At 70.7% G+C, this 114165-nt stretch carries 105 protein-coding genes, 1 tRNA gene and 1 other RNA gene (1 of these 107 only partly in view); 63 read left to right on the forward strand and 44 right to left on the reverse strand.

Annotated features, from left to right (window positions below; genetic code table 11):
- Window positions 1-38: 38 nt before the first annotated feature.
- A complete protein-coding gene (locus RJQ01_RS05170) occupies window positions 39-1283 on the reverse strand; it encodes a molybdopterin molybdotransferase MoeA (protein ID WP_350475661.1) in 1245 nt (414 codons plus the stop codon).
- 198 nt (window positions 1284-1481) lie between these two features.
- On the opposite strand from RJQ01_RS05170, the gene serA reads away from it, so the two are divergent.
- Window positions 1482-3074: a phosphoglycerate dehydrogenase gene (gene serA, locus RJQ01_RS05175; protein WP_350475662.1), complete on the forward strand. Its 1593-nt coding sequence runs from the start codon at window positions 1482-1484 to the stop codon at window positions 3072-3074.
- A gap of 27 nt (window positions 3075-3101) precedes the next feature.
- Here serA and RJQ01_RS05180 read toward each other — a convergent pair whose 3' ends face one another.
- Entirely contained in the window at window positions 3102-3347 is a 246-nt protein-coding gene (locus RJQ01_RS05180; RefSeq protein ID WP_350475663.1) for a DUF6458 family protein, read from the reverse strand.
- A 263-nt stretch (window positions 3348-3610) separates the two neighbouring features.
- On the opposite strand from RJQ01_RS05180, the gene RJQ01_RS05185 reads away from it, so the two are divergent.
- From RJQ01_RS05185 to RJQ01_RS05210, 6 genes are all read left to right on the forward strand, one after another.
- Entirely contained in the window at window positions 3611-4660 is a 1050-nt protein-coding gene (locus RJQ01_RS05185) for a 3-isopropylmalate dehydrogenase (protein ID WP_350475664.1), read from the forward strand.
- A 102-nt stretch (window positions 4661-4762) separates the two neighbouring features.
- Entirely contained in the window at window positions 4763-5875 is a 1113-nt protein-coding gene (locus RJQ01_RS05190) for a branched-chain amino acid aminotransferase (RefSeq protein WP_350475665.1), read from the forward strand.
- A complete protein-coding gene (locus RJQ01_RS05195) occupies window positions 5868-6293 on the forward strand; it encodes a hypothetical protein (RefSeq protein WP_350475666.1) in 426 nt (141 codons plus the stop codon). Before RJQ01_RS05190 ends, RJQ01_RS05195 begins: the two co-directional genes overlap by 8 nt.
- Window positions 6290-6607 carry a ferredoxin gene (gene fdxA / locus RJQ01_RS05200; RefSeq protein ID WP_350475667.1) on the forward strand — a complete coding sequence of 106 codons (318 nt, stop codon included), beginning with the start codon at window positions 6290-6292 and terminating at the stop codon, window positions 6605-6607. Before RJQ01_RS05195 ends, fdxA begins: the two co-directional genes overlap by 4 nt.
- Window positions 6604-7728 (forward strand): succinyldiaminopimelate transaminase, encoded by a 1125-nt coding sequence (gene dapC, locus RJQ01_RS05205; RefSeq protein WP_350475668.1) that lies wholly within the window; start codon window positions 6604-6606, stop codon window positions 7726-7728. Before fdxA ends, dapC begins: the two co-directional genes overlap by 4 nt.
- Window positions 7729-7906: 178 nt before the next feature.
- A complete protein-coding gene (locus RJQ01_RS05210; RefSeq protein WP_350475669.1) occupies window positions 7907-9193 on the forward strand; it encodes a citrate synthase in 1287 nt (428 codons plus the stop codon).
- 333 nt (window positions 9194-9526) lie between these two features.
- Here RJQ01_RS05210 and dapD read toward each other — a convergent pair whose 3' ends face one another.
- Window positions 9527-10528, reverse strand: a complete 1002-nt coding sequence (gene dapD / locus RJQ01_RS05215; protein WP_350475670.1) for a 2,3,4,5-tetrahydropyridine-2,6-dicarboxylate N-succinyltransferase — start codon at window positions 10526-10528, stop codon at window positions 9527-9529.
- A gap of 30 nt (window positions 10529-10558) precedes the next feature.
- On the opposite strand from dapD, the gene dapE reads away from it, so the two are divergent.
- The 3 genes from dapE (at window position 10559) to RJQ01_RS05230 (ending at window position 13317) form a co-directional block, all read left to right on the forward strand.
- Window positions 10559-11671, forward strand: coding sequence for a succinyl-diaminopimelate desuccinylase (gene dapE / locus RJQ01_RS05220; protein ID WP_350475839.1), 1113 nt, complete (start codon window positions 10559-10561; stop codon window positions 11669-11671).
- Complete coding sequence (locus tag RJQ01_RS05225; RefSeq protein ID WP_350475671.1) at window positions 11653-13044, forward strand: hypothetical protein; 1392 nt, start codon at window positions 11653-11655, stop codon at window positions 13042-13044. Before dapE ends, RJQ01_RS05225 begins: the two co-directional genes overlap by 19 nt.
- Window positions 13045-13149: 105 nt before the next feature.
- Complete coding sequence (locus RJQ01_RS05230) at window positions 13150-13317, forward strand: DUF3117 domain-containing protein (RefSeq protein WP_152581927.1); 168 nt, start codon at window positions 13150-13152, stop codon at window positions 13315-13317.
- Window positions 13318-13342: 25 nt separating this feature from the next.
- Here RJQ01_RS05230 and RJQ01_RS05235 read toward each other — a convergent pair whose 3' ends face one another.
- Window positions 13343-13975, reverse strand: coding sequence for an O-methyltransferase (locus RJQ01_RS05235; protein WP_350475672.1), 633 nt, complete (start codon window positions 13973-13975; stop codon window positions 13343-13345).
- A gap of 63 nt (window positions 13976-14038) precedes the next feature.
- Here RJQ01_RS05235 and RJQ01_RS05240 point away from each other — a divergent pair, with 63 nt between their 5' ends.
- The gene (locus RJQ01_RS05240) at window positions 14039-14410 is read left to right on the forward strand and encodes a sec-independent translocase (protein WP_350475673.1); all 372 of its coding nucleotides are present in this window, start codon (window positions 14039-14041) and stop codon (window positions 14408-14410) included.
- A 13-nt stretch (window positions 14411-14423) separates the two neighbouring features.
- Here the strand turns inward: RJQ01_RS05240 and RJQ01_RS05245 are convergent, their stop codons facing one another.
- The 4 genes from RJQ01_RS05245 to RJQ01_RS05260 form a co-directional block, all read right to left on the reverse strand.
- A complete protein-coding gene (locus tag RJQ01_RS05245) occupies window positions 14424-15350 on the reverse strand; it encodes a LysR family transcriptional regulator (RefSeq protein ID WP_350475674.1) in 927 nt (308 codons plus the stop codon).
- 365 nt (window positions 15351-15715) lie between these two features.
- Window positions 15716-16858: an Mrp/NBP35 family ATP-binding protein gene (locus RJQ01_RS05250; protein ID WP_350475675.1), complete on the reverse strand. Its 1143-nt coding sequence runs from the start codon at window positions 16856-16858 to the stop codon at window positions 15716-15718.
- Complete coding sequence (locus RJQ01_RS05255) at window positions 16855-17478, reverse strand: DUF1003 domain-containing protein (protein ID WP_350475676.1); 624 nt, start codon at window positions 17476-17478, stop codon at window positions 16855-16857. The genes RJQ01_RS05250 and RJQ01_RS05255 overlap by 4 nt, the downstream gene beginning before the upstream one ends.
- Complete coding sequence (locus RJQ01_RS05260) at window positions 17475-18932, reverse strand: magnesium transporter MgtE N-terminal domain-containing protein (RefSeq protein WP_350475677.1); 1458 nt, start codon at window positions 18930-18932, stop codon at window positions 17475-17477. Before RJQ01_RS05260 ends, RJQ01_RS05255 begins: the two co-directional genes overlap by 4 nt.
- 36 nt (window positions 18933-18968) lie before the next feature.
- On the opposite strand from RJQ01_RS05260, the gene RJQ01_RS05265 reads away from it, so the two are divergent.
- Window positions 18969-19625, forward strand: a complete 657-nt coding sequence (locus RJQ01_RS05265) for a YflT domain-containing protein (RefSeq protein WP_350475678.1) — start codon at window positions 18969-18971, stop codon at window positions 19623-19625.
- Window positions 19626-19727: 102 nt separating this feature from the next.
- Here the strand turns inward: RJQ01_RS05265 and RJQ01_RS05270 are convergent, their stop codons facing one another.
- The 3 genes from RJQ01_RS05270 to RJQ01_RS05280 form a co-directional block, all read right to left on the reverse strand.
- Window positions 19728-21170 (reverse strand): HNH endonuclease signature motif containing protein, encoded by a 1443-nt coding sequence (locus RJQ01_RS05270; protein WP_350475679.1) that lies wholly within the window; start codon window positions 21168-21170, stop codon window positions 19728-19730.
- A 134-nt stretch (window positions 21171-21304) separates the two neighbouring features.
- A complete protein-coding gene (locus RJQ01_RS05275; RefSeq protein WP_350475680.1) occupies window positions 21305-22855 on the reverse strand; it encodes an aminopeptidase P family protein in 1551 nt (516 codons plus the stop codon).
- An 80-nt stretch (window positions 22856-22935) separates the two neighbouring features.
- Complete coding sequence (locus tag RJQ01_RS05280; RefSeq protein ID WP_350475681.1) at window positions 22936-23955, reverse strand: endonuclease/exonuclease/phosphatase family protein; 1020 nt, start codon at window positions 23953-23955, stop codon at window positions 22936-22938.
- 105 nt (window positions 23956-24060) lie between these two features.
- Between RJQ01_RS05280 and RJQ01_RS05285 the strand changes: the two genes are divergently transcribed.
- From RJQ01_RS05285 to RJQ01_RS05300, 4 genes are read left to right on the forward strand one after another with little or no spacing between them, the layout of a single operon-like run.
- Window positions 24061-25266 (forward strand): LolA family protein, encoded by a 1206-nt coding sequence (locus tag RJQ01_RS05285; protein ID WP_350475682.1) that lies wholly within the window; start codon window positions 24061-24063, stop codon window positions 25264-25266.
- Window positions 25267-25295: 29 nt separating this feature from the next.
- Window positions 25296-26237, forward strand: a complete 942-nt coding sequence (locus tag RJQ01_RS05290) for an ABC transporter ATP-binding protein (RefSeq protein ID WP_350475683.1) — start codon at window positions 25296-25298, stop codon at window positions 26235-26237.
- Window positions 26224-27081, forward strand: coding sequence for an ABC transporter permease (locus RJQ01_RS05295; RefSeq protein ID WP_350475684.1), 858 nt, complete (start codon window positions 26224-26226; stop codon window positions 27079-27081). The genes RJQ01_RS05290 and RJQ01_RS05295 overlap by 14 nt, the downstream gene beginning before the upstream one ends.
- A 51-nt stretch (window positions 27082-27132) precedes the next feature.
- Window positions 27133-27984: a PHP domain-containing protein gene (locus RJQ01_RS05300; protein WP_350475685.1), complete on the forward strand. Its 852-nt coding sequence runs from the start codon at window positions 27133-27135 to the stop codon at window positions 27982-27984.
- A 165-nt stretch (window positions 27985-28149) separates the two neighbouring features.
- Here the strand turns inward: RJQ01_RS05300 and RJQ01_RS05305 are convergent, their stop codons facing one another.
- Both RJQ01_RS05305 and RJQ01_RS05310 read right to left on the reverse strand, forming a co-directional pair.
- Window positions 28150-29676 carry an MDR family MFS transporter gene (locus RJQ01_RS05305; protein ID WP_350475686.1) on the reverse strand — a complete coding sequence of 509 codons (1527 nt, stop codon included), beginning with the start codon at window positions 29674-29676 and terminating at the stop codon, window positions 28150-28152.
- A gap of 12 nt (window positions 29677-29688) precedes the next feature.
- Window positions 29689-31122 (reverse strand): DEAD/DEAH box helicase, encoded by a 1434-nt coding sequence (locus tag RJQ01_RS05310; protein ID WP_350475687.1) that lies wholly within the window; start codon window positions 31120-31122, stop codon window positions 29689-29691.
- Window positions 31123-31280: 158 nt separating this feature from the next.
- On the opposite strand from RJQ01_RS05310, the gene RJQ01_RS05315 reads away from it, so the two are divergent.
- Entirely contained in the window at window positions 31281-31928 is a 648-nt protein-coding gene (locus RJQ01_RS05315) for a ferritin-like fold-containing protein (RefSeq protein ID WP_350475688.1), read from the forward strand.
- On the forward strand, window positions 31928-32242 hold the full coding sequence (locus tag RJQ01_RS05320; RefSeq protein ID WP_350475689.1) for a hypothetical protein: 315 nt from the start codon (window positions 31928-31930) through the stop codon (window positions 32240-32242). The genes RJQ01_RS05315 and RJQ01_RS05320 overlap by 1 nt, the downstream gene beginning before the upstream one ends.
- Here the strand turns inward: RJQ01_RS05320 and RJQ01_RS05325 are convergent.
- The 3 genes from RJQ01_RS05325 to RJQ01_RS05335 form a co-directional block, all read right to left on the reverse strand.
- On the reverse strand, window positions 32239-33357 hold the full coding sequence (locus RJQ01_RS05325; protein WP_350475690.1) for an LAVTG motif-containing sortase-dependent surface protein: 1119 nt from the start codon (window positions 33355-33357) through the stop codon (window positions 32239-32241). The genes RJQ01_RS05320 and RJQ01_RS05325 overlap by 4 nt on opposite strands.
- Before the next feature lie 119 nt (window positions 33358-33476).
- Window positions 33477-33776 (reverse strand): hypothetical protein, encoded by a 300-nt coding sequence (locus RJQ01_RS05330; protein WP_350475692.1) that lies wholly within the window; start codon window positions 33774-33776, stop codon window positions 33477-33479.
- A 9-nt stretch (window positions 33777-33785) separates the two neighbouring features.
- On the reverse strand, window positions 33786-34010 hold the full coding sequence (locus tag RJQ01_RS05335; RefSeq protein ID WP_350475693.1) for a DUF3107 domain-containing protein: 225 nt from the start codon (window positions 34008-34010) through the stop codon (window positions 33786-33788).
- A 103-nt stretch (window positions 34011-34113) separates the two neighbouring features.
- Between RJQ01_RS05335 and RJQ01_RS05340 the strand changes: the two genes are divergently transcribed.
- Together RJQ01_RS05340 and RJQ01_RS05345 are read left to right on the forward strand one after the other, a co-directional pair.
- Window positions 34114-37413, forward strand: coding sequence for a PD-(D/E)XK nuclease family protein (locus RJQ01_RS05340; protein WP_350475694.1), 3300 nt, complete (start codon window positions 34114-34116; stop codon window positions 37411-37413).
- Window positions 37410-40757: an ATP-dependent DNA helicase gene (locus RJQ01_RS05345; RefSeq protein WP_350475695.1), complete on the forward strand. Its 3348-nt coding sequence runs from the start codon at window positions 37410-37412 to the stop codon at window positions 40755-40757. The genes RJQ01_RS05340 and RJQ01_RS05345 overlap by 4 nt, the downstream gene beginning before the upstream one ends.
- Here the strand turns inward: RJQ01_RS05345 and RJQ01_RS05350 are convergent, their stop codons facing one another.
- Complete coding sequence (locus RJQ01_RS05350) at window positions 40758-41810, reverse strand: phosphotransferase (RefSeq protein ID WP_350475696.1); 1053 nt, start codon at window positions 41808-41810, stop codon at window positions 40758-40760. It lies immediately after the preceding gene.
- A 76-nt stretch (window positions 41811-41886) separates the two neighbouring features.
- Between RJQ01_RS05350 and nudC the strand changes: the two genes are divergently transcribed.
- Together nudC and RJQ01_RS05360 are read left to right on the forward strand one after the other, a co-directional pair.
- Window positions 41887-42831 (forward strand): NAD(+) diphosphatase, encoded by a 945-nt coding sequence (gene nudC, locus RJQ01_RS05355; RefSeq protein WP_350475697.1) that lies wholly within the window; start codon window positions 41887-41889, stop codon window positions 42829-42831.
- Entirely contained in the window at window positions 42828-44567 is a 1740-nt protein-coding gene (locus RJQ01_RS05360) for an ATP-dependent helicase (protein WP_350475698.1), read from the forward strand. Before nudC ends, RJQ01_RS05360 begins: the two co-directional genes overlap by 4 nt.
- On the opposite strand, the gene RJQ01_RS05365 is transcribed toward RJQ01_RS05360, so the two are convergent.
- Window positions 44539-45366, reverse strand: a complete 828-nt coding sequence (locus RJQ01_RS05365; protein ID WP_350475699.1) for a hypothetical protein — start codon at window positions 45364-45366, stop codon at window positions 44539-44541. The two genes, RJQ01_RS05360 and RJQ01_RS05365, sit on opposite strands and share 29 nt — an antisense overlap.
- Window positions 45367-45465: 99 nt before the next feature.
- Window positions 45466-46860, reverse strand: coding sequence for a zinc-dependent metalloprotease (locus RJQ01_RS05370; RefSeq protein ID WP_350475700.1), 1395 nt, complete (start codon window positions 46858-46860; stop codon window positions 45466-45468).
- 105 nt (window positions 46861-46965) lie between these two features.
- Between RJQ01_RS05370 and RJQ01_RS05375 the strand changes: the two genes are divergently transcribed.
- Window positions 46966-48078, forward strand: coding sequence for a YlbL family protein (locus RJQ01_RS05375; RefSeq protein ID WP_350475701.1), 1113 nt, complete (start codon window positions 46966-46968; stop codon window positions 48076-48078).
- Window positions 48079-48085: 7 nt separating this feature from the next.
- On the opposite strand, the gene RJQ01_RS05380 is transcribed toward RJQ01_RS05375, so the two are convergent.
- A complete protein-coding gene (locus RJQ01_RS05380) occupies window positions 48086-49432 on the reverse strand; it encodes a nicotinate phosphoribosyltransferase (RefSeq protein ID WP_350475702.1) in 1347 nt (448 codons plus the stop codon).
- Between the two features lie 30 nt (window positions 49433-49462).
- Between RJQ01_RS05380 and RJQ01_RS05385 the strand changes: the two genes are divergently transcribed.
- The 6 genes from RJQ01_RS05385 to RJQ01_RS05410 all read left to right on the forward strand — a co-directional run bounded on the left by RJQ01_RS05385 (window position 49463) and on the right by RJQ01_RS05410 (window position 54895).
- Window positions 49463-50956: a cryptochrome/photolyase family protein gene (locus RJQ01_RS05385; RefSeq protein ID WP_350475704.1), complete on the forward strand. Its 1494-nt coding sequence runs from the start codon at window positions 49463-49465 to the stop codon at window positions 50954-50956.
- Between the two features lie 102 nt (window positions 50957-51058).
- Window positions 51059-51898 (forward strand): glutamate racemase, encoded by an 840-nt coding sequence (gene murI / locus RJQ01_RS05390; RefSeq protein ID WP_350475705.1) that lies wholly within the window; start codon window positions 51059-51061, stop codon window positions 51896-51898.
- Entirely contained in the window at window positions 51895-52647 is a 753-nt protein-coding gene (rph, locus tag RJQ01_RS05395) for a ribonuclease PH (RefSeq protein ID WP_350475706.1), read from the forward strand. Before murI ends, rph begins: the two co-directional genes overlap by 4 nt.
- Window positions 52644-53231: an RdgB/HAM1 family non-canonical purine NTP pyrophosphatase gene (rdgB, locus tag RJQ01_RS05400; protein WP_350475707.1), complete on the forward strand. Its 588-nt coding sequence runs from the start codon at window positions 52644-52646 to the stop codon at window positions 53229-53231. The genes rph and rdgB overlap by 4 nt, the downstream gene beginning before the upstream one ends.
- 30 nt (window positions 53232-53261) lie before the next feature.
- The gene (locus tag RJQ01_RS05405; RefSeq protein WP_350475708.1) at window positions 53262-54212 is read left to right on the forward strand and encodes a cation diffusion facilitator family transporter; all 951 of its coding nucleotides are present in this window, start codon (window positions 53262-53264) and stop codon (window positions 54210-54212) included.
- Window positions 54209-54895 carry a metal-dependent transcriptional regulator gene (locus RJQ01_RS05410; protein WP_350475709.1) on the forward strand — a complete coding sequence of 229 codons (687 nt, stop codon included), beginning with the start codon at window positions 54209-54211 and terminating at the stop codon, window positions 54893-54895. The genes RJQ01_RS05405 and RJQ01_RS05410 overlap by 4 nt, the downstream gene beginning before the upstream one ends.
- Here RJQ01_RS05410 and RJQ01_RS05415 read toward each other — a convergent pair.
- A complete protein-coding gene (locus tag RJQ01_RS05415; RefSeq protein ID WP_350475710.1) occupies window positions 54892-55929 on the reverse strand; it encodes a DUF368 domain-containing protein in 1038 nt (345 codons plus the stop codon). The genes RJQ01_RS05410 and RJQ01_RS05415 overlap by 4 nt on opposite strands.
- A complete protein-coding gene (locus RJQ01_RS05420) occupies window positions 55926-56723 on the reverse strand; it encodes a DedA family protein (RefSeq protein WP_350475711.1) in 798 nt (265 codons plus the stop codon). Before RJQ01_RS05420 ends, RJQ01_RS05415 begins: the two co-directional genes overlap by 4 nt.
- A gap of 147 nt (window positions 56724-56870) precedes the next feature.
- Here RJQ01_RS05420 and RJQ01_RS05425 point away from each other — a divergent pair, with 147 nt between their 5' ends.
- A complete protein-coding gene (locus RJQ01_RS05425; protein ID WP_350475712.1) occupies window positions 56871-58430 on the forward strand; it encodes an L-lactate permease in 1560 nt (519 codons plus the stop codon).
- 119 nt (window positions 58431-58549) lie between these two features.
- Here the strand turns inward: RJQ01_RS05425 and RJQ01_RS05430 are convergent.
- Window positions 58550-58631, reverse strand: a tRNA-Leu gene (locus RJQ01_RS05430).
- 30 nt (window positions 58632-58661) lie between these two features.
- Entirely contained in the window at window positions 58662-59816 is a 1155-nt protein-coding gene (locus tag RJQ01_RS05435; protein ID WP_350475713.1) for a PucR family transcriptional regulator ligand-binding domain-containing protein, read from the reverse strand.
- A 71-nt stretch (window positions 59817-59887) separates the two neighbouring features.
- On the opposite strand from RJQ01_RS05435, the gene gabT reads away from it, so the two are divergent.
- Window positions 59888-61249: a 4-aminobutyrate--2-oxoglutarate transaminase gene (gene gabT, locus RJQ01_RS05440; protein WP_350475840.1), complete on the forward strand. Its 1362-nt coding sequence runs from the start codon at window positions 59888-59890 to the stop codon at window positions 61247-61249.
- A gap of 30 nt (window positions 61250-61279) precedes the next feature.
- Window positions 61280-62740: an NAD-dependent succinate-semialdehyde dehydrogenase gene (locus RJQ01_RS05445; protein WP_350475714.1), complete on the forward strand. Its 1461-nt coding sequence runs from the start codon at window positions 61280-61282 to the stop codon at window positions 62738-62740.
- 108 nt (window positions 62741-62848) lie between these two features.
- On the opposite strand, the gene RJQ01_RS05450 is transcribed toward RJQ01_RS05445, so the two are convergent.
- Window positions 62849-63625 (reverse strand): ZIP family metal transporter, encoded by a 777-nt coding sequence (locus tag RJQ01_RS05450; RefSeq protein WP_350475715.1) that lies wholly within the window; start codon window positions 63623-63625, stop codon window positions 62849-62851.
- Window positions 63626-64056: 431 nt separating this feature from the next.
- On the opposite strand from RJQ01_RS05450, the gene RJQ01_RS05455 reads away from it, so the two are divergent.
- From RJQ01_RS05455 to RJQ01_RS05475, 5 genes are all read left to right on the forward strand, one after another.
- Window positions 64057-64227, forward strand: coding sequence for a hypothetical protein (locus RJQ01_RS05455; RefSeq protein ID WP_350475716.1), 171 nt, complete (start codon window positions 64057-64059; stop codon window positions 64225-64227).
- 146 nt (window positions 64228-64373) lie between these two features.
- Window positions 64374-65876 carry a serine hydrolase domain-containing protein gene (locus RJQ01_RS05460; RefSeq protein ID WP_350475717.1) on the forward strand — a complete coding sequence of 501 codons (1503 nt, stop codon included), beginning with the start codon at window positions 64374-64376 and terminating at the stop codon, window positions 65874-65876.
- Between the two features lie 52 nt (window positions 65877-65928).
- Window positions 65929-67206, forward strand: coding sequence for a TadA family conjugal transfer-associated ATPase (locus RJQ01_RS05465; protein WP_350475718.1), 1278 nt, complete (start codon window positions 65929-65931; stop codon window positions 67204-67206).
- Window positions 67203-68069 carry a type II secretion system F family protein gene (locus RJQ01_RS05470; RefSeq protein WP_350475719.1) on the forward strand — a complete coding sequence of 289 codons (867 nt, stop codon included), beginning with the start codon at window positions 67203-67205 and terminating at the stop codon, window positions 68067-68069. Before RJQ01_RS05465 ends, RJQ01_RS05470 begins: the two co-directional genes overlap by 4 nt.
- Before the next feature lie 28 nt (window positions 68070-68097).
- Entirely contained in the window at window positions 68098-69036 is a 939-nt protein-coding gene (locus RJQ01_RS05475) for a type II secretion system F family protein (RefSeq protein ID WP_350475720.1), read from the forward strand.
- Between the two features lie 36 nt (window positions 69037-69072).
- Here the strand turns inward: RJQ01_RS05475 and RJQ01_RS05480 are convergent, their stop codons facing one another.
- From RJQ01_RS05480 to RJQ01_RS05505, 6 genes are all read right to left on the reverse strand, one after another.
- On the reverse strand, window positions 69073-71382 hold the full coding sequence (locus tag RJQ01_RS05480; protein ID WP_350475721.1) for a cell wall-binding repeat-containing protein: 2310 nt from the start codon (window positions 71380-71382) through the stop codon (window positions 69073-69075).
- A 177-nt stretch (window positions 71383-71559) separates the two neighbouring features.
- A complete protein-coding gene (locus tag RJQ01_RS05485; RefSeq protein ID WP_350475722.1) occupies window positions 71560-73176 on the reverse strand; it encodes a GTPase family protein in 1617 nt (538 codons plus the stop codon).
- Window positions 73177-73219: 43 nt separating this feature from the next.
- Window positions 73220-74980, reverse strand: coding sequence for a dynamin family protein (locus RJQ01_RS05490; RefSeq protein ID WP_350475723.1), 1761 nt, complete (start codon window positions 74978-74980; stop codon window positions 73220-73222).
- 72 nt (window positions 74981-75052) lie between these two features.
- The gene (locus tag RJQ01_RS05495; RefSeq protein ID WP_350475724.1) at window positions 75053-75925 is read right to left on the reverse strand and encodes a formate/nitrite transporter family protein; all 873 of its coding nucleotides are present in this window, start codon (window positions 75923-75925) and stop codon (window positions 75053-75055) included.
- Window positions 75926-76159: 234 nt separating this feature from the next.
- A complete protein-coding gene (locus tag RJQ01_RS05500; RefSeq protein WP_350475725.1) occupies window positions 76160-76567 on the reverse strand; it encodes a hypothetical protein in 408 nt (135 codons plus the stop codon).
- Window positions 76568-76904: 337 nt separating this feature from the next.
- On the reverse strand, window positions 76905-77180 hold the full coding sequence (locus RJQ01_RS05505) for a hypothetical protein (protein WP_350475726.1): 276 nt from the start codon (window positions 77178-77180) through the stop codon (window positions 76905-76907).
- Window positions 77181-77360: 180 nt separating this feature from the next.
- Here RJQ01_RS05505 and RJQ01_RS05510 point away from each other — a divergent pair, with 180 nt between their 5' ends.
- Window positions 77361-77546, forward strand: coding sequence for a hypothetical protein (locus RJQ01_RS05510; RefSeq protein ID WP_350475841.1), 186 nt, complete (start codon window positions 77361-77363; stop codon window positions 77544-77546).
- Window positions 77547-77607: 61 nt separating this feature from the next.
- Here RJQ01_RS05510 and RJQ01_RS05515 read toward each other — a convergent pair whose 3' ends face one another.
- Window positions 77608-78117, reverse strand: coding sequence for a GNAT family N-acetyltransferase (locus RJQ01_RS05515; RefSeq protein WP_350475727.1), 510 nt, complete (start codon window positions 78115-78117; stop codon window positions 77608-77610).
- 56 nt (window positions 78118-78173) lie between these two features.
- Between RJQ01_RS05515 and RJQ01_RS05520 the strand changes: the two genes are divergently transcribed.
- The 6 genes from RJQ01_RS05520 to RJQ01_RS05545 all read left to right on the forward strand — a co-directional run bounded on the left by RJQ01_RS05520 (window position 78174) and on the right by RJQ01_RS05545 (window position 82438).
- Window positions 78174-78386, forward strand: a complete 213-nt coding sequence (locus RJQ01_RS05520) for a TadE/TadG family type IV pilus assembly protein (protein ID WP_350475728.1) — start codon at window positions 78174-78176, stop codon at window positions 78384-78386.
- 172 nt (window positions 78387-78558) lie between these two features.
- Complete coding sequence (locus RJQ01_RS05525) at window positions 78559-79044, forward strand: hypothetical protein (protein WP_350475729.1); 486 nt, start codon at window positions 78559-78561, stop codon at window positions 79042-79044.
- Window positions 79041-79517, forward strand: a complete 477-nt coding sequence (locus RJQ01_RS05530) for a pilus assembly protein TadG-related protein (protein WP_350475730.1) — start codon at window positions 79041-79043, stop codon at window positions 79515-79517. Before RJQ01_RS05525 ends, RJQ01_RS05530 begins: the two co-directional genes overlap by 4 nt.
- A 39-nt stretch (window positions 79518-79556) precedes the next feature.
- Window positions 79557-80123 (forward strand): 3'-5' exonuclease, encoded by a 567-nt coding sequence (locus RJQ01_RS05535; RefSeq protein WP_350475731.1) that lies wholly within the window; start codon window positions 79557-79559, stop codon window positions 80121-80123.
- Between the two features lie 44 nt (window positions 80124-80167).
- A complete protein-coding gene (locus tag RJQ01_RS05540) occupies window positions 80168-81517 on the forward strand; it encodes a methyltransferase domain-containing protein (protein ID WP_350475732.1) in 1350 nt (449 codons plus the stop codon).
- Between the two features lie 63 nt (window positions 81518-81580).
- Window positions 81581-82438, forward strand: coding sequence for an SDR family NAD(P)-dependent oxidoreductase (locus RJQ01_RS05545; protein WP_350475733.1), 858 nt, complete (start codon window positions 81581-81583; stop codon window positions 82436-82438).
- Window positions 82439-82471: 33 nt separating this feature from the next.
- Here RJQ01_RS05545 and RJQ01_RS05550 read toward each other — a convergent pair whose 3' ends face one another.
- Window positions 82472-83701: an MFS transporter gene (locus RJQ01_RS05550; RefSeq protein ID WP_350475734.1), complete on the reverse strand. Its 1230-nt coding sequence runs from the start codon at window positions 83699-83701 to the stop codon at window positions 82472-82474.
- Between the two features lie 47 nt (window positions 83702-83748).
- Between RJQ01_RS05550 and prfB the strand changes: the two genes are divergently transcribed.
- From prfB to RJQ01_RS05600, 10 genes are all read left to right on the forward strand, one after another.
- Window positions 83749-84858 carry a peptide chain release factor 2 gene (prfB, locus tag RJQ01_RS05555; RefSeq protein WP_350475735.1) on the forward strand — a complete coding sequence of 370 codons (1110 nt, stop codon included), beginning with the start codon at window positions 83749-83751 and terminating at the stop codon, window positions 84856-84858.
- Window positions 84859-84978: 120 nt separating this feature from the next.
- Window positions 84979-85731 carry a cell division ATP-binding protein FtsE gene (gene ftsE, locus RJQ01_RS05560; protein ID WP_350475736.1) on the forward strand — a complete coding sequence of 251 codons (753 nt, stop codon included), beginning with the start codon at window positions 84979-84981 and terminating at the stop codon, window positions 85729-85731.
- Window positions 85728-86642 (forward strand): permease-like cell division protein FtsX, encoded by a 915-nt coding sequence (gene ftsX, locus RJQ01_RS05565; RefSeq protein ID WP_350475737.1) that lies wholly within the window; start codon window positions 85728-85730, stop codon window positions 86640-86642. Before ftsE ends, ftsX begins: the two co-directional genes overlap by 4 nt.
- An 88-nt stretch (window positions 86643-86730) precedes the next feature.
- A complete protein-coding gene (smpB, locus tag RJQ01_RS05570) occupies window positions 86731-87207 on the forward strand; it encodes an SsrA-binding protein SmpB (protein ID WP_179873857.1) in 477 nt (158 codons plus the stop codon).
- 51 nt (window positions 87208-87258) lie between these two features.
- Window positions 87259-88749, forward strand: a complete 1491-nt coding sequence (locus RJQ01_RS05575) for an MFS transporter (protein WP_350475738.1) — start codon at window positions 87259-87261, stop codon at window positions 88747-88749.
- Between the two features lie 176 nt (window positions 88750-88925).
- Window positions 88926-89297, forward strand: a transfer-messenger RNA (tmRNA) gene (ssrA, locus tag RJQ01_RS05580).
- 60 nt (window positions 89298-89357) lie between these two features.
- Window positions 89358-89732: a YccF domain-containing protein gene (locus tag RJQ01_RS05585; protein WP_350475739.1), complete on the forward strand. Its 375-nt coding sequence runs from the start codon at window positions 89358-89360 to the stop codon at window positions 89730-89732.
- 110 nt (window positions 89733-89842) lie between these two features.
- Window positions 89843-90271 carry a hypothetical protein gene (locus RJQ01_RS05590; protein WP_350475740.1) on the forward strand — a complete coding sequence of 143 codons (429 nt, stop codon included), beginning with the start codon at window positions 89843-89845 and terminating at the stop codon, window positions 90269-90271.
- Window positions 90265-90513 carry a helix-turn-helix transcriptional regulator gene (locus RJQ01_RS05595; protein ID WP_350475741.1) on the forward strand — a complete coding sequence of 83 codons (249 nt, stop codon included), beginning with the start codon at window positions 90265-90267 and terminating at the stop codon, window positions 90511-90513. Before RJQ01_RS05590 ends, RJQ01_RS05595 begins: the two co-directional genes overlap by 7 nt.
- The gene (locus RJQ01_RS05600; protein ID WP_350475742.1) at window positions 90510-91481 is read left to right on the forward strand and encodes an NAD(P)-dependent alcohol dehydrogenase; all 972 of its coding nucleotides are present in this window, start codon (window positions 90510-90512) and stop codon (window positions 91479-91481) included. The genes RJQ01_RS05595 and RJQ01_RS05600 overlap by 4 nt, the downstream gene beginning before the upstream one ends.
- 9 nt (window positions 91482-91490) lie before the next feature.
- Here the strand turns inward: RJQ01_RS05600 and RJQ01_RS05605 are convergent, their stop codons facing one another.
- Genes RJQ01_RS05605 through aroA form a run of 4 tightly spaced genes read right to left on the reverse strand, consistent with a single transcriptional unit; the run spans window position 91491 to window position 95331 of the window.
- Window positions 91491-92015 (reverse strand): septum formation family protein, encoded by a 525-nt coding sequence (locus RJQ01_RS05605; protein WP_350475743.1) that lies wholly within the window; start codon window positions 92013-92015, stop codon window positions 91491-91493.
- Between the two features lie 9 nt (window positions 92016-92024).
- A complete protein-coding gene (gene hisN / locus RJQ01_RS05610) occupies window positions 92025-92861 on the reverse strand; it encodes a histidinol-phosphatase (protein ID WP_350475744.1) in 837 nt (278 codons plus the stop codon).
- On the reverse strand, window positions 92858-93925 hold the full coding sequence (rsgA, locus tag RJQ01_RS05615; protein WP_350475745.1) for a ribosome small subunit-dependent GTPase A: 1068 nt from the start codon (window positions 93923-93925) through the stop codon (window positions 92858-92860). The genes hisN and rsgA overlap by 4 nt, the downstream gene beginning before the upstream one ends.
- Window positions 93922-95331, reverse strand: a complete 1410-nt coding sequence (gene aroA, locus RJQ01_RS05620) for a 3-phosphoshikimate 1-carboxyvinyltransferase (RefSeq protein WP_350475746.1) — start codon at window positions 95329-95331, stop codon at window positions 93922-93924. Before aroA ends, rsgA begins: the two co-directional genes overlap by 4 nt.
- A 107-nt stretch (window positions 95332-95438) precedes the next feature.
- Here aroA and RJQ01_RS05625 point away from each other — a divergent pair, with 107 nt between their 5' ends.
- A complete protein-coding gene (locus RJQ01_RS05625; RefSeq protein WP_350475842.1) occupies window positions 95439-96047 on the forward strand; it encodes a sigma-70 family RNA polymerase sigma factor in 609 nt (202 codons plus the stop codon).
- Complete coding sequence (locus tag RJQ01_RS05630) at window positions 96044-96280, forward strand: zf-HC2 domain-containing protein (protein ID WP_350475747.1); 237 nt, start codon at window positions 96044-96046, stop codon at window positions 96278-96280. Before RJQ01_RS05625 ends, RJQ01_RS05630 begins: the two co-directional genes overlap by 4 nt.
- A gap of 19 nt (window positions 96281-96299) precedes the next feature.
- On the opposite strand, the gene RJQ01_RS05635 is transcribed toward RJQ01_RS05630, so the two are convergent.
- Complete coding sequence (locus tag RJQ01_RS05635; RefSeq protein WP_350475748.1) at window positions 96300-100040, reverse strand: multifunctional oxoglutarate decarboxylase/oxoglutarate dehydrogenase thiamine pyrophosphate-binding subunit/dihydrolipoyllysine-residue succinyltransferase subunit; 3741 nt, start codon at window positions 100038-100040, stop codon at window positions 96300-96302.
- A gap of 131 nt (window positions 100041-100171) precedes the next feature.
- On the opposite strand from RJQ01_RS05635, the gene guaB1 reads away from it, so the two are divergent.
- The 3 genes from guaB1 (at window position 100172) to RJQ01_RS05650 (ending at window position 104162) form a co-directional block, all read left to right on the forward strand.
- Window positions 100172-101611, forward strand: a complete 1440-nt coding sequence (guaB1, locus tag RJQ01_RS05640; RefSeq protein WP_350475749.1) for a GMP reductase — start codon at window positions 100172-100174, stop codon at window positions 101609-101611.
- Window positions 101612-101805: 194 nt separating this feature from the next.
- On the forward strand, window positions 101806-103122 hold the full coding sequence (locus tag RJQ01_RS05645) for a hemolysin family protein (RefSeq protein ID WP_350475843.1): 1317 nt from the start codon (window positions 101806-101808) through the stop codon (window positions 103120-103122).
- Window positions 103119-104162 (forward strand): hemolysin family protein, encoded by a 1044-nt coding sequence (locus RJQ01_RS05650; RefSeq protein WP_350475750.1) that lies wholly within the window; start codon window positions 103119-103121, stop codon window positions 104160-104162. Before RJQ01_RS05645 ends, RJQ01_RS05650 begins: the two co-directional genes overlap by 4 nt.
- On the opposite strand, the gene RJQ01_RS05655 is transcribed toward RJQ01_RS05650, so the two are convergent.
- Window positions 104159-105244, reverse strand: coding sequence for an NADH:flavin oxidoreductase/NADH oxidase (locus RJQ01_RS05655; protein WP_350475844.1), 1086 nt, complete (start codon window positions 105242-105244; stop codon window positions 104159-104161). The genes RJQ01_RS05650 and RJQ01_RS05655 overlap by 4 nt on opposite strands.
- 131 nt (window positions 105245-105375) lie before the next feature.
- Here RJQ01_RS05655 and RJQ01_RS05660 point away from each other — a divergent pair, with 131 nt between their 5' ends.
- The 4 genes from RJQ01_RS05660 to RJQ01_RS05675 all read left to right on the forward strand — a co-directional run bounded on the left by RJQ01_RS05660 (window position 105376) and on the right by RJQ01_RS05675 (window position 109338).
- The gene (locus RJQ01_RS05660; RefSeq protein ID WP_350475751.1) at window positions 105376-106242 is read left to right on the forward strand and encodes an ADP-dependent NAD(P)H-hydrate dehydratase; all 867 of its coding nucleotides are present in this window, start codon (window positions 105376-105378) and stop codon (window positions 106240-106242) included.
- A gap of 64 nt (window positions 106243-106306) precedes the next feature.
- Window positions 106307-107587 (forward strand): glycosyltransferase 87 family protein, encoded by a 1281-nt coding sequence (locus RJQ01_RS05665; RefSeq protein ID WP_350475752.1) that lies wholly within the window; start codon window positions 106307-106309, stop codon window positions 107585-107587.
- Window positions 107584-107895, forward strand: coding sequence for a thiamine-binding protein (locus RJQ01_RS05670; protein ID WP_350475753.1), 312 nt, complete (start codon window positions 107584-107586; stop codon window positions 107893-107895). Before RJQ01_RS05665 ends, RJQ01_RS05670 begins: the two co-directional genes overlap by 4 nt.
- 99 nt (window positions 107896-107994) lie before the next feature.
- Window positions 107995-109338 (forward strand): HNH endonuclease signature motif containing protein, encoded by a 1344-nt coding sequence (locus RJQ01_RS05675; RefSeq protein WP_350475754.1) that lies wholly within the window; start codon window positions 107995-107997, stop codon window positions 109336-109338.
- Window positions 109339-109392: 54 nt separating this feature from the next.
- On the opposite strand, the gene RJQ01_RS05680 is transcribed toward RJQ01_RS05675, so the two are convergent.
- The 5 genes in view from RJQ01_RS05680 to metX are tightly spaced (at most 57 nt apart) and all read right to left on the reverse strand, a layout consistent with a single transcriptional unit that may run on beyond the window.
- Window positions 109393-110067, reverse strand: coding sequence for a response regulator (locus tag RJQ01_RS05680; RefSeq protein WP_350475755.1), 675 nt, complete (start codon window positions 110065-110067; stop codon window positions 109393-109395).
- 18 nt (window positions 110068-110085) lie between these two features.
- Complete coding sequence (locus tag RJQ01_RS05685; RefSeq protein ID WP_350475756.1) at window positions 110086-111348, reverse strand: hypothetical protein; 1263 nt, start codon at window positions 111346-111348, stop codon at window positions 110086-110088.
- A gap of 16 nt (window positions 111349-111364) precedes the next feature.
- Window positions 111365-112501 (reverse strand): sensor histidine kinase, encoded by a 1137-nt coding sequence (locus tag RJQ01_RS05690; protein WP_350475757.1) that lies wholly within the window; start codon window positions 112499-112501, stop codon window positions 111365-111367.
- Between the two features lie 57 nt (window positions 112502-112558).
- Window positions 112559-113473: a hypothetical protein gene (locus RJQ01_RS05695; protein ID WP_350475758.1), complete on the reverse strand. Its 915-nt coding sequence runs from the start codon at window positions 113471-113473 to the stop codon at window positions 112559-112561.
- A gap of 1 nt (window position 113474) precedes the next feature.
- Window positions 113475-114165 carry the 3' portion of a homoserine O-acetyltransferase MetX gene (metX, locus tag RJQ01_RS05700; RefSeq protein WP_350475759.1) on the reverse strand. The gene runs 509 nt beyond the window's last position, so the window shows 691 of its 1200 coding nt (coding positions 510-1200); its start codon lies beyond the right edge, outside the window; its stop codon occupies window positions 113475-113477.

The raw sequence follows: 114165 nt of genomic DNA on the forward strand, positions 1-114165 counted from the left end.
CCGGCGGCTGCCCCGCAGACGACGCCGTCGCTCACGCGCTAGCCCGGGCCGTCCCGCCAGTCGAGCACCTCGACGGCGTCCCCGGTGCGCACCTCCTCGACGTCGGCGTCGACGATCGCGAGCCCGTCGGCGAGCGCGAGACTCGCCACCAGGTGCGAGCCCGAGCCGCCCGCGGTCGCGGGGCGCACGCGCACCGCACCCGCGGCATCCCGCTCGATCGTCACCGGGATGTACTGCCGACGGCCCTGCGGCGTGCGCCAGCCGACCGCCGCCTCGCCCCGCAGTCGAGAGCGCTCCAGCTCGGCGAGCCCCTGCAGGCGGCGCAGCGCGGGCCGCACGAAGACCTCGAACGAGACGGCTGCGCTCACCGGGTTGCCGGGCAGCGCGAACACGGGCGTGCCGTCGACCCAGCGCCCGAAGCCCTGCGGCTTGCCCGGCTGCATGCGCACGGTGCCGAAACGCACTCCGAGAGGGGCGAGCAGCTCTTTCACCACGTCGTAGGCGCCGACGCTCACGCCGCCCGAGAGCACGATCGCGTGCGTCTCGCGCGCGGCCCGCTCGAGCAGCGACCTCAGGGCGTCGACGTCGTCCGCCACCGAGCCGAGCCGCAGGGCCGTGCCGCCCGCCTCCTCGACGGCGGCCGCGAGCAGGAAGGAGTTCGAGTCGGGTATCTGCCCGTGCCGCGTCGGCTCGCCGGGCGGTACGAGCTCGCTGCCGGTCGAGATGACGGCGACGCGCGGGCGGGCGAGCACGAGCACTGTGGATCGTTCGGCGCTCGCCGCCGCGGCGATCGCCCGCGAGCTGAGCACGGCGCCGGGCGAGAGCACCGTCGCCCCGGCCGCGAGGTCGGTGCCCGCGCGCCGCAGGTGCGCGCCCGGCACGGCCTCCCGGTGCACGCGCACGGTCGCTGTGCCCCCGTCGGTGTGCTCGATCGGCACGATCGCGTCGGCTCCGGGCGGCACGGGCGCCCCCGTCATGATGCGCGCGACCGTGCCGGGCTCGAGCGGGGCATCCGCCGCGGCGCCGGCGGGCAGGTCGGCCGCGACCGGCAGGATCACGGGCGAGGTCGCGGATGCTCCGCGCACGTCCTCCGCGCGCACGGCGTAGCCGTCCATCGCCGAATTGTCGAACGGGGGAATGGCTGTCCGAGCGGTCACCTCCTGTGCGAGGACGCGCCCGAGGGACGCGTCGAGGACCACGGTCTCCGCTGGGAGCGGATCCAGACCGCGGAGGATGCTGTCGAGGTGCTCCTCGACGCTACGCATGCGTGACGTGCCGGCCATGGCCTCACGCTAGCCGGTCAGCCCGGCGATGGCGGGCCGACGCGGTGCCGCGCGGTCGAAGGCGTCGCGAGCGCTCCACTACCCTGGAGGGACAGGCCTACGGCGCCCCGCCACCGCGCCCCGTGATCGCCCTGTGCGTGCCCTCGAGCTCGCCCGCAGCCCGTCCACCCTGTCGACACCCCCCGTGAGGTCCCACTCGTGTCCAAGCCCGTCGTGCTCATCGCCGAACAGCTGTCTCCCGCCACCGTCGACGCTCTCGGGCCCGACTTCGACGTGCGCCACGTCGACGGCACCGACCGCGCCGCCCTGCTCGCCGCCTTGCCCGAGGCTCACGCCATCCTCATCCGCTCGGCGACGCAGGTCGACGCCGAGGCGATCGCCGCGGGCTCCTCCCTGAAGGTCGTCGCGCGGGCCGGCGTCGGGCTCGACAACGTGGATGTCAAGGCGGCGACCGAGGCCGGGGTCATGGTCGTGAACGCGCCCACGAGCAACGTCGTGAGCGCCGCCGAGCTCGCGGTCGGGCACATTCTTGCTCTCGCCCGCCACATCCCCGACGCGAATGCCTCGATGAAGGCGGGGGAGTGGAAGCGCTCCGCCTTCACCGGCTTCGAGCTCTACGAGAAGACGATCGGCATCGTCGGCCTCGGCCGCATCGGCACGCTCGTCGCCCAGCGCCTCGCGGGCTTCGAGGTCGAGCTGCTCGGCTACGACCCCTATGTCGCGCCCGCGCGCGCCGCGCAACTCGGCGTCACCCTCGTCACGCTCGATGAGCTGATGGAGCGCAGCGACGTCATCACGATCCACATCCCGAAGACGCCCGAGACGACGAACCTCATCAGCACCGCCGAGTTCGCGAAGGCCAAGCCGACCCTGCGCATCGTCAACGCGAGCCGCGGCGGCATCATCGACGAGGATGCCCTGCACGAGGCTCTCGTCAGCGGCCGTATCGCGGGCGCAGGCCTGGACGTGTTCGTGAGCGAGCCGCCGAAGGGCTCCCCGTTGCTCGACCTGCCCACCATCCAGCTCACCCCGCACCTCGGCGCCTCCACCGATGAGGCGCAGGAGAAGGCCGGGGTCTCCGTGGCCAGGTCGGTGCGCCTCGCGTTGGACGGCGAGCTCGTGCCCGACGCTGTGAATGTTGCCGGGGGCACGATCGACCCGAGTGTGCGGCCGGGCATCCCGCTGATGGAGAAGCTCGGCCAGGTGTGGGCGAGCCTCGCCGATCACTCCTTCGCGAGCATCGACGTCGAGGTGCGCGGCGAGATCGTCGCGCACGACGTGGGAGTGCTCAAGCTCGCCGCCCTCAAGGGCATCTTCGGCCGGATCTCCTCCGAGCAGGTGAGCTACGTCAACGCGCCCCTGCTCGCTGAGCAACGCGGGGTCGAGGTGCGCCTCATCACCGACGAGGTGAGCGAGGAGTACCGCAACCTGCTGACGATCCGCGGCTCCCTCGTCGACGGTACGCAGCTGTCGGTGAGCGGCACCCTCGTCGGCGCGAAGCAGGTGCAGAAGATCGTGGAGATCAACGGCTACGACGTCGAGGTGCCCATGGCGGAGCACTTCATCGTCATGCTCTACACCGACCGGCCGGGCATCGTGGCGGTGTACGGCAAGGAGTTCGGCGAGGCCCAGATCAACATCGCGGGCATGCAGATCGCCCGGCACACCGCGGGCGGGCCAGCACTGAGCGTGCTGACCGTCGATTCCCAGGTGCCGGACGACCTGCTCGAACGACTGCGGGGCGAGATCGACGCCTCGTTCCTGCGCGAGATCACGCTCTACGAGGTGTGACCGCGCCGCTCGCCCCGCGGCTCGTCCCTACTCGACGGGGTCGGTCGTCGTGCGGCGCGTCGTGCGCTCGCCGGAGGCGGGATCGACGGTCGTCTCCTGCGTCGCGGACCGGCGGCGCGCCATCAGGATCAGGCCGATCACGGTGGTCACGCCACCGGCGATCATGAGGATGTAGCCGACCATGACGAGATCCACGCCCTCGACGGTCGCGGTGACCGCGAACGACAGGATCGCGCCGACGGCGAAGAGGAAGATTCCGAAACCAATGCTCATGACGTGGTCCTTTCGTTGAGACCCCGGTAGGAGTCGAGAGCGACGGTAGCGCGCAGGAGGGTTCCTGGCGAGCCCCACGAGGCGGCGAACCTGCGGCGAGACGCTACGCTGAGAGCGCGTGTTCCGCGGAATAGCGCGCTACTGCGCCGTTGTCTGAGAGTTGTCTGATCGAGGCCTGGTGGTGAGGATCCGAGGCGGCCGCCCCGGCATCGCCGCAGACGAACGTGTTCGCACCCGCTCACGAGAACCATCGGAGGATCCCTGTGACCCGCACCCTCGACCTCGCCGTCATCGCCGGCGACGGCATCGGACCCGACGTCACCGCCGAGGCCCTGCGCGTGCTGCGCGCCGCCGTCGGAGAGGAGGTGACCGTCACGCAGACCGACTACCCGCTCGGGGCGACCCACTACCTCGCCACCGGGGAGGTTCTCAGTGACGAGACCATCGAGAGGCTCGCGCGTCACGACGCCATCCTGCTCGGAGCCGTCGGCGGCGACCCGCGGGATCCGAAGCTTGCGGGCGGCATCATCGAGCGAGGCCTGCTGCTCAAGCTGCGGTTTGCCTTCGACCACCACGTCAACCTGCGCCCCACTCGCATCCTGCCGGGAGTCACCTCGCCCCTCGCCGACCCCGGCGAGGTCGACTTCGTGGTCGTGCGCGAAGGCACCGAGGGGCCGTACGTCGGCAACGGGGGAGCGCTGCGCGTGGGCACCCCGCACGAGATCGCGAACGAGCTGAGCGTCAACACGGCCTACGGCATTGAGCGCGTCGTGCGCTTCGCCTTCGCCCAGGCCGAGGCGCGCAGCAAGCGGCTCACGCTCGTGCACAAGACCAATGTGCTCGTGCACGCCGGCGGCCTGTGGCAGCGCATCGTCACCGAGGTCGCCGCCGAGCACCCTGACGTGACCGTCGACTACCTCCACGTCGACGCGGCCACCATCTTCCTGGTCAGCGATCCGGCACGCTTCGACGTGATCGTGACGGACAACCTCTTCGGCGACATCCTCACCGACCTCGCCGCCGCGATCGGCGGCGGCATCGGCCTCGCCGCCTCGGGCAACCTCAACCCCAGCGGCCAGTACCCGAGCATGTTCGAGCCGGTCCACGGCTCCGCTCCCGACATCGCCGGCCAGCAGAAGGCAGACCCGACCGCCGCGATCCTCTCCGTGGCCCTCCTGCTCGAGCAGAGCGGCCTGAGCGACGCCGCCGCGCGCGTGACGCGCGCCGTCGAGGCCGACCTCGCCGGTCGCGGCTCGGCCCCGCGCAGCACCACCGAGATCGGCCAGGCGATCGCGGCGGCGGCCACGGCCTGAGCGGGGCATCCCGCACGGGCGCCCTGCGGCAGCCCGGAGTACGCTAGAGCAACGCTTCACCGGTGCGCAGATGCGCCGCCGTCGACCTGCCGAGGACACACCATGACGATCTCGCTACCCCTGGCCCAGAAAGACCTCACGTTCGCGGTGACACGCAACGAGTCCGCGGTGAGCGACGCCGATCGCGCAGCGATCCTCGCGAACCCGGGGTTCGGCAAGACCTTCACCGACCACATGGTCGACGTGTGCTGGAGCGAGCACGGCGGCTGGCATCGACCCCGCGTGCAGCCCTACGGCCCGATCTCGCTCGACCCCGCCGCGAGCGTGCTGCACTACGGGCAGGAGATCTTCGAAGGGCTCAAGGCGTACCGACACGCCGACGGCTCCATCTGGTCGTTCCGCCCCGACGCCAATGCGCGGCGCCTGCAGGCCTCAGCGCGGCGCATGGCACTGCCCGAGCTGCCCGAGGCGTACTTCATCGAATCGCTGCGGCAGCTCATCGCCGTCGACGGCGACTGGGTGCCCACCGCGCCCGAGACGAGCCTGTACCTGCGTCCGTTCATGTTCGCCAAGGAAGCCTTCCTGGGCGTGCGACCCGCCCACAAGGTCGCCTACTACGTCATCGCCTCGCCCGCCGGCGCGTACTTCCATGGCGGCATCAGCCCCGTCTCCATCTGGCTCTCCACCGAGTACTCCCGCGCCGGCAAAGGCGGCACAGGCGCTGCGAAGACCGGCGGCAACTACGCCGCCTCGCTCGTCGCGCAGGCCGAGGCCGCCGAGCACGGCTGCCAGCAGGTGCTCTTCCTCGACTCGGTCGAAGGCCGCTACCTCGAGGAGCTCGGCGGCATGAACATCGTGCTCGTCACGCGCGACGGAACCCTCGTGACGCCGCAGAGCGACTCGATCCTTCCCGGCATCACGCGCAACTCCGTGCTGCAGCTCGCCGAAGACCGCGGGCACACCGTCGAGCGCCGCCAGGTCTCGCTCGACGAGTGGCGCGAGGGAGTCGCGAGCGGCGACATCGTCGAGGCGTTCGCGTGCGGTACCGCGGCTGTCATCACCCCCATCGGCATGCTCTCCGCACGCGACTTCACCATCGGCTCGCCCGACGCGACGCCCGGCGAGCTCACGATGTCGCTGCGCGAAGAGCTCACCGACATCCAGTACGGTCGCCGTCCCGACCCGCACGGCTGGCTGCTGCGCCTGGATGCCTGAGCACGAGTTCGCCCGCATGCCCGGCTGGGCGCAGGCGGGCGTTCTCGCGATCGTCCTGCTGCTCGGCGCGGCGCTCGGGTTCATCGGAACGTTCGTGCACCAGTCGCTGCCGCCGATCGGACTCCTCCTCGCTCTCGGCACGGTCGGCCTGTTCCTCGCGGGGCTGCGCAGCTGGGCATCCGTGCGATCGCCCGCCGCGACGGGTGCGCTCGGCGTCGCCGGAATGAGCGCCGTCCTGAGCCTGCCCACCGGCGGCACGGTGCTCGTGCCCGGCAACCTCGTCGGCCTCTCCTGGACCTTCGGGGTCGCCCTCATCGCGCTCGTCGTGCTCGCCTGGCCCGACACTGCACGGCTCTCCCGGGTGAGGGCCGTTAGCATGGGGGAGACCCCCGAAGAGAAGGACCCGACTGCACCGTGACCTACGTCATCGCCCTCCCCTGTGTCGACCTCAAAGACCGCGCCTGCATCGACGAATGCCCCGTCGACTGCATCTACGAGGGCGAGCGGATGCTCTACATCCACCCCGACGAGTGCGTCGACTGCGGTGCGTGCGAGCCGGTCTGCCCCGTCGAGGCCATCTACTACGAGGACGACACCCCCGAGAAGTGGGCCGACTACTACACGGCCAACGTCGAGTTCTTCAAGGAGATCGGCTCGCCGGGCGGAGCCGCGAAGGTCGGCGTCATCCACTACGACCACCCGATCGTCGCCGCGCTGCCGCCGCAGCAGTGAGCCTGGCGCTCCCCGACTTTCCCTGGGACTCGCTCGCGCCTCACGCGGCGCGGGCCCGTGAGCATCCCGACGGCCTGTGCGACCTCTCAGTCGGCTCGCCCGTCGATCCCACGCCCGCGCTTGTGCGCGAGGCCCTGCAGGCCGCGACCGACGCGCACGGCTACCCCGCCACGACCGGCACGCCCGCGCTGCGCGACGCGATCATCGACTGGTACGCCCGCCGACGCGGAGTGCGCGGGCTCGGCCCCGACTCGGTGCTGCCCACCATCGGCTCGAAGGAGCTCGTCGCCTGGTTGCCGCTCCTGCTCGGTCTCGGGCCTGGTGACGTCGTCGTGCACCCGCGGGTGGCCTACCCGACGTACGCGGTCGGCGCGGCCCTCGCGCGCGCCACCGCCGTCGCCGCCGACGATCCCGCGACCTGGCCGGCCGAGACGCGCCTGGTGTGGCTCAACAGCCCAGGCAACCCCACGGGCGCGGTGCTCGACGTCGACGCCCTGCGGGCCGCGGTCGCGCGAGCCCGCGACCTGGGCGCAGTGATCGTCAACGATGAGTGCTACGCCGAGCTCGGGTGGGAGGGCTCGTGGGCGACGTCGCCCGCACCGAGCATCCTCGACCCCCGTATCGTCGGCCACGGCCCGGCTCGCGAGGCGGAGGGCGTGCTCAGCGTGTACTCGCTCAGCAAGCAGTCGAACCTCGCCGGCTACCGTGCCGCGTTCCTCGCCGGCGACGAGCAGCTCGTGCGCAGCATCCTGCAGGTGCGCAAGCACGCCGGTCTCCTGCCGCCGGCGCCTGTGCAGGCGGCCATGATCGCCGCCCTCGGCGACGACGCGCACGTCGCCGAGCAGAAGGAGCGCTACCGCACCAGACGAGATGCCCTCGCCGACGCCGTGCGCACCGTGGGCCTGCGCATCGACCACTCCGAAGCCGGCCTCTACCTGTGGTGCACGCGCGACGAGCCCGCCCTCGACACCGTGCGCTGGTTTGCCGACCGGGGCATCCTTGTCGCTCCCGGCACCTTCTACGAGGGAGAGCAGTCGCGCCACGTGCGTCTTGCCCTCACCGCGAGCGACGAGCGCATCGCCGCGGCGGCCGCGCGCTTGGCATCATCCTCCAACGCCTGAGCGCGCGCGTTGGCGGGTGGCGCACTGGCTCCCATTTGCGCCTAGGCTGTAAGCGGGCCACCTCCGCACGACGCCGCACCCCGGCGCGCTGCGAGGCCCTCTCCCAGGACCGTCCGACGCGGACACACGACCGAAGAGGACACGTCCCACCCGGACACGACCAACGCGAGGAGGCGCAGTGAGCGACGCCGATCAGAAGGCCACCCTGCAGTTCCCGGGAGGAACCGCGGAGTTCCCGATCCTGACGAGCGTCGACGGCGCTTCCAGCATCGACGTCTCCACGCTGACGAAGCAGACCGGGCTCACCGCGCTCGACTACGGATTCGTCAACACCGCGTCGACACAGAGCGCCATCACCTACATCGACGGCGACAACGGCGTGCTGCGCTACCGCGGCTACGCCATCGAGGATGTCGCGGCCAACGCCTCCTACCTGGAAGTGGCCTGGCTGCTCATCTACGGCGAGCTCCCCTCGCCCTCCGAGCTGGAGGCCTTCGACTCGCGAGTGCGGCGGCACACGCTCCTGCACGAGGACCTCAAGCGGTTCTTCGACTCGCTCCCGCACCAGGCGCACCCCATGTCGGTGCTCTCCTCCGCGGTGTCAGCGCTGTCGACCTACTACGGCGACTCGCTCAACCCGCACGACCCCGAGCAGGTGGAGATCTCCACCATCCGCCTTCTCGCCAAGCTGCCGGTCATCGCCGCCTACGCGCACAAGAAGTCGGTCGGTCAGGCCTTCCTGTACCCCGACAACTCGCTGAGCTTCGTCGACAACTTCCTGCGCCTCAACTTCGGCACCATGGCCGAGCCGTACGAGATCAACCCCGTGCTGTCGCTGGCGCTCGAGCGCCTGCTCATCCTGCACGAGGACCACGAGCAGAACGCCTCCACCTCCACGGTGCGGCTCGTCGGCTCCACCCAGGCCAACCTGTTCGCCTCCATCTCGGCGGGCATTAACGCGCTCTCGGGCCCGCTGCACGGCGGCGCGAACGAGTCGGTGCTGAGCATGCTCGGGCGCATCCGTGAGAGCGGGGAGAGCGTCGAGCGGTTCGTGGAGCGCGTCAAGAACAAAGAGGACGGCGTCAAGCTCATGGGCTTCGGCCACCGCGTCTACAAGTCGTACGACCCGCGCGCCAAGCTCGTCAAGGAGAGCGCGGACGCCGTGCTCGCCGACCTCGGCATGACCGACCCGCTGCTCGACATCGCGCGCGAGCTCGAGCAGATCGCGCTCGCCGACGACTACTTCATCGAGCGCAAGCTGTACCCCAATGTCGACTTCTACACGGGCGTCATCTACAAGGCGATGGGCTTCCCGACGCGCATGTTCACGGTGCTCTTCGCGATCGGGCGCTTGCCGGGCTGGATCGCCCATTGGCGCGAGATGAACGACGACCCGCGCACGAAGATCGGTCGCCCGCAGCAGCTCTACACGGGCTCGGCCGCGCGCGACTGGCCCCAGCGCTAGCCGCACACCCGCGAACCCGGCCGCGCGCGGCGCGTCGTGCGGCTGCCTGTGCGGCTGCCTGTGCGGCTGCCCGCGGGGCTGCCTGCACGGTCGGGCCCTCGACTCCGATCGCACACGCCGCGCGGCACGCCGCGGCGGGCGACCCGGCACGCCGTCAGGCCCGTGCGAGGTGCGATCGGCGTCGACGTCGCCCTCCGGATGCCCGAGCGGGGCTGCCCGATCGCGCGAGCCCGGCTAGTGAGGCCGGGAGATGCCCGAGCGGGGCTGCCCGAGCGCGCTGGCACGGCAACCCGGGCCTACGGGATGCTCGGGCCGAGCATCCCGCACCGCGACTCAGGCGTGCAGGGCCTCGTTGAGCTGCACGCCCGCACCCGTGCGGGGCAGCACCTCGACGGCTCCCGTGAGCGAGTTGCGGCGGAACAGCAGCCCCGCGACCCCGCTCAGCTCGGCCGCCTTGACGGCGCGAGGCAGGCCATCCGGCCCGACCGTGCCGTCGACCACGTAGACCTTCTGGCCGGCGGTCACGTAGAGCCCCGCCTCGACCACGGAGTCGTCGCCGAGCGAGATGCCGATGCCGCTGTTGGCGCCGAGCAGCGCGCGCTCGCCGATCGCGATGCGGTGCGTGCCGCCGCCGGAGAGCGTGCCCATGATCGAGGCACCGCCGCCGATGTCGGTGCCGTCGCCCACGACGACGCCCTGGCTGATGCGGCCCTCGACCATCGAGGCGCCGAGCGTGCCGGCGTTGAAGTTGATGAAGCCCTCGTGCATGACCGTGGTGCCGGGCGAGACGTAGGCGCCCAGGCGCACACGCGAGGCGTCGGCGATGCGCACGCGCGGCGGCGTGACATAGTCGAGCATGCGCGGAAACTTGTCGATGCCCAGCGGTGAGAGGCCTGCGCGCTGCAGGAGCGGGCGCAGGGCATCCATGTCGTCGGGGTGCACGGGGCCGCCGGTCGTCCACATCACGATCGGCAGGTGGCCGAAGACTCCGTCGAGGTTGATGGTGTTGGGCAGCACGAGGCGGTGGCTGAGCAGGTGCAGGCGCAGGTAGACGTCGGGGGTGGAGGCGGGGGGCGCATCCAGCTCGATCTCGACGGTGCGGGCCTCGAGGCGTACGCCACGCCGCTCGTCCGTGCCCTGCAGGCGCGCGATCTCGGCGGGGACGATGTACGGGTCGCGGCCCTCGGGCAGAGCGCCCAGGCGCGGTGCGGGGTACCACGTGTCGAGCACCTCCCCGTCGCTCGCGCGCACGGTGGCGAGGCCGTAGCCCCACGCCGAGGTCGGGCCGCGGTGCGCGGCGGTGTCTGAGGGGGCGGGGGAGCTGCTCGAGGCCATGAGTCCAGGCTACCGGGGCGCCGAACTAGGCTGGAGGGCGTGACCGCCAGCCTTCCCGTGCGCGCCGGAGTCGTCGCCCTCACCCGCGCGCTGTGCGACCTGCCCAGCGTCTCCGGCGATGAACGGATGCTCGCGGACGCGCTCGAGGCGACGTTGCGGGCCGAGGCGCCCCACCTGGAGGTGACGCGCGACGGCGACGCGATCATCGCCCGCACGATGCTCGGCCGGGCCCAGCGCGTGATCGTCGCGGGCCACCTCGACACCGTGCCGATCAACGCCAACCTTCCGACCCGGCTCGAGGGCGACGAGCGCACCGGCACCCTGTGGGGGCGCGGCACCGTGGACATGAAGGGCGGCGTCGCGGTCGCGCTCGCCCTCGCCGTCGAGCTGACCGCGCCCGCGCACGACGTCACGTGGGTCTGGTACGACCACGAGGAGGTCGAGGCGACACTCAACGGCCTGGGTCGTCTCGCGCGTGCCCATCCCGACTTGCTCGCGGCCGACTTCGCGATCCTCGGCGAGCCCTCGAACGGTGTCGTGGAGGGCGGCTGCAACGGCACGGTGCGCGTCGAGCTGCGCGCGACCGGGCGCCGGGCCCACTCGGCGCGGTCGTGGATGGGGGTCAACGCCATCCACGCTCTCGCCCCGGCGCTCGCGGCTCTCGCCGCCTACGAGCCGGCGACGGTCGAGGTCGACGGGCTCGCCTACCGCGAGGGCCTCAACGCCGTGGGTGTGAGCGGCGGTGTGGCCGGCAACGTCATCCCCGACGAGGCCGTGCTCACCGTCAACTACCGCTTCGCCCCCGACAAGTCGGTCGCCCAGGCTCTCGAGCACGTGCGCTCGGTGCTGCTGCCCGGTGACGGCCACGCGGACGGCCTCGAAATGGTCGTCACCGACGAGTCCGCCGCGGCGCGCCCCGGCCTGGATGCTCCGCTCGCGCAGCACTTCGTTGCCGCCGTGGGCGGCACGCCCGCCCCCAAGTACGGCTGGACCGACGTCGCGCGCTTCGCCGCGCTGGGCATCCCCGCGGTCAACTACGGTCCCGGCGACGGGTCGCTCGCGCACGCCGACGACGAGCGGGTGCCGGTCGAGCAGATCCTCGCCTGCGAGCGCGGGCTGCGCGCGTGGTTGAGCGGCGCCTAGACCCGGTGCCTGCCGGGGGCACGTCGGCGGGCGCCGTGCGGGCCGCGCCGAGCCGCGCGGCACGACCGGGTGGTGTCGGGGCGCCCTCCGGTGGCGTCCGTGCCACGCGCCCCGCTCGATTCCGGGCCGCCGTCCGCCGCGTTCCGTGGTGGGCGTGGGTGCTCGCGCTCTACAGCGCGTCTCGGGTGGTGACCACGGGCATCCTGCTGTCGTTCGCGGCCCGGCAGGAGGCGAACCCGTGGACGGATGCGAGCGCCGGCTACCTGGACTTCGCGCGCCTGTGGGATGGCCACTGGTACTGGATCATCGCGGCGGTCGGCTACCCGGAGGAGATTCCGCGTGACTCCGACGGCCTCGCCCAGGAGAACGCGTGGGCGTTCATGCCCGTCTACCCGATGCTCGTGCGGGCGGGGCTCACCGTCACCGGCGGAGGCTCGGCCACCGACTTCGCGGCTGTCGCGGTGACGATCTCGGTGGTCGCGGGTGGTGCTGCGGCGCTGCTCTTGCACGCTCTGCTGCGGCGCTGGATGAGCGCGGGGGCGGCGATGCTCGGCACGGCACTGTTCTGCGTCGCCCCGCTGTCGCCGATCTACCAGGTCGCCTACGCGGAGGCACTGCACCTGGCCCTGCTGTTCCTCGCGCTGCTGCTCGTGCTCGAACGCCACTGGGTGCCTCTCGCGGTGGTCGTGACGGTGATGGCGCTCACCCGCCCCAGTGGGCTCGCCTTCGCTCTGCTGCTCGCGCTCGTCTGGCTGTGGCGGTGGTGGCGGGCGCGAGGCGGCCTCGAGCCGTTCGGGATGCGGGAGCGCGTCACTCTGCTCAGCGTCACCGCCGTCGCCGGCCTCGCCGGCCTCGCGTGGCCGGGCATCGTCGCCCTCGCGACCGGGGACCTCCTCGGGTATACCGACACCGAGCTCGCGTGGCGCCGGCCGTACCTCGGCGACGTGCACCTCGTGCCCTTCACGCCGTGGTGGCAGGGCGCGCAGTGGTGGCTCGGCGATGCGCTCGGGCCGATCGCGCTCGCGACGGTGCTGCTGCTGGCCGCGTGCGCGTTCGCGCTGCCGGCGATGCGGCGCATGCCCGTGGAGCTGCGGTGCTGGATCGTCGCGTACTCGCTGTACCTACTTGCCGTGTTCTTCCCGCAGTCGAGCACGTTCCGCCTGCTCGTGCCGCTCGCCCCCGTGCTCGGCGCGATCGCTCTCGGGGTGCTCAGCACCGGGCGGGGGCCTGTGGGGCGCCGTCTGCCGCCCTCGGTCGCCGCGGCCCTGCGCGTGGTGCTCGCGGTGCTCGCGATCGGGCTCGGCGTCGCGGGCCAGGTGCTGTGGGTGCACCTGGGCTGGTGGGTCGACGGCTACGACTGGACTCCGCCGTGAGCCTGCTCGCTCGGGCGGCCCCGGCCCCGCGCATCCCGTCGATTTAGGCAATGTCGGCGGATGCGGGATAATGGAGGGGAAATCTCAGTGAAAGGGGATACCACCATGGCAGCCATGAAGCCCAGGACCGGAGACGGACCGATGGAGGCTGTCAAGGAGGGTCGCCTCATCATCGTGCGCGTGCCCCTGGAGGGCGGCGGTCGCCTCGTGGTGTCGGTGAACGACGCCGAGGCTCAGGAGCTGCACGACGCGCTCGCAGCCGCGATTTCCTAGTTCAGGCTCGTCTCGCCCGGCCCGGCTACTCGGGCAGGGTGAGGATCTGCAGCAGTCCGTCGCCGACCGGCAGCACGGCGATGCGCACCGCAGGGGATTCACGCAGCTCGCGCAGAACTCCGCGCAGCTGCGCGGTCACACCGTCGCGCTTGGCCGGCTCGGGCACGAAATCCCGCCACAGTGCGTGCGGCACGAGCACGAGCCCACCGACCCGCACGAGCCGGATGGCGTGGGCGATGTACTCGAGGATGCTCGCCGCATCTCCATCGACCAGCACCACGTCGTAGCTGGCCTCGTTCATGCGCGGCAGCACCTCGAGGGCGCGGCCGGTGATCAGGCGCACCCGTGAGGCGGGATGCCCGGCGTCGGTGAAGGCCGCGCGGGCTACCTCGTGATGGTCAGCCTCGAGGTCGATCGAGGTGAGGTGCGCGTGCGGCGCGCCGCTGAGCATCCAGAGCCCGCTGACGCCGAGTCCGGTGCCGATCTCGATGATCGACTGGGCATCGACGGCACCGCAGAGCAGGGCGAGCTGGGCTCCTGTGGCCGGGCTTACGGCGTCGATCCCCTGCTCGACCGACTGCGCGCGAGCGCGCACGATCACGTCGGGTTCGACCGTGGTCTCCTCGACGTACTTCCAGGTCAGCTCTTTGCTCGGCACGCGCACTCCTCGTCGGGCCCAGCCTAGGGCGAAGACACGGTCTCGCCCGGCTATTCTCGAGGGGTGTCCCTAGGCCTCACGTTCGAGAAGCTGCTGCTGATCGGTCTCATCGCCGTGCTGCTCATCGGCCCGGATCGTCTGCCGATGTACGCCGCGCAGCTGGGGCGGCTCGTGCGCTCCCTGCGCGACATGGCCAGCGGTGCGAAAGACCGCATGCGCGAGGAGATGGGCCCCGACTACGACGACATCGACTGGAAGAAGCTCGACCCGCGTCAGTACGACCCGCGGCGCATCGTGCGCGAGGCGCTCCTCGAGGACGAGGAGAAGCCGACTTCGCCGACGGTCGCGGCTCCGAAGCGCGAGTCGGCGTACGCGCAGCGTCAGCGTCTCATCAGGGAGGGCAAGCCAGCGCCGTTCGACGTCGAGGCCACGTAGCGCGCACCCGGTACTAGCGCACGCCGACGATGCGGTGGCGCTGGGCGACGCGGTCGCCCTCGGCGCGCAGCAGCGCGAGGACGCGCCGCACGCTCGGGCGCTCGGCGCGGTCTGCGCGTAGCAGGGCTGAAATCTGGCGTTCGGCGGGAATGCCGACGAGGGGCCGCGTAGCGATGTCGCTGCCGTGGCTGCGGGTGGTAAAGCGGGGCAGGATCGCGAGGCCGAGGCCCGCGGCCACGAGGCCCTCGACGACGAGATTGTCCATGATGCGCTGCACGATGCGCGGTTCGCGCCCGACGGCGGCGCCCAGCGCGTCCAGCCACCGGTCGTAGGGGTAGCCGACGGGTGCGCCGATCCAGGGGTGGTCGGCGACGTCGGCGGGGGTCAGCACCGTTTTCTCGAGCAGGGGATGACCGGCCGGCAGGGCCACGTCGAACGGCTCGGTCATGAGGTGCACGGTCGTGAGCCCCCGCTCGTTCCAGTGCGAGGGCACGCCCTGGGAGTCGGCGAGCACGATGTCGAAGTCGGGCGTGAGCTCGGCGAAGTCGGCGAGCGGGAGGTCTTGATCGGTCACGAGCAGACGCAGCGCGGGTTCGCGCTCGAGCGCGGTGAGCACGCCAGGCAGCAGCATCTGACCCGCGGTCGGGAAGGTGCTGAGCGTGACGGTGCCGCTCGGAGTCTGCTTGTACTCCGACCACAGCGCTTCGGCAGACTCGATCGCGACGGCGATCCTGCGCGCCGTCTCGGCGAGCGCGCGTCCGGCGCCGGTGAGCCGGATGCCCCGCCCCTCCTTCTCGGTGAGAGGCACACCGGCTTCGGCCTCGAGCAGCTTGAGCTGCTGCGACACGGCCGAGGCGGTGCGGTGAGTGGCGGCGGCCACGGCGGTGATCGTGCCGCGGTCGGCAAGCTCGCGAAGCAGTTCGAGGCGGCGCACATCCATGTAGAGAAGCTACACGTTACGTGAAGCAACTATCGATTGTGCTACATAAAAATCTGCGGTGGACTGGGCACTGTTCAGCACAGAACATCGGCTCGCCGCATCGCGGCGGGCATAGCCTGGCCGCCCTCGGCCGGGTGTCAGCAGCACGCCCACGCAGAAGGAGCTCACTCGCATGATCATCGGAATCGTCTTCGCCGCACTGGCCATCGTCGCCGTGACTGCCACTGCCGTCGTGACGGCGCGCGACGGTTACGGGCGGGTCCCCGCGCGAGCCCAGTGAGCCCGCAGAACCGGTGAGCCCGCATAACCAGTGAGCCTGCAGAACCGGTGAGCCCTCACAACCGGTGTGGGTCGAGGCCGGGGCGTTAGCGCGGAGTGACGGTGAGCGAGCGTCCGGCGAGCCCACGGCCCCGCTCGACCACGCGGTCGGCGAGCTCGCGGATCGCCTGGGCGGCCGCATCGTCCGCACCGCTCGAGTTGCGCAGCACGATCGGCACGCCGGCGTCGCCGCCCTCGCGCAGCGCGAGGCTGAGCGGCACGCGGGCCAGCACGTTCACGTTGAGCCGCGCCGCCGTCTCGTCGCCTCCGCCCGCGCCGAACAGCTCCAGCACGCTGCCGTCGGGCTGCACGTAGCCGGTCATGTTCTCGACGACGCCGATCACCGTCTGACCGGTCTGCCGCGCGACGAGCGCGGAGCGCTCGGCGACATCCGCCGCCGCCTTCTGCGGAGTCGTCACGACGAGAACCTCCGCGTGCGGCAGCAGCTGCCCGATCGAGATGGCGACGTCACCCGTGCCGGGCGGCATGTCGATCACGAGAGCGTCGAGGTCGCCGAAGTACACGTCGGTGAGGAACTGCTCCACCGTGCGGTGCAGCATGGGCCCGCGCCACGAGACCGAGGTGTGCGGGTCGACGAACATGCCGATCGAGATGACGGCGACGCCGTGCACACGCGGCGGCATGATCATCTCGCCGACGCGGGTCGGCTTCGCATCGGGGATGCCGAGGATGCCCGGTATGGAGAACCCGAAAACGTCGGCATCCATGAGCCCGACCCGCAGGCCGCGCTGGGCGAGCGCGACCGCGAGGTTGGCGGTGACGGTCGACTTGCCAACGCCGCCCTTGCCGCTCGTCACGGCGATGACGCGAGTCAGCGCATCCGGTGTGAAGGGGTGGCCGCGCGGGCGGTCTCCGCGCAGGCGGTCGATGAGGGCATCCCGCGTGGCGCGATCCATGACGCCCACCTCGACCGCGACGTCATCGATGCCGTCGACGGAGGACACCGCGGTGCGAACATCGCTCTCGATACGGTCGGCGGCGGGGCAGCCCACGATCGTGAGTCGCAACCGCACGTCGGCCCGTGTCGCGCCCGAGGGGTCTGCGCTGATCTGCACGCCGTCGATCATGTCGAGCTCGGTGACCGGTCGCCGGATCTCCGGGTCGATGACGCGCCCGAGTGCTGCGAGGACGCGCTGCTCGAGTGCGCTCGCCGCCGTGTCGTCCGTCACTGGGCGGGGCCCTCGCCGGGGGTGCGTGGCCCGCGACCGTCCGTGCGCTGACCCCGACCGTCGGAGGAGGACGCGCCGTCGACGGTCTCGCCCTCGTCAGGAGTCTCGTCCCGGTCAAGCTCTTCGAGCAGCGCGCGCAGCTCGGCGCGGATGAAGTCCTTCGTCGCGACGTCCTTCATCGCGAGCCGCAACGAGACGACCTCGCGCGCCAGGTACTCGGTGTCGGCGAGGTTGCGCTCCGCCCGCTGCCGGTCCTGCTCGATCTGCACGCGGTCGCGGTCGTCCTGCCGGTTCTGCGCCAGCAGGATGAGCGGGGCGGCGTACGACGCCTGCAGGGACAGGATGAGCGTGAGCGCGGTGAATCCGAGGGCGAGCGAGTCGAAGCGCAGCGGCTCGGGGCCCATCGTGTTCCAGGTGATCCACGCGGCGACGAAGACGGAGAGCGCGACGAGGAACCACGGGGTGCCCATGCCGCGTGCGACGGCTTCGGTGAAGCGGCCGAACCGGTCGCGGCTCGAGAACCGAGGCAGGATTCCGGCGCGCAGGCCCTTGGGAGCGGAGAGGCTGCGCGCGTCGCGCGTGGTGCGACGCCGGCCCGCGTCGCGGTCGCGGGCGGTCATGGTCGATCACCCGGGCGCGCGTCGGTGCCGGGCGGCTGCGAGGTCGGAGCGTCGGGCCGCACGATGGGCACCGCGCGCGTGCTGGGGTTGGCGGTGCTGAAACGGCCGGGGGCGGGATGCTCGCCGACAGTCGTGCTGCGATCGCGCGCGGGCGCCGCAGACCCGGGTACGCGTCCACGGGCCTTGCCGCGTGCGGGTGTGCGCGGCGGCTCGGGCGAGTGCTCGTCGGTGCTGCGCCAGTCGTCGGGCAGGAGATAGTCGAGCACGTCGTCGATCGTGACGACGCCGACCAGGCGCCGGGTCTCATCGACGACGGGCAGGGAGACGAGGTCGTAGCTCGCGAGGCGGCGGGAGACTTCGGCGGCCGATGTCTCCGGCGTCACCGGCTCGATGCCCTGGTCGAGGAGGGTGCCGAGGCGCTCGTGCGGCGGGTAGCGGAGCATCCTCTGGAAGTGGACCATGCCCAGGTACCGGCCGGTCGGCGGCTCGTACGGCGGGAGAGTGACGCAAATGGCCGCCCCGATGGCGGGCGCGAGCTCGTGGCGGCGGATGAGCGCGAGGCCTTCGGCGACGGTGGAGTCGGCGGAGACGATGATCGGCTCGGTCGTCATGAGGCCGCCGGCGGTGTCGGCGTCGTAGGAGAGCAAGAAGCGGACGTCTTGCGCCTCTTCGGGCTCCATGAGGTCGAGCAGCGCCTCGCCGCGCAGGACGGGCAGCTGCGCGATCAGGTCGGCCGCGTCGTCGGGCTCCATGTGATCAAGCACGTCGGCGGCGCGCTCGTCGTCGAGGCGGGTCAGGAGGGCGACCTGGTCGGCCTCCGGCATCTCCTCGAGGGCGTCGGCGAGGCGCTCGTCGGGCAGCTCCTCCGCGACCTCGAGTCGGCGGCCGTCCGGCAGCTCGAGCAGGGTGGTGGCGAGGTCGGCGGGCAGCAGGTCGTTGTACTCGGCGATGAGCTTCTCGGCGCTCTGCGGCTCGGTGCTGCTCGTCACCTCGGTGACGTCGCTCCACTTGGCGAAGACGCTCTGGCCTTTCGTGAACGGTGCGGGCACCGAGCGGGGCTTGCGCAGGAAGAGCTGCTCGACGGCCCACTCGCCGGGGCCGGACTCCTCGATCGCGACGTCTTCGATGACGGCGGTGCCGCCGCCCTCGCGGAACCGCATGGTGCGGCCGACGAGTTCGGCGAGAACGCGCACTTCGCCGCCGCGCTGCTCGAAGCGGCGCAGGTTGATGAGCCCTGTGGTGATGATCTGCCCGCTGCTGATGCTCGTGACGCGGCCGATGGAGAGGAAGACGCGGCGGCGCCCGGGCACTTCGACGATGAGGCCGACGACGCGGGGAGACTCGGTCGGGCGGAACACGACGAGCACGTCGCGCACCTTGCCGACGCGGTCGCCTGCGGGGTCGAAGACGGAGCACCCGTTGAGCCGGGCGACGAAGACGGTCGAGGCGCTCACGGCTAAACCTTATCGTCGCCCTGCCACAATGGAGGGGTGAGCAGCCAGAGTCCTTTCAGCCGTCGCAGCGCGGCGCCCTTGAGTCTGCCGCGCGGGGATGTGCTCGGGAGCTACGACACGTACCCGGAGGCGCAGAGCGTCGTGAACCGTCTCGCGAAGGCCGATTTCCCCGTCAAGGGGCTCGCTATCGTCGGTCACGACTTGAAGACGGTGGAGCGCATCGGCGGTCGCCTCAGCTATGGCCGCGCCGCGCTCTCGGGGGCGCTGAGTGGCATCTGGTTCGGACTGTTCTTCGGTCTCCTGCTGTTCCTGTTCTCGCCCGAGCCGGAGTTCTCGTTCGTGCTCGCCGCCATGTTCATCGGCGCGGGCTTCGGCATGCTCCTGGGCCTGGTGTCGTACGCGTTCGCGCGTCGTCGCCGCGACTTCGCGTCGCAGCAGCAGGTGCTCGCGGCCTCGTACCAGGTGATCATCGACCCGATGCAGACCGCTCGCGCGCGGACGGTTCTCGCGGGCGGGAATCCGGATGCGCCGGTGTCGCTCACCGAGTCGCCGCGCGGTAACGCGCAGACTCCCAGCGCCACCGATAAGTCGGCCGAGGGCCCCTCTAGCGCGGCCGAGGCGACTCCGACCGGCGGTTCTGCGGATGAGCCCGCCGACGCTCCGGCTGACGCCACCGCCGAGAAGCGCGACTAGGGCCTGCACGTGCGGCTCACCCCGCGAGGGCGCGTTGCTCACCGTTCATGGCGAGCGCTCGGCCCGTGGGGTCGCTCTGCTCGCCCGGCGAGGGTGCGTTGTTCACCCCGCGAGCGCGCGCTGCCACTGCCGACTCCTGCTGGGCATGGGTCTGGGTCTTTGGAGCGGGTCGACGGTCGCGGGAGGCAGGAGCTCGTAGTCGGGTGATCGCCCGACGCGCGTGATCTGCCAGCCGTGGTCGTGCAAGAGTAGGTGGTGGTGTCGGCAGAGGAGGATTCCGTCGTTGATGTCGGTGCGCCCTCGGTCGCGCTCCCACTCGTCGATGTGGTGCGCTTCGCACCAGCTCGGCGGGCGTTCACACCCGGGCCAGCGGCACCCGCCGTCCCGAGCGGCGAGCGCTATGCGCTGACGTGCGGTGAAGAGGCGCTGCGACCGGCCGACATCGAGCGGCTGACCTGTCGAGCCGATGAGGATGGGCGTCTGCACGCCGCCGCACAGCAGTCGCTGCACGGTCGGGAGGGCGACCGCGGTGCCGTTGGGGCCGCCCGTGGAGGGCTCGAACGACCCTGATCCTTCGCCCCGCGCGAGGTCGGCGGCGGTGACGAGCACGCTCACCTGCGGTGCACCGGTGCCGAGGATCATGCTCGAGTCGGCGTCCGCTCCCGCGGCGAGCAGGTGCAGCAGGGCGTCCGAAGCGTACTGCTCGGGCGTGCGTTCGTCCTCGGCGATGCGCACGGCTATCTCGGCGTCGGCATCGTCGCTCGCGTTGACCGTCTCGACGAAGTGCACGCCGCGCCGCTTCGGGGAGGTCGCGCGCTCGACGAGCTCCCGTACCTGCGCGGCGGGCTCCGGGTCGAGCATCCACGTTGCGCGCGTCATGCCGTCCGGCAAGGTCCACAGACGGAATGACCGCGCGTCACGCTGGATTCGCTCGCGATCAACGAGCGCTGCCGCATCGAGCTCCTCACGGGCGTGGCGAGCCATGCGCTGCACTCGGTCGACGTCGAGGTGTTCGGCTGAGGCCACCAGGCGCTCGACGGCCGCCTGAACGAGATCGACTCTCACCGACGGGTCGATGCCGTCGAAGGACGTGCTGATCGCGTCGAGCGCGCCGATGCTGAGCGCGCCCGCTCGCACGGCACGAACAGCAGCAGCAAGGTGGGGTGTTGCCATAGGAAGGTCGTCTGCGCCCGCGGCGCGGTCGCTCGCGGTGTCAGGCGCCACAAGGAGTCGGCCGGCGTTCACGGCCGCGACCGCGTCTCTGCGTGAGTCGCCGGTCGTGACCCGCACGAGCTCTTCAACCGTGCGGTGACCGGTGCGCTGCGCGAGCCCGTCGTGGGCGAGTTCGGGGCGCGAGCGGCGCGCGAGCTCGCCCGCGACGAGTGCGGTTCGGGCATCCAGCAATCGGTGCGCCTTCGCGCCAAGCTGGGTCACCGCGAGCAGATCCTCATCCCCGAGCGCACGGAGGTCAGAGGCCTCGAGCGGCGCGCGCTCGAGCACCGCCACGAGGGCGGTCAGGTGCTCGAAGGGCGCGGGTGCGGTCATGCATCCATGCTCGCATCGAACATCCGTTCGAACACGTCGAATGAGGAAATCTTGGGAAAACTCGTGCAGTGAACAAACTGTGGAGGACGGATAGGCGGGGGAGCGCGGGGATGGTGGGCGCTACGCGGAAGTCCCTACGCGCGGCCCGCCACCGTGCGCATCCACTCCTCGACCTCGTCGGCCGTGCGCGGAATGCCCGCCGAGAGGCTCTCGCACCCCTCTGCGGTGACCACGACGTTGTCCTCGATCCGCACACCGATGCCGCGCAGCTCCGCGGGCACGGTCAGGTCGTCGGGCTGAAAGTACAGGCCCGGCTCGATCGTGAACACCATGCCCTCCTCGAGCACGCCGTCGGCGTAAAGCTCGCGCCGCGCCTGACCGCAGTCGTGCACGTCGATGCCGAGATGGTGGGAGGTTCCGTGCACCATGTAGCGCCGGTGGTAGCCGCCGTCGGGCGCCAGCGACTCTTCGGCGTTCACGGGCAGCAGCCCCCACTCGGCGGTGACGCGTGCGATGACCCGCATTGCCTCGGCATGAACATCCTTGAACCGGATGCCCGGCCGCACGATCGCGAACGCCGCGTCCGCCGCCTCGCGCACGGCCTCGTAGACGCGCCGCTGCACCTCGGTGAACTGGCCGGAGACGGGCAGGGTGCGCGTGATGTCGGCCGTGTAGTAGCTGTCGAGTTCGACGCCCGCGTCGATGAGGATGAGGTCGCCCGGCACGACGGGCCCGTCGTTGCGCGTCCAGTGCAGGATGCACGCGTGGGGGCCGCTCGCGGCGATGGTGTCGTAGCCGACCGTGTTGCCCTCGGCGCGCGCGCGCCGTTTGAAGGTGCCCTCGACGAGGCGCTCGCCGCGGGGGTGCGCCACGATCTGGGGCAGATCGGCGATGATGTCGTCGAAGCCGATGCGCGTCGCGTCGACGGCGCGGCGCATCTCGGCGAGCTCGAACGAGTCATTGACGAGGCGCAGCTCGCTGAGGTCGCGCGCGAGCTCGTCATCGCGCGCCGTATCGACCTCGGCGGTGCCGGGCTCGGCGCCCGCGTGCAGGATGCGCGCAGCATCCAGTCGGTCGGTCAGCGACGGCTCCGCCTCGCGCACGATCAGGGTCTCGGGGCCGTCGAGGTCGAGCGCATCCCACACCGAGTCGAGCGCGCTCAGCGGCCGCGCGTCGAGCCCGAGGTCGGTCGCGACGTCGTCGACGGAGGGGCGTGGGCCCGTCCAGAACTCACCGATTGCCGGGTTGGCGTAGAACTCGTCGGAGTCGCGCCCGGCCGCCTCGCGGAAGTACAGCGCGGCGTCGTGCCCCTCTGCCCCGTCGGCGCGCGGCTCGAGCACGAGCACACTGCCCGGCACGGAGTCGCTGCCCCACCCGGTGAGGTGCGCGAAGGCGCTGTGGGCACGGTACGGGTAGTCGGTGTCGTTGGAGCGCTGGCGGGCGTCGCCGGCGGGAATCACGAGGCGCACGCCCGGGTACATCGCGCTGACCCGCTCACGTCGCGCTGCCGCGTAGGTGGCCTGCTCGCGCGGACCGCCGATGCCGGTCGCGCGCTCCGCCCACCCGGTTGAGATGTACTCCTGGAACGCGCTCGAGCGCGGCACCGTCGACCGGTTCTCGGTCGCGCGCGGCGGCGCTTCGGTGGTCTCGGTCTCGCTGGCGGCGCTGAGTTCGGTGTCGGCCATGCGCCCATTCTGGCACCGGATGCTCAGGGCCGGCCCCGAGCATCCGCCCACCCGCTCCGCTCGTGTCTGGAGGCCGCGCTTCAGAGAATGAGGCGCGCGACGATCGGGCGGTGGTCACTGCCCGTGCCGTCTTCGGTGGTGATGACGCGGAAGCCCGTGATGGTGATGTCGTCGGTGACCATGATGTGGTCGATGGGCGCGCCGAGGATCGCCGGCAACCGCGTGGGCCAGGTGCCGACGGCGCCGTTGCCGGTGACGAGGCCCGCGTCGAGGCAGTCGCCGAGGCCGAGGCGCAGCGCCCCGCCGGAGTCGCCGGGGAGGGTGCGGAAGTGGTCGGCGGTCGCGTTGAGGTCGCCCGCGAGGATGGTCTGCTCGCCTCGGCAGACGCCGTCGATCCACTCGAGGTCGGCGCGCCAGTTGGCGAGCTGGCTCGGCAGGGGGGCGACGGGGTGCACGCCGATGATCGTGGGCCCGTCGTGGCCGTCGGGGCGCAGCACCATGCTCGGCAGCACGGTCGTGTTGCCGACGGTCTCGTCGACGACGTACTCGCCGATAGCGGCGGAGACGAGCACGGTGGTCGAGCGTGCTTTAGCGATGTAGTCGAAGGCGAACGAGTACACCCACATGGGCCGGTCGGCGGCGCGCAGCCGCTCGGCGATCTCGACGCCGGTCTCCTGACTCGTCTCGGGCAGCACGATGATGTCGGCCTGCTCGTCGAGGGCGAGCTGCGCGATGCGGTCGGTGCCGGGGGCGTCGCCGAGGGTGTTCCAGCTGAGCACGGCGAGCTCGGCGGGCGCGCGGGTCGGAAACGACTCGTCGCCGAACCCGCGCGTCGACAGCACCGCGACGTTGACCGCAGCGAAAACGAGCGCGAGCAGCGCGAGCGAGGCGAGGAAGCGCCGAGCGCCCCGCCACAGCACCGCGATGAGCGCGAGCGTGAGGGCGCCGAGAATGGCGACGGCGGCGCTCAGCGCACGCAGCGAGACGAGTTGCGCGACGACGGGTGCGGCGGAGAGCCCGAACAGGCTCGGCCACGCGATGACGAGCAGCGCGGCGGCCACGCCGAGCAGCACGGCGGCGGAGACGACTCGGCGGATCATGGCGTCGCGAGCCTACCTGGCTCAGGCGAGAGGCCGTTCCGCGCATACGGCGCACCGGGAACGGTTTCGCGGCGTATCCATAGCAGGAGCCTCTAGCGTGGGCGTATGTCGTTAGCCACCTCACCTCGCCGCCGGGCACTTCTCGCGTGGACCCCTGCACTGGCCATCTCGGCTCTCGTCGCGGCGAGCGTCGTTGTCGTTCCGATGGCGGCGGGCGCCGTCACGCTGCCCGCGAAGACGCCCGCAGAAGTGCTCGCCATGGTCGCAGACAGCGACGACCTCGCGTACTCCGCGACAGTGGTCAAGCGCGCGAATCTCGGCTTGCCCGCTCTTGACCTCGGCGTTGGCACGGTGCCGAGCGGCGGCGGCGACGCAGCGGGCGACTCTGCTGACGACTCGGTCGAGCAGGGCGCACTGGACCTGGTGAGTGCAGCCCTCGAATTCGTCTCCGGCGAGCACACTGCGCGGGTCTCCGTCGACCCCGAGGTGGGTGTTCGCGTGCAGGTGCAAGACCGGATGGCCGAGCGCAACCTCATCGTCAATGAGACGGAAGCCTGGCTCTACGACTCACAGTCGAATGTCGCAACTCGCCTTCTCGCTCCCGATGCTGAGGCGATGGCGGCAGTGGTGCCGAAGGACGCGGCCTCCGGTGACCGGGAGCGGTTCGCGGATGCCCTGGCCGATGGTCCCTCGACTCCCGCCGAGTTCGCCCAGCTGATTCTCGAGAAGCTCGATGCCGACTCGACCGTGACGCTCGCCGACAATGTGAGCGTCGCTGGCCGTGGCGCGTACGAACTCGTGGTCACACCCGATGCGAGTGACACCCTGGTGGCGTCGATTTCTCTGGCGATCGATGCCGACAGCGGCTTGCCGTTGCGCGTCGTCGTCGAAGCAGTCGGCCAGGATGAGCCGGCGCTCTCGCTCGGGATCACGCAACTCGACCTCTCCACGCCGGACGCGGCGACCTTCAGCTTCACGCCCCCTCCCGGGGCCACCGTCGAGGAGTCGACGCCTGAACTGCCCGAGTTCGCCGACGGCGCCCACAAGCCGCAGGGCGATCGTGATGCCGGCGAGGAATCCCCGTTCGTGATCGTGCAGAGCGGTTGGGCCACGATCATCGAAACGCGCGCTCCTACCGCCGCGGAGAGTCCTGATGGTCTCGACCTCGCCCTGGTGGAGCAGTTCGGGACTCCGGTCGACGGAGGGTTCGCCGTGAGTACGGCGCTCGCCACCGTCTTCGTGACCGACGACGGTCGGGTGCTGGTCGGCACGGTGCCGCTCACCGCGCTCCAAACCGCCGCGGTGCGCTGAGTCGCGCGCGTGTCGACGGGTTCTCTCGCGTGACCGAGCTCGCTATTGCGACGCGCGACCTGACGCGCCGATTCGGCTCCCAAACGGCCGTGGATCGCGTCAGCCTCGCCGTTCCGCGTGGTTCCGTCTTCGGGTTTCTCGGGCCCAACGGCAGCGGCAAGACGACCACGATCCGTATGCTTCTCGGGCTGATCGAGCCCACGGCGGGTGAGTCGTCGGTGCTGGGTGAATCGATGCCCGATTCCTGGCGATCGGTGCTTCCGAGGGTCGGTGCTCTGGTGGAAGGGCCCGCGTTCTATCCCTTCCTCTCCGGAACCGCCAATCTTCGTCGTCTCGACGCGGCTGATCGTGACAGCGACCGCCGCACCCGGCTCGCGCGTGTCAGCGACGCACTCGCGCGCGTCGGCCTCTCGCACGCCGAGAACAAGCCCGTCAAGGCGTACTCGCTGGGCATGAAGCAACGGCTCGGGCTCGCGAACGCCATGCTGAGGCCGCGCGACCTTCTCGTGCTCGACGAGCCCACCAACGGTCTCGACCCGCAGGGGACGCGGGAAGTGCGCAGCCTCATCAGATCATTCGCGGCCGACGGCACCACCGTCTTCGTCTCAAGCCACCTGCTCGCCGAGGTGGAGCAGCTCTGCACTCATGCGGCGGTCATGAGTGCCGGTGCCATCGTCGCCCAAGGCACGCTCGACGAGCTTCGGGGGCCCGACGCTACGACCGTCGTTGTGCTGACCCCCGACCGTGCGCTTGCGCACGACGTGCTGCTTAAGGCAGGTCTGACGCCCGACCCGGCCACCCCGGTCGACGGGGTCCGCGCGCATCTTGACCGCTCTCGGGGTGGCGCCGATGACCTGGTGGCCGCCCTCGTCGCGGCCGGCGTGAGAGTGCGCGGCTTTTCACTCGAGGAGCCCTCGCTCGAAGACCGCTTCGTCGCCCTGACCGGAGAGGGCTTCGATGTCGTCGCGTGAGCAGAGCATCCCGCCCACGACCCGGCGGGTCTCGTTCGACCTGCTCGCCTCGGAGATAGCCGTGCTGTTTCGGCGGCGACGCACCATCGCGATGCTCGTTGCGATCGCGCTGATCCCGATCCTGCTGGCCGTCGCCGTCGCGCTGTCGTCGCAGCAGCTCGCGCCCGGCGAAGGCCCGCCGTTCCTCGACCGGGTATCGCAGAACGGCCTCTTCGTTGGTTTCACGGCGATGCTGGTGGGCATCCCGCTCTTTCTGCCACTCACGGTAGGGGTTGTGGCGGGCGACACGATCGCCGGCGAGGCCGGACAAGGCACCCTGCGATACCTGCTCACGGCCCCGGCGGGGCGAATGCGGTTGCTGCTCGTCAAGTTCGCGGGCGCCGTGGCGTGGGCGCTCGCCGCGACACTGACCCTCATGCTCACCGGCCTCATCATCGGCAGCGTTCTGTTCTCGATCGGCCCCGTCACCCTGCTGTCGGGAGATGTCATCAGCCTCGGGGAGTCGCTCGTGCGCATGGGGCTCGTGGCACTCTACGTGAGCGTCTCCCTGATCGGGCTCTCGGCGGTCGGACTGTTCATCTCGACGCTGACCGACGTTCCGGTCGGCGCCATGGCGGCCACCGTCGTCGTCTCGATCGTGAGCCAGATTCTCGGCACGATCCCTCAGCTCTCCTGGATGCACCCCTACTTGCTCACGCACTACTGGCTCGACTTCGCCGACATTCTGCGCAACCCCATCGAGTGGTCATCGTTCGGCAGCAATGCGATTCTCCAGCTCGCCTACGTGGGCATCTTCGGCGCTCTGGCCTATGGGAGGTTCGCCTCCAAGAGCATCGTTTCCTAGCCGGGGACGGGACGGCGCCATGCTCGGCCGCGCGCGCTTAGCATTGACCCCATGCCCCGCGGCCCGATCGACCTGCACACCCACAGCAGCGTCAGCGACGGCACCGAGACACCCACGCAGCTCATCCGCGCCGCAGTCAAGGCGGGCCTCGACACGATCGCGGTCACCGATCACGACTCGACGGCCGGGTGGGATGAGGCGCTCACGGCGGCGAACGGCGCGGGCATCCAGATCATTCGGGGCATGGAGCTCAGCACGCGCTACGAGTGGCGCAGCGTGCACGTGCTCGGCTACCTCTTCGACCCCAACGACGGCGAGCTGGTTGCCGAGACGGCCCACATCCGCGCCGATCGTCTCGGCCGGGCCGAGCGCATGGTCACCAACATCGCGCGCGACTACGACGTCAGTTGGGATGACGTGCTCGCGCAGAGCGGAGGCGACAGCATCGGCCGCCCCCACATCGCCGACGCGCTCGTGGCGCGCGGCATCGTGCGCACCCGCAGCGAGGCTTTCGCGTCGATCCTGCACTTCACGGGCGGCTACTACCTGCCGCACGAGGCGCCCACGGTGCTCGACGGCGTGCGCATGATCACCGAGGCCGGCGGCGCGGCGGTGCTCGCCCACCCGGCGACGCGCGGGCGCGAGGCCGTCGTCGACGACCGCGGGATGGCGGCGCTCGTCGAGGCGGGGCTCGTCGGGCTCGAGGTCGGCCACCGCGAGAACACGCCAGACGGCCGCGAGCGCCTGCTCGAGCTCGCCGCCCAGTTCGACCTCGTCGTCACCGGGTCGAGCGACTACCACGGCGAGGGCAAGCCGAACAGGCTCGCCGAGAACACGACCGAGCCCGAGGCGCTCGAGCGCCTCATCGCGCGCACGAGCGGCGTGCCGCCCGTGCGCGCGTAGGGCCGGCGCGCTCGGCAGACGCGACGCTAGTCACGCCGTTCGTGACAAGCCACGCGGAACGTTCGGCGTGAGTTGTCACAAACGGCGTGATGGGGTGGCCACGAGCGACGACGCGCGCGACTGGTGACGCGCACGCCCTGCGGCATGCCGCCCACCCGAGAGCGCCTAGCTCGTCGGCTCGGCCTCGGTGTGCAGGGGCGTCTGCGCCGCGATCTGGCCCGTTGTCGCGGGCGGCTCCTCCTGCGGCACGCGGCGCACGAGCAGCACGATGGGGATCGCGAGTGTCGCGATGATCGCACCGACCGTGAACGCGAGCTGGATGCCCGGGGCCGAGACCTCGCTCGCGACGCTGCCCGCCCCACCGGCGGCCGCCGCGACCGAGATGAAGAGGGCGATGCCCGCGGCGCCGGAGACCTGCTGAACGGTTCCGACGATCGCCGAGCCGTAGGAGTTGAGCTCGGGGCGGATCGCCGAGAGCCCGTTCGTCAGCAGCGGAGTGAACAGCAGTGCGAGCCCCATGCTGAGCCCGATGTGCGCGGCCGTGATGAGCCATAGGGGCGTCGTGGTGGAGAGGAACGTCATGCCCCACATGGCGACGCTCAGCAGGATCGCTCCGCTGAGGGCCAGCCCGCGCGGGCCGACGGCGTCGTACCGGCGCCCGATGAGCGGCGCGATGAGGCCTTGCAGCAGCGCGCCGGGCAGGATGAGCAAGCCGGAGACGAGCGGGCTCTGGCCGAGTACCTGCTGCACATACAGGGGAATGAGGATGATCGCGCCGAAGAGGGCCATCGACGCGATCGACACGGCCAGAATCGAGAGGGTGAACTGGCGAGCTTGGAAGGTGCGCAGATCGAGCAGAGCGCGCTCACCGCGACGTTGCAGCACGAGCTGACGCCATACGAACAGCGCGAGCCCGAGCAGGCCAATGCCGATGGCCGACACAGCTACTGTCGTTGCCTCACCGCCCTCTCCACCACTCTGCCCTGCCTCGCCGAGCAGGCTGAGCCCGTAGACGAAGCCGCCGAACCCGATCGCCGAGAGCGGCACCGACAGCAGGTCGAGGCGCCCCGGCTGCGGCTCGCCCACGTTGACGACGCGCAGCGCGCCGAGCGTGAGGGCGCCGAGCGCGATGGGCAGCATGACGATGAACAGCCAGCGCCAGCCGAGGGTGTCGAGGATGAGACCCGAGATCGACGGGCCGAGGGCGGGAGCGACGGCGATGACGATCGAGATGCGCCCCACGATGCGGCCGCGGATGCGCGGGGGCACGAGCGCGAACACGGTCGTGAAGAGCAGCGGCATCATGATCGCGGTGCCGCTCGCCTGCACGATGCGCGCCACGAGCAGCATCTCGAAGCCGGGGGAGAGCGCACCGAGGAGCGTGCCGAGGCTGAACAGGCTCATGGCGACGATGAACATGGGACGAGTCTGGAAGCGCTGCAGCAGGAAGCCGGTGATGGGGATGATGACGGCGAGGGTCAGCATGAACGCCGTCGTCAGCCACTGCGCCATCGCCGCCGTCACGCCGAGGTCGTCGATGAGCTCGGGAATGGCGACGCCGAACAGCGTCTCGTTCAAGATCACGACGAAGGCGGAGACGAGCAGGAGAGAGATGACGAGACTGTGCCGGGCATCCATCGTCGTTCGGGACGATGCGGACGCTGCGGTCGGCGAGGTCGGCGAGGTGGTCACCGCGTCGTCAACTCAGGAGGACGCGGCGGTATTCCCGCCCGCGCCCTGCCCGCCGGAACCCCCGCTGCGACGCCGCCGCCGCCGACGCGGCGCGCCGCCCTCGCCCGATGAGGATGCCGCGCTCGAGCCCTGCGACGCCCCACCGTCGCGGCCACCGCCGGAGCGCTGCCCGCCTCCGGACCCGCCCGACCCGCCGGACCCGCTGCGTCGGCTGCGCTCACGAGGCGGGTGGGAGGCCTCGCGCTCGACGCGCGGGATGGGGGTCGCCTTGAGGCGGCCCTTCGAGCCCTCGGGGATGTCGAGGTCGGTGTAGAGGTGCGGTGACGACGAGTACGTCTCGACGGGCTCGGGCTGGCCCATGTCGAGCGCGCGGTTGATGAGCGCCCACTTGTGCATGTCGGCCCAGTCGACGAAGGTCACGGCGATGCCGGTCTTGCCGGCGCGCCCGGTGCGGCCGACGCGGTGCAGGTAGGCGTCGTGGTCGTCGGGCACCGTGTGGTTGATGACGTGCGTGACGTCGTTGACGTCGATACCGCGTGCGGCGACATCCGTGGCGATGAGGATGTCCTTCTTGCCGGCCTTGAAGGCCGCCATGGAGCGCTCGCGCGCCTCCTGGGTCATGTCGCCGTGCACGGCGCCGGCGCTGAAGCCGCGGTCGTTGAGCTCTTCCACGATCTTCGCCGCGGCGCGCTTGGTGCGTGTGAAGACGACGGTCTTGCCGCGACCCTCGGCTTGCAGGATGCGGCCGATGACCTCGTCCTTGTCGAGCGCGTGGGCCCGGTAGACGATGTGCTTGATGTTCGACTGCCACAGGCCCTCGTCGGGGTCGGTCGCGCGAATGTGGATGGGCCGCGTCATGAAGCGGCGCGCGAGGGCGACGATGGGGCCCGGCATGGTCGCCGAGAAGAGCATCGTGTGGCGCGTCGGCTTGGTCTGCGCGAAGAGCTTCTCGATGTCGCCGAGGAAGCCCAGGTCGAGCATCTTGTCGGCCTCGTCGAGCACCATCACCTCGACGTTCGCGAGCGAGAGCAGCCGCTGGCTCGCGAGGTCGAGCAGTCTCCCGGGCGTGCCGACGACGATCTGCGCACCAGCCTTCAGCTGCTCGATCTGGCCCTCGTACGCCTTGCCGCCGTAGATGGAGACGATCTTGACGTCGCGGTTGGCGGAGGCGAGCTCGAGGTCTTGCGTCACCTGCACGCACAGCTCACGCGTGGGTACGACGACGAGCGCCTTGACGCCCGGCTCGGGGTTCAGGCCGAGGTGCTGGATGAGGGGAAGCCCGAAACCGAAGGTCTTGCCGGTGCCGGTCTTGGCCTGGCCGATGATGTCCTGCCCGCTGAGCGCGAGGGGAATCGTCTGCGTCTGGATGGGGAAGGGCTCGATGATGCCCTTGCTGGCAAGGGCATCGACCATGTCGGTCTCGATGCCCAGGTCGGAGAAAGTCACGTGGGTGTATCGCCTGTCTATATAGATGAGTGGCATTAGTTTAGCCGCCGCAGGGCGGGACGGTCGCGGGCATCACCTAGGCTGGGCGGGTGGCATCGTGGTTTCGACGTTCTCGCCCGCGCGCAGAGGCACCTTCCCTCACCCCGCGCGATGCCGCCGTGGCTGCCCTCCGAGTCGATCTGGCCGAGCTGACGCCGCCCGTCGACCATTTCCTCGGTCAATGCTCCGCGCTGCATATGACGTTCTTCGAGGCGCTCAGTCATGCGACGGCAAACGCGCCGCGCATCGCCGACAAGGATGCCCTCGCGCGGGTGTGCGACATCTCGCTGCGCCGCTACCTGGCGCTCGTCGCCGAGCTCGAGCGCCACAAGCTCGACCGCACCGACGTCATGGAGCCCCACCTGCTGGGCGTGGAGGAGTTCGAGCGTCGCACCCAGGGCGCCGACTGGCACGAGCAGGTGGCGAGCGCACACGTCACGATCGGCTTCCTCACCGATTTCTGGATGCGCCTCGCGGGCGGCCTGCCGAGCCCCACGCGCGAGGCAGTGCGGGCGGCGCTCAGCGACGGAGACCTGCAGACGCCGCTTCATCGCATCGTCGAGGGTCAGATCGCTGCGAACCCGCGGCTGTCGTCACGGCTCGCGCTGTGGTGCCGCCGCCTGGTGGGCGACACGATGCTCCAGGCCCGATCCGCACTCGTCTTCCACGGTGACCACGCCCGCGAGGAAGCTCAGATCGAGCCGGTTTTCACCGAGCTGATCGCCGCGCACACGCGCCGCATGGACAGATTGGGGCTCACGGCCTGATGGCGTACAACGACGGACCCCGGCCGCAGATGCCCGAGACGGAGCTGGGGCGCCGCGCGGGCATCCTCGCGATCGTCGCGATCGCGGCGGGCGCGATCATCCCGTTCTTCGCCCCGGTTCTCGTGGCGCCGCTCGGCACGGTCGGTGCGATCATCTTCGTGGCGCTGAACACCGCGGCGACGATCGCGCTCGTCATCGCGGCCATCATGGGATGGATCGCGATCGCTCGCCGCCACGACCGCTCGATCGTGTTGCTCGTCGTGACGATCATCGCCACGGTGCTCGGCGTGCTGTCGCTGCCCGCGCTCTTCTAGGCCGCTCGTCGTCGGAGCGCGATGATGCCCGCTCCGCACAGCACGAGGATCGCCGCGAGGGCGGTAAGCGGCCACGCGTTCTCCACGCCGGTGTCGGCGAGCTCGGGCTCAGCGGGATCGGAGGGCTCGTCGACGGCATTCCAGTTCAGCACCGCGCTCGGCTCGGCGATGCCGGCCGCGTCGCGGTCGCTCAACGTGTCGAATCGACCGCGGGCATCCCATGCCGTCTCGACGGCTGCGAGGGCGGACGGCACGAAGAGGGCAGCGGGCTCGAGGTTCGCGCGCGCGTCAGCGGCGTCCACCGGGTTCACCTCGTCGAACTCGAAGAACTGCCAGACGTAGAAGTGCACGACTTCGACGGTGTCGCCCGGCTCAATGTCGGGCAGCGCGTACAGCGTGATCTGAAGATCTCCACCGTCACCGGCCGATGAGGCCATCTGCGGTGTGACGGTCGAGTCTGCCGTTCCGGCCGCCGTGAGAATCACGGGCGCCTCTATGCTGGTGGCGTCGAGGGCGGCATAGGTGATCCAGAGCAGATCGCCGTCGACGACCGCATCATCCTCGGCGGCGGGGTGGCCAGCGGTCGTCGACGCACCGAGACGGGTATCGGTGTCCTGATAGTAGTTGTCGCGAAACCCGATCGTGGCGCCGCTCACGGTGTCGCCGGTCGCGTTGGTGACGCTCATGCGCGCGCGCACAGTCGCACCGTCGTCGAAGAACCGCCACTCCAAGGCGGCCTCGAGCGTGCCGTCGCCGGTCTCGAGGGGAGAGAGCTCGCACGAAGCGATCTGGTCGCCGGTGGAGTCTGCCGCTGGTGAGAGGTCGCCGTCAGCGGCGCACTCGGCCAGATCGACGTCGGTCGGACCGGTCGAGTCGGCTGCGAGCGAGACCGGCCGCACACCTTGATCGAAGGTGAAGCTGTTGCCCTCCCACCCGGGCCGCTGCGCCTCCTTGATCTCCGGCTGCTGACCGGCTCCTAGACCCTCGACCCGCCAGGTCGTGCCACCGGCGGAGATGCCGCCGTCAACGAACGGAGCAGCGACGGCGGGAGTCGCGACGAGGAGCGAGCCCGCAACAGCGAGGGCGAGGCCGCTGGCGGCCAGGGGAGCACGCATGATGCCTCCGGGGGAGTGAGCCGAAAGACGCGCAGCACGCGTCCTCACTCAGCCTACGGCCCGCGGGCCCGCTCGGCGAGGTTTCGTCGCTTCCAATCCGGCGCCGGATCGTTCGCGAGCTACGCGGCGGAGGGCTTCATGAGCCGCTCGAGCAGCTCGGCATCGGCCGTCTCACGGCGCTTCGGCAGCACGAGCGCGACCGCGAGCGAGGCGAGGGGGCCGAGCACGAGGGCGATGACCCAGATCCAGCCGCCGTCGAAGGTCAGGCCGAGCCACACGCATACCGCCCACACGGCGGCGGTCGCGGCGGCGCCGACGGCGGGCACGAGCAGGAGACCGTGGGTCTGGCGCCCCGGGACGAGATAGCGCACACCGAGGGCGATCGATGCGCCGATGACGGTGACGAACAGCAGCTCCATGGTGCGCCTCTAGCCGACGAAGCCGACGCGGCGGGCGGAGTCGGAGCCGATCTCGACGTAACCGATCGCGCTCGTGGGCACAAGGTAGTGCTTGCCTTTGTCATCGGTCAGCTCGAGAAGGGGTGCGCCCTTCTCGATCGCCGCGGTCACGGCCTTCTGAATGTCGGCGGCGGTCTGCGACGACTCGAACGAGAGCTCGCGGGGGCTGTTGAGAATTCCGATGCGAATGTCCACGTCCGTCAGCGTACCTTTTCGCTCTGGGGGCCGCGGCCGCGTTCTCTGTGGGCGCAGTGCGGGCCGGGCGCTCGGTGTCGGATGCCGCCAGTACCGTGGAGTCATGACTGCCCTCGATGCCGCGCCCCCCGCGGTGTCCGCGCATCCGGTGCGGCTCGACGCCTCCCAGGAGGCGGTTCTGGATGCTCGGCGCGGGCCCGGCGCTGTCGTGCTCGGGGCGCCCGGCACGGGCAAGACGGCCACCGTGGTGGAGCTCGTCGCGCGAGCCATCCAGGTCGACGGCCTCGACCCCGAGCGCGTGCTCGTGCTGACCCCCGCGCGGCGCAGTGCGACGGCCTTGCGCGATCGTCTCGCCCTGCGACTGGCCGGCCCGGCGTCGGTGCTGCCCGGCCCGCTCGCGCGGTCGATCGCCTCCTACGCGTTCGGCGTCGTGCAGGCGGATGCCCGGCTCACGGGCGCGCAGGAGCCGCGCCTGCTCAGCGGCGCCGATCAAGACTCCGACATCGCCGAGCTGCTCGACCGCGCCGAGCTCGAGGCCGTGCTCGGGCCCGCCGCGGCGCCCGGGCCCGCCTGGCCCGAGCACCTCGGGCCCGAGGTGCGGCGGCTCACAGCGTTCCGCACCGAGCTGCGCGACGTGCTCGCGCGCCTGTCGGAGCACGGCTGGAGCACCGACGATCTGCGGGCGGCTGCGGGGCGTCTCGACCGGCCGGAGTGGCACGCGGTCGCCGACTTCGCCGACGAGTACCGCGACAGCCTCGGCGGCGCGCGCCTCGGTCAGCAGGATCCGGCGGAGCTCGTGCGGGCCGCCGTCGGCCTGCTCGCCGACCCGCATCCGGCGGCACCCGACCCCCCGCGGCTCGTCATCCTCGACGATGCCCACGACGCGACGCCGAGCGGCTTCGACCTGCTCTCGGCGCTCGCCGCGCGCGGCGCGACCGTCATCGCGATCGGCGACCCCGATGTCGCCACGAACACCTTCCGCGGGGCCGAGCCCGAATCCCTCACCCGGTTCGCCGGGCTGCCGACGCTCGTGCTCGACACGGCGCACCGGCAGAGCCCTGCGCTGCGTGCCCTCACCGCGCAGCTCACGAGTCGCATCGGCGCCGCCGCCGCGGGCGCCCAGCGTCGAGCGCTGCCCGGGCACAGCCTCGATGAGCGCAGCCCCGATGGCCGCAGCGGCGCCGGGCCCGAGGCACCCGAGCTCGGCGGCCCCCTGCTCGCCCTCACCGCCTCGAGCCCCGCGCGCGAGCGCACGCTCATCGCCGACGTTCTGCGGGAGCGCCACCTCATCGACGGGGTGCCCTGGTCGAGCATGGCCGTCATCGTCCGCAGCGGCGCGCTCGTGCCCCCGCTCGTTCGGGCGCTCGCCCTCGCCGAGGTGCCGGTGCGCAGCACCGCACCCGGGCGGCCACTGCGCGAGCATCCCGCAGCGCGCGCGCTCATCCGCCACGTCGACCTGGGAGTGGGGCGCGCACCTCTCACGGCGGAGGCCGCGACCGAGCTGCTGCTGGGGCCGCTCGGCGGCCTCGACCGCGTCGACCTGCGCCGCCTGCGCCGCGCCCTGCGCGCCGAAGAGCTCGCAGGCGACGGGGCGCGCACCGCCGACGAGCTGCTCGTCGAGGCGCTTGCGGCGCCCGACCGGCTCGCGACGATCGACCACCGCGTCGCGCGCCGCGCCGCCCGGCTCGCCCGCACCCTCGCCCCCATCGGCGAGCGGCACACGGAGGGCGCGACGGTCGATGAGCTGCTGTGGATCGCGTGGGACGACGCGCGCCTCGTCGAGCGCTGGCAGCGCGACGCCATCGCAGGCGGCACGACCGGTGTTGAAGCGGATCGCGCGCTCGACGCCGTTGTCGCCGTCTTCACGACCGCGACCGTCATCGTCGACACCGTGCCCGACGCCACCGTCGAGACGTTCCTCACGCGCGTGCTCGACAGCGACGTCGCCGACGACCTCCTCGCACCCTCCCGGACGACCGAGGCGGTGCTCGTCACCTCCCCGTCGGCCGCAGCCGGCCTCGAGGTGGACGTCGTCGTCGTCGCGTCCGTGCTCGACGGGGTGTGGCCCGACCTGCGACTGCGCGGCAGCCTTCTGCACGCCCCCCTGCTCAGCCGGGTCGCGGGCGGCCTGCCCACAGGCGACCTCGATGAGCGGCGACTCGTGCTCGAGGACGAGCTGCGCATGTTCGCCCTCGCGATCTCTCGCGCGCGACGCCAGGTGGTTGTGACCGCGAGCGCAGGAGAGGACGAGCAGCCGAGCGCCCTGCACGAGATCGTCGCCGAGCGCGAGCGCACCCTGCGCGACGGTCAGAGGAATGCGAGTCGCCGCGTCGGAGGTGCAGACGCGGCGCCGCAGCGCCGCGTCATCCGCGCTCGATCGCTGCGTCGCACCGTTGGCCAGCTGCGCCGCGTGCTCAGCGACCCGCGCGAGAGCCACGATCGGCGCGCGGAGGCCGCGACGGCGCTCGCACGCCTCGCCGCCGAGCGCGTGCCCGGCGCCGACCCCGACGAGTGGTGGGGGCTGCTCGACGTCTCCACCGAGGCGCCGCTCTTCGCCGAGGAGGAGACGGTCGGGCTGTCGCCGAGCAGGATCGAGAGCATCGAGCGGTCGCCCCTCGACTGGTTCCTCGACACGATCGCGCCCGGCGAGAGCACCCCCGCCATGGGCATCGGCACGATCGTGCACTGGGCCCTCGAATCGCTCACGCAACGGCCGCCCGACGAGTCCGAAACGGTGAGCGTCGACGAGGTGTGGGCGGCGATCGACGCGCGTTGGAGCGAACTGACCTTCGACTCGCCGTGGCTCGCCCAGCAGCAGCGCCGCCTCGCGCGGCGCTACGCCGTCGGGCTTGCCGAGTACCTGCGGGATGCCGCCGCCGCGGGTCGAGCGGCCGTCGCCGCCGAGCAGCGCTTCGCCGTGCAGGTCGACCGCGTGCAGGTGCGCGGCGTCGTCGACCGCATCGAGATCGACGGCGAAGGTGCCGTGCGCATCATCGACCTCAAGACCGGCCGGCCCGAGACGAACGCCGCGAAGGTCGCCGCGAACGCCCAGCTCGCCGCCTACCAGCTCGCCTTCGCCGACGGCGCCTTCGACGCGGCGGTCGAGGAAGCCCTCGCGCCGCTGCGGGCGAGCGGGGTGATCGACCCTGCGGCTACCGTGACACCGGGCGGGGCCGTGCTGCTCTACGTGCGGGAGGGCAAGGGAGACCAGCAGTATCGCGAGGCGGTGCAGGCCGTGCTCGACGACGACGCGCTCGAGGCTTTCCGTGAGCGACTGCGTCTCGCGCTCGCCGCCATCACCGTCGACCAGCTCGCCGGGCCTCGCACCATCGGCCGCTACGACTACGGCTCGCTGGCCCACCGCGTGCACCGTGTGCCGCCTGTCACCGGTGACGACGCGTGACGGTTCGCGAGCACGGCAGCGCCGCCGACGCCGCGGCACCGATCAGCGCCGACACGATCGCGGAGGCACTCGGTGTCTTCCCGCCGACTGACGAGCAGCGCGCCGTCATCGAGGCACCGCTCGGCCCGGCCCTCGTCGTCGCCGGGGCGGGCTCGGGCAAGACCGAGACGATGGCCGCGCGCGTGCTGTGGCTCGTCGCCAACGGGCACGTCGCCCCCGAGGGCGTACTGGGACTCACGTTCACGCGCAAGGCGGCGGGCGAGCTGGCCGCGCGCATCCGGACTCGCCTCATCGCGCTCGGCGCGAGCGGGCTTCTGCCGCCCGGCCCCGACGGCGGCCCCATCGTGGACGCCTTCACCCAGCCGACGGTGTCGACCTACAACTCCTTCGCCTCCAGCCTGTACCGCGACCACGCCGTGCTCATCGGCCGCGACCCCGATGGCGTCGTGCTCGGCGAGGCGGGCGCGTGGCAGCTCGCCCGCGACATCGTCGCCTCCGCGACGGATGCCCGGCTCGCCGACCTCGATCTCTCCGTCGACTCTGCGACCGAGGCCGTGCTGCGCCTCGCCCACGGTCTCGCGGAGCACAACGCGACCGTCGACGACCTGCGGGCCCTCATCGCTGAGGTCGTGCGCGTGCGCGAGCTGCCGAGCCCCGACCGGCACGTGCGGCCCGACGTCGACCGGCTCGCGACGACCCTCGAGGCAACGCTGCCACTGAGCGACCTCGTCGAGCGGTTCGAGCTCGCCAAGCAGCGCGAGGGCTACGTGGCGTTCTCCGACCAGGTCACACTCGCTCTGCAGATCGTGCGCGCTCACGCCGAGGTCGCGGCGGGCATCCGCTCGCGGTACCGCGTCGTGCTGCTCGACGAGTACCAAGACACCAACGTCGCCCAGACCTGGCTACTCGCCGAGCTCTTCGGCGGCACACCCGTCATGGCCGTCGGCGACCCTCACCAGTCGATCTACGGCTGGCGCGGTGCGAGCGCGGCAGGGCTCGACGACTTCGCGACGCGCTTTCGCGGAGCCGACGCGCCAGACGGGTCGGCAGGACCACCCGTCGCTCGCTACTCGTTGAGCGTGAGCTGGCGCAACGGTGAGCGCATCCTCGACGTCGCCAACGCGCTCGTCGAGCCGCTCACGACTGCCGGGGGCGTCGCCGTCGCGCGCCTCGACAGCGGGCCGAGCGCCAGCGCGCACGCGGTCGAGACGGTCTTCGAGGAGCAGCTGCACGAGGAAGCCGCAGCGGTGGCCGCGTGGCTTCGCCAGCGGCTCGCCGAGCCGGTGGCGGGAGCAGAGCACGGAGCGGTCGACGAGCACGGCCATCCGCTGCGCCCGAGCGCCGCGCTCCTCCTGCGCAATCGCGCCACCCAGCCGGTGTTCCTCGCCGCGCTGCGCGAGGCGGGAGTGCCGTTCCACGTGCTCGGTATCGGCGGCCTGCTCGAGGAGCCCGAGATCAGCGACCTCGTCTGCGCGCTCGCCGTGCTGCACGATCCGAGCGCGGGCACCGAGCTCGTGCGGCTGCTCGCGGGCCCCCGCTGGCGCATCGGCGTGGCAGACCTGCACGCACTCTCGCGCGTGGCGAGCTGGTTGCGCGACCGCGACCTCGCCCAGCGTCCGCTCGCGCCCGAGGTCATCGACGCGCTACGGGCCTCCGTCGCCGCCGGCGACGGGGTCTCCCTCGTCGACGCGCTCGACTTCGTCGCGACCGCGCGGGAGGACCACGGGCAGTTGCGCCGCTTCAGCGAGGCGGGCCGCGCACGCCTCCGAGAGGCGGGGCGCGTGCTCGCCGCCCTGCGCGGGCGCAGCTCGCTCGCCCTGCCCGACCTCGTCGTCGCGGTCGAGCACGAGCTGCAGCTCGATATCGAGGTCGCCGCCAACCCGCATCGCGTGCTCGGGGATGCTCCGCGCACGGCGTTCCTCGACGCCCTCGACGGCTACCTCGGCCTCGCCGACCACGCGACGCTCGGCGGATTCCTCTCCTGGCTGCGCGAGGCCGAGTGGCGCGACAACCTGTCGCCGCGCTCGGAGGACCCCGAGCCGGGAACCGTGCAGGTGCTCACCATCCACGGCGCGAAAGGCCTCGAATGGGACCACGTGGCGGTGCCGCGGTGCGTCGAGGGGGAGCTTCCCGGGCGGCCGCGCGACGGTACGAAGGGCTGGCTGAGGCTCGGCGTGCTCCCCTACGAGCTGCGCGGCGACGCTGCCGAGCTGCCCGCACTCGCCTGGCGCACCGCGGGCGACCGCAAGCAGCTGCTCGACGCCGTGCAGGAATTCCAGGGGCACGTCGCCGCGCACCACGAGCGCGAAGAGCGCAGGCTGGCCTACGTGGCGGTGACGCGCGCCCGGCATCGCCTGCTGCTGAGCGGGTCCTGGTGGGCGAGCCAGACCCAGCCGCGCCGGCCGAGCAGCTTCTTTCGCCCGCTCGCCGAGCGCGGCATCCTGCCGCCCTGGCCGGAGGCGAGCGAGCACGACGAGAATCCGCGACCACCCGACGACGACACCGCCGCGTGGTGGCCGGGGGACCCGCTCGGTCAGCGGCGCGGCGAGCTCGAGGCGGCCGCGCAGCGCGTGCGCTCCGTCGACGCGAGCCGCTACCAGGATGCCCGCGCACGACCCGGCACCGACCCCTACGGCTGGCACGCCGACGTCGACCTGCTGCTCGCCGAGCGCGAGGAGCGCCGCCGCCGAGCCGACCTGGTGCCCGTGCCCCTGCGCGTGCCCGCCTCGGCGTTCAAGGACTTCGTCGGCGACCCCGGCGGTTCCGCCGAGCGGCTTCGGCGCCCCGTGCCGCAGCGCCCCTACCGGCAGACGCGGCTCGGCACCGTCTTCCACCGCTGGGTCGAGCAGCGCTACGGCCTCGCCTCGATCGCGGACACCGTCGACGGGCTGCAGCTCGACGTCGGCGGCGAGCGAGATGAGGGACAGGGCGAGGCCCTCGACGATGCCGCGCTCACGGCGCTGCAGCGCACCTTCGAGAGCTCGCCCTGGGCGACCCGCCCACCGCTCGACGTGGAGCGCGAGCTTCACGTCCCTTTCGCGGGGCGCATCCTCGTCTGCAAGATCGACGCGATGTACGCGACGACGCTCCCCGACGGCCGCGAGGGCGTGGAGATCGTCGACTGGAAGACCGGGCGCGCGCCGCGCGACGACGACGACCGGCGCGCGAAAGAATTGCAGCTCGCTCTCTACCGGCTCGCCTACGCGCGATGGAGCGGCCGGGCTCTCGACGACGTCACCGCCGCGTTCTACTTCGTCGCCGACCACGCCGTGCTGCGGCCCGCGTCACTGCCCGACGAGGCGGAGCTCGCAGAGTTGTGGGCCGCAGCACTCACCCGGCCGTGACTAGGGCGAACTCGGGTGCCGCGGGCCGGGCGCAGGGGGCTTGGCGTACTGCCCTCCCGTGAGCGGGCCGGGAGGAGCGGACTCGCTCAGCGCGATGGCGTCGGTCAAGGTCGACGGTCGCGCTGGCTCCGCCGCGAGCGGGTTCATCACGTCGGCCTGCACGCGATCGAGCAGGGCACCGAGCATTTCGACGGCGTCATCGACGATCTCGGTCGAGCGCTGCTCCGTACCGTGCAGTAGCCAGCGCGCCACCTCGAGCTCGGCCGCGAACACGGCGCGGCGGCCTACCTGGCGATCATGCAGGCCGCGCGCCTGGTGGTAGGCGTCCAGGCCGCTCCCGGCGACGTCCGGGTCGCTCGAGCCGAGCATCCAGAACAGGTCGCGCGCCGGGTCGCCGACCTGCAGGTGCGACCACCCGAGCACGCCCGTGACCGTCTCGCCGACGGTGAGGAAAGATGAGGCCGCCAGCGAGCCATTGATGACGGCCGGTGTGAACTGCCACAGTGTGGAGTCCTCCGCGGCCGCCTCCCACCGCACGAGGAGCGCTGCGGGAACCAGTCCCGTGGCCGCCGCCCGATCCATGGTCACCACGGCGTCGCGCACGACGTCGTTCGGTCGCCGCTGCGGCAGCCCCACGTCGGCGACGACGCTCGTCGGCAAATCGTGGATCGCGGCGATCGCGCGACCGATCGAGGCGGCGATCCCCGGCGTGATGCTCTCGAGCGAGAGCGGTGCGCCGGCCACGAACTCGGAGACGAGGGCGCGCGTGCCATCCACGGGCGCCTGACCGAGCATCCGCGGTGCCGCGAAGGGCAGGCGCGACCGCACACCGTCGCTCAGCGCGCGCAGGGCGACCAGGTCGGCCGACTGCTCGTTCTCGGCCGCCGGCGTGCGCGGAACGCGGATGACGAGCGACCGCCCGTCGCGCGTCGTCAGAAGCGCCGAGTCGACGTCGCCGCGACCCTGCGAGCCGAGCGCTGCAGCCCCCGCCACCTCCAGGCCGGGCACGGCGGCTGTCGCGAGCGCGGCTAGAGTGAGAGGCGAACGGGCCATACCGACAGAGTAAGTCGAGGCGCGTGGTCGGCGGCCCGCGCCACGCAGTGCGCTCGGTCAAGAAGAGGGCACATCAATGCATCGATCACTCACTGCGCAGCTTCCGCTCTCGCGGTACCGCATCGACCGCGACCACCTCACGCGCGAGCGCCCGCGACTGTTCGACGAGCTCTGGGCAGACCCCCGCACGCGCGTCATCGCACTCTGGCGCGGCGAGGTGCTCATCGCCGAGAACGATGAGGCTCCCGCTCTCGAATACCTCACGACCGAGGTAGTGCCCGATGGCCTGCTGCGCATCTACCTCGGACGAGCGCTCGACAGCGATCCCGCCCTGCCCGCCGGGTCGCCGATCGTCGCGGCCGTCTTCGATGACGAGTCGGCGAAAGAGCTTCAGGTCGACATCGCCCGATGGCGCAGCCCGCGCACCCTGGGTCACCGCCTCGGTGACCGGGACGCCGGGCTCGCGATCGAAGCCCTCGGCATCGCCAACTGGCACGAGACCCATCTGTTCTCCCCGCGCACGGGGCACTCGACGAGCCCGGCGAAAGGCGGCTGGGTGCGCATCGATGACGAGGATGGCCAGGAAATGTTCCCCCGCACGGACGCGGCCATCATCGTCGGCATCACCGACACTCAAGACCGCCTCGTGCTCGGCAGCAACGCGCTGTGGGAGTCGAACCGCTTCTCGCTTCTGGCCGGCTTCGTCGAGCCGGGCGAATCGCTCGAGGCAGCCGTCGTGCGCGAAGTCTTCGAGGAGACCGGGCTGCGTATCGTCGACCCGCACTACGTCGGTTCGCAGCCGTGGCCCTTTCCCGCCTCCCTGATGCTCGGGTTTCGCGCCACCCTGGACGTGGACGCCGAGAACGTGCTGCGCCCCGACGGCACCGAGATCCTCGACCTGCGCTGGTTTACGCGCGACGACCTCGCCGCCAACGTCGACTCGATTCTGCTGCCAGGGCGCACCTCGATCGCTCGAGCGATCATCGAGGACTGGTTCGGCGGCCCTCTCGAGGATCCGTGAGCGAACCCGAACGGCTGCTCGCGGGCCTCGACGAGCGGCAGAAGGAAGTCGCCGAGACGCTGCGAGGCCCCCTGTGCGTGCTCGCGGGGGCGGGCACCGGCAAGACGCGCGCGATCACACACCGCATCGCCTACGGCGTCGCGACGGGAACCTACGATCCGCAACGCGTTATGGCGCTCACCTTCACCACGCGCGCCGCCGGGGAGCTTCTGGGCAGGCTGCGCGCCCTGGGCGCGGATGGCGTGCAAGCACGCACCTTCCACTCCGCGGCTCTGCGTCAACTGCACTACTTCTGGCCCGTCGTGGCGGGCGGCAGCCCGCCGCGCATCCTCGACGGCAAGGGGGCGCTCATCGGCCACGCGGCGAGCGGGCTCAAGCTGCGACTCGACACCGCGGCGCTGCGCGACACGGCGGCAGAGATCGAGTGGCGCAAAGTGTCGCGCTTGCGGCTCGAGGATTACGCGCGCGTCGCCCACGCGCGCACGCTGCCGGCGCAGTTGAGCGTCGACGCGATGGTCGCGCTGCACCAGCGCTACGAGGATCTCAAGGACGAGCGGAAGCAGATCGACTTCGAGGACGTGCTGCTGGCGACCGCGGGGATGATCGAGAACGAGCCGCGCGTCGCCGAGCAGGTGCGCGAGCAGTACCGGTTCTTCGTCGTCGACGAGTACCAGGATGTCTCGCCGCTTCAGCACGACCTGCTCTCGCTGTGGCTCGGCGGCCGTCGCGAGCTGTGCGTCGTCGGCGACGCCTCGCAGACGATCTACTCGTTCGCGGGAGCGACGAGCGACTACCTGGTGCGCTTCGGCAGCGAGTACCCCGAGGCGCGCGTCGTGCGCCTCGAGGAGAACTACCGGTCGAGCGCGCCGATCGTGACGCTCGCCAACAGGCTCATGCGCGGCCGACCCGGCGCGCTCACTCTTCACGCGGCGACAGAGGGTGCTCGGTCTGGCTCCACACCGCTCGTCAGTGCCCACGTCGATGACGCGGCAGAGGCGGCGAGCATCGCGCAGTCGATCGCGCAACGCATCGCCGATGGCATCCCGCCCGAGTCGATCGCCGTGCTGTACCGCATCAACACGCAGTCGATCGCGCTTGAGGCCGCTCTCCGGCGATTCGAGGTTCCCGTGCAATCGCGCGCCAACAGCCGGTTCTTCGACCAGCAGGAGGTCAAGCAGGCGATTCTGCTGCTGCGCGGCGCGTCGATCTCGGTCGTCGACGAACCCCTGTTCAAGAGCGTGAGCGACGTGCTGCGCGGTCTCGGCTGGCGGCAGGACCCGCCGGAGGGCGGCGGCGCCGAGCGCGTCGCGTGGGAGAGCCTCAACGCTCTCCTCGGGCTCGCCGAGGAGGCGCCGCCGGGCACGACCCTCGCCGACTTCGTCCGCGAGCTGCAGCGCCGTCAGCAGCAGCAGCACGAGCCGACGCGCCAGGCGGTCACCCTGTCGACCCTGCACGCCGCGAAGGGCCTCGAGTGGGATGTCGTCTACATCGCCGGCCTCAGCGAGGGGCTCGTGCCGATCACGTTCGCGCACGGGCTCGAAGCGGTGGATGAGGAGCGCCGGCTGCTGTACGTGGGCATCACGCGGGCTCGTCGAGCGCTCGAGCTGTCGTGGAGCAGACGCGCGTCGAGCGCCCGAGCCGAGCGCGCCCCGAGCCGCTTCCTCGACGAGGTGCGTGCTCCGGCGGCGGCCCGCGGCGCGGCGGGTCTCAGCGGTTCCCGCTCGCGGGCGCGCTGAGCTCGAGCCCGCGGCATCCGCATCGAGCGGAGGCGGCCCACTGCGTGACGGTGCGCACGTCGTCGATCACATCGAGGCGGATGCTCATGCCGCTGCCTCCTCGCCCGGCGGCGAGCCTCCGCAGCAGAGTGAGGGCCTCGAGCGCCGCGAGCGTCGCGGTCAGTCCCGACTCGGCTGCCGCTCGCCGCCCCCACAGCTGACTGCCGATCGCCGGCCACGCGGGGTCGACGTCAGCGCGCTGCTGCTCGAGGCAGGCGAGGCACGGGCTCTCGCCGGGCACGACGAGGGGGCCGATCGTGACGGCGCGCTCGCCGAACACCACGGGCAGGTGAGGTATGTCGCGTCGCAGCCACGTCAGGTGCTCGACGGGGTCGGCGACATGGTGGCTCACGAGCACCGCGGCGTCCACGGCGGGTGCGCTCGCCCTCGCGGAGCTGTCGACGACCGTGCAGCCCGCCTCGGTGAGCACGCGCGCGAGGCCGCGTCGACCGTCGACGGAGCCGCGCACGGCCACGCACTCGGGCAGGGCGACGCCCGATTCCGGCACGGTGCGCGTTCCGCTCACCAGCGCGGGTTCGAGGCGCTCCAGCAGCTCGTCCACGCGCGCCGGGCGAACCCCGGCGGCCGCGGCAGAGCGGGCGAGCGCCGCCCGGGAGGCCCCCGCCGCGAGGGCGGCGACTACGCGCGCATCTCCGTCATCGACCTCCTCGAGCACGACGGCGACCGGGTCGACGCCGATCTGCAGGCTGAACGGCGAGCGCCACACGATGGGGAGGGCGGGGTCGAGTCGCAGGATCATGCCGCACATGATGCGCGCGCGATGCTCCCTGCCGGGGCGACTGTGCACAGCCCCCGGTGGCGCGACGCCGGCACGGCCAGCGCTCCGCCGCCGCGCGGACTACGCCGGTGCGCTGTCGTCGGGGCTGCTCGGTTCCTCGCCGGGCGTCCCCTCAACGGGTCGGTCGCCGCTGTCATCGGCGAGCAGATCGCTGAGCGCACGGTCGACGTCGTCGGGCTCGGCGCTCTCACCGGTCAGGCTCGCGATGACCCTCCGCGGGTCGTCGATGTCGTCGCTCGACGGCAGCAGGTCGGGGTGTGCCCAGAGCTCGTCTCGTCGCGTCCCTCCCACGGCGTCGGTGATCGCCTGCCAAAAGGCCGCGGCCTCGCGCAGGCGGCGCGGGCGAAGCTCGAGGCCCACCAGGGTCGCGAAGGCGCGTTCGGCCGGCCCGCCCGAGGCTCGGCGGCGGCGCACGGTCTCGGCGACCGCGTCGGCGCGGGGGATGCGGGTGGTCGCGTGCGCGGTCACGATGTCTACCCACCCCTCGATGAGGGCGAGGGTCGACTCGAGGCGGGCGAGGGCGGCGAGCTGAGCATCCGACTTGGGCGGGATGAGCGCGCCGCTCGTGAGCGCCTCGCGCAGACTCTCCGGGTTCGCGGGGTCGAACTCGGCCGCGAGCGACTCGATGCGCCCCGTATCGATGCGGATGCCGCGCGCGTAGTCGGTGATGGCACTGATGAGGTGCTGCCGCAGCCACCGCGCGTGGCGGAAGAGCCGAGCGTGCGCGAGCTCGCGCACAGCCAGGTAGAGCTGCACCTGATCGAGTGGGATGTCGAGGTCGGCGCCGAAGGCGGCCACGTTCTGAGGCAGCAGCGATGCCTGCACGTCGTGCTCCTCACGACCGGGCAGCAGGGGAATGCCGATATCGCCGCCCGAGACGACCTCCGCTGAGAGCTGGCCGACGACGTGCCCCAGCTGGAGGGCGAAGAGCGTGCCACCGAGCGAACGCATCATCTGGCCGGCGTTCTCGACCATGCTCTTGAGCTCTTCCGGCACCTGCTCGTCGAGCACCTCGGTGAGCGAATCGGCGATGGAGAGCGCCACCGGCTCGGCGAGCTGCGTCCACACCGGCAGGGTCAGGCGTGCCCAGTCGGCGCGCGTCGTGAGGCTCGGCTCGCTCGTGAGCTGGGTGATGCTCGTCGCCTCGTCGAGCCACAGAGCGGCCAGGTGCAACGCCTGACGCAGTTGGTCGAGCTGCGGCTGGTTGGGACGCAACGAGCCTTCCGCCGCGATGCGGCCGGCCTCGTCGCGGGCGAGCTGCCAGTTGATGCCCTCGCCCGTCGAGTTCATTGCCTGCTGCAACTGACTCATCAGTCGCGCGACCATGAGCGGGTCGGTCGGCAGCCCCGCGGCGCCCGCGAGCTTCGACGGGTCGATGTCGCCCTCGCCCGCGAGGAACTTGCGCATCATCTCGCGGAACTCGTCCTCCGCGCCGCCTAGGGGATCCTCAGCCATGGCCCCTACGCTAGTGCGAGTGCCTGGCGGGCGCCGGTCAGGTTCGCGCCGGGCGGAATGACCCGGCAGTCTGCCGTGGATCGGCACGGTGAGAAGAGGGTGCGGGTGAGTCTGTTCAGCGAGGATGCCGCGACGGCGGAGCTCGAGGCGCGGTCGCGCGGTCGTCGGGTCGGCTGGACCCTCTTGGCACTCACCCTGTTCGGCGTCGTCGCGCTCGCCCTGCTTCCCTCGCCCTATGTGATCGAGCGGCCGGGGCCCGTCTTCGACACTCTCGACTCCGTCTCGGTCGACGGCGAGGACGTGCCGCTGATCACCATTCCCACCGAGCCCACCTACGACACACCTGGCTCTCTCGCGCTCCTCACGGTCAACGTCGTCGGCAATCGGGACAACCGCCCCTCGTGGTTCGACGTGCTGCAGGCCTGGATCGATCCGACGCAGTCGGTCGTCCCCGTCGACTCGGTGTTTCCGGAGGGCGTGACGACGGAAGACCGCCGCGAACAGTCGCGCGTCGACATGCAGAACTCGCAGCGAGAAGCGGTGGCGGCGGCGCTGCGAGCGCTCGGGGAGCCCTACGAGAGCAGGCTCCTCGTCGTCGAGTCGATGGAGGACGGCCCGGCCGACGGCGTGCTCGAGCCCGACGATGTGATCGTCTCGGTCAACGGCACGGCGGTGCGGGATGTCACGGCGCTGCGCGAGCTCATCGCGGTGAACGGCACCGGCGGCCCGGCGGAGTTCAGGATCGTGCGCGGCGGAGCCGAACAGACGGTGCTCCTCACCCCCACGCTCAGCGATGGCGAGAACCGCGTACCGATCATCGGCGTGCTCGTTGCGGGCGAGTACGAGTTTCCCTTCGACGTGGAGATCGAGCTCAGCAACGTGGGCGGCCCGAGCGCGGGCATGATGTTCGCCCTCGGCGTCGTCGACAAGCTCACGCCGGGCTCTCTCGCGGGCGGTGCGGAGGTCGCCGGCACGGGCACGATCGCCGCGGACGGCGCCGTCGGGCCGATCGGGGGCATCCAGCAGAAGATGTACGGCGCGGTCGACTTCGGCGCCGACTGGTTCCTCGCCCCCGTCGCGAACTGCGACGAGGTCGTCGGCGCGGTGCCCGACGGGCTCGAGGTGTTCGCCGTGGCGACTCTCGACGAGGCAATCATCGTGCTGCAGACGATCGCCGACGAAGGCGATCTCGGCGCTCTGCCGCGCTGCGGCTCCTGAGCGGCGGCTATTTGTAGACGGTCGGCAGTGCCGGGTCGCCGTCCCCGAGGCGCATCGCCTCAGCGGGCAGCTCGGCCACGGCGTCGGCGCAGTGGGCGCGTGCGAGCTGAACCCCTTCCGTGCCTTGCCACCGGGCACCCGCCTCACCTCCGGTGACGAGAGGCACGGTGAGCGGGCGGATGCTCGCACCGCCCTCATCGGCGGGCGCTCCGCCGCTCGCCGCCCCTCCGTCGGGAACGCTGTCGCGCGTGTCGTCGATGATGACGTGCTCGGCGATCGCCCGGCCGTGGGCGTCACGGAGTCGTTCGCCGCGCTTCGTGCCCCCGCGGGAGACCTTGCCGGGAGACGCCTTGGCGACGGGCGTCCAGTCGCCGCCCTCCGGAGACTGGTGCGCGACGAGCTTGTAGACCAGGCCAGCGGCGGGCGACCCCGAACCGGTCACCACGGAGGTGCCGACGCCGAAGCTGTCGACGGGGGAGCCTCGCAGGCCCGCGATCGTGTGCTCGGTGAGGTCGCTCGTGACGGTGATGCGCGTCTCTGTCGCACCGAGAGCGTCCAACTGCGCCCGCACCTGCCGCACGAGAGGCGGCAGGTCGCCCGAGTCGAGGCGCACGGCGCCGAGTGCGGTGCCCGCGACGCGCACGGCCGTCTCGACCCCGCGCTCCACATCGAACGTGTCGACCAGAAGCGTGGTGCCCGCCCCGAGGGTCTCCACCTGGGCGCGGAAGGCCTCCTCCTCGCTGTCGTGCAGCAGCGTGAAGGAGTGCGCGGCCGTTCCCATCGTCGGCACGCCCCACCGCCGCCCGGCCTCCAGGTTCGACGTCGCGTCGAAGCCGGCGATGTGCGCGGCGCGCGCGGCGGCGACGGCGGAGGCCTCACTCGTGCGACGCGACCCCATCTCGGCGAGCGGGCGACCGTCCGAGGCAGCGACCATGCGCGCTGCGGCGCTCGCCACGGCGCTGTCGTAGTTGAGCGTGCTGAGCACGAGCGTCTCGAGCACCACGGCCTCGGCGAAGGTGCCGGTCACGGTCAGCAGCGGCGAGCCGGGAAAGTACACCTCGCCCTCTCGGTAGCCCGTGATCGAGCCGCTGAACCGGTAGTCGGCGAGCCAGGCGAGCGTGGAGGAGCTCACGACGCGATGCTCGGCCAGCCACGCCAGGTCGTCGTGGTCGAAGCGGAACTCGCTCAGAGCATCCAGCAGCCGTCCCTGACCGGCGACGACCCCGAATCGGCGGCCTGCGGGCAGTCGCCGGGCGAACACCTCGAACACGCACGGTCGCAGTCCGCGGCCCGAGTGCAGGGCCGCGTCGATCATGGTGAGTTCGTAGCGGTCGGTCAGCAGCGAGGTCGTCACGCGCTCAGACTACGTCCGTAGCCTGTCGTCATGACGACTGCGCCCACCCGCTGGCTGACGGCCGAGCAGCTCGGGCCGCACTTCGACGACGGCGGGCCGGTGATCCTCATCGAGAATCATGCAGTGCTGCGCCGCCGCCCCACGCACCGCCAGAAGGCGCACCTGTACCTGACGGCACTGCGGCACCGCGCGCGGTCGGCGGGCGGGCGTGTCGAGCTCGTCACCGCCGACTCCTACGAGGATGCCCTGCGCGAGCGCGGACTCGTCGGCGAGTCGCTCGAGCTCGTCGGCGCGACCTCCTGGGCCGTGCGCGCGCTCGCGCAACGACTCGGTGCGACGATGCTGCCGGACCGCGGCTTCGTGACCTCGCGCGAGACCTTCGCCGCGTGGGCGGAGGGCAGGAAACCCGCCCAGCTGGTCATGGACCGCTTCTACCGCAGCGTGCGGGAGGAGACGGGCATCCTCATGGACGGTTCGGAGCCGGCAGGCGGGCAGTTCAGCTTCGACGCCGACAACCGCGAGCGCCCGCCGAAGGGCGCGGCGACTCTCGGCCTGCCGGAGCCCTGGGCGCCTGTCGAAGACGACATCGACGCCGAGGTGCGGGCAACGCTCGACGCCCTCGAGGCCGACGGCGTGCGGTTTCTCGGGCACGACGGCCCTCGGCGTTTCGCGGCGACGCGCGAGGAGGCGCTCGCCGCACTGGATGACTTCGTCGAGACGCGGCTGGGCGACTTCGGGCCGTTCGAAGATGCGATGCTCGCGGGCGACAGCGTCATGGCGCACTCGCGACTGAGCGTGCCGCTCAACCTGGGGTTGCTGCATCCGCTCGAGATCGTCGAGCGCGTCGTCGCCGAGCACGCCGCCGATCGCGCGCCGCTGAACAGCGTCGAGGGCATCGTGCGCCAGCTCATCGGCTGGCGCGACTGGGTGTGGCACCTCTACTGGCACCTCGGCCCCGAGTACACGGCGAGCAGCAACGCGCTGGATGCCCGCACCCCGCTGCCCGCATCCTGGTGGACGCTCGACAGTCGAGAGCCGGCCGACGAGCTCGAGGCCGCGTGCCTGAGCGGCGTGCTCACCGACGTCGCGCGGCACGGCTGGGCCCACCACATTCCGCGCCTCATGGTGCTCGGCAACCACGCGCTGCAGCGCGGATACGACCCGGCCGAGCTGACCCGCTGGTTCCAGGGTGCCTTCGTCGACGGCACACCGTGGGTCATGCCCGCCAATGTCGTCGGCATGAGCCAGTGGGCCGACGGCGGGGTAGTGGCGACGAAGCCCTACGCCTCGGGTGGCGCGTACATCCAGCGCATGTCCGACTACTGCGGCTCGTGCCGCTTCGACCCGAAGAAGCGGGTCGGTGAGGACGCCTGCCCGTTCACGGCGGGCTACTGGGCCTTTCTCGATCGGGTCGAGCCGAGCATCCGCGGCAATCACCGCATGGCGCAACCGCTCGCGGGGCTGCGCCGCCTCGCCGACCGCGAGCAGCTCGTCGCCCAGGAGCGCGCCCGCACCCGCTACTAGCCCCGATGGCGCCAGATCTGACGAGATGGGGCGTTTCTCGTGGGGGAGAGCGCCCCATCTCGTCAGATCTGGCGGGAGCGGGCGGGGCCTAGACTGGGCGGCGTGAGCAACGCGCCGATCGGGGTCTTCGACTCGGGGGTCGGCGGGCTCACCGTGGCGCGCGCGATCATCGACCAGCTGCCGCGCGAGCAGATCCTCTACCTCGGCGACACGGCGAACGGTCCCTACGGCCCGCGGCCGATCGCGCAGGTGCGCGAGCACTCCCTCGCGGTACTCGACGAACTCGTCGACCAGGGCGTCAAGCTGCTCGTGATCGCGTGCAACACCGCGAGCGCGGCGATGTTCCGCGATGCCCGCGAACGCTTCGAGCAGGGCCACGGCATCCCCGTCGTCGAGGTCATCCAGCCGGCGGTGCGCCAGGCCGTGCGGCGCACGCGCACCAAGCGCATCGGGGTGATCGGTACGGAGGGCACGATCCGCTCAGGCGCCTACGCGGAGGCTTTCGTCGCCGACCCGCAGATCGAGCTCACCATGGCCGCCGCCCCGCGCTTCGTCGAGTTCGTCGAGGCGGGCATCACCACGGGCCCCGAGGTGCTCGAGCTCGCCGAGCAGTACCTCGCCCCCCTGAAGGCCGCCGACATCGACACGCTCGTGCTCGGCTGCACCCATTATCCGCTGCTGGCCGCCGCGATCCAGTTCGTCCTCGGCCCTGAGGTCTCCCTGGTCTCGAGTGCGGAGGAGACCGCGTACGACGTCTACCGCCGGCTCGTCGACCACGGCATCGAGACGACGCGCGAGGACGCTCCTGGCCACGTCTTCGAAGCCACGGGTGCTGACACCGCGCGCTTCCGCGCGCTCGCCGCGCGGTTCCTCGGGCCCGAGATCGGCCACGTTGAGGCCTTCCCGACCGGCACCATCCCTCTTCCGAAAGGCACACCATGAACGCCACCATCGCCGAAGCCAGCGGCCTCCGCGTCGACGGGCGCACCGACGCCCAGCTGCGCCCCGTCACGATCGACCGGAACTGGAGCGCGCAGGCGGAGGGCAGCGCGCTCATCAGCTTCGGCGGCACGAAGGTGCTGTGCACCGCGAGCTTCACCAACGGCGTGCCGCGGTGGCTCACCGGCAAGGGCTCCGGCTGGGTGACCGCCGAGTACGGCATGCTACCGCGGTCGACCAACGAGCGCATGGACCGCGAGAGCGTCAAGGGCAGGGTCGGCGGCCGCACGCACGAGATCTCGCGCCTCATCGGTCGCAGCCTGCGCGCCGTCATCGACACCCGCTCGCTCGGTGAGAACACGATCAAGATCGACTGCGACGTGCTGCAGGCCGACGGAGGCACCCGCACCGCGGCCATCACGGGCGCGTACGTCGCGCTCGCCGACGCCGTCGAGTGGGGCCGCGAGAAAGGCTTCATCGGCAAGAAGGCCGTCGCCCTCGCCGACTCGGTCGCCGCCGTGAGCGTTGGCATCATCGACGGCACCCCCATGCTCGACCTGGCCTACACAGAGGACGTTCGGGCGGAGACCGACATGAACATCGTCGTCACCGGGTCGGGCAGCTTCGTCGAGGTGCAGGGAACGGCCGAGGGCGCACCCTTTGACCGGGACGAGCTCAACGCGCTCCTCGACCTGGGGCTTGCCGGCGGCGTGGAGCTCACGCGCCTGCAGCGCGAGGCGCTTGCCTCGTGAGAGTCGTCGTCGCCACCCACAACGCCCACAAGGTGGTCGAGCTGCAGCGGATTCTCGAGCAGCAGCTGCCGGGCATCCAGTTGGAGGCGTACGACGGCCCCGCCCCCGTCGAGGATGGCGGCACCTTCGCCGCGAATGCCCTCATCAAGGCGCGTGCGGCTGCCGCGCACACGGGGCTGCCCGCGATCGCCGACGACTCGGGGGTGAGCGTCGAGGCGCTCGGCGGCGAGCCGGGCGTCGACTCGGCCCACTACTCGGGGCGCCGGGACGACAGCGCCAACCTGCGGCTCGTGCTCAAGAACCTCGCCGACGAGAAGCACCGCGTCGCCGCGTTCACGTGTGCGGCCGCTCTCGTCGACCCGGGCGAGACTCCCGGCTTCGAGCACGTCGAGCTCGGGGTGTGGCCCGGCACGATCGCGCGCGCCGCGGCGGGAGTCGGCGGCTTCGGCTACGATCCGATCTTCGTGCCCGACGGCTACGAGGTGACAAGCGCCGAGCTCACCGCCGACGAGAAGAACGCCATCAGCCATCGCGCGCGCGCGTTCACGGCGCTCGCCGCCGTGCTGCGCGAGCGCTACCGCTGAGCAGGCTCTGCCCGCCTACGCTGGAACCTGATGGCCGAGCACCCCGCATCCTCGACCCCGCCGCCGCGGCGACGGGGCCACGACCATGCTCACGCAGCGGTGGCCTCGCGGGCTCGCCTCCTGGCGGCCATCGCCATCGTCGCGGTCGTGCTCGTCGTGCAGCTCGTCGGCGCGGTGCTCACGGGCTCCCTCGCCCTCGCGGCCGACTCGGGGCACGTCGCGAGCGACCTCGTCGGGCTCATCGTCGCGCTCATCGCCCTCACCGTTGCCCGGCGTCCCGCGACCGATCGGCAGACCTACGGCTATCGCCGGGCGGAGGTCTTCGGCGCGGCCCTCAACGCGGGAATCCTGCTCACCGTCGCCGCCGTGGTCGCCGTGGAGGCGACCTCACGCCTGGTCGCACCCGAAGCCAGCGAGGTGCAAGGCCTGCCCATGCTGCTCGTCGCCGTGGTGGGTCTTCTCGGCAACATCGCGGGCGCGCTCCTGCTGCGTCGTGACGCGCAGCACTCGCTCAACATGCGCGGCGCCTACCTCGAAGTACTCGGCGACCTCCTCGGCTCGCTCGCCGTGATCGTCGCCGCCGCCGTGATTCTCCTGACCGGATGGGCGCCCGCTGACGCGGTCGCCTCGCTCGTGATCGTGGCCATGATCGTGCCGCGGGCTCTCGCCCTGCTGCGCGACGTGCTGCGCGTGCTCAGCCAGGCCACGCCGCCGGAGACGAGCATCGCCGAGATTCGCGAGCATGTGCTCGCGGCGCCTGGGGTGGTGGGGGTGCACGACGTGCACGTGTGGTCGATCACGAGCGGAGCATCCGTGTTCAGTGCCCACGTGGTCGTGCGGGACGAGGTGTTCGACGGTGACCGCGCGAGCGCCCTCCTCGCCCACCTCGACGAGTGCCTCGATGAGCACTTCGATGTGGCCCACTCGACCTTCCAGCTCGAGCCGGAGGGGCATGAGCGCCGAGAGAGCGTGCATCCGTGAACGGATCGTCCACATCGGTCGCCATCGACGACTACCTCAAGGTGATCTACGCGCACACCGAGTGGCAGCCCGAGCCGATCACCCCGAGCCAGCTCGCCGCGCGACTCGGCCTTGCTCCCTCGAGCGTGACCGAGATGGTCAAGAAGCTCGCAGCGTCGGGGCTCGTCGACCACCAGCCGTACAGCGCCATCCGACTCACCGTGCACGGGCAAGACCGCGCTGTGGCCATGGTCAGACGCCACCGCCTCATCGAGACCTGGCTCGTGCGCGTGTTCGGCTACCGCTGGGACGAGGTGCACGACGAGGCCGAGGTTCTCGAGCACGCGCTCAGCGACCGCCTGCTCGAGGCGATCGATGCGCAGCTCGGCCACCCCCGGCGCGACCCGCACGGCGACATCATCCCCTCGGCCGACGGGACGGTGCGGCGGCCGCCGGCCGTGCGGCTGGATGAGGCGCGGCCCGGGCTCGACGGCACCATCGTGCGCATCAGCGATCGCGACCCCGACGTGCTGCGCGTCATCGACCGACTGGGTCTCGCGCTGGACGAGGCGATCACCGTCGAGGCGGGGGAGAGCCCCGGCGCCGGAGTCGGCGTGCGTCGCCGCGGCGGCTCCGTGATCGTGCTCGCGCCCTCGATCGCGGCAGCGGTGTGGGTTGCTGCGGCCGGCGAGCCGACCGCCTAGCACTCCTCGTCGCCGCGGCGCGACTCCCGTGCACCGGCGGCATCCTGAGACTGCGTCTCGTCGAGCGCGCCGGACTCGTCGACGACGCCGGGGCCCGGGTCGGCGGCGACATCGGCCGACAGAAGGCGCCGGCGCAGCAGGAAGCCCTCCAGCGCGATGAGGCCCAGCACGAAGATGGCTCCGGCGATCGCCAGGAGGATCGCCGTCGGAAGATCGTCACCGGGAGGCAGGACGCCGCCCGAGTCGTCCTGCCACGGCCACAGGGCGCGCAGAGAGCCCACCATGAGCCCCGTCATCACGACGAGCGTGATGCGGCGCCGATGCGCGAGCAGCCACTGCAGCCCCGAGACGAAGAGCCCGAGGCCGAGGATCGCGCCCAGGATGAAGACGCCCAGGTAGGCGAAGTTCCGATCGTTCACCGCGGCGAGGGTGGGCGCGTACATGCCGACGATCAGCAGCAGGTACGACCCGGAGACCCCGGGCAGAACGAGCGCGCACACCGCGAAAGCGGCCGCGATGGCCACGACCCACAGCGCAGGGTTCTGATCCGGTGCCTGCGGCAGACCCGTGAGGAAGAACGTCGCGACCGCGGCGGTGAGGCCGATCACGTACTCGCGGGCCGTCCAGCGCCCGCCCACCATGCGCGCCGGCACGATGAGGGATGCGGCGATGAGACCCGCGAACACCGCGCGCGTCCCCGCCGGGTAGGCCTCGATGAGGGGAGCCAGGGCGGCGGCCCCCGCGAAGACGGCGGTGAGCATCCCGATACCGATGGGGAGGACGACGCCCCAGCGCACCGCACGGAAGTGCGCGGACGCCGCACGCACGCCGCGACCGCGCACGCCGTCGCCGACCAGTCGGGCGACGCCGCGGGCGAGATGACCCGCGCCGTCGATGAGGGCGTCGTACACGCCCACGATCAGGGCGATCGTGCCGCCGCTCACCCCGGGCACGATCTCGGCGAGGCCGATGAGCGCGCCGCGAACAGCGTCGAGCAGAGTGCGCGCGATGCGGCGCAGGCGGGATCGGATCATGCCAGCGGGTCGTCCTTCTCGTGCTTCCCGTCATGCGGGCCAATGCCGTAGGTGCGACGGCTCGACGCGGGCTCCTTCGCCTCGTGCTTGCCATCGTGCTCCGGCTCGTCCTGCCAGATCTCTACAGGAGGCAGCTCGACGCCCATCCTCTCGAGCTCGTCCTCCTTGCGCTGCTGGTGGCGCTCGTGGAACCAGTGATACGCGATGCCGATGATCACGAGGCCGATGAGGATGAGCAGCACCAGGTCGATGTACTCCACGACCCAGTCGGCGACGCCCGGAATCTGCGCGATGCCGTAGCCGAGCACGGGGAGTCCGACACCCCAGAGCACGGCGCCGAGCGTGTCGAAGAAGAAGAACCTCCGGTACGGCATCTTGCCGACGCCCGCCGCGACCGGCGAGATGGTGCGCACGACGGCGATGAACCGGGCGATGGTGACCGCCCAGCCGCCGTACTTGGCGAAGAACGCCTCCGTGCGGGCGACGCTGCGACGGCTGAAGAAACCCGCCGACTTGCGTTCGAAGATCGGAGGGCCGACAGTGCGACCGATGAGGTACCCGAGGTTGTCACCCGCCATCGTCGCCAACATGATGCACAGCGCCACGAGCCAGATCGGCTGCGGGATGACCTCCGTGAAGGTGAGCACACCCGTGAGGATCAGCAGAGTGTCGCCCGGCAGCAGGAAGCCCACCAGCAAGCCCGTCTCGACGAACACGATGAGGCACACGACGGCGAGGGCCCAAGGGCCCGCGCCCGTGATGATCCCTTCCACGTCGAAGAGACCGATATCCATCGGCAGCATGGTGACTCCGGTCTGGTCAGCGAGCGGGATGCCCCGCGGTGTGGTCAGCGTTAGAGTACCGCGCGCCGACGGCTCTACGCTGAGGGGGATCATGACGCCCAACCGCCCCTCCTCGCACCGCCCCACGAGGCCCCCCTCGTGCTGACGATAGTCGCGCTCGCGCCCGTGCTGCTGGTGCTGGTGCTCATGACGGTGCTCGGCTGGTCGGCGGCGCGCGCCGGGCTCGTGACGGCCGCCGTGACGCTCGTGCTGGCTCTCACCGTGTTCGGCTTCGGCGGCGAGGGCGCCCGCGTCGGAGTCGCCGCGAGCCTCACCGGGGTGCTCGCGGAAGCCGGCTTCATCGCGCTCACCGTGATCGGCATCATCGGGCCGGCCCTGGGCATCCACTATCTGCAGCGCAGCACGGGCGCCGCCGCCCGCCTGCGCCAGGCCCTCGCGATGCTGCACCCCGATCCGCGCCTGGGGGCGATCCTCGTCGCGTGGTTCTTCGCCCTCTTCCTCGAGGGCGCGGCGGGCTTCGGCACACCGGTGGCCCTCGCCGCACCGTTCCTCGTGGCGGCAGGCATGCCCGCCCTGCCCGCCGTAGCCGCTGCGCTCGTCGGCCACGCAGCGGGTGTCTCCTTCGGGGCGATCGGCACGCCCGTGCTCGCCCAAAGCGCCCTCGTCGAGGCGAGCGGGGCGGAGCTCGCTCGCTCGACCGTCGTCTACCACCTCGCCCTCGGGGCCGTGCTGGTGGCCGTCATGGTCGTCATCATCGGCCGCGCCTACGGACACTTTCGCGGCCTGTGGTGGTGGGGGGCGCTCGCCGCGGTGTGCTTCTTCGTGCCGTACGGGCTCATCGCCTGGTTCCTCGGGCCCGAGCTGCCCACGCTCGGCGGCGCGCTCGTGGGCGTGCTCGTGTTCTCCTTCGTGCTCGTGCGGCATCGGCGACGCGTGCACGCGCGAGGCGGGACGGGGGTGCCGGACGAGCTGGTCGCGACGCATCCGCACCCGGATGCACGCGACGTGGTGACCGCGGAGATCACCGTCCTGCGGGCCGCCGCCCCGTACCTCGTACTCGTGCTCGTCGTGCTGCTGACGCGGCTCATCGGCCCGCTACGCGAGACCCTGCAGTCGGTGGTGCTCGCCTGGGAGCTGCCGGGCGGCTTCTCCGGCAGCGTGCAGCCGCTGTACCACCCGACGATGCTGCTGACCATCGCGTTCCTCGTGGGGGCGCTCCTCCAGCGGGCCTCATGGCGGCGCATCCGCGTGGCTTTCGTCACCGCGACGCTGCAGCTCGGACCCGTGCTCGTGGCGCTCGTGGCGATGATCACGATCGCGCGCACCATGACGGCGTCGGGCATGACCGAGCAGCTGGCGCTCGCCGCCGCTGGCCTCGGGCTCGCGTGGCCCGTCTTCGCACCGCTCGTCGGCGCCTTCGGCACGTTCATCACGGGTTCGGCGACAGCCTCGAACCTGCTGTTCACCGACCTGCAGAGTTCCACGGCGCGAGCGCTCGCCCTGCCCGAGCTGCCGCTGCTCGGCGCGCAGGGCTTCGGCGCCGCGGTCGGCAACATCATCGCCCCGCACAACATCGTGGCCGCCGTCGCGACGGTCGGGCTCACCGGCCAGGAGGGGAAGGTGCTGCGCACCACCGTGCCGACCGCCCTCGCCTATCTCGTGCTGGGCGGCCTGCTCGCGCTGCTCTTCGTGGTCTAGCTCGGCCCGCGCGCGGCGGCCCGCGCTTCGGCGCGAGTGTGCTCAGATGTGACGCGAATCGGCTGAATGACGTGCCGTGATCGCCCCTTTGTGTCAGATCTGGCGGGGTGTGGGCGTCGTGCGGAAGGAGGGACTTGAACCCTCACGCTCGAAAGCACAGGAACCTAAATCCTGCGTGTCTGCCAATTCCACCACTCCCGCTGGTGGGGCCAGTGTAACGGCGGGCTCGTGTCAGAGCCTGCCGTGCTCGCGGAGGGCAGACCACAGTTCGGCGCGCGCGGCGAATGACGCGAGATCGAGGCTGAGCGCGTCGGCGGCGCGGCGAAGGCGGGCGCGCACGGTGTGGCGATGGATGCCCAGCCGCAGCGCGGCCGCCTCGGCCACGGTGTCCTCCTGCAGCCAGGCGGTGAGGGTCTCCTCGAGGTGCTCGCCCGTTGCCGCATCGTGCGCGCGCAGCGTCGACAGCAGGTCACCGCTCGACGGCGCCCGCCGGTCGAGGGGTGGGCGCGGCGCGGGGTCGGAGTCGGCCAGCAGTCGCGCAAGGTGGGTGCGCAGCAGCGCCAGGCGCTCGGCCGCATCGTCCTCGCCGGTGACCCCCGATGCGCGCGAGGCGAGCCCCGTCATGGCCACGACGCTCGTGACGACCGCGCGCACGGCGTCGTCGTCGGGAGTGGTGGGGCCGACGGCGAGGATGCCCGCGAGCGAGCCGGGAGCGCCGACGGTCTGCAGGCTCCAGCCGTCGACCGAGCGGGCTGCGCGGCGACCCGCGGCGAGCATCCGGTGCGCCGCCTCGGTGACGGCGTCGGGTGCCGCACTCTGCGCGCTATCGGTCTGGACGAGGGCGACGGGGGCGTCGATGCGGCGGCCGAGCTCGGCGAGAACGGCTGCGACTCCGTCGGGCCGCAGGGCGGCTAGGGCGAGGGCCCGCTGCGTGTCGAGCGTCCAGCGCACGCGCGCGTACCGCTGGTGCGCGTCGGCGTCGGCGACGGCGCGCGTGACGGCGATGAAAGGGGTACGGTAGGGCACCTCGATCAGGGCGATGCCGTGCCGCCGGCACGCCGAGATGAGCGCCTCTGGTGTGCCGTCGCGAATCACCTCGGTGCCGAAGCCGACGCCGGGCACCCCGGCTTCCGCCAGTCGCCCGACCCACGGCTCGATGTCGTCGTCGCTGGTCCACTGCGTTCCCGTGGTCAGCAGGGCGTCGCCGACGCCGAGGAACGGTGTGGGATCGGCGAGGTCGCTCGAGTGCACCCAACTCCAGGCGCGTGCGGCGGCGTGGTCGTCTGCCCAGACGATGCGCAGGCCGAGGTGGGCGTGAGCGGTGAGATCGGCGACGGTGACGGGGACGGGACTGCCCTCCTCGCTCGTAGTGTACGTGGCGTACACAGTTTGGGTTCAGAGTATACGTTGTGGACACTGACGGAACCCGGGCGCAGTCCTACGCTGGCCGCATGAGTATGACGATGGATGCCCCCGCAGCCGACCGCCCCAGCGTCACCGGGGGGCCGAGCCTGCCCCAGAAGCGCGAGCTCGTGACGAGCATCCCGGGCCCGCAGAGCGAGGCCTGGATCGCCCGTCAGCAGGCCGCCGTCTCCAGCGGCGTCGGCACCATGATGCCGGTCTACGCGGTCGCCGCGGGCGGCGGCGTCATCGTCGACGTCGACGGCAACAGCCTCATCGACCTCGGCTCGGGCATCGCCGTCACGAACGTCGGCAATGCCGACCCGCACGTCACGGCCGCCGTGATCGAGCAGGTGCAGCGGTTCACGCACACGTGCTTCACGATCACTCCCTACGACGGCTACGTCGAGGTCGCGGAAGCCCTCAACCGCCTGACTCCGGGCGATCACGCCAAGCGCACGGCACTGTTCAACTCGGGCGCCGAGGCCGTCGAGAACGCCATCAAGATCGCGCGCTACTACACGGGCAAGTCGGCGGTCGTCGCCTTCGACCACGGCTACCACGGTCGCACGAACCTCACGATGGGCCTCACCTCCAAGGCGATGCCCTACAAGGCGGGCTTCGGGCCGTTCGCGCCCGACATCTACCGCGCGCCTATGTCGTACCCGTTCCGCGACGGGCTCAGCGGCGCAGAGGCTGCGGCACGCGCCATCCACACGATGGAGAAGCAGATCGGGGCCGACCGTCTGGCGGCGATCATCATCGAGCCCATCCAGGGCGAGGGCGGCTTCGTGGTGCCCGCGGCCGGTTTCCTTCCCGCCCTCCAGAAGTGGGCCAACGAGAACGACGTGGTCTTCATCGCCGACGAGGTGCAGACGGGCTTCGCCCGCACCGGCGCGATGTTCGCGAGCGAGCACGAGGGCATCGTGCCCGACCTCATCACGCTCGCCAAGGGCATCGCGGGGGGCCTGCCCCTCGCGGCGGTCACCGGCCGCGCCGAGATCATGGACGCCCCGCACGCGGGCGGGCTCGGCGGCACCTACGGGGGCAACCCGATCGCGACGGCAGCGGCCCTCGGCGCCCTGAAGGCCTACGACGAGCACGATCTGCTGGGGCGCGCCCGCGAGCTCGAGTCGATCATCCGCGACGCGCTGACGGCTCTGCAGGCGCGCGATGGACGCATCGGCGACATTCGCGGACGCGGCGCCATGATGGCGATCGAGCTCGTCGACGAGACCGGGGCTCCGGATGCTGCGCTCACGAACCGCGTGGCGAAGCACTGCCACGTGAACGGCGTCGTCGTGCTGACCTGCGGCACCGACGGCAACGTGATCCGTCTGCTGCCCCCGCTGTCCATCAGCGACGACCTGCTGCGCGAGGGTCTCGGCGTCATCGCCGAAGCGCTCGAGGCGAACTGACCCGCACCGTCCACCCCCGCAAGGAGCACCATGATCTCTGAAGCCGACCTGCTCGCGAAGGTTCCCCGTGGCCTCTACATCGACGGCGCGTGGATCGACGCCGACGGCGGCCGCACACTCGCGGTCTCCGATCCGTCGACGGGCCGGACGCTCGCCGACGTCGCCGACGCCTCCGTCGCCGACGGCCGGCGTGCGATGGACGCCGCGGCGAACGCGCAGGCCGAGTGGGCGGCGACGGCGCCGAGGGCGCGCGGCGAGATCCTGCGCCGCGCCTTCGACCTCATGCAGCAGCGCGCCGACGAGTTCGCGCTGCTCATGACCCTCGAGATGGGCAAGCCGCTCGCCGAGGCGCGCGGCGAGGTCACCTACGGCGGCGAGTTCTTGCGCTGGTTCAGCGAGGAGGCCGTGCGCATCTCGGGTCGTTTCGGCCAGAACCCCGAGGGCACGGGCCGCATCGTCGTCTCGCACGCGCCCGTCGGCCCCTCGTTCCTCATCACCCCCTGGAACTTCCCGCTGGCCATGGCGACGCGCAAGATCGCGCCCGCGATCGCCGCCGGGTGCACGTCGATCATCAAGCCGGCCGCGCTGACACCGCTCACGACCCTGCTCTTCGTCGCGCTGCTGGAGGAGGCGGGGCTGCCGAAGGGCGTCGTCAACGTCGTCACGACGTCGGAGTCCGGTGCTGTCTCGGGCGAGATCATCGCCGACCCGCGCCTGCGCAAGCTGAGCTTCACGGGGTCGACAGCGGTGGGCCGCACTCTCATGAAGCAGGCCGCCGACGGCATCCTGCGCACCTCGATGGAGCTGGGGGGCAATGCGCCCTTCCTCGTCTTCGGCGACGCCGACCTCGACAAGGCGGTCGACGGCGTCATGCTCGCCAAGTTCCGCAACATCGGCCAAGCCTGCACGGCCGCGAACCGCATCCTCGTGCAGAGCGACGTGGTCGAGGAGTTCAGCCGCCGCGTGACGGAGCGCGTGGCGGCGATGCGCATGGGGCGCGGCACGGAGGAGGGCGTGCAGATCGGCCCGCTCGTCGACGACAAGGCCGTGGCCGGCTCGCACGAGCTGGTCGAGGATGCGGTCGCGCGCGGCGCGACCGTCACCACGGGCGGGCAGCTGCCCGATCGCGAGGGCTCGTTCTACCCGGCGACGGTGCTCACGGGGGTGACCGCCGGCACGCGTCTGCTGTCGGAGGAGATCTTCGGGCCGGTGCTCGCGATCGTGCCGTTCGACACGGAGGATGAGGCGGTCGAGCTCGCCAACGCCACCGAGTACGGCCTCGTGTCGTACGTCTACACGCAGGATCTGAACCGCGGCATGCGCATGATCGACCGTCTCGAGACGGGCATGATGGGCCTCAACGCGGGCGTCATCTCCAACGCCGCGGCGCCCTTCGGCGGCGTCAAGCAGTCGGGTATCGGCCGTGAAGGCTCGCTCGAGGGCATCGACGAGTACCTCACCACGAAGTACACGTTCATTCCGACGACCTGAGTGCGGCATGCTCGTCGGGCCCCCGGCCCGACGGCATCCCACCCCCAAATTCCGCTGCCGGGCGCTGTGGTGGCCGCCCGGCCGCGGAACCGTGCCGCCGCTCGCCGCTCAGCCGAGCTGGTAGAGCGTGAACGAGAGGGCGAAGCCCAGGGCCGCCCACAGGCCCGTGAGCGAGCGGTCAGACTTGAAGGCTTCGGGGATGAGGGTGTTCGCGACCATCGCGAGGATCGCGCCGGCCGCGATCGTCGTGACGATGGCGACGAGCTCGGGCGAGGCATCCTGCAGCAGCACGTAGCCGAGCATCGCGGCGACGCCCGAGGCGAGGGAGATGCCGACCCAGACGCCGAAGACGTAGCGCGCGCTGCGGCCCTCGTGCTTCATGCCGGCCGCGCTGCCGAGCCCCTCCGGCAGGTTGGAGGCGGCGACGGCGACGAGGAGGGTGAGGCTCACGGCGCCGCCCTGCGCGATCGAGAGGCCGAGCACGAGGCTCTCGGGGATGCCGTCGAGCAGCGCGCCGAGCGCGACAGCGAGACCGACCGAGGCGCTCCCGCCCGTGGCGGGATCACTGTGCACGCCGGGCGCGTTTCGCAGGGCGACCGAGCGCTTGCGCGAGCGGGCGCCCGCCGCCGCGAGCGCCACATCCGCGAGGACGTAGATCACGGCGCCCGCGAGAAAACCTCCGAGGGTCGGAACGAGGCCGCCGGTGCTGTGGGCCTCGCCGACGAGCTCGAAGGCGAGCGTGGAGACGAGCGCGCCCGCGCCGAAGGCCATGATGCCTGCCACGACGCTGTCGGGCACGCGCAGGGTCCACGCGAGTGCGGCGCCGACAACGAGAAAGCTGGCGGCGCCGAGCCCGGCGGCTCCGGCGGTCAGGGCCTCGAGCATGCGTGCCTCCCGGCTTCGGTCGATATTCCGATCAGCCTAGGGTGCGGGCGTGCCGGCGTGAGCGTGCGCTGCTGCCGCCGCGTGGCTCCCCTGCCCGCCCCGCTCCAGCAGCCAGACCAACAGCACGAGCGCGCCGATCCAAGCGGGGATGCTCCGGGTGCGCATGATCGCGACGGCGGCGGTGAGCAGGTATGCACCTCACAGCAGTGGCCCTGCGTCCCGTACCGCTTGGAAGTACGCGGTTGCTTCTCTTCCGGTCGGGCTGGCCCTCGTGCTCAACGACACTAAGCGCTTGCGCGAGCGGTAGCCGCACTGAGTCGTAGGCGCATGCGGGGCTCGCGCGAGAGTGACGTGCTCTTGACACCGGCGTCACGCCATGGTTGGTTAGTTACTGAACCAACTAACCACATGACTAACCGCAGGAGAAGCAGATGTCCAACCCTCTCGAGTCAGAGAACCGCTCCGCCCAGGCTCTCACCATCAAGCAGCCGCCGCCGCTCTGGGCCGTCCCCGCCGTGCTCGGAATCCTGATGCTCAGCTCTGGAGCCTTCTTCGTGCTCATCGCCCACGGCATTTCCATCCTCTCCTCGGTCGGCTACTGAGGCCGAGTGTCGTCCCTCGCGCACATCGAATCGTGCCTCACGAGTTCGCGATCCCAGAATCAGAGACGCAGCGGTATGCCGCCCGCTGGCGTGTCACCCGCAGGCTTGACTAGGGCCAAGCGGGTTCAGTCGGCGAAGGAGACCTCATGCCCCTGATCGTTGCAGCGCTCATAGCCACCGCCATACTCGTCCCGGCTGACACGATCGCCGTGGCCCCAGCAACGGCGCTCCCGGTCGTGGCGTCGAACGCCGTCGATGACGCCGTTGATCGTGAGCTTCCCGCCGCCGGAGCGCCCGGAGTGGCGTACGCGGTTGTGCGTGATGGCGAGGTCGTGGAAGCCGGCGCACGGGGCCTACTTCGACTCGGTGAGGATGAGCCGATGACGGAGGACACGCCTTTCGTGATCGGTTCAATCTCGAAGAGCTTCACCGCGCTGGCCGTGATGCAACTAGTCGAGGAGGGTCAGGTCGATCTCGACGCCCCGATCGGCACATACCTGCCGGCGTTCAACGACGGACCGGGCAGTGCCATCACCGTTCGTGACCTTCTCGGCCATACCAGCGGATACTCGACTCTGCAGGGCAACGCCGTACACGGAGACAACAACGGCGAGGCCGACGACCTCGCCCGCGCGGTCGACGCCATTGCAGTGATCCGACCAGCGAGAACACCGGGAACACAGTGGGAGTACTCCAATACGAACTACCAGGTCCTCGGTCGCCTCATCGAAACGGTCGGCGGGCAACCGTACGCGTCCTACCTTCAAAAGCACGTACTCGATCCGATCGGAATGACCGACAGTACGGTGGCAGGCGGCGCCCAAGCCACCGGTGAAGCGGTCGGTCACGTCCCCTGGTTCGCGACCCGTCTGCCAGTCGACCAGCGTTCGCCCGACCCCATTACGGCCCCGCAAGGTGGTGTGATCGCCAGCGCCCACGACGTCGCGCTCTATCTCGGCGTGTTGATGAACGGCAAAGACGACGTGCTGAGCGCGGAAGGTAAGTCGCAGATGTTGAGCCCGGCCAACCCGTCGGTGCCGTTCTACGGTCTTGGGTGGTACCTCGATGGCGCAGGCACGGCGTGGCACTCCGGAGCGACGCCGGGAATAGAGACTCTCGCTACCATGAATCCGGCAGACCGGGTCGGAGTTGTCGTGCTCGTCAACGCGGGCAGCGGTATCGGGTTCGGCGAAACCACCCAGCTGCGCAATGCCGTCACAGCTGCGGCGCTGGAGCTCGATTATTCGGGCGAGGGCGCGCGCTGGTCGCAGCAACTGCTGTATCTCGGGCTCATTCTGCTTCCGCTCACGTACCTGCTCGCCGGAGCTTGGGCGTTCCTCCGGCGCGACCGTCTGCGAGCCAAGCGTGAAGACGGTTTCTCCGGCTGGTTCAGCCTATTGTTCCCCATTCTCACCACGGCGGTCGCCGCCTGGGTCTTCCTTGGTCTGATGCCGCAGCTGTTCGGTGCCCCGCTCGCGACCGTCGCGTTGTTCCAGCCCGATGTTGCGCTCTTGGTGGTGACGGCAGCCGTCACCGGTGTGCTCTGGTCCGCACTGCGGTTGGTCGTGGCGCTCAGCGGGCCCCGAGTCGTGAAGGCAGGACCGGGTCGATGGGAGACGTCGTCGGAGTCGCGTCCCGTGACGCCCTAGTGCTGTGGAGAGCGCACGGGCTGCCCCGAAGCACTTGCGCACAATGGCTCCCATGCCCTCCGCCGCCTCGCACATCACCGCCAGGGTGCGCGAGCGGGTGCGCGGCGATCGGGTTGACCTGCACCGCGACCCGGCGGCGGCCGAGCGACTCGCGCGGGAGGAGCTGCGCAGCTACGTCGAGCGCTCGCTCGGGGGCGCCGCGCTGCCCACCGTCGTCGACGAGGCGCAGACCCTCGGCGCGGTGCTCGCGAGCCTCACGGGCTACGGCGCCCTGCAGCCCTACTTCGACGACCCCGAGGTGGAGGAGATCTGGATCAACGCGCCCGATGCGATCTTCATCGCCCGCGGCGGGGTGAGTGAGCGCACCGACCTTGAGCTGACGGGGGAGGAGGTGCGCACGCTCGTCGAACGCATGCTCCAATCCACGGGCCGCCGCGTCGATCTCAGTTGCCCCTTCGTCGACGCGAGCCTGCCAGACGGTTCACGCTTGCACGTCGTGATCCCCGACGTCACGCGCCGCCACTGGTCGGTCAATGTGCGCAAGTTCTCGCAGCGCATCCGCGACCTGTCGCGTCTCGTGGAGCTCGCCTCGCTGCCGCCGACCGCTGCCGAGTTCTTGCGCATGAGCGTGCTGGCGGGGTGCAACATTCTCGTGAGCGGCGCGACGCACTCCGGCAAGACGACCCTCATGCGGGCGATGCTCGCGGGAGCGAGACCGAGCGAGCGCATCGTCACGGTGGAGGAGACCTTCGAGCTCGACCTGAGCGCCCCCGACGTCGTCGCGATGCAGTGCCGCAGCGCGAACCTGGAAGGCTCCGGCGAGATCTCGCTGCGGCGACTCATCAAGGAGACATTGCGCATGCGCCCTGACCGTCTCGTCGTGGGCGAGGTGCGCGAGGCAGAGTCGCTCGACCTGCTCATTGCGCTGAATTCCGGGCTGCCAGGCATGTGCTCGATACACGCGAACACCGCGCAGGATGCTCTCGTCAAGCTCGCCACCCTGCCACTGCTCGCGGGGCGCAACATCGACTCGTCGTTCGTGGTGCCGACGGTCGCGAGCGCGATCGACCTGGTCGTGCACTGCGAGCTCGTGCGCGGCGGGCGCCGCCGCGTTGCGGAGATCGTCGCGCCGACGGGTGAGGTAGTCGAGGGCACGATCGAGGCCGAGTCGATCTTCGCCCTGCGTGGGGACGAGCTCTCGGCCACAGGAACGTTGCCCGCGCGCGAGCACGTGTTCGCGCGGGCCGGACTCGACCCGCGTCCGTTGCTATGCCCTGCGGTCAGCTCGGTCGCGGACCCGGTCACCGGCCCGCGAGCGGTGCCCGCGTGAGCGTCGCGCTCGGCCTCGTGCTGGCGGCGGGCGTGCTGCTCGTCGCCTCGCCCTGGCTGTGGCCGCGCGACCCGGAGCGTCGTCCCGCCCAGCGCGGCAGACAGCTCAGCGCGGTCGCCGACCTGCTCGCGCGCGCAGGCGTGACGGGGGTCGCGCCGGCGACGTTCGTGGCCCTGGACATCCTCATCGGCCTCCTCGGTGCCGCCCTCACCCTTGTCCTCGTTCCGGTCGTCGCGCTCGCGCCCGTGGCGGGGGTCGTCGCGGCGGTGCTGCCGATCGTGACGCTGCGGGCGAGGGCGGCCGCGCGCCGGCGGGCAGTGCGCGCGGTGTGGCCCGATGTGGTCGATCACCTGCTGTCGGGCATCCGGTCGGGGCTGGGGCTGCCGCAGGCGATCGTGACCCTTGCCGAGTCGGCTCCGAGCGCGGTGCAGGAGCCGTTCCGCCAGTTCCGCCGCGACTACGTGCGCACGGCGCGATTCGAGGAAAGCCTGGACACCCTCAAGGCGAACCTCGCCGACCCGGTCGCCGACCGCATCATCGAGACGCTGCGCATGGCGCGCGAGGTGGGCGGCACCGAGCTGCCGTCGGTGCTGCGCTCGCTCTCGCACTACCTGCGGGCCGACGCGGCCGTACGCGGTGAGGTGGATGCCCGGCAGTCGTGGGTGCGCGCCGCCGCCCGCCTGGGCGTCGTCGCGCCCTGGGTCGTACTCGTGCTGCTCGGCACGAGGCCGGAGGCCGCGGCGGCCTACAACTCGGTCGGCGGCGCCGTGCTCGTGGTCGGCGGGCTCGCCGTGACCCTCGTGGCCTACCGCATCATGATCGCGCTCGGACGGCTGCCCGAAGAGGGCCGGTGGTTCCGATGAGCCGGTGGTCGCGATGAGCGGCGGGTTCGTGAGCCCACTGCTCGGCTGGGCGGTGCTGTCCGGCGTCGGCCTCGGCGCGGGGCTGTGGCTGCTCGTGAGCCTCGTGCCGCGGCTGGGTCGCCCGAGGCTCGTGCACCGCCTTGCGCCGTATCTTGTCGACGTCTCGCCCGCCGCGCACGCGATGACGTCGGGGCGGCGCAGCGACCCGTTGCCGGTCGTTTCGGCGCTGCTCGCCCCGCTCGTGGAGGGTGCGAGTCGCGTGCTGGAGAGCGTTCTCGGGGGCGAGGAGGTGATCCGCACGCGCTTGCGGCAGTCGGAGGCGTCGACGACGATCGCCGGGCATCGCACGCGGCAGCTCGCGGGTGCCGCTCTGGGAGCCGCTGCGGGCGTCGCGGTCGCGAGCCTGGCCGTGCGCGATGCGGGCGCGATCGTGCTCGCCGCGCTCGGGGGATTGCTGGCGGGCTCGATCGCGGGCCTCGCACTGGTGGACCAGCTGCTCGCCCGGGCGGCGAAGCGCCGGGTCGCGCGCATCGCCGACGAGTTTCCCACCATCGTCGAATTCCTCGCCTTGAGCGTCTCGGCGGGCGAGTCGATCCTCGACGCCGTGCGTCGCGTTGCGCGCACCGGCTCGGGCGAGCTCGCGACGGAGTTCGACCGCGTCGTCACGCGGGCCGCGACCGGTCAGCCCGTGGCCGCGTGTCTCGCAGAGCTGCGCGACGACCTCGGGATGCCCGCCGTCACCCGCCTCGTCGACCAGGTTCTCGCGGCTCTCGATCGCGGGTCACCGCTGGCCGAGGTGCTGCGGGCTCACGCGCTCGACGCCCGCGAGGAATCGAAGCGCGCTCTGCTCGAGGCGGCCGGCACGCGCGAGGTCGCGATGCTCGTGCCGTTGGTGTTCCTCATCCTCCCGGTCACAGTGCTGTTCGCGGTGTGGCCTGGGCTCATGGTGCTGCAGCTCGGCTTCTAGGACTCCGTTACGAGCAGGACTCACCTGGCTCGGACATCAGCAGATCTCGAGAGCTGCCACTCTCGCGCTGAGCGCGCCCACCCCTCCCAAGAGGTGAATACGCTGCACGTTGAGCGCGCTCATGTCGGCGAGCGCTGGAAGCGGAATGCACGTCTGGGGGGCCAGGTACAGGGGGGCGCCCAGTTGCGCGGCGAACGGTCCTCCCGAGAGCGCGTCGGCGAACCCGAGCCCCGTGGCGAGTACTGCCTCTTCCGTTTCGAAAAGAAACGCCGCCTGATTGACGAGCAGGCTCGTCTCGTAACGGTTCGCTCCGCTGAGTCGTTTCTCGTCGATACGGGCAAGCCCGTCGATGTCGGCATCGATCGAGGCGGGGAGCGCACCGGTGCCGCCGACAACGTAGAGGTAGTCGGGAGCGAGGGACTCGATCATCTCGCGCACCTGCCGCGGCAGTCGAGGCTGCGACGGGTCAAGAAGGATGACCGGACCTCCGGACCATGACGCGGCCGGGCCCGCCGCAAGGGCATCCGGATAGTTGGCCCCCGACGCGAGGAAGATCGCCTCGGTCTGCTCGGGAATCGCGTCATCGCCGCGGAACGCATCTCCGACGACGGCGAATCCTGTGTCGTACCTGTTCGCGCCGCCGAGCCGTGAAACCTGAGTGCGCGGATCTGCGACGAACGTGCGAAGCTGCGATTCCACTCTCGACGAAACGGCACCGAGACCGCCCACGACGACGATTCTCTCGGGCGTCAATCGGCGAAGTTCAGCCTGCACGTCGGCGGGGATAGATGTCGGGCGCACGAGCAGGAGTGCGCCGCCGAGATGCGCTGCCGCCGGCCCTGCCGAGAGCGCGTCGGGATAGTTGAGACCGTTGGCGATGTAGACCACGGGAGCAGACCAGGACTCCGGCGCTGACGGGGGGAACATCTGCCGTGTGATCGCGGTCCCGGTGGCGAATCGATCGGCGCCCGAGTGCCTGACCCGCAGTGGAAGCAGCTGAGTGTTGAGGTTGATGCGATCGAGGACGGTGTCGGTGTCGACGGAAACGCTGATGACCTCGGCGTCACGGAAGAACCGGGCATCGGGGTAGTAGACGACCGCGTTGCCGAACAGCGAGCTGCTGCGGCGCGATGAGACCACGTAGTTGCCGGGTTCGAGGTCGTAGAACACGTATCCGCCGCCGACGAAGTTCGAGGTTGTCTGTGCTTCCAGAGCGAAGAATTGTGATCCAGGCGCAGTTTCTCGAAAAAGGTTCACTTGGCTGGGGCCGGAGGACAGAGAGTCGTTAGTGGTCACCGTGCCAGAGAGGTTGGCGTTCCGGGACAGCGCCAGGTCGACCTCGTCGATCCACTGCTCGGCAGCGATCGTGATCGGTGTGCCGCCCTCCTGGGTTTCCTCGCCGTAGCAGCTGGGAAGCACGCGGTAGCGCAACTCGAGAGGGTCCGTCAGATTAGCCACGTTGGAGAAACACAGGGTGTAGGTGCCGGGCGATACATTCGTGAACTCGTACGCGCCGGTGGAAAGGCTCGACGTCACATGGCGAACGACGCCACTCGCCGTGAGCAGCTCAGCTCGAATCAGACGGAGCGGCTGATCATCGATTCTCGCCGTCACCGTGCCAGCGAGGGTCGCGAGGGGTGAGAGCGCAACGTCGAACCCCGTCTGCTCTTCGCCTGCGGTGACCGCGATCGGCGTCGACGAGACCGCCGGATTGGTGCTCCACGACTTGGTGCGCCACCTGGTCGTGGACGAGAACTCGAGGACGACGTAGCCCGACGCCAGCCGGTCCACCCGCCAAGCACCCGTCGCGGGATCGAACTGTGTGCGCGGGGTGTTCCCGGGGAACACTCGAGACTGTCGGGCTGTGACCTGGCCCGTCGCGAGAGCGCCGGTGGTGCCAGCCAGAGTTCCGGTGAGGGTGGCGCCCACGTCGAGCGAGCGATCGACGACCGTGTCCGCATCGGCACTGATCGTGAACTGGGTTCGCAAGGCGGCGTCGTTGCCATCGCCCTCGCCTTCGTACCGTGAGAGGAAGTTGCTGGCTCCTGTGTAGAAGTAGCCGATCGTCCAGGTCGAACCGACGGGCAGAAGTGCACTCCACTCACCGGTTTCGGGATCGGTATTGCGCTCGACAATGGTGCCGCCTCCCACGGGGGAAAGCCGCACGCGTACGAGGCCATCCCAGTCAGCGCCCGGGTCTCCGCTGACGACGCCGCGGATCGCGCCGGAGGTCGACGCTGTGGCCACCGGGGAGATTCCGAGGGACGCGATCGTGACGAGCACGGCTACGAGCGCCGCGATGGTCGGACGGGATAGCGGAGTGAGGCGGCGGGAGAGTGTCGACAAGACGGCTCCTGGGGAAGAGGGACTCAAGGGTGCGCAGTCTCGCCGTGCCCTCTCGAGGCGCAGGACGCGCACGTCGACGCGCGATCGTTCGTGTGTGTCGTTCCTCTGATGAGCTCACCGTCTGAGCGAATGAATCCTCACACTACTGCCCTCCGGGGAAAATTTCGACATACTCCCTCAGCGGCGGGCGACCGCGAGCGCCGCGGAGACCGCCCGCGCGCGGTCGAGCTCGGCGCTGACCGGCGCGACGACCTCGCGCTGCACGACCTCGTCGACCGAGGCGAGCAGTCGTCGGCGCGTGCGACGCCGTCGCGCGGCCGCCGTGAGGGCGCTCAGGGCGGCCGACAGCAGGCCGAGCAGCACTCCAACGAGCACTGCCGCGACGATCAGCAGCGTGGGCACCGCCCAGCCCTCGAGCGGGCCTTCCTCGACGCGCGGAATGAGCAGAGCGGGCATCCCGAAGGTCGGCAGCAGGGATGCGCCCAGCAGCCAGAGCGCCCCGCCGATTCCGGCGACGAGCGCCACCCACTGCACGACGCCGACGACCGCCCACCACCACGAGCCCTTCGCGGGCAGGCTCGTGCGGGCGATCGCCAGATCCAGGTCGGCGGGCAGCCGTTCGAGGGCGCCCTCGGCAGCGGTGCGCACCGCCGCCCGCCAGGGCGCGCCGAGGCCCTCGCCGGCGCGGTCGGCGAACGCGCGTACGGCGAGCGACAGGCGCGCCTGGGCTCCTGCGCTCAGCAGCGGCATGCTCGTGCGGTGCACATCCGGGTCGTCCGCGACGCCGGCGCCCCGACGACGGGGCCCGAGCCCCAGTCGTGCGAGGGGGTCGGCGCGCAGTCGACCGAGCCAGGAGACGAGCGGCCAGCCCGTGACCTGTGCGGAGCGCTTGCGGTACGAGCTCGCGACAGCGGCAGCGACGACGTCGACGCCGGCCGCAGCGCCCACCTCGTCGCGGACGCGCTGCGCTACGCGTGAGTCGGGTCGCGGCGCCTGGCCCGGGTCGTCGAGCCGAGCGGCGAGGGTCTGCACGTCGGCGGCGAGCCGGGCATCCCGCACCGCCTTCGACGCGGCGAGGTCGCCGATCGCGACGCGCAGCGCCTCGACGCCGTCGCCGCTGCGCGCGCTCACGGGCAGCACGCGGGCGCGGGGCAGGCCGTCGCGCTCGATGATGCTCTGCAGCGAGGCGACGACGGCCTTCCGGTCGGCGTCCGAGAGCAGATCCACCTGGTTGAGCACGACGAGAGTGACCGCCGCGTGCCGGGCGTGCGGCGCGATGAACTGGGCGTGCAGCACGTCGTCGGCGTACTTCTGCGGGTCGACGACCCAGAGCAGGGCATCCACCTGGCCGGCCAGCCGTTCGGCGATCGCCCGGTTGCCGGCCTCGACCGAGTCGATGTCGGGCAGGTCGACGAGTACGAGCCTGCGGGCACGGGGGTCGAGGGGCTCGGTGCGCTCGACGCGCTCGCGAATCTGCAGCCAGTCGAGAAGCTCGGCGGCGCCCGCGGCATCCCACGTCACGGCGAGGGCCTGCGAGGTGGTCGGGCGCCGCACGTGCGCCTTCGCCACCTCGACGCCGACGAGCGCGTTGACGAGGCTCGACTTTCCCGACCCCGTCGCTCCGAACACGCCGACGACCGTGTGCTCGGGGGAGCGCGCCCGACGCGCCTCCGCCTGCCGCAGCAGCGCCTCGGCCTCGTCGGCGAGAGAGCTCGGGATGCGCCCGGCACCGTCATCGACGACGGTGCGCAGGGCGGCGAGCGCGGCGTCGAGGCTCGGCTTCGCGGGACTCATGCCGCACCCCGCATGCACGCCGTCGAGGTGCCCGACGCGCCGGTCACGACGGGGACTCCGCCGCGCGCGCGACGTCATCGAGCAGCGCCTGCGATTCGCGGCGCAGCGCACCGGGGGCAGAGCCGAAGCGCATCGGCTCGAGCGCGGTGGTGAGCCGGTCTCCTTCCGAGTCGAACAGCGCCTCGAGACGCGACTGCAGATCGCGCCGCGCCTCCGCGGCGAGGCGGCGCACGGCCTCCTCGCCGAAGATCGTCTCGAGCAGCTTCTGGCCGAGCACGGCGGAGCCGCCTGCGATAGCGAGCTCACCGCCCGTGAGCCCGCCGGTCGACGCGAACACGACGATCATGAGCGCGACGGTGATGACATTGAGCCCGAGCGAGAGCACCCGCGCCCGCACGCGCTTGCTGCCCGCATTGTCGTGAATGAGCTGCATGAGCGCGCCCTGCCACTCCCGGATCATCGCCGAGGCCCTCTGGCGCAGCTCGGGGCTCTCCGCGGCGAGGTGGGGGTGCTGCTCGGCGATGCCGCGACCCGCCCCGGTGCGCTGGAGGTCGGCCCACGCTGCCGCCGCGGCGCGCCCCGCTTGGTCGAGGATGACGGCCTGCAGACCGCTTTCGATCTTCGTCTCGACCTCGACGACGGGGCTCGGCCTGCCGCTGATCCACGCGGTCACGCTGTCGCGGGTGCGGGAGTACCACGACTCGATCGTGCGGAACACGTCGGAGGTGCCGACGAAGTCCTGCCACCGCGCGAGCACCTCCCCGCGCAGCAGCGCGCCGTCCTGCGTCGCGGCGTCGACGGCGTCGATCGCGGCCTGGTAGTGCGCGTCGACGGCGGCTTCGGCACCGTCGAGCCAGTCGAGCTGCTGCTGCCGGGCATCCGCGATGCGCGCCACGCGCCGATCGAGGTCGGCGATCGCGCCGCCGAGCGTGCGGGCGGCGATGCGCGTTCGAGCCGCGCGATCGCCTGCGATGCCCTCGAGCCAGGCACGAGGGCCGTCGACGGCGTTCGCGGGCAGCATGCCGAGCTCGTCGAGCGTTTGCTCGTCGATCGTAAACACGGGGGCGTCGGCGAGGCCGCGCTCGTCGAGCATCGACTGCAGGTCGGGCAGCACGTCGCCGGCGGCGCCGGGCGGCACGCGGTTGAGAACGACTCCGACCGTGATCGAGCGCTCGGCGGCGCCCTCGAGCAGGCGCCACGGCACGGCGTCGGCGTAACGGTTGGCCGTGGTGACGAACAGCCACAGATCGGCGGCGGCCAGCAGTTGCGCCGAGAGCGCGCGGTTCTCGTCGGCGACGGAGTCGATGTCGGGGGCGTCGATCATGGCGAGCGAGCGGGGCACGGCGTCGTGCTCGAGCAGCATGAGCTCGCTGATGCGCGCCGCCTCGGGAGTATCGCCCGCCGCGCTCGCCGGCGTGCCGGGCGCGGTGACGCGCCCGCGCACGCGCGCGAGCCCCGGAAGAATGCGGTCGCTCGCGAACCATCCGGCGTCGACGGGGGAGTGCACGAGGATCGGCTGCCGCGTCGTGGGTCGGATCACGCCGACGCGCGTCGTCGCGACCCCCAGCAGTGCGTTGACGATGGTCGACTTGCCGGAGCCGGTCGAGCCGCCGACGACGGCGAGCAGCGGTGCGTCGAGGTCGGCGAGGCGGGGGCGGATGTAGTCGTCGATCTGCCGAACGGCGGCGGCGGCGGCCTCGCACTGCTCGGTCACGCCGTCGAGCGGCAGGGTGAGGCCCGCGTCGGCGAGCGAGGCGCGCAGGCGCTCGAGCGACACGGTGGCGGGGGCTCGAGTGGCGGTCACCCCACCAGCATGCCGGGCGCGGGGCGCGCTCGCGACCAGCTCGTGCTCAGCATCCCCTCGACATCCTTTCGGTCAGTGATCGCCGTGCGGGGCGTCGGGGTCTGCGGGAGCCTGCGCCCGCCGCTTCTCGACGAGGCTCTTGGTGCGCAGCACGCGCAGCGCCGTGACGAGCAGCACTCCGCCCACCACGTTGAGCAGCAGCGTGTACCAGAACCAGCCGAGCCAGTCGAGGTAGCCAAAATCGGCGCCCGCTTGGATGGCGCCGAAGATGAGGAGCGAGTCGAGCACCGAGTGGTACAGCGGGATTCCCGCCAGCAGGAACGCCGCCCCGACCGAGGCGATGATCTTGCCCACGTCGGAGTCGGTGCCCTGGTGCATGCGGGTCATGAGGGTGATGGTGCTGCCGCCCAGGATGGCGAGCGCGGCCGTCTCGAGACTGAGCGGTGCCTCGACGAACTCCCGGGCGGTGTCGATCAGCAGGGTGTGCCACGCCGGGAAGGCGAGCGTCAGCAGTCCCATGAACAGCCAGCCCCCCGCGAGGTTGGCGACAAGGGTGCCGCCCCACAGCATGAGCAGGCGCTTGACGGACGCCTCCCGCGCGATGACCGCCGCGATGGGCAAGAGGAAATTCTCGGTGAACAGCTCGCTGTGGGCGAGCAGGAGCGCGATGAAGCCGATGCTGAAGGCGAGGCCCGCCAGCAGGTGGTTGCCCGTCTCGTGCAGGACCAGCAGATACGCCATCACACCGAGGCCCACCTCGAGGCCGCCGAAGAAGCCCGTGATGAGCATGTCGGGGAACGTGCGCTGCAGCCGTTGCGCGCCCTGCTCAACGGTCGCGTCGAACGTGGTCTCGATCTCCTCCTCGACGGGCTCGTCATTGTCGCCGAGCTCGGCAAGGCGCTCTTGCTGCTCTTTCTTGTGCTGCTCGTGACTCTTCTCGCTCATGGGCCAACGCTCACGCAGCGGAGTGCGAAGCGCAAGCCCGCCGCGCCGAGTTGCCAGGTGGCGGTGCCTGTGGATGGCCTCGACGATGCGACGCTCGTGGACGGCACAATCGCGGCATGAGGTCTTCGACACTGCAGCAGGTCATGCGCCGCGTCGCTCGGCAGTTCCGCACGGAGGATCGCGGTGATGTTCCCGGCTGGGTGCTCATTGGAATAGGCACATGACGGTGATCGGTCAAGTTGCGGGGTGGGCCGACCGCAGAGACCTCAGATACCCGACCAGCTGGTCAATCGGCCAAAGTGGTTGGCGCTTACGCAACTTCGCTTCTACGGCATCTGCGACATCTGCCAACGTCCGGTCGAAGTACTGGATTGCCTCATCCTCATCAGTGAGCTCGTCCGGCACGTAGATCATCACCCGTTGCCACGCTCGACTCTTCTCGGAGAGCGAACCCAGCTTGTAGCCACTCTTCTCGTGCTGCCAAGTCTTGCCCGGAATGTAGATGTACACGTCCAAGGACGGGTCGTCTGGACCTGTCGGCTTCGGCAGCAGACTGGAGCGCTGTGCGATTTGGTCGGCCGCGTTGCTCACGCCTTCTTTGCGCAGGTCAACGTCTCTGACGACAAACACAAGGACGCCCATTCAGTGAGCATGCCACAGTTGCATCGGCGCGATGCCTGTGGACTTCTCGCAATGGGACTGTCGTGTCCTGGCATGCTCACGGCCATGATGAAGCTCAAGAAGAGACTTGCGGACTTGGCCCTTCATGACGAAGGGGATGTTCCTGGCTGGGCTGTCATTGAAACAGGCACATGACGGCCAGTTGTCAAGAGGAGCCTCCGCGATAGTGCCCAGCCCCGTGTGAGAGGGCCGTGGCCCACGAAACGATGGAAGGCTACTAAGCCGTCTTGGGGGAGCGGGGGAGACGCCCAGCCCAGTTACTGATGCCCCAGTGATTCACGGCTCGTGTGCCTACCGGCTAGGTCTGGCTCGAGACTGGTTGCGGAGGTGACTGTCGCCGCTCTCGACGACCCACCACGAAGCCGAGGGATGCGCCGAGCAGACCGCCGCCGACAACGAGCAGAAAGAGTCCGAGCTGCGTAATCAGAGAAATTTGCGCGGTGATGTCAATTTCGGCCGCGTCGCCACCCACCCATCCGAACCAGCCCACGGTGATCGGATACTGAGTGAGCAACCAGGTCCCAGTCGCCAAAGCAAGAAGTCCGCTGAGGGGTAATGGGATCCGGGCGAACATGGGTCACATGCTAGCCACATCAGATGGTCGTCCGTGGGACAGGTGGCGCGGTGAAGCGTTGGCCGGGCGCTGGATCGCACGGGGTGGAGTCCATAGCGACGGAGCGAGGGGCGCTGTTGGAGGTCGCACCTTGCGCAATGCGTGGATAACTTCCGCTCGGCGCTGCTCATCTGGGGCACCATGCTGGCCATGAAGACGATCAGACAGAAGCTTGCGGACTTGGCCCACTATGACGAAGGGGATGTTCCCGGCTGGGTGCTCATCACCCTCATGACCGCCGGGCTCGTCATCCTGATCTGGGCTCTCGCCGGGCCGGCTCTGCAGGGAGTGTTCCAGCAGGCGATCGACCGCGTCACCGCGTTCTAGCGTGGGCGCCAGAGCTGCGTGGCCGGCGAGCACCGTGATCGTGTCGCCGTGCGGGCGAAGCTCAGTCGCGCAGCCGGGCCATCATGACGGCGTCCATCCAGTCGCCGTCGCCGTAGCCGACGCGCCGCATGATGCCTTCGCGTTCGAAGCCGAGCCGCTCGTAGAGGGCGATCGCGCGGTCGTTGCCGACGAACGCGATGAGGCTCAGGCGCTTCAGGTCGAGCCAGTTGTCGGCCAGGTCGATCATCGAATCCATGAGTGCCGAGCCGACGCCCTGGCTCTGCCACTCCTCACCGACGGCGACGAGGTCGATCTCGCCAGCATGCCGAGCGCGCGGCTCGTCGGGGGTCGTGATGAGCTCGCCGAAGCCCACGATCTCCTCGGTGTCGTTGGCGACGGCGACGATCTGATGCACGCCGTTCTTGGGGGCAAGGCGAGCCTTGGAGTAATCGGTGCTCGCGAGCGGCACACGCAGTGTGCCCTGCATGATGTGAGGGCTCGTGAGGATCGCGTGCACGCCCTCGTAGTCATCCTCGGTGGCTCCGCGGATCGTGAAGGTCGGCTCAGTCATCTCAGGTTCCGTTCGCTGCGTCTGGGGGCGGTCACCCCACGATACCGGCGCGAGGCATGAGGATGCTCTCCCGCGGTCGCTCGTGCTGCGAGCCCGGCGACCGCGGTTCGGCACCCGTGGAGTTCGTCCTCGTCGGCGCGCTGCTGACCCTCCTGACCGTGTCGGTGCTGCAGTTCGCGCTCGCCCTGCACGTGCGGTCGACCCTCATCGACGCCGCAGCGGAGGGCGCTCGCCATGCGGCGCTCGCCGACAGTAGCCTCGCGGCTTGAGTCGAACGCAGTCGCGACCTCATCGTTTCCGCGGTCGGCGAGTCCTACGCCGGAGACATCTCGGCGGGCTTCGGTCGCTACGAGGGGCACCCGGTTGTCGTCGTCACGGTGCGCTCACCCCTGCCTCTGATCGGGCTCGCGGGGATCGATCGCAGTCTGGAGGTGACCGGGCGTGCCGCGCTCGAACCGCTGCGGTGAGCGGCGCGGCTGGGCGACTTCTGCCGCCACCGACGACCGCGGCTCGGCCTCGCTCGAGTTCCTCACTGCGGGAATGCTGCTGCTCGTGCCGCTCGTCTACCTCGTGGTCGCGCTCAGCGCCATCCAGTCGGCGGCGCTCGCGACGGAGGGGGCCGCGCGGCAGGCGGCTCGGGTGTTCGTGCAGGCCGAGTCGACTCCGACGGGCACGGCGGCGGCCGAACGAGCGCTCGCCTTGGCGCTGGCCGACCACGGGGTGGTCCCGAGCGACGTGGCCCTGAGCATCCGGTGCTCGCCCGTGCCGGCGCAGTGCCACACGCGCCGCGGCTGGGTGACCGTCGAGGTGAGTGTGCGGGTGCCGCTACCGTTGCTGCCGCCCGTCGCCGAACTCCGTGGGCCGCTGTCGGTGCCGATCGACGCGAGCGCGACCCAGCAGGTGTCGCGGTTCTGGGGCGCACGGTGAGAGGGGCGCGGCGACCTGCGATTGCGCGGCGCTGGCCGCACGCGCTACGCGACGACCGAGGTTCGACTCTGCCGCTCATCATCGGCTACGCCGGGCTCGCCCTCGTCGTCGTGCTGCTCGTCACGGCGGCGACCGCCCTGTATCTCGAGCGCGCGCGACTCTTCACGCTCGCCGACGGTGCTGCGCTCGTCGGTGCCGAGTCCTTCGACCTCGACGACGTGACCGTGCGGGAGGGGGAGCTGCTGCGGCCGCGGCTCACCGATGCGCGGGTGCGCGAGGATGTCGCGGCGTATCTGGCGGTCGCGCCCACGGGATCCCTCGACGGCGTGACCCTCGAGTCGGCGAGCACCCCCGATGGGCTGAGCGCGCGTGTGACGCTGTCGAGCTACTGGCGGCCGCCCATGCTCACCCTCTTCGTAGCCGAGGGGCTACGCCTCGAGGTGACCGCGACGGCGCGCAGCGTCTTCGGCTGAACGCGACCCGGTGCGGCGCGCACCGTCTAGCGTGGAGCCATGCCCGACCCTCGACCCGTCACCCTCATCTCCGTCGACATCGAGGCCGCCGGCCCGAGCCCGAGCGACTACGCGATGCTCTCCATCGGCGCGTGCCTCGTCGACGACCCCGAGCAGGCGTTCTACGTCGAGTTGCAGCCCGACCGCGACACAGTCGACGACGCGGCCATGAAGATCGGAGGCTTCACGCTCGACGGATTGCGAGCATCCGGCACCCCGCCCCGCGACGCGATGATCGCGTTCGCCGAGTGGATCGACGCGGTGACGCCACCACAGACTCGGCCGCTGCTCGTCGGCTTCAACGCTCCCTTCGACTGGATGTTCGTCGCCGACTACTTCCACCGCTACCTCGGCCGCAACCCGCTGGGCCACGCTGCGCTCGACGTGAAGGCGTACTACGCGGGCGTGACGGGCGCACCGTGGGGTGAGACGAGCCTGCACCGCGTCGCCGAGCACTATCGCATCGACATGGTCCTGACGCATAATGCCCTCGACGACGCGCGCGACCAGGCGACGCTGTTTCGGGCCATCCAAGCCGAGCAGCGGGCGCGCGCCGCAGGTGTCTGACCAGTGCGCGGGCCGCCGTGCGCGCAACCCGAGAGGCCTCACCGATGAGCTCTGCAGCCCCCGCGTCACCCTCCGACCCCCGCACCGCCCCTGACGACGATCTCGCCCGCATCATCGAGTCTGCCCAGCGCCTCGGCGTGCAGCTCGACGAGGAGGGAGCCCTGCAGTGGCTCGCCGCGATTGCCGCCGACGCCGCCAGCGATGACCACATCGTGGCCCACGAGAGCGGCACCTTCGGCCACCGCGTCAGCATGCTCGACTTCACACCGCGCGACCTCGAGCGCTTCCGCCGTATCGGCGCGATCGTCGAGGTCACGGGCCCGCCCGAGATCGCCGAGAGCGCCCTCGCGCTGAGCGGCTCGGCCGCGCAATCGAAGATTCAGTCCTTCCCCGGAGACTGCGACTACTTCCAGCGGCTCAACATCAAGGCCGACACCCGCGACGAGGCCTGCCTCATCATGGCCGACCTCATGCGCGACGCCGCCCGACGCACCGCCACGGGCGACCCCTTCCAGTTCCTCGAGGCGAAGCTCGGCAACTACCCCGACGACTGCGAGCACGGCGGCCAGGCACGCAAGAAGGGCACCCCCATCACCTGGACTCCCGCCGAGGTCGAGGCGCAGACGGTTGAGCTCGCCCTCGCCGACGGAACCACGCGCACCCTGACCTGGCACGAGTCCGCGCTCGACCCCGGTTGGTGCAAGCTCGACTGGGTCGTCGCCGACCCCGAGCGCAAGGCGCTCTCCAATGCGAGCAACGTTATCGACGTGACGTGGGAGGCGCCCGACGGCGAGATCGTGCCCCTCGACGGGTACCTCGACGCGTACTTCCAAGAGGTCTACCTCGACGCCGACGCTATGCCGACGTTCGCGAAGGTCGCGAAATTCGTGAGCGATGACGCACTCGACGAGTACGTGGAGCGGCTCGAAAGCGAAGTGCGCAAGTACCTCACGAAGCAGGTCAACTACGGCAAGGCCGCCAAGCGCATGTACAACATCTTCCGACTCTCCGGCCGCCACGTCGACGCCGCCTACGTGCGCGAGCTGTTCGACGAGCCGGCCACGATCCTCTACCAGGTGTGGTCACTCCTCTCCACGCTCGACAACGCCACCCAGCCGGGGACCACCATCCCGATCGAGGCGGTGCGTGACCAGGCTGATGCGCTCATCATGCAGGTCATCGCCGAGCTCGAAGGCGAGGAGGAGGCGGAGATCGTCTCCGCCCTCATGACGCTGCGGCGCACGCTGGAGGATCAGGATGCGGGGGAGCGGCGCTCGAGTGACTTGGAGGCGGCGCGTGCGCACGTTATCAACCTCGTCAACACGTTCTTCCGCCACAAGCTCGAAGGCGTGCCCACTATTCGCGAGTACATGCAGCAGATGCAGCAGCAGTAGATCACCACGGAAATTTCTGGATGTTGTCTGCGTGCTCCCAGTGAGCCAACCTACCCTGCGAGTATGACTTCACTGCAGGGATCCTCCATCCTCATCCTCGGAGCGACCGGTGGCCTTGGCCGCCATCTGGCCCGACAGCTCGCTGACGCCGGCGCGCAGCTCACGCTCAGCGCGCGCTCGATGACCGATCTCGAGGCTCTCGGTATTCCGGGCCAGCTCGTGCCCGCCGACCTCACCGACCCGGCCGCCGCGCGCACACTCGTCGCCACTGCCGTCACCACGCACGGCCGGCTCGACGGCGTCGTCAATGCCGCGGGCGCTGTCGCTTTCGGCGCGGTCGCCGACACATCGGACGAGACGATCGAGGCGCTGTGGGAGATCAACGCCCTCGCCCCGATGAGGATGCTCCGGGCCGCGATCCCGTCGCTGCGCGACAGCGCAGACGAGGGCCGAGCGCCGTTCGTCCTCACGCTCAGCGGAGTGGTGAGCGAGCACCCCACCAACGGCATCGGGGCGTACTCGGCCGTGAAGTCCGCTCTGGCCGCGTACGTGCAGGTCGCCGCCCGCGAGGTGCGCAAGTCGGGCATCCGCGTCATCGACGCGCGACCCGGCCACACAGAGACCGCGCTCTCCCGCCACCCCATCGCCGGTGAGACGCCCAAGTTCCCCACCGGTCTCGAACCGGCCGCCGTCGCCCAGCGCATCATCGCTGCGATTGTCGGTGATGAGAGAGATCTGCCGTCTTCGGCCTTCAGCGACGTGCCCGCCGCGACCAGTCAGATGGTGCCGACCGACGAGGCGGAGACGAGCACCGGCGCGCACCCCGCCGTCACGATGGCCGCCCAGATGCCGCTCGAAGCCGCCGAATCGGCGCCGGTCGGTTCGGCCGTGGGCTCGGCGCCGGCTCCCGCTGCCGACTAACCTGACGGCTGACCAACGCACTGCGGCCACTGCTCAGCCGCGTCGGCGGTGCAAGCCCTCTTCGCGCGGGATGAACCAGGCCAGAAGGCCGGCACCGACGAGCGCGACGACGCCGATCGTGGCGGAGGCGGCGGCGAGGCCGAACGCCGCGGTGACGGCCGAGACGACCAGTGGCGCGCCGGCCCGACCACCGTCGAGAACGAGACGCCATGCCCCCAGGAACGGCGCAGGGTTTCTCCGTCCAGCCAGGTTGGATCCCATCGTCATGAGGATTCCCGAGCTGAGCCCGTGCGCGAGTGCGAAGGCGAATGTGACGCCGGTGAACCACGCGACAGGATCCCCTGCCCCCTCCGAGAGAGCCAGCACGAGGAAGGCGGCCCCCATGCCGATCATGGGCGGCACCGATGTCACGATGAGACCGTAGCGATCCATGAGCCAACCGCCCGGGTAGAACAGCAGGAAGTCGACGAGCGCAGCGATGCCGATGATGAGGGCTGTGCGTGCCTCATCCAGGCCGATGCTGACCGCCCACAGGGGAATGAGCACCTGCCGAGTCGCACGCACGGCAGACACGACGAGGCCCGCGCTTCCCAGACGGGCGAGCGGCCCTCGCTGCGCGTGGATCGTGCGAAAAACGTCGAGCGGAGCAACGACCGGCAGGCTCTCAGCGCGCTGGGCGCGCAGCACGCGCTCCGGGTCAGGGAGCAGAATCAGGCTCGCCGCGACGAGCACGAGCAAACCCAGGCAGAGCCAGAAGACCCCGGTGATGCCGCCGCTCACTGCGAGGATTGAGGCCGACAGGAACGGGCCGATGACGTGGCCCAGCCGGTAGCTTCCCCCCAGCGTTGACAGTGCACGAGCCCGGTAGACGCGGGGCACGACCACGGTGACCAGCGAGTGCCGTGCGAGCCCGAAGACTGCCGCGGCGACTCCGATCAGGCCGATCGCGAGTCCGAGGAGGGGGGCGTTCGGAGCGAACGCGGCGAGAGCGAGCCCTGCCCCGCCGATCAGGAGGGCGCCGAGCATGGCATTGCGCTCGCCGAGTCGAGCCACCACCCACCCCGCCGGTATGTCGCCGACCAGGTACCCGACGAGGAGCATCGCCGCCACCAGCCCGGCGATCGCGAGGTTCGCGCCGACCTGATTAGCCAGGGCGGGGATCAGCGGGATGATCGCACCCTCGGCGGTGGTGAACAGCAACGTCGGGAGGAGAGCGGGCACCACGATGGAGCGCCAGCGGAAGTCATCGTTTCGTGTGCTCATCGCGAGGTCGATGCTACGCCCGCGCGCGGCGATAGGCTGGGGCAGACATGATCGACCTGGACTTCTCTGAGCGCATCGGCGCCGCCCGCAGCACTTTCGCCGACATCCGCGCCGTCGTCGACGTCGACCGGTTGCAGTCGGAGATCGCCGCACTCAGCGAGCAGGCCTCCGCACCCGACCTGTGGGACGACACCGCGCACGCGCAGAAGGTCACGAGCGACCTCAGTCACCGTCAGACGGAGCTCGAGCGCATCGAAGCCCTGCGGCAGCGACTCGACGACCTCGATGTGCTCATCGAGATGGCGCGAGAGGCCGACGACGAGGATGCCGCCGCCGAGTGCGCGGCCGAGCTCACGGCGATCGAGAAGACCCTCGGCGAGATGGAGGTGCGCACCCTCCTCGACGGTGAATACGATGCACGCCCGGCGGTCGTCACGATCCGCGCGGGCGCGGGAGGCGTCGACGCCGCCGACTTCGCCGACATGCTGCTGCGCATGTACCTGCGCTGGGCCGAGCAGCACGACTACGCCACGACCGTCATGGACATCTCCTATGCGGAGGAGGCGGGCATCAAGTCGGCGACCTTCGAAGTGGATGCGCCCCACGCCTTCGGCACCCTCAGCGTCGAGGCGGGTACGCACCGCCTCGTGCGCATGTCGCCGTTCGGCGCCGCGGGAAAGCGCCAAACGAGCTTCGCCGCGGTCGAGGTCATTCCCCTCCTCGAGGAGAGCGCCGCGATCGAGGTGCCGGAGTCGGACATCCGTGTCGATGTGTTCCGGTCGTCAGGGCCGGGAGGGCAGTCGGTGAACACGACCGATTCCGCCGTACGCATCACCCACCTTCCCACCGGTCTCGTCGTCTCGATGCAGAACGAGAAGAGCCAGATTCAGAACCGAGCGGCGGCGATGCGCGTGCTGCAGTCGCGCCTGCTGATCCTGCAGAAGGAGCAGGAGGCGGCGACGAAGAAGGAGCTCGCCGGTACGATCACCGCGAGCTGGGGCGACCAGATGCGCTCCTACGTTCTCGCGCCGTACCAGATGGTCAAAGATCTGCGCACCGAGCACGAGGTCAACAACCCCTCGGCAGTCTTCGACGGAGACCTCGACGGCTTCATCGCCGCCGGCATCAGGTGGCGCAAGCGCGCCCCGATCGAATAGCGGTTCGGTCAGTAACCCGGGGGGTGCCCGGCGCTGGTCGGCGCGTGGCGTCGCTGAGAAAGCGTGCACGGAGGGTGTCGCAGTGCGACGCACCGCGCGCGCCCGCTTACTCTGATCGCGATGATTCGCTTCGAAGAGGTCACCAAGGTGTACCGCGGGACGGCTCGGCCGGCGCTCAACGGCGTCAGCCTGGAGATTCTCAGCGGTGAATTCGTGTTCCTCGTCGGCGCCTCCGGGTCGGGCAAGTCGACCTTTCTGCGCCTCGTGCTCAAGGAGGAGAAGCCGACGAGCGGCTCGATCCACGTGCTCGGGCAGGATCTCGGCGCGATCTCGAGCCGCAAGGTTCCCTACTTTCGCCGCAACCTCGGTGTCGTCTTCCAAGACTTCCGGCTGCTGCCGAACAAGACGGTGTTCGCGAACGTCGCCTTCACGCTGCAGGTGATCGGCAAGAGCAAGGGCTTTATCCACGAGGCAGTGCCCGACGCGCTGCGCACCGTCGGGCTCGAGGGCAAGGAGGGGCGGTTTCCCCACGAGCTCTCCGGCGGCGAGCAGCAGCGCGTGGCGATCGCGCGCGCCCTCGTCAACAAGCCCGCGATCATGCTCGCCGATGAGCCGACCGGCAACCTCGACCCGGCGACGAGCGCGGGCATCATGACGCTGCTCGAGCGCATCAACGCCAACGGCACGACGGTCATCATGGCCACGCATGACGCCGGCATCGTCGACCGTCTGCAGCGCCGCGTCATCGAGGTCATCGGTGGTCGTATCGTGCGCGACGAGCGCGGCGGCGGGTACCAGACGCAGGCGAACCCCGTCCTGTCGCAGGCCGGTGCGGCGTCGCCGCGCCTCTCCGCCACGGGGGAGGCGCGATGAGGCTTGGTCTCGTTCTCAGCGAGGTCGGTCAGGGGCTGCGCCGCAACCTCTCCATGGTCGTCTCGGTCGTGCTCGTGACCTTCATCTCGCTGACGTTCGTGGGCGCCGCGATGCTGCTGCAGATGCAGATCACCGAAATGAAGTCGTACTGGTTCGATCGCGCGCAGGTCGCCGTCTACCTGTGCACCGAGTTCGCGACGATCGGCGGCTGCGAGCAGCAGGCCGCCACGCCAGAGCAGATCGCCCAGGTGGAGGCGCAGCTGCAGTCCGCGACGCTCGCACCGTTTATCGACACCTACTACTTCGAGACGCAGGAGGAGGCGTACGCGAACTTCCAAGACCAGTTCGCGGGCACCGCGGCCGCCGAGCTCGTCTCACCGGAGTTTCTGCCGCCCGCCTTCTGGGTCGACCTCGTCGACGTCGACCAGAGCCAGATCCTCGTCGACGCCCTCGGCGGGCTCGCCGGCGTCGAGAGCATCGAAGACGAGCGCGCCTACCTGGACGGCGTCTTCGACGTGCTCAACGCCTCCAGCATCACCGCGGTCGGCATCGCGGCGCTGATGCTCGTCGCCGCCGTACTGCTCATCGCCACCACGATCAGGCTGAGCGCCTTCTCGCGCCGCCGCGAGCTCGGCATCATGCGGCTCGTGGGCGCATCCAACCGGTTCATCCAGACGCCGTTCATCCTCGAAGGAGTGGTCGCCGCGCTCATCGGCTCGGCGCTCGCGGGCGTCGCGATCATCGCGATCGTCGAGTTCTTCGTGCAGGGCTACCTCACGCAGGCTCTGCCCCTCACCTCGCTCGTCGGACTCGACGAGGCGCTACTCGTCGCACCCGTGCTGCTCATCGCCGGCGCCCTGCTCGCTGCCGTGTCGGCGAACGTCGCCATCACGCGCTACCTGCGCGTCTGACCCTTCCCATCCGGCGCAGGTATGCTGGAGGGCTGCCGCGACACGCGCGGTGGGCATCCGCATCGGGCGTGATCGGGAGGTGAGCGACGTGCCGAAGGAGCAGGGCAGAAAGGTCGTCGCGACCAATCGCAAGGCGCGGCACGACTACACGATCGAGGACACCTACGAGGCTGGTCTCGTGCTGAGCGGCACCGAGGTCAAGTCGTTGCGGATGGGGCGTGCGAGCCTCGTCGACGGCTACGGCTTCATCGACGGGGGCGAGGCGTGGCTCGATGCCGTGCACATTCCCGAGTACACGCAGGGCACCTGGACGAATCACCCGCCCCGCCGCAAGCGCAAGATGCTGCTGCACAAGGCGCAGATCATCAAAATCAGCCAGAAGACGCAGGAGGGCGGCTACACGCTCGTGCCGCTGAGCATTTACTTCAGTGACGGCCGTGCCAAGGTCGAGCTCGCCGTTGCGAAGGGCAAGCGCGAGTACGACAAGCGACACGCATTGCGCGAGAAGCAGGATAAGCGCGAGGCAGAGCGGGCCATGCGGCTGCGCAACATTCGCGGAGAGTAACGGGCTGCACTGGCGATGGCTCCCAGTCGGGCGCGGGTAGGGTGAACCCCCGTGACGAATGACGCGCGCACCGCCGAGCCCGAGATGGATGATCGCACCCGCTGGCGTGCGTTCGCCGTCGCCGTGGCGGTCGCCTCGCTCACGATTCTCGACGTCTCGAAGGTCAACGTGGGGGTGCCCGCGATCGAGGGTGCTTTCGGCGCGGGCCCGACCGAGATCCAGATCATCATCGCCGGGTATATCCTCGCCTTCGGCGTCGTCCTCGTGCCCGCAGGGCGCTACGGCGATCAGAACTCGCGTCGCCGCATGTTCCTCGTCGGACTGGTCGTCTTCCTCGTCGCGAGCCTGCTGTGCGCGGTCGCGCCGACCGTGGAGGTGCTCGCCGGCTCGCGCATCCTCCAGGGCGTCGCCGCCGGCCTGCTCATGCCGCAAGTGCTGGGCCTGATCCAGCAGCTCTTCCAGGGCCCGGCGCGCGGTCGTGCGTTCGGCGTCTTCGGGGCGGTGATCGGTCTCTCGACGGCGTTCGGCCCGACTCTCGGCGGTCTTTTTGTCGACCTGGGTGGGGACGATCTGGGCTGGCGGCTCATCTTCTGGATGAACGTACCGCTCGTCATCGGACTCTTCCCCGTCGCCTACCGGCTCCTGCCGCGCACGCAGCCGGCGAGCAGCGGTTCGCGCGACCTCGACCTGATCGGCACCGCCCTCCTCGGTATCGCCGTGCTCAGCCTCATGCTGCCCTTCGTACTCACGACTGGAGGCCCCGACGATGACCCTGCCCGGTGGGCGTGGCTCGCGGCCTTCGCCGTCTCCGGGGCCTTGTTCGTCTGGTGGGAGGCGCGGTACGCACGCTCCGGTCGGTCGGCGATCGTCGACTTCGCGCTCTTCCGAGTGACGAGCTATCGCAACGGCACGCTGCTCGCAATCGCCTTCTTCGCCGCGATGCCGTCGATGTTCCTGACACTGACGCTGTACTTGCAGCTCGGTCAGGGGCTCGCGGCGGTCTTCGCGGGCATGGTGACCATTCCGTTCGCTCTGATGATGGCGCTCAGTTCGCTCTACTCGGGTCGCGTCGTCGAACGATTCGGGCGCGGCCTCGTCGTCGCCGGGCTCGCTGTGCTGCTGCTCGGATTCGGGCTCGTGCTCGTGACGGCTCTGACCCTCCCGGCCGCAGCTGTGCCGTGGGCGGTGGCGATCGCGATGGGGATCGCCGGCGCCGGCGGCGGCGCGGTGATCGCCCCCAACCAGACTCTGGCCCTGGCCGATGTACCGGTCACCTCCGGCGGCGTCGCGGGTTCGATCCAGCAGGTGGGCCAGCGCGTGGGAACTGCCGTCGGTCTCGCCGCGGCGACCGCGGCCTTCTATGCGACGGTGTACAGCGAGAGAGGAACCGAGACGGAGCTCGTCGTCTACCAGGATGCCTACCTGCATGCGGCACTCGTCATCCTCGGCTTCGTGGCCGTGGCGCTGAGCCTTGCTCTGGCCGACCTCCGCGCCCGCAGCGTGGGAGCGATGCGCACGCTGGAGGACTCCCGCGTCTCCTAGGCGTGCGGGACGCGTCGGCGCACGGCTCTGGCGGGCGCGGTGGGCGTCCCCTATACTGAAGGGCTACGTCGGCGACGACGTTCGAGTGCGACGGGTGACCGGTCGCACGTTCTCAACTCCACAGCGCGTGACAGCGGCCCTCTCTCGGCACCCTGCGGTGCTCGATTGTGACGCATGGGGATGATCGGTTTCGACATTGCCTGCGAGACGAAGAGAAGCGGGTCGAGGATGCAGGGTTATCTCGTTAACGATCTCTGCAACCAACAGGTGCCGATTCCAAGCGCACCGACTTCGCTCTCGCCGCCTAAGGCAGAGTAGATAGTCCGTCAGCCCGGGTTCGTCTCCGCCCCGGTCGCTGGCGTCATTGAGGAGACTCGCTGCGTGCCTGCGTCTCAGGAGCACGTGGGACTCGAACTGAGGCTGGGCTCGTCGACCTAGGTGTCTGCGACAAAGGTCGGAGCCGAGTAGAACGCTTTCCGCAGACTACGCCCGTAGAAGACTTCGAATCACAGCAGTGGACGGGGGTTCAATTCCCCCCATCTCCACCACCGGCCGCTGTCACGCGCTGAGGATGCTCCGCTCGCGCCGCGCGATGTCAGACTGAGCGCATGCGCACCCTTCTCAACATCATCTGGCTCGTGCTCTCCGGCGTGTGGCTGTTCCTCGGTTGGATGCTCGCGGCGCTGATCATGTTCGTACTCATCGTGACGATCCCGTGGGGTATTGCCGCCGCTCGCATCGGCGTCTACTCGCTGTGGCCATTCGGCAAGCGCGTGGTGGAGACGCCGACGTCGGGCTTCTGGGCGCTCATCGGCAACGTCATCTGGGTGGTGCTCGCCGGCTGGTGGGTGGCGCTGAGCCACATCATCACGGCAGTCCCTCTCGCCATCACGATCATCGGCATTCCCTTCGCGATCGCGAACATCAAAATGGTGCCGGTGGCGCTGCTGCCGCTCGGCAAGCGCATCGTCGACATCGACTGATCGGGTGTCTTCGCACCGCGATGTAAAGCATGTTTGACAACGTGTCGAACATCCTTTACTGTCTGCATGTCAGCAAAACGTGACATCTCTCGACTGTGAAGGAGCGCCTCGTGGCGTATGAAGTGAAGGGAGCGTGGGTCGGCCTCATCGTCGGCATCGTCACGTTCATCGTGTACCTGACCGTGCTGCTCGCTCGCGCCGCTGACGGCGCTCTCGAGCAGACGCCGTACGTCGACGCGATGCTGTGGAGCATCGGCGCCGGGATCGTCGCGGTCATCATCGTGACGATCTTCGTCACGATCGCGACGCGCCGGGACGGCACGCAGACCGACGTGCGCGACAAGCAGATCAGCGCTCGCGCAGAGTTCACCTCGCGCGGCCTGCTTATCCTCGGTGCGCTGACGGCCCTCGTGCTCGCCATGCTGGAGGCGGACCACTTCTGGATCGCCCACGCGATCTTCCTCGGATTCTTGCTCTCCGGCATCCTCGAAGGTGTCACGAAGATCGCCCTCTACCGCAGGGGCGTGCCCGCATGGTGAAGCCCACGAGAGTCACCAATGCGATCCGCGCACTGCGGTTCGCGCACGGCGAGCTCACCCAGGCCCAGCTCGCGGCGGCCGTCGGTGTCACACGTCAGACGATCATCGCCATCGAGCAAGGCCGGTACTCGCCATCGCTCGAGCTCGCCTTCCAGATCTCGCACGTCTTCGGAGTACCGCTCGACGACGTCTTCCAGTACCCCGCCGAGTCGGCGGCGGCCGCAGCGGAGGAGGGGCGATGAGGGCGGTCGTCCAGCGCGGCTACGGCGGCCCCGAGCGACTCAGCGTCGAGCAGCGGCCCGCGCCGATCCCGGGTCGCGGCCAGGTGCGCGTGCGCGTCGAAGCGGTCAGCCCCGACTCGGGAACGCTGCACATCCTGACCGGTGAGCCCCGCGTTCTGCGGCCCTTCGTGGGTCAGCGCACCCCGCGGCAGCCCGTCATCGGGCTCGCTTTCGCGGGCGTGGTCGAGCAGCTCGGCGACGGCGTCGACGAGTGGGCGATCGGCGACCGCGTGACCGGCGCGGCGCCAGCGGCATTCGCCGAGCTCGTCGTCGCGCGTGCCGACCGGGTGGCGCGCATCCCCGATGGGGTCTCGAGCGGCGATGCCGCAACGCTACCGGTCTCGGCGAGCACGGCGCTCCAGGCCGTGCGCGATGCCGCGCGCATCGAGGCGGGCCAGCGCGTGCTCGTGATCGGCGCGGGCGGGGGCGTGGGCTCCTTCCTCGTGCAGCTCGCGGCGCTGCGCGGCGCCCACGTGACGGCGGTGGTGAGCGCCGCGAAGTCGCCCCTCGCCCGCGAGCTCGGAGCCGAGCGCACGATCGACTACCGCGCCACGCCAGACCCGGTGCAGTGGGGCGCCCACGACGTGGTGATCGACACGGCCGACGGCCGCCCGCTCTCCGTGCTGCGGCGCGCCCTGACACCGAGCGGCACCCTCGTCATCGTGGGCGCCGACGGCGCGGGAGGGCCGCTGCTGGACGGCCTCGAGCGCCAACTGCTCGCGACTGTGCTGAACCCGTGGGTGCGGCACCGGCTCACGAGCGTGGTGCAGCGCGAGAACGCCCCCGACCTCCGTGTGCTCCTCGACGAGATGGAGGGTGGTCGCCTGCGCGCGCCCATCGACCGCGTGCTCACCCTTGAGGATGCGCCCGAGGCACTGCGGCTCCAGGCCGAGCGCGCCGTGGCGGGCAAGCTCGTTCTGACGGTGTAGCGGTCGGGCCTACTCGCCGGCTCCCTGAAGGGTGCCGGTGAGCGGCTCGCCCGAGGGGTCGTAGACGAGGCACAGGATCTCGCGGTCCCCACCCGCCCAGCTGCTCTCCGTCGGGTGGTAGTAGCTGAAGTCGTAGCGCGATTCGAGGTAGTCGATGCCGAGAAACTCGGTGTACCCGGCGAGGCAGGCCGCGTCGGCCTCCTCAACGATCGTGTCGATGCCGGGGAAAGCCGTATCGCCGAGGATGTACGACGCGTAGATCTCGCTGTCGTGCGGCTCTGCGCACGGCACGGTCGGTACGGCGGTCACGGTCTCGCCCACCTCGCCGTCATTGAGGCAGTCGCCGACCTGAAGCGAGAACACGTCGGTCTCCTCGTTGCCCTCGATGACCTGGCCGTCACCGTCCCGCACAGCCTGGTTGCCCGCCGTGAACACGTCGAGAAGGCTGCATCCGCTCAGGGCCAGCCCTGCCGAGAGGGCGAGGGCGACGGCGAGCAGTCGGCGGGCGGCGGGGCGCGTGCGCTGTGCAGACATGCCAGGATCCTATCGAGTCCGCACCCGGCGCAGTACTTCGTCGTGCAGCACACCGTTGGTGGCAAGTGCGCTGCCGTGCCACGGGCCGGCGTCACCGTCGACGGAGGTGAAGCGTCCGCCAGCCTCCTCGACGATCGGCTGCAGCGCCGCCATGTCGTAGGGCTGGAGGTCGAACTCGCCCGCAATATCGATCGCGCCCTCGGCGACGAGCATGTACGACCACATGTCGCCGATCGCGCTCGCCCGCCAGACCGTCCTCGTCAAGTCGAGCAGCTGGTCGAGTCGGCCTTCGTCGTCCCACCCGCGCAGGCTGTTGTAGCTCAGTCGCGCATCGGCGAGCTCGCTCACGCCGCTGACCTGCAGGCGCCGGGGTTCTGCGTCCTGCGCGTCGTGCGCCCAGGCGCCCTGCCCGCGAGCCCCCCACCAGCGTCGCCCCAGCGCGGGAGCACTCACCACGCCGACCACGGGCTCGCCGTCGATCGCGAGACCGATGAGCGTGCCCCAGATGGGCACGCCGCGCAGAAAGTTCGCTGTGCCGTCGATGGGGTCGATGATCCACTGCCGGGTCGCACCCGCGCCCTGCCCCTCCCGGGTGCCGTACTCCTCGCCGAGGATGCCGTCGTCGGGGCGGCCGGCGGCCAGCCCGGCACGAATGGCGTGCTCGACCGCCTGGTCGGCGTCGGTGACCGGCGTGCGGTCGGGCTTCGTGGAGACGACGAGATCGAGTGCGCGGAAGCGGGGCAGCGAGATCTCGTCGGCGGCGTCGGCGAGGCGCAGGGCGAGGGCGAGGTCGTCGGCGGCGGTGTCGTTCAGCTCGGGGTCGTGCGGCGCGGCGGTGTCGGTCACTCGCCCAGGCTATCGGCGGTACCCCGCCCTCGCGGCGCGCGCAGGGTCGTGAGAAGCCTCTGCAGGGAGTCCAGCCGTTGCGGTCCGAGCTCGCCGAGCTCTCCTCGTGCGGCGCGCTCGACGAGCTCGCAGTCCGGGGAATCGGGCAGGTGGGTGCAGCCGCGCGGGCAGGCGGCGGCGACCTCGGCAAGATCGCCGAAGGCGCGCAGGATGTTCTCGGGGTCCACGTGACCGAGGCCGAAAGAGCGAACGCCGGGGGTGTCGATGATCCAGCCTCCCGCGGGCAGGCGCAGCGAGACGGTCGAGGAGGAGGTGTGGCGCCCGCGGCCGGTGACGGCGTTCACAACGCCGACGGCGCGGTCGGCACCGGGCACGAGAGCGTTGACGAGCGTCGACTTGCCCACGCCGGAGTGCCCGACGGCCACGGTCGTGCGCCCGCGCAGTCTCTCGAGCAGTGCGTCGACCGGGGGATGCTCGGGCGTGCTCGTGACGACCTGCAGATCGAGACCGGTGAAGTGCGCGAGGAAGGCACTGGGGTCGGCGAGGTCGACCTTCGTCATGACGAGCAGAGGGGTGATGCCGGCGTCGAAGGCGGCGACGAGGTAGCGGTCGACCAGTCGCGGTCGCGGTTCGGGGTCGGCTGCGGCGACGACGATGAGCAGCTGGTCGGCGTTGGCGACGATGATGCGCTCGACCGCATCAGTGTCGTCGGCGCTGCGTCTCAGCAGAGTACGGCGGTCGTGGACACGCACGATGCGGGCGAGCGAGCCCTCCTCGCCGCTCACGTCCCCGACGAGATCGACTCGGTCGCCGGTGACGATCGACTGCTTCCGCAGCTCGCGCGCCCGGGTCGCCGTCACCGTGCGCTCGTCGTCGCCATCCTCATCCACGAGCGCCGTGTACCGCCCCCTGTCGACCGTCGTCACCCGAGCGACGACGGCGTCGTCGTGCGCGGGGCGCTGCTTCGAGCGCGGGCGGTTGGCCTTGGGGTTCGGCCGGGCACGGTAGAGGGCCTCGTCGTACTGCTCGTACGGCTCCTCGGTATCCGGCGGGAGCCAGCTCACGGCGAGGAGTCGCCCTCGCTCGAGGCGAGCATCCGCTGCCACAGCTCAGGGAACTGCGGCAGCGTCTTCGCCGTCGTGCCGATGTCATCGATCGTCACGTCATCGACAGCGAGCCCGACGATCGCACCCGCCGTCGCCATCCGGTGATCCTCGTAGGCGCGCCAGGGGCCGCCGTGCAGGGGCGACGGGGTCACGCTCACTCCGTCCTCGAGCTCGCGCGCGCTCCCGCCGATCGCGGTGATCTCGGCGACGAGGGCGGAGAGCCGGTCGGTCTCGTGGCCGCGCAGATGCTCGATGCCGCGGAAGGTGCTCGGGCCCGAGGCGAGAGTGGCGAGCGCGACGAGCGCCGGAGCGAGCTCGCCGCCGGTGGAGAGATCGATGTCGACCCCGGGTACCGAGGCTCCGCCGCAGACGCCGGCCCCGCCGTCGACCACGAGCGCGCTGCCGTCGCGATGCACACGCGCACCGAACAAGGGCAGGAGGTGCTCTAGGTCGGCTCCGACCTGCGTCGTCGACCGCGGCCAGCCCTCGATCGCGATCGTGCCGCCGGCGACGAGCGCGGCGACGAGGAACGGAGCGGCGTTCGAGAGATCGGGCTCGATCACCGTCTCGGTGGCGGCGATGGGGCCGGGCAGCACAGCCCACAGCCCCGGCTCGGGGTTGTCGACCTGCACTCCCCGCCGCCGGAGGGTCTCGATCGTCATGGCGATGTGAGGCAGGGAGGGCAGGCGTTCGCCGGTGTGCCGCAGCACGAGACCCCGCTCGAAGCGAGGGGCGGCGAGCAGCAGACCGGAGATGAACTGGCTCGAGGAGGAGGCGTCGATGGAGAGCTCGCCGCCCTGCACGGCACCGGAGCCCCACAGGCTGAAGGGCAGTGATCCGCGGCCGTCGTCGTTGACGTCTACTCCGAGAGCGCGCAACGACTCGATCGTGGTGCGCATCGGCCGTCGCCGAGCGGCGTCATCGCCGTCGAAGGCGACGGGCCCGAGCGAGAGCGCGGCGACCGGCGGCAGGAAGCGCATGACCGTGCCCGCGAGCCCGCAGTCGATCGTCGTGCTGCCCGAGAGCTCGTCGGGGGGCGTGATGCGCAGATCGGGACCGAAGGCGCCCTCGCCCTCGACGCGCTCGATGGTGACGCCCAGGGAGCGCAGCGCCTCGATCATCAGCTCGGTGTCGCGCGAGATGAGCGGCCGCTTCAGCACCGAGGTGCCGTCGGCGAGGGCGGCGAGCACGAGCTCGCGATTCGTCAGGCTCTTCGAGCCGGGCAGGCTCAGGCGAGCCCGAAGAGGTCGGCTCGCGCGCGGCGCGCGCCAGGCCCCTCCGGGCTGGGGAGCGTCGGACGCCTCGGAGCGGTCCTCGTCCCCGTAGGGAGAGAAGCGCGGGCTGGAATAGGTGAAGACCTGCATCGGTTCTCTACAGTAACGGCACGCACGACACTCATCGAAGGGAGCCCCGCATGGCGACGAGCCTTCTCGAGGCGCCCGCACGGCGCTCGACAGTAGAGTGGGCCCCGATGAGCGACGAGTTGAGCGAGAGACGACAGCTGTTCCACGATCAGGCTCTGCCCCTCATGGATCAGCTCTACGGTGCCGCGATGCGCATGACGCGGAATCCGGCGGATGCCGCCGATCTCGTGCAGGAGACCTTCGTGAAGGCGTTCGCCGCCTTCGGGCAGTTCGAGCAGGGGACGAACATCAAGGCGTGGCTGTACCGGATTCTCACCAACACGTACATCAACATCTATCGCAAGAAGCAGCGCGACCCCTACCAGGGCACGATCGACGAACTCGAAGACTGGCAGCTCGGCGGGGCCGAGTCGGCGACTACGACGGTGACGCGTTCGGCGGAAGCCGAGGCGATCGACCGCATGCCTGCGAGCGCCGTCAAGGACGCGCTTCAGTCGATCCCTGAGGACTTCCGCCTGGCGGTGTACCTGGCCGACGTTGAAGGGTTCGCGTACCAGGAGATCGCCGACATCATGAAGACTCCCGTCGGCACCGTGATGAGCCGACTGCATCGGGGTCGGCGGCTGCTGCGCGAGCTGCTGGCCGACTACGCGCGTGAGCGCGGCATGACGGCGTCGACGATTCCGGGGAGCACCGCGAGAAAGGGCACGGCATGACGGACTGCGGATGCGACAAGGCGAAGGCGGAGCTCGAAGAGTTCCTGCACAACGAGCTGAGCGCTGCCGAGTGCGCCGACATTCGCGAGCATCTCGCGAACTGCGACGACTGCTCTGCTGAGCACCTCGTCGGCCTGACCCTCAGCAGCAAGGTCAAGGAGGCGTGTCAGGAGACCGCACCCGACGACCTGCGCGCCCTCATCGTCGGCACCATCGAGCGGCTCGACGCCTGACCGACGCCCTTCCGGCCACCTAGTCCGCGAGCGCCGCGTCCATGATCTCGGCGTGCTCCTGCGCGCTGCGCTTGCTCGAACCCGTGGCGGGCGACGCCGAGGCGTGCCGCGAGACGACGCGCACCGACTTCATGCCCCGCTTGGCAAGCTCGATCGTGAAGAACGGCCACGCTCCCTGGTTCTCGGGCTCGTCCTGCACCCACACCAGCTCGGCGTTCGAATAGCGCTCGATGACCTCGCGCAGCGCGTCCTCGGGAAGCGGGTAGAACTGCTCGAGCCGCACGAGCGCGACGCCGGTGGTGCCGCGCTTCTCGATCTCGCTCTTGAGGTCGTAGTGAATCTTGCCGGCGTGCAGCAGCACGCGCCGCACCGACGCGGGGTCGCTGACCGACGCATCGTCGATCACGGGCTCGAAGCGACCCGACGTGAAGTCGGCCACGTCGCTCGTCGCACCCCGCAGGCGCAGCATCGCCTTGGGTGTGAACACGATGAGCGGGCGCCGCGGGCGCGCGTAGGCCTGACGGCGCAGGAGGTGGAAGTAGGAGGCCGGCGTGGAGGGCCGGGCGATCACCATGTTGTTCTCGGCGGCGAGCTGCAGGAACCGCTCGATGCGCGCGGAGGAGTGGTCGGGGCCCTGCCCCTCGTAGCCGTGCGGCAGCAGCAGCACGAGACTCGAGCGCTGCGCCCACTTCTGCTCGGCCGAGGAGATGAACTCGTCGATGATCGTCTGCGCCCCGTTGGCGAAGTCGCCGAACTGCGCCTCCCACAGCACGAGCGCATCGGGGCGCTCGACCGAGTAGCCGTACTCGAATCCCATCGCGGCGTACTCGCTCAGAAGCGAGTCGTAGATCCAGAACTTCGCCTGATTCTCGCTGAGGTTCGCCAGCGGCAGCCACTCCTGGCCGTTCACCCTGTCGTGCAGCACGGCGTGCCGCTGCACAAAGGTGCCGCGCCGGGAGTCCTGGCCCGAGAGGCGCACAGGGGTGCCCTCCATGAGCACCGATCCGAGCGCGAGCAGCTCGCCGAACCCCCAGTCGATGCCGCCGTTGCGGCTCATGTCGACGCGCTTCTTGAGCATCGCCTGCAGCTTCGAGTGCACGGTGAAGCCGGCAGGCGGATTGTCGTGCGCGTCGCCGATGTGAGCGATGACGGCCGCATCGACCCCGGTCGACTCGGGCTCGCCCGCGGGCGAGACCGCATCCTCACGCCCTGCGGTGCCGCCCACGACGGGAATCGTGCCGGTCTGCGCGGCGTGCGTCTCGGCGAAGGCGACCTCCAAGCGCTCCTGGAAGTCTTTGTGGGCGGCCTCGAACTCCTCCTCGGTGATGTCGCCGCGACCGACGAGCGCCTCCGTGTAGAGGGTGCGCACACTGCGCTTGGCCTCGATGAGGTTGTACATGAGCGGCTGCGTCATCGACGGGTCGTCGCCCTCGTTGTGCCCGCGTCGGCGGTAGCACACCAGGTCGATGACGATGTCGCGCTTGAACTCCTGCCGGTACGCGAAGGCGAGCGCCGCGACGCGCACCACCGCCTCTGGGTCGTCGCCGTTGACGTGCAGGATCGGCGCCTGAATCGTCTTGGCGACGTCGGTGGAGTAAATCGAGGAGCGTCCCTCACCGGGCGGCGTCGTGAAGCCCACCTGGTTGTTCACGACGACGTGAATCGTGCCGCCCGTGCGGTAGCCGCGCAACTGGCTGAGCTGCAGGGTCTCGAGCACCACTCCCTGGCCGGCCATCGCCGCGTCGCCGTGGATGAGCACGGGGAGCGTGCTGAAGGCCCCGTCACCCTTGCGGTCCTGCTTGGCTCGCACGATGCCCTCGAGCACGCCGTCGACGGCCTCCAGGTGCGAGGGGTTCGCTGCGAGCGAGACCTCGATCTGCTGGCCGCCCGCCGAGGTGAAGACGCCTTCGGTGCCGAGATGGTACTTCACGTCGCCGGAGCCCTGCACCGACTTCGGATCCTGCGTGCCCTCGAACTCACGGAAGATCTGGCCGTAGGTCTTGCCGGCGATGTTCGCGAGAACGTTGAGACGGCCACGGTGGGCCATACCGATCGCGACCTCGTCGAGACCTTGCTCGGCGGCGCCCTGCAGGATTTCGTCGAGGAGCGGGATGACGCTCTCGCCTCCCTCGAGGCTGAACCGCTTCTGGCCGACGAATTTCGTCTGCAGGAACGTCTCGAACGCCTCCGCCTGGTTGAGCTTGCCGAGGATGCGCATCTGCTCGTCGTGCGTCGGCTTCTCGTAGGGCTTCTCGAGGTGGGCCTGGAACCAGCGGCGCTGCTGCGGTTCCTGAATGTGCATGTACTCGACGCCCACGGTGCGGCAGTAGGTGTCACGCAGCACGCCGAGAATCTCGCGCAGGAGCGCGTTGCGGCGACCGCCGAACCCGCCGGCGACGAATTCACGATCGAGATCCCAGAAAGTGAGACCGTGGCTGGCGATGTCGAGATCGGGGTGCGAGCGCTGGCGGTACTCGAGCGGGTCGACATCGGCCATCATGTGACCGCGAACGCGGTAGGAGTTGATGAGCTCCTGCACGCGGGCGGTCTTGTTGACGTCGTCGGCGAGGTCGACGTGGATGTCCTGCGCCCAGTGGATCGGGTCGTAGGGGATTCTCAGGTCGGCGAAGATGCTCTCGTAGAAGTGGCGCTCGCCGATGAGCAGCTCGTGCACCTTCTTGAGGAATTCGCCGCTGCCCGCACCCTGGATGACGCGGTGATCGTAGGTGCTCGTGAGCGTGATCGTCTTGCCGACGCCGAGCTCTGCGAGCGTCGCGGCCGACATGCCCTGGAACTCAGCCGGGTACTCGAGCGCACCGGCGCCGATGATCGCGCCCTGGCCGCGCATGAGCCGCGGCACGGAGTGCACCGTGCCTATGCCGCCCGGGTTGGTGAGCGAGATGGTGTTGCCCTGGAAGTCGTCGGCGGTGAGCTTGTTGTCGCGCGCCCGCTTGACGACGTCTTCGTAGGCGGCGAGGAACTCGTGGAAGGAGAGCGACTCGCACTTCTTGATGCCCGGCACCATGAGCGCACGCGTGCCGTCGGGCTTGGGCAGGTCGATCGCGATGCCGAGGTTGAGGTGACCCGGGGTGACCACGACGGGTTTGCCGTCGACCTCGTCGTAGTAGACGTTCTGGCTCGGGAACTCCTTGAGCGCCTGGATCATGGCCCACGCGATGAGGTGGGTGAACGACACCTTGCCGCCGCGCGCCCGCTTGAGGTGGTTGTTGATGACGATGCGGTTGTCGATGAGCAGCTTCGCGGGGATGGTGCGCACGCTCGTCGCGGTGGGGACGGTGAGGCTCGCATCCATGTTCGTCGCGAGGGCCTTCGCCATGCCCTTGAGCGGCGTCACGGTGTCTTCCGTGGGCGCCTCCTGGTCTTCCGCGGCGACGGGCACGGATGCGGTCGAGGGGGCCTGCGCGGGGATCGGCTGCGGCTGCGGGGCGATGGAGGTCGTGCGCGCGATGGGCTGGCTGCCCGTGATCGGCACGGAGGCGGCGGGTACGGACGCGGGGGCAGCGGTCGGCGTCGACGCAGGAACCGGTACGTCGGGAATCGTGACGGTGGTGGTCGGCGCTGACGGAGAGCTCGTGCTCGCCGACTGGTGGTAGCGCTCCAGAATGGGCCACCAGGACGGGTCTACCGCGTTCTTGTCGTCCTTGTACTGCTCGTACAGCTCGTCAACGAGCCATTCATTGGCACCGAATTCGCCCGAGGCTGTGCCGTCGGAGCTCGATCCGGTCACTTGGCTTGACACGGCCGACCGCCCACTTTCGCTTCATTGGTAGTTGTCGCACCGCGGCTCACCCGCTGAACCGCAGTGCTGTCTAGCTTAACCGCTCGTCGACGGCGTCCGAGCCGGTCACGCCGTGCCGCTAGCGTTAATATGTGCGATTCCTTAGTGAGCGTCCCTCCCACGATCTCACCTACTCCGACGTGTTCCTGGTGCCGCAGCGCTCGAGCGTCGGCAGCAGGCTCTCGGTCGATCTGTCGGTCGACGATGCCTGCGGTCTGCGCGCGCCGCTCGTCGCCGCCAACATGACCTCGGTCACGGGGCCGCGGCTCGCCGCGGCGATGGCGCGTCGCGGTGGCCTCGGCGTGCTGCCGCAGGATCTCGCGCTGCAGGATCTCGATGCGGCGATCCAGCACGTCAAGGCTGCGCCGATCCTCTACGACCCCCTCGTGGGTGTGCCTGCCGGGGCGACGGTCGGCCGTGCCCTCGCTCGCGCGGTGGACTCGCCCGGGGCCGTCGTGACGGTGCTCGACGCCGACGGCCGGCCGACCAGGTGCCTCCCCGTGTCTGCGCTGCGCCACTGGCTGCCGGACGCGCCGCTCGCCGATGTGGTGGCCGACGCGATTCCGGCGATCGATGACGAAGACGTCACGGACTCCCGCGCCGCCTTCGCGCTGATCGAGGCGGCGGGCGTCGAGGCGGTCGCCGTGCGCCACCGCGGCGAGATCATCGCGACTCTCAGCGCCCGCAGCGCCGTGCGGTCGACGATCTACGCTCCGGCTCTGGATGCTCACGGCAGGCTGCGCGTCGCGGCGGCGGTCGGCGTCACACGTGAGCCCGCCGAGCGGGCCGCGGCCCTCGTGGAGGCCGGGGTCGATGTGCTCGTGCTCGATACGGCCCACGGCCACCAGGAGCAGATGGTGCAGGCCCTCCGGGAGGTCAGCGCGGCCGGGCTGGGCGTGCCGATCGTCGCGGGCAACGTGGTGACGGCGGAGGGCGCTGTCGAGCTCGCGCAGGCGGGGGCGGACGTTCTGAAGGTGGGTGTGGGACCGGGCGCGATGTGCACGACGCGCATGATGACCGCGGTGGGGCGCCCGCAGTTCTCCGCCGTTCTGGAGACCTCTGAGGCGGCTCGTGAGCACGGTGCCCGCGTGTGGGCGGACGGTGGGGTGCGGTACCCGCGCGACGTGGCGCTGGCCCTCGCGGCGGGCGCCTCGGCCGTCATGATCGGATCATGGTTCGCGGGCACCCTGGAGTCGCCCGGCGACATCGAGCTCGACGAGGAGGGACGGGCGTTCAAGAGCAGCTGGGGGATGGCCTCGACGAGAGCGGTCGAGCAGCGGTTCCGTCGCCTCGACCCGTTCGAGCGTGCCCGCAAGGCCCTCTTCGCGGAGGGCATCTCGAGCTCGCGCATCTACCTCGACCCCGAGCGCCCTTCACTCGACGACCTCCTCGACATGATCACCGCGGGGCTGCGCAGCTCGATGACCTATGCGGGGGCATCCACTCTCGAGCAATTCCGCGACCGCGCGGTCGTGGGTACGCAGTCGGCGGCAGGCTACGAGGAGGGCAAGGCGCTGCCGGTCTCCTGGTAGGCGCAGTCGCAGGCGGCGAGCGCGCCGGGGGGCCTATACTGGCGCGATCATGGAACCCCCGTCAGCCCCTGCGGAGCCTCCTCATAGTCCGCACTTCCTGATCTCCTCCCGACGCGCGATGGGCGTCCTCCGTGGGCGCTGAGGTGTTGGGCGCCGCCCTCGCGGGGGGCGCACTCCCCGGCGGCGAGTGGCTCCTGCTCGGGATAGGCGTGCTGCTGACGATCGGCACCGGCCTGTTCGTCGCGAGCGAGTTCTCGCTCGTGAACCTCGACCGCTCTGAGCTCGAGGCCCGCCAAGCGCGGGGGGAGAAGCGACTCGGGCCGACGATCTCTGCTCTCAAGATCACCTCGACACACCTGTCGAGCGCGCAACTGGGCATCACGCTCACCACCCTGCTCACGGGGTACACGATGGAGCCCGCGATTTCGAGCCTGCTCGCCGGGCCTCTGACGGCGGCGGGCCTGCCGGAGGCTGCTGTGCGCCCGGTGGGCTCGGTCACCGCGATCGTCATCGCGACGCTGCTGTCGATGATCGTCGGCGAGCTCGTGCCCAAGAACTTCGCTCTGTCGCTGCCGCGGCAGACAGCGAAGCTGGTCATTCCGTTCCAGTGGGCCTTCACGACGGTGTTCCGGCCCGCGATCGTCTTCCTCAACAACTCGGCGAACGCGCTGCTGCGGTCGATGGGCGTCGACCCGAAGGAGGAGTTGAGCGGCGCCCGCACGGCGGAGGAGCTCGCCTCGCTGGTGCGCCGCTCCGCGAGCCAGGGCAGCCTCGAGGCCGATACCGCCACGCTGCTCTCGCGCACCCTCGCGTTCTCGCAGCATTCCGCTCAAGACGTCATGACGCCGCGGCCGCGCGTCGCGGCGGTCGAGCGGGGCGATTCCGCCCAGGCCGTCATCGATCTCGCGCGGCGCACGGGGCACTCGAGGTTCCCCGTCGTCGACGATTCCATCGACGACATCGTGGGCATCGTGCACGTCAAGCAGGCGGTCGCTGTGCCGCGGGAGCGGCGAGCGGATGTTCCCGCGAGCGCTCTGCAGTCGGATGCTCTTCGCGTGCCCGAGACGATGAAGCTCGACACCTTGCTCGGCGAGCTGCGCGCCCGGGGCTATCAGATGGCGATCGTCGTCGACGAGTACGGCGGCACCGCGGGTGTCGCGACACTCGAGGATCTCGTGGAGGAGCTCGTGGGTGAGGTGAGCGACGAGCACGACCGCGCGATCGTCGACGTCGTGCGCTCTCGCGACTGGCTGACCTTCCCCGGCATCCTGCGACCGGACGAACTGCGGGACCGCGCCGGTGTCACCGTTCCCGACGACGGCCCGTGGGAGACGGTGGGCGGCTACCTCATGGCTGAGTTGGGGCGCCTGCCCCGCGTCGCGGATACGATCGAGATTCCGGAGGGAACGTTCCGCATCGAGCGGCTCGACGGGCGGCGCATCGACCGCGTGCGCTTCACCCCGAGGGCCCGCGACGAGGTCGAGGCCGTCGAGGCGGGTGAAGCCCGATGAGCGATTCCGACTGGTGGGGCATCGCGTGGCTCGTGATCCTGCTCGCCGGCAACGCCTTCTTCGTCGGTGCGGAGTTCGCGGTCATCTCGGCGAAGCGCTCGCAGATCGAGCCGCGGGCCGAGAAGGGATCGCGCGCTGCGAAGACAGCCCTGTGGGCGATGGAGCATGCGACGCTCATGCTCGCGACGAGCCAGCTGGGCATCACCGTCTGCTCCCTCCTCATCCTCAACGTCTCCGAGCCGGCCATCAAGCACCTGCTCGAGGTGCCTCTCGAGCTCACCGGGCTGGGCCCCGAATGGATCGCGGGCATCGCCTTCGCGATCGCGCTGCTGTTCGTCTCCTACCTGCACGTGGTGCTCGGCGAGATGGTGCCCAAAAACCTCTCGTTCTCCCTGCCGACCCGCGCCGTGCTGATCCTGGCCCCGCCACTCGTGACGATCGCACGCATCTTCGCCCCCATCATCTGGAGCCTCAACGGCATCGCCAACGGCGTGCTGCGCTTGTTTGGGGTCGATCCGAAGGATGAGGCGACGAGCGCGTTCACCCTCGAGGAGGTGGAGACGATCGTGCAGCAGTCCACGCGCGAGGGGCTGCTCATGGACACCTCGGGGGCCCTCACGGCCGCCTTCGAGTTCACCACGAAGATCGTGGACGACGTCGCGCTGCCGCTCGATACGCTCGTCGCTCTACCGGAGGACGCCTCGGCGATCGATCTCGAGCGCGCGGTCGCCCAGCGCGGCTTCAGCCGGTATCCGCTGGTCGATGAGCGTGGTGAGCCGACCGGCTATCTGCACCTCAAGGACGTCATCGATCTGCCCGAGGATGAGCAGGACGACCCGGTGCCGCCGAAGCGTATCCGGCGCCTGGTGTCGATCCTCGCGACGGCCGATCTCGAGGATGCCCTCGCCATCATGCGCCGCTCGGGTGCGCATCTCGCGCGCGCCGTCGACGCGGAAGGCCGTACGAGCGGTGTCCTCTTCCTCGAGGACATCATCGAGGAGCTCGTCGGCGAGGTGCAGGACGCCACGCGGCGACGCTAGTCGTTGGGGTAGGGCCGGGCGCGCTCGTACTGCGGAGGCCAGGGCGCGGCATGCTTGTCAACGCCGAGCTCCTGGGCGAAGCGCAGCCCCGCGTGCGGGTCGCGCATCCACTCGCGGCCCATCATGACGGCGTCGGCCTGGCCGCTCGCGACGATGCGCTCGGCCTGCGCGGCGTCGGTGATGAGCCCGACGGCGCTGACGAGAACGCCACCAGCGGTGCGCACGTGCTCCGCCAGCGGCACCTGGTAGCCGGGGCCGACGGGAATGCGCGCGCGCACGAGTCCGCCGCTGGAGATGTCGAACAGGTCCGCTCCCGCGTCCAGCGCCCACGCGGCGACCGTCGCCGTCTGCTGCTCGTCCCAGCCGCCTTCCGCCCAGTCGGTGGCGGAGAAGCGCACCAGCACAGGCAGTTCGTGGCCGACCTCGGCGCGCACGCCGCGCACGATGTCGAGCAGCAGTCGTGCGCGGTTCTCGAGGCTGCCGCCCCACGCGTCGCCCCGGTGGTTCGACAGCGGCGAGAGGAACTGGTGCAGCAGGTAGCCGTGGGCAGCGTGCAGCTCGATGAGGTCGAAGCCCGCATCGACGGCGCGGCGGGCCGCGGCGATGAAGGCGAGCCTAACATCCTCGATGCCGCTCTCATCGAGGGCGACCGGCGGGGCGTATCCCTCGAACGCGATCGGCGAGGCGGAGACGGTCTGCCACCCGCCCTGCTCGAGGGGCATCGTGCCGCTGCCCGTATGGCCGGCCGCGGTCGCTCCCCACTCGGGATAGACCGAGGCCTTGCGACCCGCGTGCGCGAGCTGAAGGCCAGCGGCGGAGCCCTGCGCGTGCACGAACTGCACGATGCGGCGCCAGGCGTCACGCTGATCGTCGCTCCAGATGCCCGTGTCGTGCGGGCTGATGCGCCCCTCGGGCGTCACCGCGGTGGCTTCCGCCATGACGAGGCCCGCTCCGCCGCGCGCGAAGGAACCCAGGTGCGCGAGGTGCCAGTCGGTCGGCACGCCGTCGGCGGCGGTGACGGAGTACTGGCACAGGGGGGCGACCCAGAGTCGGTTGCGGATCGTGAGCGAGCGAAGGGTCATGGACTGGAAGAGAGCAGAGGTCACACCGTCATCCAAGCGCACCGCAGGGCGGTGCATTCCCGCGCGGCGGTGAGCGCCGAGCGTCGCGACCGGCCCGCTCGCAGGGGCGGCCCGCTCGATAGGGTGGCCCGATGGATGCCGATGCGCTGAGCGCAGCTCGCGACGCCAGCGTCGAGTTCGGCCTGCGTGAGGCCGCCGAGCACCTCGCCGTTCCCGGGCCGACCGACGACAAGTACTCCCGCGGCGTGCTCGGCGTGGTGAGCGGCAGCGCGGTCTACCCCGGCGCCGCGGTGCTCACGGTCGAGGCGGCGCTGCGCACAGGCGTGGGCATGCTGCGCTACCTGGGGCCGGCCCGTGCCGCCGAGTTCGTGCTGCACCGGCGACCCGAGGTGGTCACCGCGCCGGGTCGCGTGCAGGCATGGCTGCTCGGGTCGGGTATGCCCCGGCCCGACGAGACGGGAGGGGACGACCCGGACGCAGCCGAGCGCGTCGAGGGCGCGCTGGCCAGTGGGCTGCCGATCGTGCTCGACGCGGGAGCACTCGCGCGGGCGGCGGACTGCGCCGGCCCGATGGTGCTGACGCCGCACGCGGGAGAGCTCGCCCGCCTGCTCGAGGTGGAGCGCGCAGCCGTCGAGGCAGACCCTGCTGCGAGTGCGCGTGCGGCGGCGCGGCACTACGGCGCGACGGTGCTGCTCAAGGGGTACCGCACGACGGTCGTCGGGCCGAGCGGCCCGCCCCGGGTCGTGGAGCAGGCCCCGGCGTGGCTCGCGACCGCGGGGGCCGGGGACGCGCTCGCCGGCATCCTCGCAGCCCTCGTCGCCACCCACTCCGCCGCGGTGCTCGACGACCCGGGTCTGCTCGGCCCGCTCGCCGCGACGGCCGCGGTCGTGCACGGCCGTGCGGCGCGAGCCGCCTCGGGCGGCGGCCCCTTCACGGTGCTCGACCTGTGCGGTCGCCTCGGCCCGGTCATCGCCGAGCTGCTCGTGCTGAGGGCCTGACCGCGCGATGGCCCGAGGTCGTCACGACCGGAGTCATGACGCGCGCGGCACTACGCTGGCGAGCATGCCGGCCGCAGCACGATTCCTCGCGCTCGGCCAAAGCGCACTCGTGCTGTGGGCGCTGTTCGCGCTCGTGCATGCCTGGCTGGGCATCCTGAATCTGATGGGGCCAGGCCAGCCCTTCGGCGACGTTCTGGTCGTCTACCCGTTCTGGGTGGAGCGAGGACTCAACGAGGGGCAGTGGGTCGGCATCGACACCTCGTGGGTGTATCCGCTTCTCGCCCTCGTGCCGATGCTTGCCGCCTATGCGGCGGGGCCCGAGTGGTACGGCGTGGCGTGGCTGGTCATGGTCTCCTCGCTCAACGCCGCCGCGTACCTGGCGCTGCTGGGGGCGCGGCCGCGGGTGCCGGGTGCGCGCGCCGCGATCGCCGCGGGCTGGATGCTCTTCCTCCTGCTGCTCGGGCCGGTCGCGCTCGGCCGCATCGACGCCGTGACGGTCGCGCTCGCGGTCACGGCGGTCGTGCTCGTGCGCGACCACCCGCGCTGGGCGGGTGCCCTGCTGGCGGCAGGCGCCTGGGTGAAGGTGTGGCCGGCTGCCGTGCTCGTCGCCGCGCTCATCGCAGTGCGCCGTCGGCTGGCGGTGCTGATCGGGGCGCTCGCGGTGAGCCTCGCCGTCGTCGCCGTGGGGCTGGCGCTGGGCGCCGGCGGTGCGCTGTTCAGCGCGGTCGTCGAGCAGAGCGCGCGCGGGCTGCAGGTCGAGTCTCCAGCGGCGACACCGTGGTTGTGGGCCGCTGTCGCGGCGCCGGGCGTGGCACGAGTGGAGTACGACCCGGCGCTGCTGACCTTCCAGGTCGTGGGGCCGGGCACAGACCTCGTCGCTGCCCTCACGACGCCGGCTCTCGCGCTCGTGGTGATCGTGGTCGCGGTGCTCGGGGTGGTCGCTGCGCGGCGCGGCATCGACGAGGCGCTGCTGCTGCCCGTGCTCGCCCTCGCGCTCGTGATGTCCCTCGTGCTCGTCAACAAGGTGGGGTCGCCGCAGCTCGCCTCGTGGGTCGTGGTGCCGGTCATCCTGGGCCTGCTCCTGCAGGGGCGCGGCGGCGACTCCTTCCTCGTCCCCGCGATTCTGGCACTCGCGATCGCCGGCTCGACCCAGCTCGTCTACCCGGTGCTCTACGACCGGCTGCTGGCGCTCGACCCGGCGCTCGTGCTCGTGCTCACCGTGCGCAACCTGCTCTACGCGGCCCTGTGGGGGTGGGCGCTCGTACGCCTGGCGGGCACGCTGCGGCTCGCGCGCCGGTCGAACCCGTACGATGCCCGCATGACTGTCGAAGGAGCATCCTCATGATCGTCGCGTTCTCGGTCGCCCCCTCGGGCGGTACGTCGTCGGATTCCGTGCACGACGCCGTCGCCGCCGCCGTGCGCATCGTGCGCGAGTCGGGCCTGCCCAACCGCACCTCCTCGATGTTCACCGAGATCGAGGGCGAGTGGGACGAGGTCATGGAGGTCGTCAAGCGCGCGACTCTTGCGGTGGCCGAGCACGGCACGCGCGTGTCGCTCGTGCTGAAGGCCGACTACCGGCCCGGCCACACGGGCGAGCTCGACGGCAAGGTGGAGCGCCTCGAGGCTGCGCTCGATTCGCAGGGGAACGGCTAGAGCCCGCGCTCGAATCGCAGGAAAACGGCTAGGGTCGGCTGCCTCGACGGGTCGCGTGGTCGGCTGACGAATGTCGGTGGTCGATGGTGTGATTGCCTCATGAACGCATCCGGGCTCTCGCTCACCGAGTCCCCGCGCCCGTCGACCGTGCTCGACGATTCGCTCGCCGATCTTCTCCAGGCCGCCGCCGCTCTGGAGAGTGTCATGGCGAGGGCGCAGGCGATGCGGGCCGAGGTGATCGACCGTGCGCGTCAACTCGCCGAGCTGACTGCCGCCGCAGAGTCTGCTGAGCTGCAGCGCGACGACTCGCCGTCGGCGCGGCGGCAGCTCGCGCACCGAGTGCTCGCGAGCGAGGTGGCGTGCGCACTGCGCGTGCCCGAGCGCTCCGCTGAGCGGTTGATCGACGAGAGCGACAAGCTCGTGCGGCACTTGAGTGCGACCCACCGTGCACTGGCCGAGGGTTCGATTAGCTATCGGCACGCCCAGGTGATCATCGACGAGGCTCGGTCGTTGCCTGATGCGGCTCTCCCCGGATTCGAGTCCGCCATGCTGCCGGTGGCCGCTCGACTGACCGCGGCCCGTCTTCGCCCTCGTGCGCGTGTCGAACGCGAGCGCTGCCACCCCGAGAGCATCGAGCAGCGTGTGAAGGCGAGCGAGGCAGAGCGGAACGTGAGTCTCGAGCCCGCGCATGACGGCATGGCGTGGTTGAGCGCCTTCTTGCCGGTAGCTCGAGCGAGCGCCATCTACGAGCGGGTCACGATGGTAGCGCTCGACCTCAAGCGCACGGCCTCGGGCAGCGGCGACGACTCGCGCACTCTCTCGCAGCTGCGCGCCGACGTGTTCGCCGACCTCCTCGTAGACGGGGTCGTCGAGGCGACGGGCTGCGGCGCAGGAGTTCGCGCGACGGTGCACGTTACGGTGCCGGTGGAACGCTTACTGGGACGGGCGACGACGAACACGTCGCACGCGCCCATCACTTCCGCGTTCATCCCGCAGGCAGAGCTCGAGGGGTACGGCCCGCTCGACGACGACACGGCTCGAGAATTGGCTGCGGGTGCGCCCTCTTTCACACGACTGCTCAGGCATCCCGAGTCGGGGGCGGTGCTCTCGGTCGGGCGTGACCGCTATGCGGTGCCTGCTGATCTGACGGCGGCTCTGCGCATTCGCGATCGCACGTGCAGGTTTCCGGGGTGCGGGCGCTCAGCACGTCGCAGTGACATCGATCACACCGTCGACTGGCAGTTCGGCGGCACCACGTCGATCGACAATCTTGCGCACCTCTGCCCGGCGCATCATCAGCTGAAGCACCGCAGTGCGTGGAAGGTGTCGCAGCAGGGCGGCGGCGTGCTGCGCTGGCGATCACCGAGCGGGTCCACCTACGTGACTCATCCCGAGGGCGTCCCCGCACCGCCGAGCACACGGGAAGTCACCGTCACCCGCTGAGTGCGCGGTGCTGCACCCTGGCATTGTGCGTGCCGTCTGGCACAGGCTCGAAGGCTAGAGCCCGCCGCCCCCGCCCGGGGCGTCGACGAGAATGCCGTCGCTGATCGCCTGCTTGCGCAGGCCCACCTTCGTGCCCACGTCGATGCCGGCGATGCGGTACTTCTCGCGGATGCGCTTGAGATAGCTCTTGGCCGTCTCCTCCGAGATGCCCAGCTGGTAGGCGACCGACTTCACGGGCTCACCGGCCCCGTACAGGGCCATCACGCGGCGCTCCTGCGCGCTCAGGCGAGGTGACCCGCCCACGTCGGCGGCGTTGAGCGCGAGATCGAGCTCGGCCGAGATGAACGATTCACCCTGGTGGGCGGCGCGAATCGCCTCGACGATCATGCCCGCGTCTTCGCTCTTCACGAGGTAGCCGAGCGCGCCGGCATTGAGCGCTTCGCGCACCACGTTCGGCTCGCTGTAGGTGCTCATCAGCACGACGCGTACCCCCGTCGACTTGAGTGTCTGAATCTTGAGAGAGACGGGGATGTTGTCTTTGAGGTCAAGGTCGAGCAGCACCACGTCGACGGGGAAGGCGGGGTGGGACAGCAGGTCGGGCCAGGTCGCGACGGCCGCGACCATGTCGATATCGTCGGCCGCCTGGCGAATCCACTCGGTGAGCGCACCCAGCAGCATGCGGTGGTCGTCGACCAGGGCGAGTCGAATGGGGGTGTCCGTCGCTGCCATCGGTTCCTCCTGCGTAGCTCAGCCGGGTCGTGCCGCGTCGACCGGATTCTCGACCGAGCAGTCGAGATCGATGCGGAACCTGCCGTTCACTGTGCTGTCACTGTATCGCCCGACCCGGTCGAGAGCCTCCCACACACCGGGGTCGACACGATTCCGTTTAATGCCCGCCACCGAGACGACGAGGGGGATGATCGTCTCGTGCGGTTCGGATGCACGGCCAGGGTCGGGGGAGGAGAGCGGGCCGAGCGTCACATCGATGAGGCGAGGGGGCGCGCCGGAGGCGGGATCGGAGGCGAGCAGCCAGATCGCTGCGAGCAGAGCATCGCGTTGGGCGCTGTCGAGCAGGCCGGCGAGAGCGGCGGGGTCGCTCACGGTGACGCGACGGCCGAGATGCTCCGACTCGCTGACCGCGTGGAACAGCCAGGTCTCGCGGCGACCCTCGATGAGGTGCAGCCGCAGCTCGGTCGCCAGACGGGAGGCACGCGAGGCGAGCGCGGGCGGTAGCGGCAGCGGGGCCGTGCCGGTGGCGACCGATTCGAGAAGCTCCTCGGCGTCCTGGTCGAGCCGGGCGAGCTCTTCGGAGGCGAGCATGCCGACGGCGAGGCGCGGGGCGGTCACGGTGGACTGCACGAGCACGCGGTCGAGCTCGCGCTTGAGCATCCTCTCGAAGCCGCTCACCAGCAGCACGCCCGTGAGGCCGGGGCCGACCGCGAGCGCGACGACGACCATCTGGGCCGGCAGCGTGGTCGGGGTCAGAGGCGTCGTCACCAGGATGCAGATGATGAAGGCGACGGCGAGCGCTGCGGTGGCCAGCAGAACCTCCCACTGCGCGCGCAGCGTGACGATGATGAGCAGCACGAAGCCCGCCGAGATCGACGCGGTGGCGTAGGTGCCCACGTTCTGCAGCGGCGCGATCGCGACGAAGTCGAGCCACACCACTCCGGCGAGAGCGGCGAGGAAGAAGAAGTAGAGCCAGTCGGGCAGTCGCTCGCCGGTGGCGGAGATCGTGATCGTGAGGCCCAGAAAGGTGACCATGAGCAGCAGCCAGGCGCCCACGACGGGCAGCAGTGTGGGGTAGTCGCCCGCGCGGGACATGAACAGGGCGATGCCGAGCATCGACTGCAGGGCGGCGATGATCGCGACGCCGATGCCGAGGAACCCGGAGCCGAGCGCGGAGGCGTGGGTCGAGGTCGGCGAGCCGCGGCGTGTGGAGGACCGCGCCCCGGCGGGGCGCACCGACCCGCCGAGGGTGGACTCCTCGGGCAGCTGGTGGGCGCTCATCGCGGAACCTCGAGAATCACGGTCGTGCCGGCGCCCGGGGTGGAGAAGACGCGCGCGGGCCGCCGACGTCGCGCAGTCGGGCGACGATCGACTCGGTGAAGCCGAGGCTCGAGGCGGCGATCTCCTCGGGTGAGAAGCCGACGCCGGCGTCGGTGATGACGGCGCGCAGGGAGTCGGCGGTCTGCGTGATGGTGACATCGGCGTGGTCGACGCCGGCGTGGCGGCGCACGTTCTCGAGCGATTCGGTGAGGGCCAGCAGGAAGGCGTCGAGCACGTCGCTCGGCAGCAGCACCTGGCCCGTGCCGTGCCAGCGCACATCGAGCCCCATCCGGCCGAAGCGGTTCTTGACCGACTCGAGGGTCGTGCCGAGCGCGGTCTCGGCGACCGGCTCGAGGCTGTAGGAGCCCGAGAAGCGCGGCATGGGGGTGGAGCCCAGGCGCAACTGGCGCAGCAGCCGTGCGTCCTCCGCCGCCTGCTCGCGCATCGCCTCCTCGGTGACCCCGACGCCCGAGTGCGCGAGCAGCGTGAGCGTGGCGAGCACGGTGTCGTGCAGCAGCCGGGCGCTCTGCCGTCGCTGGGCTTCCGTCTCGCTCGCCTGCCGCTCGACGGTGTGGGCGCGACCGATGCCGTCGATGCGCCGCAGGGCGCGCTCGACGCCGACGGTGACCCACGTGCCGATGATGAGCATGATGACCCAGGAGGCGAGCGTCGCGATCGCGGGAGTCGAGATGAGGCCGCCCGTGGGGCCCGCGGTCGCCACGAGCAGGCTGCTGCCCAGGGTGCCGCCGGCCCAGACGAGCCAGCGCACCGTGCCCTCGCTCAGCACCATGCCGACACCCGCCAGGCCCGCGGCGCCGAGCGGCGCGAGCGAGAGCGGCAGGGCGAGCGAGGAGCCCTGCCCCCAGGGCAGCTGGGCGAGGGCGAGAGCCCCGAAGCCGAGCAGGATCGTGAGCACGACCCAGCCGAGGTGCGGGCTGCGCCCCACCATGACGAGCGCGGCGGCCTGCGCGATGAGCAGGATGAGCACGCTCGGCAGCACGTCGGCATCGACGACGCCCGGCAGCGAGAGGCACAGGCCGGCCAGCAGCACGCCGCACAGCCCGAAGGCGCGCGCGGCGCGCTGCAGCAGCAGCCTGCGCTCGCGCTCGATCATCGCGGCGTCGCGCTCGTGACGTAGCTCATCGCCCTCAGTCTGACACTGGAGCGGCGCTCAGTCGGGGAGGCCGCACACCTGCCGGATCGCGTCGTACAGCCCCGCCCGAACCTGATCGTCGGTGGCGACGACGACGGTGATGGCGCGGTCGGTGTCGCCGCCGACCCGCACGGTGACGGGGAACCGCGTGCCCTGCTTGTCCTCCGCGATCGCGTGCGGGTCGCACCGGGCGGGTGCCACGGTCAGGGGCACCGTCACGCGCGCACCCGGTGAGACGCGCGTATCGATCGGGATGCTCGACCCCCGCTGCCCGTCCGTGTCGACGACGCTCAGCAGCACGGTGCCGCCGATCGACTCGATGGCCGCGACCGCGCCGGGCGCGCCGGTGCCGACGGCGACGAGGTCGAGCCCGATCACGCTGCTCGACCCCGCGTCGAGCACGTCGCGCTCCGGTGCCCGGCGCAGTTCGAGCTGCACGACCGCCTCGACGGCCGCCGCGTCGCACGTCGTGCCGAACCACGCCACCCACTGGCCGAGCCGGTCGACGGTCGACAGCTCGACGACGGCGGTCGAGCCGTCGGCGAGGAGGATGTCGAGCCGGGCATCCGGCGCGGTGGTCGTCGGGGCGGGGCAGCGCGCACCTGCGAGGAGCACAGGGAGGTCGCGCGTCGCGCCGGCGGGGATCGTCGTCTCGCCGTCGCGCCACAGCGGGCGCTCGAGAGCGGGGGAGTCGAGGCTCGCGCTCACCACCCTGAGGGGTGTCGCACCAGCATTGTGCACCGCGATCTGCATCGTGCCGCGCTCGGGGTCGAAGCGCGTGCGGTAGACGTCGACGGCGAGCTCGACCTCGTCGATGGTCACCGGGGCCGCCTCCGCGGCATCGATGTCGTCGACGTGCGGCGCGCAGGAGGCGAGCGCCGGCACGAGGGCGACGAGGATGGCCGCTCTCGTGAGTCGAGACCGGCCGGGCACGTCAGCTCGCGAGCAGCTCGGCGAGGTGCGGGCTCACGAGGTTGTCCTCGATGAGGAACGAGTCGTGCCCGAACGGCGAGCTGATGACGGCGGCCTGCGAGCCGTGGATGGTGCGCGGCAGGTGCGCGGAGAGCTCGTGCTGCGTCTCGACCGGGAACAGGCGGTCGCTGTCGATGCCGAGCACGAGGCACGTGGCGGTGACGCGCGCGAGGGTCTCGGCGAGCGGCCCTCGACCCCGCGTGACGTCGTGCGAGTTCATCGCCTCCACGAGAGCGATGTAGCTGTTCGCGTCGAAGCGCCGGGTGAACTTGTTGCCGTGGAAGTCGAGGTAGCTCTCCACGGCGAAGCGACCCCCGTGGCCGAGCGGGTCGAGCGTGCCCTGCCAGCTGCGCTCGAATCGGGCGTTGAGCTCGTCGGGCGAGCGGTAGTTGAGCAGGGCCATGCGGCGGGCGAGCGCGAGGCCGCGGTACGGGCCCTCCGGCTCGTCGTAGTAGTCGCCCTCGCGGAAGAGCGGGTCCATGCGGATCGCCTCGATCTGCACCGAGTTGAGGGCCAGCTGGTCGGCGTTGGAGAACGCGGGGGCGGCGAGCACGCCGACGCGGGCGACGCGATCGGGATGCTCGACCGCCCACTCGAGCGCGTGCATGCCCCCCATCGACCCGCCGATGACCGCCGCGAACCGCTCGATGCCG

This window comes from Microcella sp., from assembly GCF_040286215.1.
Classification (GTDB): Bacteria; Actinomycetota; Actinomycetes; order Actinomycetales; family Microbacteriaceae; genus Microcella.

Bases quoted from the DNA above. Each gene is read 5' to 3' on its own strand.
- RJQ01_RS05170 (WP_350475661.1), bottom strand. From the start codon at position 1,283: ATGGCCGGCACGTCACGCATGCGTAGCGTCGAGGAGCACCTCGACAGC.
- RJQ01_RS05180 (WP_350475663.1), bottom strand. From the start codon at position 3,347: ATGAGCATTGGTTTCGGAATCTTCCTCTTCGCCGTCGGCGCGATCCTG.
- RJQ01_RS05190 (WP_350475665.1), top strand. From the start codon at position 4,763: ATGACGATCTCGCTACCCCTGGCCCAGAAAGACCTCACGTTCGCGGTG.
- RJQ01_RS05195 (WP_350475666.1), top strand. From the start codon at position 5,868: ATGCCTGAGCACGAGTTCGCCCGCATGCCCGGCTGGGCGCAGGCGGGC.
- dapD (WP_350475670.1), bottom strand. From the start codon at position 10,528: ATGGCCTCGAGCAGCTCCCCCGCCCCCTCAGACACCGCCGCGCACCGC.
- RJQ01_RS05230 (WP_152581927.1), top strand. From the start codon at position 13,150: ATGGCAGCCATGAAGCCCAGGACCGGAGACGGACCGATGGAGGCTGTC.
- RJQ01_RS05245 (WP_350475674.1), bottom strand. From the start codon at position 15,350: ATGGATGTGCGCCGCCTCGAACTGCTTCGCGAGCTTGCCGACCGCGGC.
- RJQ01_RS05255 (WP_350475676.1), bottom strand. From the start codon at position 17,478: ATGACCGCCCGCGACCGCGACGCGGGCCGGCGTCGCACCACGCGCGAC.
- RJQ01_RS05270 (WP_350475679.1), bottom strand. From the start codon at position 21,170: ATGACCGCACCCGCGCCCTTCGAGCACCTGACCGCCCTCGTGGCGGTG.
- RJQ01_RS05275 (WP_350475680.1), bottom strand. From the start codon at position 22,855: ATGGCCGACACCGAACTCAGCGCCGCCAGCGAGACCGAGACCACCGAA.
- RJQ01_RS05280 (WP_350475681.1), bottom strand. From the start codon at position 23,955: ATGATCCGCCGAGTCGTCTCCGCCGCCGTGCTGCTCGGCGTGGCCGCC.
- RJQ01_RS05285 (WP_350475682.1), top strand. From the start codon at position 24,061: ATGTCGTTAGCCACCTCACCTCGCCGCCGGGCACTTCTCGCGTGGACC.
- RJQ01_RS05295 (WP_350475684.1), top strand. From the start codon at position 26,224: ATGTCGTCGCGTGAGCAGAGCATCCCGCCCACGACCCGGCGGGTCTCG.
- RJQ01_RS05300 (WP_350475685.1), top strand. From the start codon at position 27,133: ATGCCCCGCGGCCCGATCGACCTGCACACCCACAGCAGCGTCAGCGAC.
- RJQ01_RS05320 (WP_350475689.1), top strand. From the start codon at position 31,928: ATGGCGTACAACGACGGACCCCGGCCGCAGATGCCCGAGACGGAGCTG.
- RJQ01_RS05325 (WP_350475690.1), bottom strand. From the start codon at position 33,357: ATGCGTGCTCCCCTGGCCGCCAGCGGCCTCGCCCTCGCTGTTGCGGGC.
- RJQ01_RS05330 (WP_350475692.1), bottom strand. From the start codon at position 33,776: ATGGAGCTGCTGTTCGTCACCGTCATCGGCGCATCGATCGCCCTCGGT.
- RJQ01_RS05340 (WP_350475694.1), top strand. From the start codon at position 34,114: ATGACTGCCCTCGATGCCGCGCCCCCCGCGGTGTCCGCGCATCCGGTG.
- RJQ01_RS05350 (WP_350475696.1), bottom strand. From the start codon at position 41,810: ATGGCCCGTTCGCCTCTCACTCTAGCCGCGCTCGCGACAGCCGCCGTG.
- nudC (WP_350475697.1), top strand. From the start codon at position 41,887: ATGCATCGATCACTCACTGCGCAGCTTCCGCTCTCGCGGTACCGCATC.
- RJQ01_RS05365 (WP_350475699.1), bottom strand. From the start codon at position 45,366: ATGATCCTGCGACTCGACCCCGCCCTCCCCATCGTGTGGCGCTCGCCG.
- RJQ01_RS05370 (WP_350475700.1), bottom strand. From the start codon at position 46,860: ATGGCTGAGGATCCCCTAGGCGGCGCGGAGGACGAGTTCCGCGAGATG.
- RJQ01_RS05385 (WP_350475704.1), top strand. From the start codon at position 49,463: ATGACGACTGCGCCCACCCGCTGGCTGACGGCCGAGCAGCTCGGGCCG.
- rph (WP_350475706.1), top strand. From the start codon at position 51,895: ATGAACGCCACCATCGCCGAAGCCAGCGGCCTCCGCGTCGACGGGCGC.
- RJQ01_RS05405 (WP_350475708.1), top strand. From the start codon at position 53,262: ATGGCCGAGCACCCCGCATCCTCGACCCCGCCGCCGCGGCGACGGGGC.
- RJQ01_RS05415 (WP_350475710.1), bottom strand. From the start codon at position 55,929: ATGATCCGATCCCGCCTGCGCCGCATCGCGCGCACTCTGCTCGACGCT.
- RJQ01_RS05420 (WP_350475711.1), bottom strand. From the start codon at position 56,723: ATGGATATCGGTCTCTTCGACGTGGAAGGGATCATCACGGGCGCGGGC.
- gabT (WP_350475840.1), top strand. From the start codon at position 59,888: ATGACGATGGATGCCCCCGCAGCCGACCGCCCCAGCGTCACCGGGGGG.
- RJQ01_RS05445 (WP_350475714.1), top strand. From the start codon at position 61,280: ATGATCTCTGAAGCCGACCTGCTCGCGAAGGTTCCCCGTGGCCTCTAC.
- RJQ01_RS05450 (WP_350475715.1), bottom strand. From the start codon at position 63,625: ATGCTCGAGGCCCTGACCGCCGGAGCCGCCGGGCTCGGCGCCGCCAGC.
- RJQ01_RS05455 (WP_350475716.1), top strand. From the start codon at position 64,057: ATGTCCAACCCTCTCGAGTCAGAGAACCGCTCCGCCCAGGCTCTCACC.
- RJQ01_RS05460 (WP_350475717.1), top strand. From the start codon at position 64,374: ATGCCCCTGATCGTTGCAGCGCTCATAGCCACCGCCATACTCGTCCCG.
- RJQ01_RS05465 (WP_350475718.1), top strand. From the start codon at position 65,929: ATGCCCTCCGCCGCCTCGCACATCACCGCCAGGGTGCGCGAGCGGGTG.
- RJQ01_RS05485 (WP_350475722.1), bottom strand. From the start codon at position 73,176: ATGAGTCCCGCGAAGCCGAGCCTCGACGCCGCGCTCGCCGCCCTGCGC.
- RJQ01_RS05495 (WP_350475724.1), bottom strand. From the start codon at position 75,925: ATGAGCGAGAAGAGTCACGAGCAGCACAAGAAAGAGCAGCAAGAGCGC.
- RJQ01_RS05500 (WP_350475725.1), bottom strand. From the start codon at position 76,567: ATGGGCGTCCTTGTGTTTGTCGTCAGAGACGTTGACCTGCGCAAAGAA.
- RJQ01_RS05505 (WP_350475726.1), bottom strand. From the start codon at position 77,180: ATGTTCGCCCGGATCCCATTACCCCTCAGCGGACTTCTTGCTTTGGCG.
- RJQ01_RS05510 (WP_350475841.1), top strand. From the start codon at position 77,361: ATGCTGGCCATGAAGACGATCAGACAGAAGCTTGCGGACTTGGCCCAC.
- RJQ01_RS05515 (WP_350475727.1), bottom strand. From the start codon at position 78,117: ATGACTGAGCCGACCTTCACGATCCGCGGAGCCACCGAGGATGACTAC.
- RJQ01_RS05520 (WP_350475728.1), top strand. From the start codon at position 78,174: ATGAGGATGCTCTCCCGCGGTCGCTCGTGCTGCGAGCCCGGCGACCGC.
- RJQ01_RS05535 (WP_350475731.1), top strand. From the start codon at position 79,557: ATGCCCGACCCTCGACCCGTCACCCTCATCTCCGTCGACATCGAGGCC.
- RJQ01_RS05540 (WP_350475732.1), top strand. From the start codon at position 80,168: ATGAGCTCTGCAGCCCCCGCGTCACCCTCCGACCCCCGCACCGCCCCT.
- RJQ01_RS05545 (WP_350475733.1), top strand. From the start codon at position 81,581: ATGACTTCACTGCAGGGATCCTCCATCCTCATCCTCGGAGCGACCGGT.
- RJQ01_RS05550 (WP_350475734.1), bottom strand. From the start codon at position 83,701: ATGAGCACACGAAACGATGACTTCCGCTGGCGCTCCATCGTGGTGCCC.
- prfB (WP_350475735.1), top strand. From the start codon at position 83,749: ATGATCGACCTGGACTTCTCTGAGCGCATCGGCGCCGCCCGCAGCACT.
- ftsE (WP_350475736.1), top strand. From the start codon at position 84,979: ATGATTCGCTTCGAAGAGGTCACCAAGGTGTACCGCGGGACGGCTCGG.
- ftsX (WP_350475737.1), top strand. From the start codon at position 85,728: ATGAGGCTTGGTCTCGTTCTCAGCGAGGTCGGTCAGGGGCTGCGCCGC.
- RJQ01_RS05585 (WP_350475739.1), top strand. From the start codon at position 89,358: ATGCGCACCCTTCTCAACATCATCTGGCTCGTGCTCTCCGGCGTGTGG.
- RJQ01_RS05595 (WP_350475741.1), top strand. From the start codon at position 90,265: ATGGTGAAGCCCACGAGAGTCACCAATGCGATCCGCGCACTGCGGTTC.
- RJQ01_RS05600 (WP_350475742.1), top strand. From the start codon at position 90,510: ATGAGGGCGGTCGTCCAGCGCGGCTACGGCGGCCCCGAGCGACTCAGC.
- RJQ01_RS05605 (WP_350475743.1), bottom strand. From the start codon at position 92,015: ATGTCTGCACAGCGCACGCGCCCCGCCGCCCGCCGACTGCTCGCCGTC.
- aroA (WP_350475746.1), bottom strand. From the start codon at position 95,331: ATGCAGGTCTTCACCTATTCCAGCCCGCGCTTCTCTCCCTACGGGGAC.
- RJQ01_RS05625 (WP_350475842.1), top strand. From the start codon at position 95,439: ATGAGCGACGAGTTGAGCGAGAGACGACAGCTGTTCCACGATCAGGCT.
- RJQ01_RS05630 (WP_350475747.1), top strand. From the start codon at position 96,044: ATGACGGACTGCGGATGCGACAAGGCGAAGGCGGAGCTCGAAGAGTTC.
- RJQ01_RS05650 (WP_350475750.1), top strand. From the start codon at position 103,119: ATGAGCGATTCCGACTGGTGGGGCATCGCGTGGCTCGTGATCCTGCTC.
- RJQ01_RS05655 (WP_350475844.1), bottom strand. From the start codon at position 105,244: ATGACCCTTCGCTCGCTCACGATCCGCAACCGACTCTGGGTCGCCCCC.
- RJQ01_RS05660 (WP_350475751.1), top strand. From the start codon at position 105,376: ATGGATGCCGATGCGCTGAGCGCAGCTCGCGACGCCAGCGTCGAGTTC.
- RJQ01_RS05665 (WP_350475752.1), top strand. From the start codon at position 106,307: ATGCCGGCCGCAGCACGATTCCTCGCGCTCGGCCAAAGCGCACTCGTG.
- RJQ01_RS05670 (WP_350475753.1), top strand. From the start codon at position 107,584: ATGATCGTCGCGTTCTCGGTCGCCCCCTCGGGCGGTACGTCGTCGGAT.
- RJQ01_RS05675 (WP_350475754.1), top strand. From the start codon at position 107,995: ATGAACGCATCCGGGCTCTCGCTCACCGAGTCCCCGCGCCCGTCGACC.
- RJQ01_RS05680 (WP_350475755.1), bottom strand. From the start codon at position 110,067: ATGGCAGCGACGGACACCCCCATTCGACTCGCCCTGGTCGACGACCAC.
- RJQ01_RS05685 (WP_350475756.1), bottom strand. From the start codon at position 111,348: ATGAGCGCCCACCAGCTGCCCGAGGAGTCCACCCTCGGCGGGTCGGTG.
- RJQ01_RS05690 (WP_350475757.1), bottom strand. From the start codon at position 112,501: ATGATCGAGCGCGAGCGCAGGCTGCTGCTGCAGCGCGCCGCGCGCGCC.